Origin of the sequence: Streptomyces sp. NPDC086554 (assembly GCF_040686095.1) — a bacterium.
In the GTDB taxonomy this organism is placed as follows: domain Bacteria; phylum Actinomycetota; class Actinomycetes; order Streptomycetales; family Streptomycetaceae; genus Streptomyces.
Map to the genome: position 1 here is coordinate 57,672 of NZ_JBFBJK010000011.1, position 113,076 is coordinate 170,747.

General features: G+C 70.4%; 102 protein-coding genes, 3 pseudogenes and 1 riboswitch (1 of these 106 cut by a window edge). Of the genes and pseudogenes, 34 read left to right on the forward strand and 71 right to left on the reverse strand.

The window, feature by feature from the left end; all coding sequences use genetic code 11:
• Window positions 1–474 precede the first annotated feature (474 nt).
• Both AB0O76_RS19560 and AB0O76_RS19565 read right to left on the reverse strand, forming a co-directional pair.
• Entirely contained in the window at window positions 475–2,118 is a 1,644-nt protein-coding gene (locus AB0O76_RS19560) for an amidohydrolase (protein WP_365492509.1), read from the reverse strand.
• 57 nt (window positions 2,119–2,175) lie between these two features.
• A complete protein-coding gene (locus AB0O76_RS19565) occupies window positions 2,176–2,616 on the reverse strand; it encodes an Lrp/AsnC family transcriptional regulator (protein ID WP_030789227.1) in 441 nt (146 codons plus the stop codon).
• A 199-nt stretch (window positions 2,617–2,815) separates the two neighbouring features.
• On the opposite strand from AB0O76_RS19565, the gene AB0O76_RS19570 reads away from it, so the two are divergent.
• A complete protein-coding gene (locus AB0O76_RS19570; RefSeq protein ID WP_365492512.1) occupies window positions 2,816–3,277 on the forward strand; it encodes a hypothetical protein in 462 nt (153 codons plus the stop codon).
• A 4-nt stretch (window positions 3,278–3,281) separates the two neighbouring features.
• Here AB0O76_RS19570 and AB0O76_RS19575 read toward each other — a convergent pair whose 3' ends face one another.
• Together AB0O76_RS19575 and AB0O76_RS19580 are read right to left on the reverse strand one after the other, a co-directional pair.
• Window positions 3,282–4,373 carry a phosphotransferase family protein gene (locus AB0O76_RS19575; RefSeq protein ID WP_365492515.1) on the reverse strand — a complete coding sequence of 364 codons (1,092 nt, stop codon included), beginning with the start codon at window positions 4,371–4,373 and terminating at the stop codon, window positions 3,282–3,284.
• A gap of 29 nt (window positions 4,374–4,402) precedes the next feature.
• Complete coding sequence (locus tag AB0O76_RS19580) at window positions 4,403–5,530, reverse strand: hypothetical protein (RefSeq protein ID WP_365492518.1); 1,128 nt, start codon at window positions 5,528–5,530, stop codon at window positions 4,403–4,405.
• Between the two features lie 360 nt (window positions 5,531–5,890).
• Between AB0O76_RS19580 and AB0O76_RS19585 the strand changes: the two genes are divergently transcribed.
• Complete coding sequence (locus AB0O76_RS19585; protein WP_365493097.1) at window positions 5,891–6,115, forward strand: hypothetical protein; 225 nt, start codon at window positions 5,891–5,893, stop codon at window positions 6,113–6,115.
• Here AB0O76_RS19585 and AB0O76_RS19590 read toward each other — a convergent pair.
• Window positions 6,078–7,250, reverse strand: a complete 1,173-nt coding sequence (locus tag AB0O76_RS19590; RefSeq protein WP_365492521.1) for an acyl-CoA dehydrogenase family protein — start codon at window positions 7,248–7,250, stop codon at window positions 6,078–6,080. The genes AB0O76_RS19585 and AB0O76_RS19590 overlap by 38 nt on opposite strands.
• 362 nt (window positions 7,251–7,612) lie before the next feature.
• On the opposite strand from AB0O76_RS19590, the gene AB0O76_RS19595 reads away from it, so the two are divergent.
• Window positions 7,613–8,866: a glycoside hydrolase family 18 protein gene (locus AB0O76_RS19595; RefSeq protein WP_365492524.1), complete on the forward strand. Its 1,254-nt coding sequence runs from the start codon at window positions 7,613–7,615 to the stop codon at window positions 8,864–8,866.
• Between the two features lie 54 nt (window positions 8,867–8,920).
• Here AB0O76_RS19595 and AB0O76_RS19600 read toward each other — a convergent pair whose 3' ends face one another.
• A complete protein-coding gene (locus AB0O76_RS19600) occupies window positions 8,921–9,508 on the reverse strand; it encodes a TetR/AcrR family transcriptional regulator (RefSeq protein WP_365492527.1) in 588 nt (195 codons plus the stop codon).
• Between the two features lie 237 nt (window positions 9,509–9,745).
• Between AB0O76_RS19600 and AB0O76_RS19605 the strand changes: the two genes are divergently transcribed.
• The 3 genes from AB0O76_RS19605 (at window position 9,746) to AB0O76_RS19615 (ending at window position 12,211) form a co-directional block, all read left to right on the forward strand.
• Window positions 9,746–10,300, forward strand: coding sequence for a DUF6230 family protein (locus tag AB0O76_RS19605; protein WP_365492530.1), 555 nt, complete (start codon window positions 9,746–9,748; stop codon window positions 10,298–10,300).
• 89 nt (window positions 10,301–10,389) lie between these two features.
• On the forward strand, window positions 10,390–11,280 hold the full coding sequence (locus tag AB0O76_RS19610) for a DUF6114 domain-containing protein (RefSeq protein WP_365493098.1): 891 nt from the start codon (window positions 10,390–10,392) through the stop codon (window positions 11,278–11,280).
• Between the two features lie 16 nt (window positions 11,281–11,296).
• Entirely contained in the window at window positions 11,297–12,211 is a 915-nt protein-coding gene (locus AB0O76_RS19615; RefSeq protein WP_365492533.1) for a hypothetical protein, read from the forward strand.
• Here the strand turns inward: AB0O76_RS19615 and AB0O76_RS19620 are convergent.
• Window positions 12,189–12,341, reverse strand: coding sequence for an SCO1431 family membrane protein (locus AB0O76_RS19620; protein WP_363275474.1), 153 nt, complete (start codon window positions 12,339–12,341; stop codon window positions 12,189–12,191). The genes AB0O76_RS19615 and AB0O76_RS19620 overlap by 23 nt on opposite strands.
• Window positions 12,342–12,669: 328 nt before the next feature.
• Here AB0O76_RS19620 and AB0O76_RS19625 point away from each other — a divergent pair, with 328 nt between their 5' ends.
• Both AB0O76_RS19625 and AB0O76_RS19630 read left to right on the forward strand, forming a co-directional pair.
• Entirely contained in the window at window positions 12,670–14,148 is a 1,479-nt protein-coding gene (locus tag AB0O76_RS19625) for a M1 family metallopeptidase (RefSeq protein ID WP_365492536.1), read from the forward strand.
• Between the two features lie 93 nt (window positions 14,149–14,241).
• Entirely contained in the window at window positions 14,242–14,601 is a 360-nt protein-coding gene (locus tag AB0O76_RS19630; RefSeq protein WP_365492539.1) for a hypothetical protein, read from the forward strand.
• A gap of 53 nt (window positions 14,602–14,654) precedes the next feature.
• Here the strand turns inward: AB0O76_RS19630 and AB0O76_RS19635 are convergent, their stop codons facing one another.
• Entirely contained in the window at window positions 14,655–16,019 is a 1,365-nt protein-coding gene (locus AB0O76_RS19635; RefSeq protein ID WP_365492542.1) for a peptidase C39 family protein, read from the reverse strand.
• Between the two features lie 227 nt (window positions 16,020–16,246).
• Here AB0O76_RS19635 and AB0O76_RS19640 point away from each other — a divergent pair, with 227 nt between their 5' ends.
• A complete protein-coding gene (locus AB0O76_RS19640) occupies window positions 16,247–16,891 on the forward strand; it encodes a hypothetical protein (RefSeq protein WP_365492545.1) in 645 nt (214 codons plus the stop codon).
• Window positions 16,892–17,329: 438 nt separating this feature from the next.
• Window positions 17,330–19,201: an AAA family ATPase gene (locus tag AB0O76_RS19645; protein ID WP_365492548.1), complete on the forward strand. Its 1,872-nt coding sequence runs from the start codon at window positions 17,330–17,332 to the stop codon at window positions 19,199–19,201.
• 26 nt (window positions 19,202–19,227) lie between these two features.
• On the opposite strand, the gene AB0O76_RS19650 is transcribed toward AB0O76_RS19645, so the two are convergent.
• From AB0O76_RS19650 to ribD, 10 genes are all read right to left on the reverse strand, one after another.
• Window positions 19,228–20,307, reverse strand: a complete 1,080-nt coding sequence (locus AB0O76_RS19650) for a hemolysin family protein (protein ID WP_365492550.1) — start codon at window positions 20,305–20,307, stop codon at window positions 19,228–19,230.
• Window positions 20,304–21,653: a hemolysin family protein gene (locus AB0O76_RS19655; protein WP_365492553.1), complete on the reverse strand. Its 1,350-nt coding sequence runs from the start codon at window positions 21,651–21,653 to the stop codon at window positions 20,304–20,306. The genes AB0O76_RS19650 and AB0O76_RS19655 overlap by 4 nt, the downstream gene beginning before the upstream one ends.
• Before the next feature lie 198 nt (window positions 21,654–21,851).
• Window positions 21,852–22,298, reverse strand: a complete 447-nt coding sequence (locus AB0O76_RS19660) for a PH domain-containing protein (RefSeq protein ID WP_365492556.1) — start codon at window positions 22,296–22,298, stop codon at window positions 21,852–21,854.
• A 23-nt stretch (window positions 22,299–22,321) separates the two neighbouring features.
• Entirely contained in the window at window positions 22,322–23,170 is an 849-nt protein-coding gene (gene hisG / locus AB0O76_RS19665; protein ID WP_365492559.1) for an ATP phosphoribosyltransferase, read from the reverse strand.
• 53 nt (window positions 23,171–23,223) lie between these two features.
• Window positions 23,224–23,496 carry a phosphoribosyl-ATP diphosphatase gene (locus AB0O76_RS19670; protein ID WP_135330016.1) on the reverse strand — a complete coding sequence of 91 codons (273 nt, stop codon included), beginning with the start codon at window positions 23,494–23,496 and terminating at the stop codon, window positions 23,224–23,226.
• Between the two features lie 34 nt (window positions 23,497–23,530).
• Window positions 23,531–24,016: a 6,7-dimethyl-8-ribityllumazine synthase gene (gene ribH / locus AB0O76_RS19675; RefSeq protein ID WP_266869063.1), complete on the reverse strand. Its 486-nt coding sequence runs from the start codon at window positions 24,014–24,016 to the stop codon at window positions 23,531–23,533.
• Window positions 24,017–24,058: 42 nt separating this feature from the next.
• Window positions 24,059–25,357, reverse strand: coding sequence for a bifunctional 3,4-dihydroxy-2-butanone-4-phosphate synthase/GTP cyclohydrolase II (locus AB0O76_RS19680; protein WP_365492563.1), 1,299 nt, complete (start codon window positions 25,355–25,357; stop codon window positions 24,059–24,061).
• Window positions 25,354–25,950 (reverse strand): nicotinamide mononucleotide transporter family protein, encoded by a 597-nt coding sequence (locus AB0O76_RS19685; protein WP_365493100.1) that lies wholly within the window; start codon window positions 25,948–25,950, stop codon window positions 25,354–25,356. Before AB0O76_RS19685 ends, AB0O76_RS19680 begins: the two co-directional genes overlap by 4 nt.
• A 56-nt stretch (window positions 25,951–26,006) precedes the next feature.
• Window positions 26,007–26,639, reverse strand: a complete 633-nt coding sequence (locus AB0O76_RS19690) for a riboflavin synthase (RefSeq protein WP_365492566.1) — start codon at window positions 26,637–26,639, stop codon at window positions 26,007–26,009.
• Window positions 26,640–27,764 (reverse strand): bifunctional diaminohydroxyphosphoribosylaminopyrimidine deaminase/5-amino-6-(5-phosphoribosylamino)uracil reductase RibD, encoded by a 1,125-nt coding sequence (ribD, locus tag AB0O76_RS19695; RefSeq protein ID WP_365492569.1) that lies wholly within the window; start codon window positions 27,762–27,764, stop codon window positions 26,640–26,642. It lies immediately after the preceding gene.
• A 152-nt stretch (window positions 27,765–27,916) separates the two neighbouring features.
• Window positions 27,917–28,047: riboswitch (FMN riboswitch) on the reverse strand.
• Between the two features lie 131 nt (window positions 28,048–28,178).
• Here ribD and AB0O76_RS19700 point away from each other — a divergent pair.
• Window positions 28,179–29,069, forward strand: a complete 891-nt coding sequence (locus AB0O76_RS19700) for an RNA polymerase sigma-70 factor (RefSeq protein ID WP_365492572.1) — start codon at window positions 28,179–28,181, stop codon at window positions 29,067–29,069.
• A gap of 67 nt (window positions 29,070–29,136) precedes the next feature.
• Window positions 29,137–29,892 (forward strand): NAD(P)H-binding protein, encoded by a 756-nt coding sequence (locus AB0O76_RS19705; protein WP_365492575.1) that lies wholly within the window; start codon window positions 29,137–29,139, stop codon window positions 29,890–29,892.
• A gap of 79 nt (window positions 29,893–29,971) precedes the next feature.
• On the opposite strand, the gene AB0O76_RS19710 is transcribed toward AB0O76_RS19705, so the two are convergent.
• Entirely contained in the window at window positions 29,972–31,132 is a 1,161-nt protein-coding gene (locus tag AB0O76_RS19710) for an ROK family transcriptional regulator (RefSeq protein ID WP_365492578.1), read from the reverse strand.
• Between the two features lie 98 nt (window positions 31,133–31,230).
• Here AB0O76_RS19710 and AB0O76_RS19715 point away from each other — a divergent pair, with 98 nt between their 5' ends.
• Window positions 31,231–32,442, forward strand: a complete 1,212-nt coding sequence (locus AB0O76_RS19715) for an MFS transporter (protein WP_365492581.1) — start codon at window positions 31,231–31,233, stop codon at window positions 32,440–32,442.
• A gap of 137 nt (window positions 32,443–32,579) precedes the next feature.
• Complete coding sequence (locus AB0O76_RS19720) at window positions 32,580–33,983, forward strand: solute carrier family 23 protein (protein WP_365492584.1); 1,404 nt, start codon at window positions 32,580–32,582, stop codon at window positions 33,981–33,983.
• On the opposite strand, the gene AB0O76_RS19725 is transcribed toward AB0O76_RS19720, so the two are convergent.
• Complete coding sequence (locus AB0O76_RS19725; RefSeq protein ID WP_365493102.1) at window positions 33,962–35,089, reverse strand: glycoside hydrolase family 6 protein; 1,128 nt, start codon at window positions 35,087–35,089, stop codon at window positions 33,962–33,964. The genes AB0O76_RS19720 and AB0O76_RS19725 overlap by 22 nt on opposite strands.
• A 220-nt stretch (window positions 35,090–35,309) precedes the next feature.
• Here AB0O76_RS19725 and AB0O76_RS19730 point away from each other — a divergent pair, with 220 nt between their 5' ends.
• Both AB0O76_RS19730 and AB0O76_RS19735 read left to right on the forward strand, forming a co-directional pair.
• The gene (locus tag AB0O76_RS19730; RefSeq protein WP_365492586.1) at window positions 35,310–36,014 is read left to right on the forward strand and encodes a DUF5995 family protein; all 705 of its coding nucleotides are present in this window, start codon (window positions 35,310–35,312) and stop codon (window positions 36,012–36,014) included.
• Window positions 36,015–36,102: 88 nt separating this feature from the next.
• Window positions 36,103–37,035 carry an LLM class F420-dependent oxidoreductase gene (locus AB0O76_RS19735; RefSeq protein WP_365492588.1) on the forward strand — a complete coding sequence of 311 codons (933 nt, stop codon included), beginning with the start codon at window positions 36,103–36,105 and terminating at the stop codon, window positions 37,033–37,035.
• 69 nt (window positions 37,036–37,104) lie between these two features.
• Here AB0O76_RS19735 and AB0O76_RS19740 read toward each other — a convergent pair whose 3' ends face one another.
• Window positions 37,105–38,814, reverse strand: a complete 1,710-nt coding sequence (locus tag AB0O76_RS19740; RefSeq protein ID WP_365492590.1) for an NAD(P)/FAD-dependent oxidoreductase — start codon at window positions 38,812–38,814, stop codon at window positions 37,105–37,107.
• Between the two features lie 58 nt (window positions 38,815–38,872).
• Window positions 38,873–39,670 (reverse strand): carbon-nitrogen hydrolase family protein, encoded by a 798-nt coding sequence (locus AB0O76_RS19745; RefSeq protein WP_365492592.1) that lies wholly within the window; start codon window positions 39,668–39,670, stop codon window positions 38,873–38,875.
• Window positions 39,671–39,994: 324 nt separating this feature from the next.
• Here AB0O76_RS19745 and AB0O76_RS19750 point away from each other — a divergent pair, with 324 nt between their 5' ends.
• Both AB0O76_RS19750 and AB0O76_RS19755 read left to right on the forward strand, forming a co-directional pair.
• A complete protein-coding gene (locus tag AB0O76_RS19750; protein WP_365492594.1) occupies window positions 39,995–40,630 on the forward strand; it encodes a Repetin in 636 nt (211 codons plus the stop codon).
• A 200-nt stretch (window positions 40,631–40,830) separates the two neighbouring features.
• Window positions 40,831–41,376: a Repetin gene (locus AB0O76_RS19755; RefSeq protein ID WP_365492597.1), complete on the forward strand. Its 546-nt coding sequence runs from the start codon at window positions 40,831–40,833 to the stop codon at window positions 41,374–41,376.
• Window positions 41,377–41,476: 100 nt separating this feature from the next.
• On the opposite strand, the gene AB0O76_RS19760 is transcribed toward AB0O76_RS19755, so the two are convergent.
• Together AB0O76_RS19760 and AB0O76_RS19765 are read right to left on the reverse strand one after the other, a co-directional pair.
• Window positions 41,477–41,932: an Lrp/AsnC family transcriptional regulator gene (locus tag AB0O76_RS19760; protein WP_223773496.1), complete on the reverse strand. Its 456-nt coding sequence runs from the start codon at window positions 41,930–41,932 to the stop codon at window positions 41,477–41,479.
• 10 nt (window positions 41,933–41,942) lie between these two features.
• Window positions 41,943–43,412 carry an amino acid permease gene (locus tag AB0O76_RS19765; RefSeq protein ID WP_365492600.1) on the reverse strand — a complete coding sequence of 490 codons (1,470 nt, stop codon included), beginning with the start codon at window positions 43,410–43,412 and terminating at the stop codon, window positions 41,943–41,945.
• Window positions 43,413–43,688: 276 nt separating this feature from the next.
• Here AB0O76_RS19765 and AB0O76_RS19770 point away from each other — a divergent pair.
• From AB0O76_RS19770 to AB0O76_RS19785, 4 genes and pseudogenes are all read left to right on the forward strand, one after another.
• A pseudogene (locus AB0O76_RS19770) lies at window positions 43,689–43,970 on the forward strand (LLM class flavin-dependent oxidoreductase); the annotation flags it as partial.
• A gap of 167 nt (window positions 43,971–44,137) precedes the next feature.
• Window positions 44,138–45,013, forward strand: a pseudogene (locus AB0O76_RS19775) (SDR family oxidoreductase).
• Between the two features lie 163 nt (window positions 45,014–45,176).
• Entirely contained in the window at window positions 45,177–45,323 is a 147-nt protein-coding gene (locus AB0O76_RS19780; protein WP_365492603.1) for a hypothetical protein, read from the forward strand.
• Entirely contained in the window at window positions 45,320–46,387 is a 1,068-nt protein-coding gene (locus AB0O76_RS19785) for a GDSL-type esterase/lipase family protein (RefSeq protein ID WP_365492605.1), read from the forward strand. The genes AB0O76_RS19780 and AB0O76_RS19785 overlap by 4 nt, the downstream gene beginning before the upstream one ends.
• Here the strand turns inward: AB0O76_RS19785 and AB0O76_RS19790 are convergent.
• Window positions 46,363–46,791 (reverse strand): helix-turn-helix domain-containing protein, encoded by a 429-nt coding sequence (locus AB0O76_RS19790; protein WP_365492608.1) that lies wholly within the window; start codon window positions 46,789–46,791, stop codon window positions 46,363–46,365. The two genes, AB0O76_RS19785 and AB0O76_RS19790, sit on opposite strands and share 25 nt — an antisense overlap.
• A gap of 111 nt (window positions 46,792–46,902) precedes the next feature.
• On the opposite strand from AB0O76_RS19790, the gene AB0O76_RS19795 reads away from it, so the two are divergent.
• On the forward strand, window positions 46,903–47,715 hold the full coding sequence (locus tag AB0O76_RS19795) for an NAD(P)H-binding protein (RefSeq protein WP_365492611.1): 813 nt from the start codon (window positions 46,903–46,905) through the stop codon (window positions 47,713–47,715).
• Window positions 47,716–47,818: 103 nt separating this feature from the next.
• Here AB0O76_RS19795 and AB0O76_RS19800 read toward each other — a convergent pair whose 3' ends face one another.
• From AB0O76_RS19800 to rpe, 4 genes are all read right to left on the reverse strand, one after another.
• Entirely contained in the window at window positions 47,819–49,261 is a 1,443-nt protein-coding gene (locus AB0O76_RS19800) for a GuaB1 family IMP dehydrogenase-related protein (protein WP_365492614.1), read from the reverse strand.
• A 173-nt stretch (window positions 49,262–49,434) separates the two neighbouring features.
• Complete coding sequence (locus AB0O76_RS19805; RefSeq protein ID WP_365492617.1) at window positions 49,435–49,818, reverse strand: barstar family protein; 384 nt, start codon at window positions 49,816–49,818, stop codon at window positions 49,435–49,437.
• Between the two features lie 97 nt (window positions 49,819–49,915).
• Complete coding sequence (locus AB0O76_RS19810; RefSeq protein ID WP_365492620.1) at window positions 49,916–50,962, reverse strand: sugar-binding domain-containing protein; 1,047 nt, start codon at window positions 50,960–50,962, stop codon at window positions 49,916–49,918.
• Window positions 50,963–51,120: 158 nt separating this feature from the next.
• On the reverse strand, window positions 51,121–51,807 hold the full coding sequence (rpe, locus tag AB0O76_RS19815) for a ribulose-phosphate 3-epimerase (protein WP_365492623.1): 687 nt from the start codon (window positions 51,805–51,807) through the stop codon (window positions 51,121–51,123).
• Between the two features lie 132 nt (window positions 51,808–51,939).
• On the opposite strand from rpe, the gene AB0O76_RS19820 reads away from it, so the two are divergent.
• Entirely contained in the window at window positions 51,940–54,165 is a 2,226-nt protein-coding gene (locus tag AB0O76_RS19820; RefSeq protein WP_365492626.1) for an MMPL family transporter, read from the forward strand.
• Here the strand turns inward: AB0O76_RS19820 and AB0O76_RS19825 are convergent.
• Both AB0O76_RS19825 and fmt read right to left on the reverse strand, forming a co-directional pair.
• On the reverse strand, window positions 54,139–55,587 hold the full coding sequence (locus AB0O76_RS19825; protein ID WP_365492629.1) for a transcription antitermination factor NusB: 1,449 nt from the start codon (window positions 55,585–55,587) through the stop codon (window positions 54,139–54,141). The genes AB0O76_RS19820 and AB0O76_RS19825 overlap by 27 nt on opposite strands.
• Window positions 55,588–55,621: 34 nt before the next feature.
• Window positions 55,622–56,566 (reverse strand): methionyl-tRNA formyltransferase, encoded by a 945-nt coding sequence (fmt, locus tag AB0O76_RS19830; protein ID WP_365492632.1) that lies wholly within the window; start codon window positions 56,564–56,566, stop codon window positions 55,622–55,624.
• A 257-nt stretch (window positions 56,567–56,823) separates the two neighbouring features.
• Between fmt and AB0O76_RS19835 the strand changes: the two genes are divergently transcribed.
• Window positions 56,824–57,390, forward strand: a complete 567-nt coding sequence (locus AB0O76_RS19835; protein ID WP_365492635.1) for a hypothetical protein — start codon at window positions 56,824–56,826, stop codon at window positions 57,388–57,390.
• Between the two features lie 520 nt (window positions 57,391–57,910).
• Here the strand turns inward: AB0O76_RS19835 and AB0O76_RS19840 are convergent.
• A complete protein-coding gene (locus tag AB0O76_RS19840) occupies window positions 57,911–60,070 on the reverse strand; it encodes a primosomal protein N' (protein ID WP_365492638.1) in 2,160 nt (719 codons plus the stop codon).
• Window positions 60,071–60,341: 271 nt separating this feature from the next.
• Between AB0O76_RS19840 and AB0O76_RS19845 the strand changes: the two genes are divergently transcribed.
• The 4 genes from AB0O76_RS19845 to AB0O76_RS19860 are packed head-to-tail and all read left to right on the forward strand — an operon-like array spanning window position 60,342 to window position 65,436.
• Window positions 60,342–61,595, forward strand: coding sequence for a helix-turn-helix transcriptional regulator (locus tag AB0O76_RS19845; protein ID WP_365492641.1), 1,254 nt, complete (start codon window positions 60,342–60,344; stop codon window positions 61,593–61,595).
• Window positions 61,596–61,643: 48 nt separating this feature from the next.
• The gene (locus AB0O76_RS19850; RefSeq protein ID WP_365492644.1) at window positions 61,644–62,366 is read left to right on the forward strand and encodes a TIR domain-containing protein; all 723 of its coding nucleotides are present in this window, start codon (window positions 61,644–61,646) and stop codon (window positions 62,364–62,366) included.
• Entirely contained in the window at window positions 62,363–64,321 is a 1,959-nt protein-coding gene (locus AB0O76_RS19855) for a hypothetical protein (protein WP_365492647.1), read from the forward strand. The genes AB0O76_RS19850 and AB0O76_RS19855 overlap by 4 nt, the downstream gene beginning before the upstream one ends.
• Window positions 64,318–65,436, forward strand: coding sequence for a hypothetical protein (locus tag AB0O76_RS19860; RefSeq protein ID WP_365492650.1), 1,119 nt, complete (start codon window positions 64,318–64,320; stop codon window positions 65,434–65,436). The genes AB0O76_RS19855 and AB0O76_RS19860 overlap by 4 nt, the downstream gene beginning before the upstream one ends.
• Window positions 65,437–65,498: 62 nt before the next feature.
• Here AB0O76_RS19860 and metK read toward each other — a convergent pair whose 3' ends face one another.
• The 13 genes from metK to pyrR all read right to left on the reverse strand — a co-directional run bounded on the left by metK (window position 65,499) and on the right by pyrR (window position 79,948).
• Window positions 65,499–66,707 (reverse strand): methionine adenosyltransferase, encoded by a 1,209-nt coding sequence (metK, locus tag AB0O76_RS19865; protein WP_365492652.1) that lies wholly within the window; start codon window positions 66,705–66,707, stop codon window positions 65,499–65,501.
• A 331-nt stretch (window positions 66,708–67,038) separates the two neighbouring features.
• A complete protein-coding gene (gene coaBC, locus AB0O76_RS19870; RefSeq protein ID WP_365492655.1) occupies window positions 67,039–68,247 on the reverse strand; it encodes a bifunctional phosphopantothenoylcysteine decarboxylase/phosphopantothenate--cysteine ligase CoaBC in 1,209 nt (402 codons plus the stop codon).
• Window positions 68,248–68,354: 107 nt separating this feature from the next.
• Window positions 68,355–68,627, reverse strand: a complete 273-nt coding sequence (gene rpoZ, locus AB0O76_RS19875) for a DNA-directed RNA polymerase subunit omega (RefSeq protein ID WP_005319902.1) — start codon at window positions 68,625–68,627, stop codon at window positions 68,355–68,357.
• 56 nt (window positions 68,628–68,683) lie between these two features.
• A complete protein-coding gene (gene gmk, locus AB0O76_RS19880; protein WP_365492660.1) occupies window positions 68,684–69,277 on the reverse strand; it encodes a guanylate kinase in 594 nt (197 codons plus the stop codon).
• Between the two features lie 38 nt (window positions 69,278–69,315).
• Complete coding sequence (locus AB0O76_RS19885; protein ID WP_055698939.1) at window positions 69,316–69,642, reverse strand: integration host factor; 327 nt, start codon at window positions 69,640–69,642, stop codon at window positions 69,316–69,318.
• Between the two features lie 332 nt (window positions 69,643–69,974).
• Entirely contained in the window at window positions 69,975–70,820 is an 846-nt protein-coding gene (gene pyrF, locus AB0O76_RS19890) for an orotidine-5'-phosphate decarboxylase (RefSeq protein WP_365493105.1), read from the reverse strand.
• A gap of 5 nt (window positions 70,821–70,825) precedes the next feature.
• Window positions 70,826–71,932, reverse strand: coding sequence for a quinone-dependent dihydroorotate dehydrogenase (locus tag AB0O76_RS19895; protein ID WP_365492664.1), 1,107 nt, complete (start codon window positions 71,930–71,932; stop codon window positions 70,826–70,828).
• A 54-nt stretch (window positions 71,933–71,986) separates the two neighbouring features.
• Window positions 71,987–75,295, reverse strand: coding sequence for a carbamoyl-phosphate synthase large subunit (carB, locus tag AB0O76_RS19900; protein WP_365492667.1), 3,309 nt, complete (start codon window positions 75,293–75,295; stop codon window positions 71,987–71,989).
• Entirely contained in the window at window positions 75,288–76,439 is a 1,152-nt protein-coding gene (gene carA, locus AB0O76_RS19905; RefSeq protein WP_365492669.1) for a glutamine-hydrolyzing carbamoyl-phosphate synthase small subunit, read from the reverse strand. The genes carB and carA overlap by 8 nt, the downstream gene beginning before the upstream one ends.
• On the reverse strand, window positions 76,436–77,017 hold the full coding sequence (locus tag AB0O76_RS19910) for a hypothetical protein (protein ID WP_365492672.1): 582 nt from the start codon (window positions 77,015–77,017) through the stop codon (window positions 76,436–76,438). The genes carA and AB0O76_RS19910 overlap by 4 nt, the downstream gene beginning before the upstream one ends.
• Window positions 77,014–78,303, reverse strand: coding sequence for a dihydroorotase (locus AB0O76_RS19915; protein WP_365492674.1), 1,290 nt, complete (start codon window positions 78,301–78,303; stop codon window positions 77,014–77,016). The genes AB0O76_RS19910 and AB0O76_RS19915 overlap by 4 nt, the downstream gene beginning before the upstream one ends.
• Window positions 78,304–78,307: 4 nt before the next feature.
• Entirely contained in the window at window positions 78,308–79,294 is a 987-nt protein-coding gene (locus AB0O76_RS19920) for an aspartate carbamoyltransferase catalytic subunit (protein ID WP_361817748.1), read from the reverse strand.
• An 81-nt stretch (window positions 79,295–79,375) separates the two neighbouring features.
• A complete protein-coding gene (gene pyrR, locus AB0O76_RS19925; protein ID WP_266869017.1) occupies window positions 79,376–79,948 on the reverse strand; it encodes a bifunctional pyr operon transcriptional regulator/uracil phosphoribosyltransferase PyrR in 573 nt (190 codons plus the stop codon).
• A 223-nt stretch (window positions 79,949–80,171) separates the two neighbouring features.
• Here pyrR and bldD point away from each other — a divergent pair, with 223 nt between their 5' ends.
• Window positions 80,172–80,672, forward strand: coding sequence for a transcriptional regulator BldD (gene bldD, locus AB0O76_RS19930; RefSeq protein WP_135330908.1), 501 nt, complete (start codon window positions 80,172–80,174; stop codon window positions 80,670–80,672).
• Window positions 80,673–80,862: 190 nt separating this feature from the next.
• Here bldD and nusB read toward each other — a convergent pair whose 3' ends face one another.
• From nusB to AB0O76_RS20000, 14 genes are all read right to left on the reverse strand, one after another.
• Window positions 80,863–81,297, reverse strand: coding sequence for a transcription antitermination factor NusB (gene nusB / locus AB0O76_RS19935; protein WP_365492679.1), 435 nt, complete (start codon window positions 81,295–81,297; stop codon window positions 80,863–80,865).
• A gap of 2 nt (window positions 81,298–81,299) precedes the next feature.
• The gene (gene efp, locus AB0O76_RS19940; protein ID WP_365492681.1) at window positions 81,300–81,866 is read right to left on the reverse strand and encodes an elongation factor P; all 567 of its coding nucleotides are present in this window, start codon (window positions 81,864–81,866) and stop codon (window positions 81,300–81,302) included.
• 59 nt (window positions 81,867–81,925) lie between these two features.
• Complete coding sequence (locus AB0O76_RS19945) at window positions 81,926–83,032, reverse strand: aminopeptidase P family protein (RefSeq protein ID WP_365492684.1); 1,107 nt, start codon at window positions 83,030–83,032, stop codon at window positions 81,926–81,928.
• A 95-nt stretch (window positions 83,033–83,127) separates the two neighbouring features.
• Window positions 83,128–84,054 (reverse strand): Pro-rich N-terminal domain-containing protein, encoded by a 927-nt coding sequence (locus AB0O76_RS19950; RefSeq protein ID WP_365492687.1) that lies wholly within the window; start codon window positions 84,052–84,054, stop codon window positions 83,128–83,130.
• A 373-nt stretch (window positions 84,055–84,427) separates the two neighbouring features.
• Window positions 84,428–85,546 carry a 3-dehydroquinate synthase gene (aroB, locus tag AB0O76_RS19955; RefSeq protein ID WP_365492690.1) on the reverse strand — a complete coding sequence of 373 codons (1,119 nt, stop codon included), beginning with the start codon at window positions 85,544–85,546 and terminating at the stop codon, window positions 84,428–84,430.
• Window positions 85,543–86,058, reverse strand: coding sequence for a shikimate kinase (locus AB0O76_RS19960; RefSeq protein WP_365492693.1), 516 nt, complete (start codon window positions 86,056–86,058; stop codon window positions 85,543–85,545). The genes aroB and AB0O76_RS19960 overlap by 4 nt, the downstream gene beginning before the upstream one ends.
• On the reverse strand, window positions 86,055–87,239 hold the full coding sequence (aroC, locus tag AB0O76_RS19965) for a chorismate synthase (RefSeq protein ID WP_365492696.1): 1,185 nt from the start codon (window positions 87,237–87,239) through the stop codon (window positions 86,055–86,057). The genes AB0O76_RS19960 and aroC overlap by 4 nt, the downstream gene beginning before the upstream one ends.
• A gap of 129 nt (window positions 87,240–87,368) precedes the next feature.
• Entirely contained in the window at window positions 87,369–87,596 is a 228-nt protein-coding gene (locus tag AB0O76_RS19970; protein ID WP_365492699.1) for a hypothetical protein, read from the reverse strand.
• A 45-nt stretch (window positions 87,597–87,641) separates the two neighbouring features.
• Entirely contained in the window at window positions 87,642–88,469 is an 828-nt protein-coding gene (locus AB0O76_RS19975) for a shikimate dehydrogenase (protein ID WP_365492702.1), read from the reverse strand.
• Window positions 88,469–90,157 carry an endolytic transglycosylase MltG gene (gene mltG, locus AB0O76_RS19980; RefSeq protein ID WP_365492705.1) on the reverse strand — a complete coding sequence of 563 codons (1,689 nt, stop codon included), beginning with the start codon at window positions 90,155–90,157 and terminating at the stop codon, window positions 88,469–88,471. Before mltG ends, AB0O76_RS19975 begins: the two co-directional genes overlap by 1 nt.
• Before the next feature lie 124 nt (window positions 90,158–90,281).
• Entirely contained in the window at window positions 90,282–90,746 is a 465-nt protein-coding gene (gene ruvX, locus AB0O76_RS19985; RefSeq protein WP_365493108.1) for a Holliday junction resolvase RuvX, read from the reverse strand.
• Window positions 90,747–90,766: 20 nt separating this feature from the next.
• Window positions 90,767–93,436 (reverse strand): alanine--tRNA ligase, encoded by a 2,670-nt coding sequence (gene alaS / locus AB0O76_RS19990; protein ID WP_365492707.1) that lies wholly within the window; start codon window positions 93,434–93,436, stop codon window positions 90,767–90,769.
• Entirely contained in the window at window positions 93,436–93,798 is a 363-nt protein-coding gene (locus AB0O76_RS19995; RefSeq protein WP_365492710.1) for a DUF6167 family protein, read from the reverse strand. Before AB0O76_RS19995 ends, alaS begins: the two co-directional genes overlap by 1 nt.
• Before the next feature lie 7 nt (window positions 93,799–93,805).
• The gene (locus AB0O76_RS20000; RefSeq protein ID WP_135330894.1) at window positions 93,806–94,255 is read right to left on the reverse strand and encodes a DUF948 domain-containing protein; all 450 of its coding nucleotides are present in this window, start codon (window positions 94,253–94,255) and stop codon (window positions 93,806–93,808) included.
• A gap of 160 nt (window positions 94,256–94,415) precedes the next feature.
• Here AB0O76_RS20000 and AB0O76_RS20005 point away from each other — a divergent pair, with 160 nt between their 5' ends.
• On the forward strand, window positions 94,416–96,590 hold the full coding sequence (locus AB0O76_RS20005; protein WP_365492713.1) for a tetratricopeptide repeat protein: 2,175 nt from the start codon (window positions 94,416–94,418) through the stop codon (window positions 96,588–96,590).
• On the opposite strand, the gene rpsD is transcribed toward AB0O76_RS20005, so the two are convergent.
• From rpsD to AB0O76_RS20020, 3 genes are all read right to left on the reverse strand, one after another.
• Entirely contained in the window at window positions 96,578–97,192 is a 615-nt protein-coding gene (rpsD, locus tag AB0O76_RS20010) for a 30S ribosomal protein S4 (protein WP_135330893.1), read from the reverse strand. The two genes, AB0O76_RS20005 and rpsD, sit on opposite strands and share 13 nt — an antisense overlap.
• A gap of 392 nt (window positions 97,193–97,584) precedes the next feature.
• Window positions 97,585–98,946 carry a replication-associated recombination protein A gene (locus AB0O76_RS20015; protein WP_365492717.1) on the reverse strand — a complete coding sequence of 454 codons (1,362 nt, stop codon included), beginning with the start codon at window positions 98,944–98,946 and terminating at the stop codon, window positions 97,585–97,587.
• Between the two features lie 46 nt (window positions 98,947–98,992).
• Window positions 98,993–99,622, reverse strand: a complete 630-nt coding sequence (locus tag AB0O76_RS20020) for a vitamin K epoxide reductase family protein (protein WP_365493111.1) — start codon at window positions 99,620–99,622, stop codon at window positions 98,993–98,995.
• Window positions 99,623–99,845: 223 nt separating this feature from the next.
• Here AB0O76_RS20020 and AB0O76_RS20025 point away from each other — a divergent pair.
• Window positions 99,846–99,932 (forward strand): annotated as a pseudogene (locus AB0O76_RS20025) (DNA-binding response regulator); the annotation flags it as partial.
• A 74-nt stretch (window positions 99,933–100,006) separates the two neighbouring features.
• Here the strand turns inward: AB0O76_RS20025 and hisS are convergent.
• The gene (gene hisS / locus AB0O76_RS20030; RefSeq protein WP_365492720.1) at window positions 100,007–101,269 is read right to left on the reverse strand and encodes a histidine--tRNA ligase; all 1,263 of its coding nucleotides are present in this window, start codon (window positions 101,267–101,269) and stop codon (window positions 100,007–100,009) included.
• 11 nt (window positions 101,270–101,280) lie between these two features.
• Window positions 101,281–101,988, reverse strand: a complete 708-nt coding sequence (locus AB0O76_RS20035; RefSeq protein ID WP_365492723.1) for an MBL fold metallo-hydrolase — start codon at window positions 101,986–101,988, stop codon at window positions 101,281–101,283.
• A gap of 153 nt (window positions 101,989–102,141) precedes the next feature.
• Here AB0O76_RS20035 and AB0O76_RS20040 point away from each other — a divergent pair, with 153 nt between their 5' ends.
• Window positions 102,142–102,963 (forward strand): peptidylprolyl isomerase, encoded by an 822-nt coding sequence (locus AB0O76_RS20040; RefSeq protein WP_365492726.1) that lies wholly within the window; start codon window positions 102,142–102,144, stop codon window positions 102,961–102,963.
• Between the two features lie 134 nt (window positions 102,964–103,097).
• The gene (locus AB0O76_RS20045) at window positions 103,098–104,330 is read left to right on the forward strand and encodes a DUF349 domain-containing protein (protein WP_365492729.1); all 1,233 of its coding nucleotides are present in this window, start codon (window positions 103,098–103,100) and stop codon (window positions 104,328–104,330) included.
• A gap of 69 nt (window positions 104,331–104,399) precedes the next feature.
• Here AB0O76_RS20045 and AB0O76_RS20050 read toward each other — a convergent pair whose 3' ends face one another.
• From AB0O76_RS20050 to ruvA, 7 genes are all read right to left on the reverse strand, one after another.
• On the reverse strand, window positions 104,400–106,994 hold the full coding sequence (locus tag AB0O76_RS20050) for a RelA/SpoT family protein (RefSeq protein ID WP_365492731.1): 2,595 nt from the start codon (window positions 106,992–106,994) through the stop codon (window positions 104,400–104,402).
• Window positions 106,995–107,212: 218 nt separating this feature from the next.
• A complete protein-coding gene (locus AB0O76_RS20055) occupies window positions 107,213–107,761 on the reverse strand; it encodes an adenine phosphoribosyltransferase (RefSeq protein ID WP_365492734.1) in 549 nt (182 codons plus the stop codon).
• On the reverse strand, window positions 107,758–108,882 hold the full coding sequence (gene secF, locus AB0O76_RS20060) for a protein translocase subunit SecF (RefSeq protein ID WP_365492737.1): 1,125 nt from the start codon (window positions 108,880–108,882) through the stop codon (window positions 107,758–107,760). Before secF ends, AB0O76_RS20055 begins: the two co-directional genes overlap by 4 nt.
• A 1-nt stretch (window position 108,883) precedes the next feature.
• Window positions 108,884–110,641: a protein translocase subunit SecD gene (gene secD / locus AB0O76_RS20065; protein ID WP_365492740.1), complete on the reverse strand. Its 1,758-nt coding sequence runs from the start codon at window positions 110,639–110,641 to the stop codon at window positions 108,884–108,886.
• A gap of 169 nt (window positions 110,642–110,810) precedes the next feature.
• Complete coding sequence (gene yajC, locus AB0O76_RS20070) at window positions 110,811–111,281, reverse strand: preprotein translocase subunit YajC (RefSeq protein ID WP_365492743.1); 471 nt, start codon at window positions 111,279–111,281, stop codon at window positions 110,811–110,813.
• Between the two features lie 165 nt (window positions 111,282–111,446).
• Window positions 111,447–112,529 (reverse strand): Holliday junction branch migration DNA helicase RuvB, encoded by a 1,083-nt coding sequence (ruvB, locus tag AB0O76_RS20075; protein WP_365492746.1) that lies wholly within the window; start codon window positions 112,527–112,529, stop codon window positions 111,447–111,449.
• Between the two features lie 37 nt (window positions 112,530–112,566).
• Window positions 112,567–113,076 carry the 3' portion of a Holliday junction branch migration protein RuvA gene (gene ruvA / locus AB0O76_RS20080; protein ID WP_365492749.1) on the reverse strand. It continues 102 nt past the right edge of the window, so only the last 510 of its 612 coding nucleotides appear in the window; the start codon falls outside the window, past its right edge; the stop codon is at window positions 112,567–112,569.

Genomic DNA, 113,076 nt, shown 5'->3' on the forward strand with positions numbered 1-113,076 from the left:
ACGCAGAGGACCACCATAGTGGCCGCGTCTCGCGAGGCCACGGCGGCACGGGCAGATGAACGGAGTACTGCGGATCGGGGCCCGGCACCCTTCGGGCCGACCTGGGGCCCGCTGGCTGCGGGTCGACCGAGAGCCGTTGTCTACTGAGCGTCCGGGCCCCACCCGGGTCACACCCCTGCCGACTCGGTGGAACGTTCCCTCGCGTCCGGCGACACGGGCGCTGGACCTGGCTCCCAGCGGTGGTGCGCCGGTGCGGCACACCACCCATGGCCCAGCGGCGTTCGACGGCTGCGTGGAGATTCCCCGGTCGGACGTCCTGTGGTGGACCCGGCCGAACCTACCGGCCGACGGCGGCGTTCTGTCAATAGCCGTTTGACCTGGGCCGTTTGGAGAGACAGCCAGGTCAGTGGCGCGGATACGCAGGTCGCGGGAGGCGGCGAAGGGCCGCGATCGGCCGTACACACCGCCGGGACATCACTCGTCCGGCCGCACGAAGACCGGCTGCCCGAACACGACCGTGCGCAGGCAGACGGGCAGCTCGGCCCCCGGCGTCAGGTCGGGCAGTCCTGGCGTTCCGGAGCGCGGGTCGGTGGACCAGCGGGCGACGCGGTCGTCCGGTGCCTGGACGACCAGGTCGTCGGTGCGCCACACGGCGTAGTCCGCGGGTGCGCCCGGGACCAGGACGCCCGCGTCGTCCCTGCCGATGGCCCGCCAGCCGCCCCGGGTGTGGGCGGTGAACGCGGCGCGCACCGAGACGCGGTGTCCGGGGGTCCGGTGGAAGGCGGCGGCGCGGACGGTGCCCCAGGGGTCGAGCGGGGTGACGGGGCTGTCGGAGCCGAAGGCGAGCGGCACGCCGGTGCGCAGCAGGGCTGCGTACGGGTTGAGGGTGCGGGCCCGCTCGGCGCCCAGGCGCTGGACGTACATGCCGTCGTCGCCGCCCCACAGGGCGTCGAAGGCGGGCTGCACGGAGGCGGTGAGGCCCAGTTCGGCGAAGGCGGCGATCGTCTCCGGGGTGAGCATCTCGGCGTGTTCGACGCGGTGCCTGGCGGCGCGGACGCGGGCCAGGCCGACCTTCTCGGATGCGGCGCGGATGCCCTCGACGACGGCGGTCACGGCGGCGTCGCCGATGGCGTGGAAGCCGGCCTGGACCCCGGCCTCGGTGCAGGCGATGACGTGCGCGGCGACGGCGGCGGCGTCCAGATAGGCGGTGCCGGTGTGACCGGCATCGGCGTACGGCGCGTGCAGGCAGGCGGTGTGCGAGCCGAGGGCGCCGTCGACGAAGAGGTCGCCCGCGGCGCCGACGGCACCCAGTTCCTTTGCACGGGCGATGCCTTCCTCGCCCTGCTCGGCCCAGTAGCCGACGACGCGCGGCCCGGCCTCGCCCGCGGCCAGGCGCAGCAGTCCGGTCAGGTCGTCCTCGCCGGAGATGTCGGGCCCCGCGCACTCGTGGACGGAGCCGATGCCGAGGGAGGCGGCGTGCCGCAGGGCCGCGCGCTGGGCGTCGGTGCGCTGTTGCGGGGTGAGGGCGCCGAGGGCGGCGGCGCGCACCGCGTGGTGGGCGTCGGCGGTCAGCGGGGCGTCGGCGTGGAAGCCGGTGCGCCCGCTGACTGCGGGGACGAGGTCGAGCAGCGCGGTGGTGACGACCGCCGAGTGGACGTCGATGCGGGAGAGGTAGAGGGGGCGGCCGCCGGTCGCCTCGTCGAGCTCCGCGCGGGTCGGCGGGCGGCCGCCGGGCCAGCGGGCGGCGTCCCAGCCGTGGCCGAGCAGGACGCGGTCGTGCGGCCGTGCGGCGGTGTGTTCGCGGACGAGGGCGAGCGCCTCGTCGAGGGAGCGCGCACCCGTCAGATCCAGTCCCGTCAGGGCGAGGCCGGTGGACGTGGTGTGCACATGCGCATCGGTGAACGCCGGGGTGACGAGGGCTCCCTCGAGGTCGACGACCTCGTCCACGCCGTCGGCGAACGCGTCGGCGGCCCCCTCGGATCCCACCCAGGCGACATGCCCGCGTTCGACGACCATCGCCGTGGCGAACGGGTCGGCGGGGCTGTGGACGTCTCCGCCGCGCAGCAGCACGGTGCGGTGACCCTGAGGGGGGTTCTGGGGGGCGGTGCTCTCAATCATGGGACCAGTCTGGCCCCTGCCGGTGCGCTCCCCGTGCAGGGGGCGCCCGCGGCCGTCTCAGACCTGCGGGGGCCGCGCCTCGTACGGGGTGGAGAGCACGACCGTCGTCCGCGTCGAGACGCCGGCCAGGGCGCGCAGCCGGCTCAGCAGGTGCTCCAGCTCAAGGGGCGTCGCCACGCGCACCTTGAGGATGTAGTTCTCGTCGCCCGCCACGCTGTGGCACGCCTCGATCTCCGGGACGCCCGCGAGGCGTTCGGCGATGTCGTCGGGTGCGCTGGGGTCGAAGGGTTTCACCGAGATGAAGGCCGTGAGCGGCAGCCCGACGGCTTCGGGGTCCACGACCGCGGCATAACCACGGATGACACCGCGCTGCTCCAGGCGGCGTACCCGCTGGTGCACGGCCGATGTGGACAGGCCCGTGGCCTTGCCCAGGTCGGTGTAGCTCATCCGCCCGTCCTTGACGAGCAGCTGCACGATCTGTCGGTCCAGCTCCTCCATGCGCCGAACCTACAGGGCTCTTGATCCCTCCGGATACCTGAGAGCCGACGTCGGGCACCTTCTTCCGGCATGTGACGAACGCCACATGTCTGTGACCGTGTCCAAAGGGATGCCACGATTACCTCTACGACGGGACGGGAAGTGCTTGCTGTGGTCGAGGCCGCAGCGCCTTCTCGGCCCACCCAAGGGGGAGATTCCCATGCAGAACTTGAAGCGCCCCGGTCGCTCTGCCCGCAGCAAGCAGCAGCGCTCCGATGAATCCGCGTCCGCCCTCGCATCGGAGGGTGTCGAACCGGGCTCCGAACCGGGCGAGCACAGCGCCGACTTCGACGCGTACGACACCTTCGAGATGTACCGCGTGACGTGCCCGGACTGCGCGCAGCCGATCGCGCTCCTGGCCGACGAGGACGTGCTGCCCGAGCACGCGCTGTGCCCCACTCCGTGGAACCCGTTCGGCCTGACGGTCTGCGCGGGCACGGGCCGCGCGGCGGCCGACGCGGCGCCCGCCGACGAGTCGATGGAGGCTCAGGAGCAGGACACCGCCCTGCTGTTGACGCTCCCTCAGGGACTCGACTGGCGGACCCAGCCCTTCTCGCACGTCGGCGGCCAGGGCTCGCGCCCGCTGCGCGTGCCCCAGCAGGTCCGGAGCTCGGCCGCCTGAGCGTTCACCAGTAGCTGCCCTGCACCATGGCCGCCAGGCTGGCGTGGTGCAGGATCAGCGTGTCCGGATCCTCGGGGACGGCGGCCTCGCCGAAGTGCACCTGGCGGTAGGCGACGCGGAGCATGACGATGGCGTGCCGCAGCGCCGCGTACAGCGTATGGAAATCCATGGACCGCGGTGTATGGCCCGTCAGTTGGGCGTAGCGCTCCTCGATGCGGTCCCGGCGCAGGAAGTCGGGCAGGCCGTCCTGCCCGAAGCTCACCGTCAGGTCCTGGAAGAAGCGGTGCAGATAGACCAGCCAGCCGAGATCGACCTCGCGGGGTGCGATCGCCGCCATCTCCCAGTCGAGGACGGCCGCGGGTTCGAAGCCGTCGTAGATGACGTTGCCGATGCGCGCGTCGCCCCAGTTGAGGACGGGGGCGCCCTCTTCGTCGGGCCACGTTGCCTCAAGCCGGTCGAAGGCGCTCTCGATGAGGGGTGAGCGCGGCAGGCCGTCGACCACCCATGCGTAGTAGGCGCGTTGGGCGGCGACGTGCCGGCGCAGCGGGCTGCCATCGCCCGGCAGTGCGAGGAACTGGGCATCGCCGACCGGCACTTGGTCGTGCAGGCGGGCGACCAGGCCGATCGACGCCTCCTCCAGGCGCGCGCGTTCGGCATCGCTCGCCTCGTGCAGCCAATTCCCCTCGTACGTATAGGGCATGACGTCCGGCGGAACGCGGCCCTCGACGCGCTCCATGACGAAGAAGGGGGCGCCCAGCGGCCCCGGGTCCTCTTCGAGCCACAGCACGCGCGGCACCGGCAGGTCGGTGTGTTCGGCGACCAGGCGCATCGTGCGGTGCTGGCGCGGCAGGTCGTAGACCGGGAAGATCGTGTACGCGGCCGGATCCGCCGCCACGCGCAACGCGCAGGCCCGCAACGGTGGTTCGGGGTGCTCGATGTCGAAGAGGAGGGTCTCGCTCGACATGCCGTTGGACTCGGGGACCCGCACGCCGGTGGCCTTGGCGCCGGGCAGCCGGGTGGCGAGCCAGGCGGTGAGGCGGCGGGTCAGCTCCTCGGGGTCGCGGGTGGTGGTGCGGGGTCGGGGTGCTGTGGCCATCGCGGAGCTCCTCTCCTTGGCTGCGGATCTCAGGAGGCGACCGAGTCGAAGCCGGTGAAGCCGCTCGGGTCGTGGCGGCCGAAGCTGCCGTGCTCGAAAATCCCGTACCCGATCTGCCCGTTCAGCGTGAAGCGGGCCGCGTGGTCGATGACTCCGTACGCGGCCATGGGGTGCGCCGCGGGGTCCGACAGGTCGTAGGTACGCCGGTCGCTCCAGCCGCGCCCCTGCCAGGTGCCGTGCTGCCAGTCGTCCGCGGGCGGGTAGCCTGCGCCCACGGCGAGCGGCAGGGAGGCGAGGACCTCGACGCCGAGTTCGAGGGGCTTACGGTCGTCGGGGTCGGCCAGGTGGATGACGGCGCGCTCGGGGTGGCGGGTGCCTGAGCGGTAGGTGATGTCGGCCTGGGGCCAGCCGAGTTGGCGGTCGCGGTGGCCTTCGCGGACGAGTGTCGCCTCGTTGAGGGTGCGGTGGCCGTCGGCGTCCTCCTGGGTGATGACCATGAGGAAGCGGTCGTCGAAGCGCACCGGGCTCCAGATCCAGTGGAAGCCCTCGGTACCGAACTCCTCCTCCAGGCGCCCGCGTTGCTCGCCGGGGATCGGCCGTACGCCCCAGCTGCGGTCGCGGGTCGCGGTCCACTCCCCCGCCGTCACCGCGATCTCCTCGCCCCCGATGCGGATCTGTCCGGAGCAGCCGCCCGCCTGCACGAAGCGGCGCCCTTCGAGGGAGAGCCGGTCGCCGCGCCGCTGGATGTGGTGGGGCTCCCACAGGGCGGGGAAGCTCGCGGACCAAGTGATGTCGTACGAGAGGGAGTCGGGGTCGCCGGGATCGGCGGCGCACCTCAGACGCAGGCGTCGCAGCGGCTCGTCGACGGTGATGCTCAGGGGCCCGACGGTGAGGTTCATCCGGTCGTCGCCGAGCGCGTCCGACGCGCGTACGGCGTGCAGCGTATCCCCGGTGCGCAAGGTGGCGTAGGCGTCGATCACCCCGACGTTCGGGTAGACGCCGAGCCCGAGGATCAGGAGCGCGCGGCCCTCGTGGTCGAAGAGGTGGAAGATGCAGCGGTCGTAGGCATTGCGGTCGCCGGTCGCGACGTGCTTCATCGAGAGCGGGACCTGGTGGATCGGATACTCGTCGAGCGGGACGGGACGGTCCTCTGCCACGGCAAACCTCCCTGGGCGCACGGCAGTTGCGAGTGCGCGGGGCAGGTCGACGGCCCCCGGCGCGGAGTTGACGGTACGTCAGACCGCGCGACGGAGCCAGACACGTGTCAGCCCGCGTTCCTACAGGGCGGCCCGCACACCGCTGCACGGGCATGTCGCGAACTGACGGTCGATTCCGACCGGCGGTGACCTGTCCGGCGCGATGCGCGTTGGCCCGGTATGACCACCCCTACGCCGATGCCCACCGTGCTCCCGCCGACCGGCCGCCGCAGGCGCACCCTGCTGACGGCACCCCCACCCGCACCCGCCGCAGAATCGGTTCCCCAGTACTCTCAGGCGCCCCAGTACCCCCAGCCGCCACTGCGGCCCCAATCGCCCCGACGCACCCAATCCCCCCAGCCGCCGCAGCCGCCCCAGCCGCAGCTGCAGGACCCGCCCATCTACCGCGCCCTGATCCGGAACTGGGCCGAGCGCGGCAAGACCCTGCCGGGGCGCCACGACCCGGAGTGGGTCCGGCTCGCGGCGCCGCCGGCCAGGTTGGGCCAGTTCAGCGCGAGTCGGGACCCGCGAGGTGACGGGCGATGACCATCCGCTGGATCTGATTGGTGCCCTCGACGATCTGCAGCACCTTGGCCTCGCGCATAAATCGCTCCACGGGGAAGTCCGCGGTGTAGCCATAGCCGCCGAGCACCTGCACGGCGTCCGTCGTGACCTTCATCGCGGCGTCCGTGCACAGCAGCTTGGCCATGGCCGCCTGCTTGGAGAACGGCCTGCCCGCGTCGCGCAGCCTGGCGGCGGCCAGATAGAGCGCCCGGCCCGCCTCGATCTGCGTCGCCATGTCCGCGAGCATGAACCGAAGGCCCTGGAAGTCCGCGATGGGCCGGCCGAACTGCCGCCGTTCGGTGGCGTACGACAGCGCCGCGTCCAGCGCCGCCTGGGCCACGCCGACGGCGCAGGCCGCGATGCCGAGCCGCCCCGAGTCGAGCGCGGAGAGCGCGATCGCGAAGCCCTGGCCCTCGTCGCCGATGCGGCGGGCGTCGGACACCCGTACCCCGTCGAAGTTGATCTGGGCGGTGGGCGAGCCCTTCATGCCCATCTTCTTCTCCGGCACCGCCGCGTTGAGGCCCTCGGCGTCGCCCGGCACCAGGAACGCGGAGATGCCGCGCGCTCCTTCGCCGCCGGTGCGGGCCAGGACGGTGTAGAAGTCGGCGACCCCGCCGTGCGTGATCCACGCCTTGGTGCCCGTGATCACCCAACCGTCGCCGTCCCGCACGGCCTTCGTACGCAGGGACGCCGCGTCGGATCCCGAGGCCGGCTCGGAGAGACAGTACGCCCCGAGCAGTCCGCCGCCGAGCATCGCGGGCAGGTGCTCGGTCTGCTGCTCCTTGGTGCCGTAGCCGGCGAGCGCGTGGCAGGACAGGGAGTGGACGCTGACGCCGAGGCCGACGGTGAGCCGGGCCGCGGCGAGCTCCTCGAGGACCTGGAGGTAGACCTCGTACGGCTGGTCGCCGCCGCCGAACTCCGAGTCGTACGGAAGTCCGAGCAGTCCGGACTCGGAAAGCAGGGTGAAGACCTCGCGCGGGAAGTGCCCGGCGTCCTCTTCATCGGCCGCGTTCGGTGCGATCTCGCGCTGGGCGATGTCCCGGACCAGTGAGAGCAGATCCCTGGCCTCATCCGTGGGCAGCTGACGGTCCACCGGCTGCGGGGCGTGGTCGGGCATGACGCTCTCCTCCCTGTCGGGCGCTGCGGCGGGCGCGACCTGGGTGAGGCGACGCCGCCGGGAAACGATGCCGTGCCGGGGTCTCCTTCCGGGTCACGGAAGCGGCTGACCAGCGGCTGTGGCGCGTTGAGTATGCCCGATCAGCGGCAGCCAGTCACTGGTTAACGACCGCTTACTCAAAAGATAGCCGAAGATCACAGACGATCACGGGATTGGTACGAACCATTGACCGCACTGGTCTAGTCCTCCTACTGTTCCCCCGAGCGTCTTAACGCGTTCATGTCAAGACGCGCACGCATGCACACGCAGGTCCACAGCACCACTTCCCCCCTCCCTGTTTCCCCCCCCCACGAGGAGACACGATGCTCAGACCGCACACCCCCCGCGCCCGGTTCAAGGCGCTCCTCGCCACCGCCTGTTGCGCCGCACTCGGCGCCGGTCTGCTGGCCGGCGCGGGCAGCGCCGCCGCCGGACAGGACAAGGACTCCACGACGAAGGCGACGAGGGCCGCCGCCGGTTCCAAGGTCGTCGGATACTTCACCGAATGGGGCGTCTACGACCGGAACTACCACGTCAAGAACATCAAGACGTCCGGCTCGGCCGCCAGGCTCACGCATATCAACTACGCGTTCGGCAATGTCCAGGGCGGCAAGTGCGCCATGGGCGACGCCTATGCGGCGACCGACAAGGCGTACACCGCCGACCAGTCGGTGGACGGCGTCGCCGACACCTGGGACCAGGAGCTGCGCGGCAACTTCAACCAGTTGCGCAAGCTGAAGAAGGAGAACCCGAACCTCAAGGTTCTCTGGTCCTTCGGCGGCTGGACCTGGTCGGGCGGCTTCACCGAGGCCGCGAAGAACCCCGAGGCCTTCGCCCAGTCCTGCTACGACCTGGTCGAGAACTCCAAGTGGTCCGATGTCTTCGACGGCATCGACATCGACTGGGAGTACCCCAACGCCTGCGGTCTGACCTGTGACACCAGCGGGCGCGAGGCGTACAAGAACCTGATGTCCGCGGTCCGTTCGAAGTTCGGCAGCGGCAATCTCGTGACCGCGGCGATCCCTGCGGACGCCTCGGACGGCGGCAAGATCGACGCCGCCGACTACGCGGGCGCGGCCCAGTACGTCGACTGGTACAACCCGATGACGTACGACTTCTTCGGCGCCTGGGACGCGCAGGGCCCGACCGCCCCGCACTCGCCGCTCACCTCGTACAGCGGCATTCCCAAGGAGTCCTGGAACTCCGACGCCACGATCAAGAAGCTGAAGGGGCTCGGCGTGCCGTCCGAGAAGCTCCTTCTCGGCATCGGCTTCTACGGCCGCGGCTGGACGGGCGTCACACAGAAGGAGCCCGGCGGCACCGCGACCGGACCGGCCGCTGGCAAGTACGAGCAGGGCATCGACGACTACAAGGAACTCAAAGCCAAGTGCCCGGCCAACGGCACGGTCGGCGGGACCGCGTACGCACACTGCGGCAACAACTGGTGGAGCTACGACACCCCGTCGACCATCGCGGGGAAGATGGACTACAAGAACCAGCAGGGCCTCGGCGGCACGTTCTTCTGGGAGCTCAGCGGAGACACGTCCGACGGTGAGTTGATCAAGTCCATCAACTGACCGTCGACACGGGGGATTCGGGGCGGGAGCCGGTCGGCGGCTCCCGCCCCGTCCTCATGGCCTGGCCGGCGCCGGGAACGAGGGCTCGAAGTCCTCGATGACGCGCAGCGTGTCCCCGAGGGTGCGCACGAGCAGGTCGCAGAGCGTCTCGCGCGCCGGCTCCCGGTGGCCGATCCAGTCGAGCGTGATGCCCTCGACGCTGCACAGCCAGCCGAGCAGCGCGGTGCGCGCGAGCCGCGGGATGTCCTTGCGGCCGTACGCCCCTTCGGCGATCGCGCCGATCAGGGCCTCGCGCACGCCGTCCCGTATGGCGTGCACCTCGGCGTCGAAGCCGACGCCGCCGCTGATGATGGTGCGGTAGGCGGCCTGGTGGTGCTCGGCGTAGCGCAGATAGCCGTCGACGGTGCGCTGCACCCGCTCGACGGGCGGCAGGTCGTCGTGGCGTCCGGCGCGCTCGACCAGGTCGGCGACGGAGTCCTCGATGATCGCGAGGTAGTACCCGCGCTTGGACTTGAAGTAGTAGTAGATCAGCCCTTTGGCGACGCCCGCCTGCTTCGCGATGTCGTCCATCGACAGGGCGTCGTAGGACGTGTCGGCGAACAACTTCCGGCCGATGGTGATGAGTTCGGCGCGGCGCGCCACGGAGCGGTCGGTGCCACGCTGTTGACTATTATTCAATTTCGGCCCTAGTCTCCAACTGCCTCGGGATGTCCGCAGTATGGCAGAACCGTGCCACCTGCCGGTTCGGCTCCCGACGGCGCTTCACGCACTCCCCTTACGCACGCCTGTGCACGCGGAACGACGTACGGGAGGAAGACAGTGGGCGCAGCACGCAGCGCGGTACGCGAAGGCAGAACTTCCTGGAAGAAGACGGCCGTTGTGGCCCTGCCGGCCGTCCTTGCCGTCGGCGCGATGGCCTCCGTCATGGCCGAGGGCGCGCTCGCCGCGTCCTTCGCCGTCTCGGGCACCAGCTTCCAGGTCTCGTCGGGGAAACTCACCAGCCAGGGCCTTTCCTCCTACGTACAGACCGACCGGGACATCGACGGCAAGGGGCACCCGGTGGCGCTCCTCGGGATCGGTGACGCGACGCTGTCCGACATCTGCCAGGCCGCCGAGGTCAAGACCCCGGTGGGCACGGTGGTGTTCAAGCTGACCGCGGGCGGCGAGGCGGGCCCGGTCACGGCGAGCAATCTGGTGATCGACGGCGAGGACCTGGAGGGCGACGCCCGCTTCGGCACGGCCCAGATCGGCCGGGACGCCTCCACGCTCGACGAGGTGCCCGGGGTCAAGGGCGAGAAGGGGAAGTTCGGCCTGCAGGCGGGCGACATCACCGTGTCCGGTGTGAAGTCGCACGCCTGGTCGGCGACCGGCGGGAACTTCCGGCTCAAGGGCATGAAGCTCGACGTCAGCGTCGGCGGCAAGAAGTGCTTCTGACCGGCGGCCGAAGAGCCGGGGTCAAGGCGTTCGCGCGGGACGGCGGCGGCTGGCTCGACCAGCGGCTTCCGCTGCGGGAGCCGCGCCGGATGCTGCGCCGATGGCGGCGGACCCGCCCCTTCTGGGGCGGTCTGCTGCTGATCCTGGGCGGCGCCGAACTGCTGCTCGTGCCGCTTTCGCCGCTGACCGTCCTGGTCAGCCTGGGGCTCGGCGGGCTCGCCGCGATCGGCATCGGGCTCGCGCTGATCACCGCGGGGATCTTCCTGTGGCTCCTTCCGCACGCCCACCACTATGTGAGTGTCAACGCCCTGATCCTGTCGGTGCTTTCGTTCGCGGCCACCAATCTCGGCGGGTTCCTGGTGGGCATGGTGCTCGGCATCCTGGGCAGCGCCATGGGGTTCGGCTGGACGCCGGTCCCGGACGGGGACGAGGAGTCGCCCGAGGTGCCGAAGGTGCGGGACGGGCAGGGCACGCGGACGCTCGCCGTGCTGCTTCCCGTGCTGATCCTCGCCGGGATCATGAACGGGAGCCCGGCCAAGGCGGCTCCCGGGGACGGCGCGGGCGACGCGATCGTGGCACCGAGCACCCCGCCGACCGTCACCACCACCCTCTTCGCACCACAGGGCTTCACCCTGGCCGGCGTACGCGAGATCCCCACGGCCGAGGGCCCGTTGAAGGTCATGGTGCTGCGGATGAAGGCCGCGTCGCTCACCGACTACCGGCTGAAGACCCGCGACGGGAGTCGTGAACTCGCCCTGGGCGCCGACACCTTGGACCTCAGCGGCTCGGTCACGCTCTATCTGACCAAGTTCAAGGGCTGCCTGGAGGGGCTGCTCTGCCTGACCTTCACGCCCGACAAACTGCCGGTGCCGCCCGTCGTGCCGCCGTTCGTCTTCATGACGGACGTGAGCGCCGAACAGGCCCTGGTCACATCGGACTTGATCGTCACGGACGGGCTCACCCTGAGGGCGAGCCCATGACGGCGGGGGCCCGCGCATGATCCAGATCCAGGCCGCCCTCTTCTGGGCGTACGCGATCGGCGCGACGTTCGCGATGTCCGCGGGGCGGCAGTTGCAGGTGTGGGAGCGGATCAACGCGGGTGAGGGCCCGCGGACGCGCAGCCGCGCCGCCAATCCGTATCTGGCCCTCACGGTGCTCTTCGCGGCGGTGCTGCTTGTCCCGACGGGGCTCTTCCTGCTGTGGCAGAACCCGGCGTGGGCGACCATGCATGTCGCGGACGGGCACAAGGGGGTGTGGGCCGGGTTCGTGCTCTTCTACGCGGGCGGGATCCCGGTGGCCGCCGTCATCGGATTCCTGGTGGCGCAAGCGCTCGTCCTTGTGGGGGCCGGCTACTGGGCGTATCTCCAGTGCGTCGGCGGCTATTTCCTGCTCTTCGGGACGCTGGTGCACGGCTGGGACGGCCGGGGGTACGAGCGGTTCCTCGCGCCCGGCGCGCGCGACTTCGCGCGGTGGCGGCAGGACAGTGTGGTCAACCACGTACTGGATTTCCTGACGTCCGGCACCTTCCTCGCGCTGCTGATCTTCGGCGCGGCGGTGATCGGCACCATGCTGCTCACCGAGATCGGCTGGCTGATGGAGGGCTGGTCGCTGCCGGGCGCGGACGAGGACCGCAAGGTGCACAGGGTTCTGGCGATCGCCATCGCGGCGGCCGGGGTCTACGGCCTGCCCTTCGTGGGCGCGCTGATCGCGAGTGTCCTGGTGCGCCTCGTCGGCGGGTGGATCGGCCTTCCGCTCTTCGCGGTGCTCGCCGGCGTCACCCTGCTGTCGCGGCGCTCGCCCGTGCGGTGGCTGTACGGCCTGGTGGGCGTTCCGCACCGGCACTGGCGGGCGGATCTGGACCGCACAGCGGAGAGCTACGAGACCGAGGTCACATCAGCCCGGTCTGCGTGACCAGCATCGCGAGGACGACGACGAGGGTCCAGCCGAGCACGTGCTCGAGGATCTTCGGGCCGTCTTCCTTGGGGCCGCCGGTCCGGGTGACGGCGCGGGTCGCGGTGGCGGTGGCGGTGCTCGCAGTCATGGCAGCTCTCGATACGTTCGGTCGGCAGTGACATCCCCCCACTGACCCGTCCACCATGCCACCGGATTCGGGCAATACGGGCGAGACCTTGGTCACTAGGCGCCGGGCGGGAGGCGCGCCCAGAAGGGGCGCGGGGCTGTGACATATGCGGCTCCGCCGCGTGGGTGCGAGCAACCACAACGAAGCCGCAGATGATCGACGCCACCCCACGCCACTCCCAGCGGAGCGCCCCCGCACAACTACGGCCGTCGCCTGTGCGTCTCACTACGAACGGCGGGGCATCTTCCCGCCGACTCGTCCGCGCAACCATCCGACCGAAAGGTTTCCGATGAGCACGAACCGGACGCCCCGCCGCAGAGCACGGCTCGCCCTCGCGGCGGCCGTCACCGTGACGGCAGCCCTCACAGGAACGGTCTCGCAGGCCGCGCCGTCCGTTCCGGACACGCCGCATCCCGGCGCGCCCGGCCTCGGCGACCCGATGTTCCCGCTGGACGGCAACGGCGGATACCGGGTCGACCGCTACACCCTCGACTTCGACTGGCAGGCCCCGAAGACGCCGTTCGAGGCGACGGCGACGATCAAGGCCACCGCCACGCAGTCACTGTCCCGCTTCAACCTCGACTTCGGCGGCAACACCCTGCACGGCGTGAAGGTCAACGGCTCGGCGGCGGGCACATCCCGCGACGGCGACGAGCTGACCGTCACGCCCAAGTCCCCGTTAGCCAAGGGGAGTTCGTTCACCGCGAAGGTGACGTACACCGCCGACCCGACCCAGACGCGGCACCGCGACGATGCCATCGAGGACTACGGCTGGATACCCACGGCCGACGGCACGGTGGTCTATCCGCAGCCGAACGGGGCCCGGCTGATCTTCCCGGCGAACGACCACCCCAGCCAGCGGGCGCCGATCACCTTCCGCATCACCACGCCGAAGGACCTGACGGCGGTCGCCAACGGCAGGCTGGTCGACAAGGCCGAGCGCCCCGGTGACCGGGTGCGCTGGACGTACGACTCCGAACAGCCGCTGTCCACGCAGCTCGTCCAGATGGCGGTCGGCAAGTTCAAGCTGATCGACTCCAAGGGTCCTGGCGGCGTTCCGCTGCGGGACGTCGTCCCCGACGCCCTGGTCGAGCCGACGGCGGAGTACCGCAAGCTCACCCCGGAGCATCTGACATGGCTTCAGAAAAGGCTGGGCCCCTACCCGTTCAACCGGTACGGCCTTTTGGTCGGCGACACCGACCTGGCCGTCGCCCTGGAGACCCAGACGCTCTCCCTCATCCCGAAGGCCGACCTGCTCGGCACGAAGGTGGACGCCGAGCGGAACATGGTGCACGAGCTGACCCACCAGTGGTTCGGCGACAGTGTCGCCCTGAAGAGCTGGTCCGACCTGTGGGTGAGCGAGGGCCACGCCCGCTTCTACGAGCGGATGTACTCCGAGGAGCACGGCGGCGACAGCTTCGAGGCCGCGATGAAGACCGCGTACCAAGCCCATGACCAGTGGCGACGCGACTTCGGTGCCCCCGCCGAGCCGACCGAGCCCAACCTCTTCAAGCGCATGCGGTACGACGGCTCGGCCCTGGTCCTGTACGCCCTGCGCGAGCAGGTCGGCGACGCGACGTTCCAGAAGATCGAACGGGCGTGGGTGAGTGACTTCCGCGGGAGGACGGCGAGCACCCAGCAGTACATCGACTTGGCGTCGAAGGTGGCGGGCGAGGACCTCGAAGGGTTCCTGCGGCCCTGGCTGTACGGCTCGAAGACACCGCCGATGCCGGGACATCCGGACTGGGTGGTGGATCCGGCCAAGTAAGCGGATGATCTCGTTCGCCTCCGCGGGGCCATGTCCGTCCATATGCTCACAGTTGATCTCCAGGGGGGAGATCTTGTGAATGAGGAGGGGACCATGACCGGAGTATCCAGACGTGCCCTACTGGGCTATTCGGGCAGCGCGGCGGCGGGTGCCGCCCTGGCGGGTGCCGGGTCGGCGCGCGCCGCCGAGGGCGAACCGGCCGCGGCGGCCCAGGCGGACGCGGCCCAGTCGTCGGACGCCAACATCGCGAACGGAACCGAGTTCGCGGGCGACGTCAGCATCGGTGACATCGACGCGATGATGCAGTTCTCGTTCAAGCTCAACGTCGAGAGCGCGCCCGCCGCGAAGCAGATCACCCCGATGGAGATCGTGGACGCGTTCAACGAGATCGCCATGTCCCGCGGCTGGCCCAAGATGACGTTCTACTACGCCACTTCGGCGGCTCTGAACTGATTCCGCGCACGAGGGGCCCCACCCGGCTTCGGGTGGGGCCCCTCGTCACGCCGTCAGCGGATGCCCACAGCCGCAAGCGCGGACTTCTGAGCGGCGGAGAGCTTCGTCGGGAAGTACAGGTAGCAGACGCCGCCCGTTCCGGAGACGACCTTGCCGGTCGCGTTGTAGCGCTTGGTCCTGAGCCAGATGTTCTCCCACTCGCGCCTCTTGTAGACGCGCCGCACCGCCGGATTCGTCGGCGACGCCGGGTCGTTGGCGATCACGTCGCCGTCCGCCGTGAAGCCGATCACCGTCATGAGGTGGCCCGCCGTGCCGTAACCGGCGCCCGTCAGCTCCTCCTTGAGGAACGACTGGGACGTTATGGCCGGGATGCCCGCGGCGATCAGCGACTCCAGTTCGGTGAGCGAGTCGAGGCGGGTGACGACGCCCTGGAGGTCCTTGTACGTCGACGCGTAGGCCGCGTTGAAGGGCCAGTTGCCGCAGCCCGCGTACTGGTAGTCGAACGTGTAGCGGGCCGCGTGGCACACCTGCGGGTCCGCGAAGGAAGGGTCGACCCAGGCGAGGTCGTCCGCGGTCGGCTTGCGGCCCCAGTACTCGATGATCATCTGCGAGGAGGTGGGGCTGCACCAGGCCTCGCCGCCGTTGTCGTACTCCGGATACTGCCCGACGTGGATCTCCTGCGAGTAGCGCGGGACCGTCAGCTCCTTGGTCAGGCCCGGCTCGGACGCGGGCACCGTGAAGCGGTCGGGGACGGCGGACGCCATCGCGCCGAGCCGCCACACGGTGGGCGTCACCGTGGCGCCCGGCTTGCGGTACAGCGTCAGCCGCAGCCGGTAGGAGGCAAGACGCAGGCCCGTCGTCGTGTCGTCGATGGAGAAGGTGTCCGTCCAGATGCTCGACTTGCCGTCGCTCTGGTCGTCGACCGAGGTGCGGCGGATGTCCTTCTTGTCGTCGTCGCCCGATGTCCAGCGCCCCAGGACGTACCAGGGGGTCTTCTTCCCGTCCGAGTACGTTCCCTGCAGCTCGACCTGGAGCCAGGTGCCGGTGGGGGTGCGGGCGTTCCAGGAGGCGACGACCTCCGTGGCGGGGACGGTGGGGCGGTGCACCGGCGAGGTCCACTGGGCGTACTCCCAGGTGGCGGTCGTGCCGGTGTGCGGATCGGCGTAGTCGGTGCGGCCCGCGGCCTTGGCGATCTCCACGGCGGGGCGGGACCCGGCGACGGCACGGGTGCCCTTCGCGGTGCCGGCGCTCCAGTCCGCGTACGACGTCCAGAAGCGGTTGCTCACCGGCCGCTGCGCCCGCGGAGCCGCGGCCTGGCCGCCCGCGGCCAGCGCGGTTCCGGTACCGGCGGCGACGGCGGCCAGCGCGGCGGCCGCGGTGAGGACGGTTCTGCGGGACATGTCATCAGCTCGGTCCATGGCGGGACCCCCAGTCGACGTGGGTTCCGGACGGATCCGGAAGGGGCAGGTCAGGTACACGCGGTAGGCCAACTATGGCTGCTGCACGCCGACTTCTGCCAGCGCTTCGGGGACCACCGCCGCCACCAATATTGGCCTCGACCACTGGCGTGAGCAGGCACGGCGCGCGGAGCGGAACATTCCGCGCCCGCCGATCAGCGAGCTCCGCCCCCGTACGCTGGTGAGCGATGACCGCACACGCCACACCCCTGTCCCAGGTCGCCGACGCCCTGCGGCGCCTGCCGCCCTCCTGCGGCCCCGTCCGCCTCGTCGGCGTCGACGGACACGCGGGCTCCGGCAAGTCGACCTTCGCCCTGCGCCTGGCCGATGCCCTTGACGGCGCCCCCGTGGTGCGCCTGGACGACATAGCGAGCCACGACGAGCTCTTCGGCTGGACGGAGCGCCTGCGGCGGCAGGTGATCGTGCCGCTCTCGCGCGGCGAGAGCGCGCGCTACGAGACGTACGACTGGCACGCGCGCCGCTTCGGCCCCGAGGTCCGCACCCTGCCGCCCGCGCCCGTGGTCATCCTCGAAGGCGTCGGCGCGGGCCGCCGCGCGCTGCGCCCGTTCCTCGCGCGGCTTCTGTGGATGGAGCTGCCCCGGGACGAGGCATGGGAGCGGGGGCGCCATCGTGACGGGGCGGAGCAGAGTGACTTCTGGGACGGGTGGGAGCCCGCCGAGCGCCGGCACTTCGCCGAAGACCCCTCAAGGCCCTTCGCACACTCTTTGGTACGACAGTGTCGCAAGGGATATGAGGTGCTCGCGGGGCCGGGTGAGACCGCAGTGCAGAGCCAAATCGTCACACACGGTGAAGGGCCCTCCGCGGTGCGCTGAACCTCCGGAAAGTCACTTCCGGAAGTTCAGCCGAGTTTCCATGAGTGCCTCAACTCCGCTTGACCGAGGGCCCTTACAGGACTTACGTTCTGAATGTGCGGCCTTTCGGGGCCGCCAGCAGACGCGAAGCCCCCGGTTGTTCCCCCGTGATCGGGGGCTTCGTTCTGCCTACTCGCCCGTATTCCGGGCGCTCCGAGCCGCCGTTCGTTCACACTCGGTGACGACTGCGTGCCCCCTCACCCGGCCCGACCTGGCCGATCCCGCGCTGCGGCACCCTACGGCCGAGCACTCCCCCGCAGGTACGATGCCTTTCGGTGCGACCTACGGACGGCTGCTCTGCGCACCGAGACAACTCCCGTCCGCAGCACGGCGGTTCAGCGAAGTTGCCGACGGGCACCGGCCTGGCGGTAAACGGGGGCACGGTTTGTGGGGGACGTGATGGACTTCGGCACGCAGGGCTCACCCGCCCCGGCCGACCTCGCCTGGATCAGGGGCGTCGACGCCTACACGATGGGCGCCTACCCACAGGCGGAGGAGGAGTTCCGGGCAGCGGTGCGGATGGATCCGGGGATGGCCGACGGCTGGCTCGGACTGCACGCACTGCGCATCGACACGACGACGGCATTACTACGGATGTTCCAGCACCGGGACCGGTTCGGGGAGCAGCGCGCCCGGCACGGGCGCACACTCAACTCCTGGTACTGGCTTGGCTGGTGGGTCCAGCCCGTCCTGGAGAGCACACGCGATCTACTGCTCGCACACGCGTCGCACTGGCTGGACGGGCGCCATGTCCCGGAGCTGGACCGGGCGTTGGCGGGCCTGCCGCCGGTCGACGCCGATCCGCAGGTGCGCTTCCTGCACGCCTGCCGGTCCTATCTGGTCAAGGACTGGGAGCAGTTGGTCCGGCACACCGACTCGCTCATCGACGACGCGATGCTGGGCATCGAGGCCGGTCTCTTCGGCGGGATGGCCCGCGTACGCCTGGAGATGTACGGGCAGGCCGAGCCGCTCCTGTCCGCCGCCCTGATGCGCTGCCGCAGCGAGCAGCCGCAGCGCAAGGAGCTGCGCTACTGGCTGGCCCGCGCCCACGAGGGCACGGGCCGCTCGGCGGCGGCGCTGCCGCTGTACCGGGCGGTGCACCGGGTGGACCCGGCGTTCATGGACACCTCGGCGCGGCTCGCGGCAATCGCCGAGGGCGACGGGTACGACGAGGTCACCGACCTGGCGTCGATCGCCCTGTCCGGCTTCGGACAGGACGTGATGGACGCTCCTGACGGGATCGATCCGCTCTTCGGCACGGAGGGCCGCGACCTGAAGGTCACCGAGCCCGAACTGCCGCCCGGCGGCGGCCCCTCCGAGACCGACGCGGTGCGCGAGAAGGCCGTGATCCCGATCCAGCCGGGGCTGCCACAGCTGCCGCCGGGCCCCACGGACCCCGCGCTCCTGGAGGCGGCCCTCGCCGAGCTGGAGCGGATGGTCGGCCTGGAGCCGGTGAAGCGCCAGGTCAAGGCGCTCTCGGCGCAGCTGAACATGGCGCGCCTGCGGGCCGCGCAGGGCCTGCCCGTGCAGCCGCCGAAACGACACTTCGTCTTCTCGGGCCCCTCGGGCACCGGCAAGACCACGGTGGCCCGCATTCTGGGGAGGGCGTTCTACGCGCTCGGGCTGCTCGGCGGCGACCACCTGGTGGAGGCGCAGCGCGCCGACTTGGTCGGCGAGTATCTGGGCCAGACCGCCGTGAAGGCCAACGAACTGATCGACTCGGCGATCGGCGGCGTCCTCTTCGTCGACGAGGCGTACTCGCTCTCCAACTCGGGCTACGGCAAGGGCGACGCATACGGCGACGAGGCCCTGCAGGTCCTCCTCAAGCGCGCCGAGGACAACCGCGACCACCTGGTCGTGATCCTCGCCGGCTACCCGGAGGGCATGGACCGGCTGCTCGCCGCCAACCCCGGCCTGTCGTCGCGCTTCACGACACGGGTCGACTTCCCCTCGTACCGCCCTCTGGAGCTCACCGCCATCGGCGAGGTCCTCGCCGCCGACAACGGCGACGTCTGGGACGAGGAGGCCCTCGACGAGCTGCGCTCCATCAGCGGCCATGTCGTCGACCAGTCCTGGATCGACGAGCTGGGCAACGGCCGCTTCCTGCGCACGCTCTACGAGAAGAGCTGCGCCTACCGCGACCTGCGCCTGTCCGGCTATCCCGGAGAACCGGGCCGTGACGACTTGTCGACACTGCGCCTTCCGGACCTCATGCAGGCGTACGGAGAGGTCCTTTCGGGGCGGGGGCCGCAGGATCCGCCCCGAATGTGACAGCCCTGCGGCCCACCGGCCGCTGCTCAGCCGACCAGGGCGCTGTCCCGCACCTCCTGGGGTCTGCGGGGCACCGACACCCGGTGCGCAGGGTCGCGGACCTCGCCGACCAGGAGCTCCAGTACGTCCTCCAGGGCGACCAGGCCGAGCACCTTGCCCGACGCGTCGGCCACCTGTGCCAGATGCGTGGCGGCGCGGCGCATCACCGTCAAGGCGTCGTCCAGCGGGAGTTCGGCACGCAGGGTCGTCATGGGGCGCCAGACCTGCTGCGGCACCGCCCGGTCCGTCTCCGCGCCGTCCGTCAGATCCAGTACGTCCTTCACGTGCAGGTAACCCATGAAGGCGCCGTTCTCCGCGCAGACCGGGAAGCGGGAGTAGCCGGTGCGCCCGGTGAGCTCGATGACCTGGCTCGGGGTGACCGACGCGCCCACGGTCACCAGGGACGCCCGGTCGAGCAGGACGTCCGTCACCGGGCGCGAGCCCAGCTCCAGGGCGTCCTCCAGGCGCTCCTGCTCCTCGGGGTCGAGCAGTCCCGCCTGGCCGGAGTCGCCGACGAGCCGGTTGAGCTGCTCGCTGGTGAAGACCGCCTCGACCTCGTCCTTGGGCTCGACACGGAAGAGCTTCAGGACGAGCCTGGCGCACGCCCCGAGCGCCACCGTGACCGGCCGGCACAGCCGGGCGAAGGCGACAAGGCCGGGGCTGAACCACAGCGCGGTCTTCTCCGGGGCCGCCATCGCGAGGTTCTTCGGGACCATCTCGCCGATGACGAGGTGGAGGAAGACGACGAGGGCGAGCGCGATGGCGTACCCGAGCGGATGGATCATCCCTTCGGGGATGTGCGCCGCCTCGAAGACGGGCTCCAGGAGATGCGCGACGGTCGGCTCGGCGACCGCGCCGAGCGTCAGCGAGCAGATGGTGATGCCGAACTGGGCGGCCGCCATCATCTGCGGCAGATGCTCCAGGCCGTAGAGGACCTGGCGGGCCCGCTTGGTGTTCAGCGGCTCGATCTGGCTGCGGCGTACGGAGACGAGCGCGAACTCGGCCCCCACGAAGAAGCCGTTCGCGAGCACCAGGAGCAGGGCGAACAGGAGTTGGAGCACGCTCATCGGACGGCCTCCGCGACCTGTGCCTGTGGGGTGGCGCCGATGTCCGCGGTCCGTACGAGGCGTACCCGCTCCGCGCGGTAGTGATCGACCTGGCGCACCGCGAGCCGCCAGCCGGGAAGTTCCGCCCGGTCGCCGGGGGCAGGGATGCGGCCGAGCAGATCGGCGACGAGGCCTGCCACGGTCTCGTACGGTCCCTCGGGGACGTCGAGCCCTATCCGCCGGAGCGTGTCGACCCGGCAGCTGCCGTCGGCGTCCCAGGCGGGACGGCCGTCCTCCGCCGGTGCCGCCGCGAGTTCGGGCAGATCGTGCAGGTCGTGCTCGTCGCGGACCTCGCCGACGAGCTCCTCGACGATGTCCTCCAGGGTGACCACACCGGCCGTGCCGCCGTACTCGTCGACGACTACGGCTATCGGCTGCTCACTGCGCAGCTGCTCAAGAAGCTGCTGCACGGGCAGCGTCTCCGGGACCTGGAGCGGTGCCTGCGCGATACGGCCCGCGGGCGTCCGCAGCCGCTCGTGCGCCGGGACCGCGAGGGCGTCCTTGAGGTGCACCATGCCGACGATCTCGTCGATCCGCTCGCGGTAGACGGGAAAGCGTGAGAGTCCCGTGGCACGGGTCAGGTTCACCACGTCCTGGGCGGTCGCCGACGTCTGCAGCGCGCTGACCTTCACGCGCGGCGTCATCACGTGCTGCGCGGTCAGCTCGCCGAGGGAGAGGGTCCGTACGAACAGGTCCGCGGTGTCCTGTTCGAGGGTGCCCGCCTGCGCCGAGTGCCGGGCCAGGGAGACCAGTTCGCCGGGGGTGCGGGCCGAGGCCAGCTCATCGGCTGGCTCGACGCCGAGCACCCGCACGATCCGGTTGGCGACGGCGTTCAGGAGCGAGATCACGGGCCGGAAGAGCCGCGCGAAGACATGCTGCGGGCCCGCGACGAAGCGCGCGACCTGCAGCGGCCTCGACACCGCCCAGTTCTTCGGCACGAGCTCGCCGATCACCATCTGCACGGCGGACGCCAGCAGCATGCCGACCACTACGGAGACGCCCGGTACGGCGCCTTCCGGAAGGCCGGTCGCCGTGAACGGGCCCGCGAACAGATGCGCGAGCGCCGGTTCGGCGAGCATGCCGACCACGAGCGAGGTGATGGTGATGCCGAGCTGGGTGCCGGAGAGCTGGAAGGACAGCTCCTTGAGGGCGGCGACGACCGTACGGGCCCGTCGGTCGCCTTCGGCGGCGGCCTTCTCCGCGTCCGGGCGCTCGACGGTGACGAGCCCGAACTCGGCGGCCACGAAGAAGCCGTTGGCGAGAATCAGCAGAAATGCCGCCCCGAGAAGCAGCAGGGAAGTCGTCATGCCGCCGCCTCCCTGGTCAGTCCGGTCCCGGTATGTCGGGAGGGGGCGGCGCATGTACTACAGGACGAACCGTCCATCGCCGGAGGGAGTCACTCCTCGGGTAGCAGGAGCCCCTGGGGGCCGGGCGGGCCCGTCAGGGGCGGGGCGGCACACCGGGCGTGCCCCGCCACCAGATTAATCAAGACCCGGCCCGAAGCGTCAGCCCTGCGGGGCGCGGGTGTCGGCGAGGGCGCGCAGGGCGCGGGCGTCGGCGATGGCCTGTGCCTTGGCGATGCCGGGCTGGATGCCCATCGCGGGCAGGCTCGTGCCGTCGCTGAGGTTGAGGAACACCCATGGGTCGCCGGGCCGCAGGTTGACCTGGACGATCTCGGCCCAGGCGAGGCGCCTGCTGGTGGCGATGTTGACGACGGTCACGCCCGACTCGTCGGCGACGACCTTCGGCCTGCTCAGGAGCGCGAGCACGCCGAAGAGCAGGGCGCCGGTGAAGATGAAGCTGGTCCGCTCCCCCGGGCCGAGGCCCGGGATGAGCAGGGCGATCACCGTGAGGACCACGAGGATCGCGACTCCCGCGCCGAGCAGGACGGCCCGTGTCCGGCCGGGCCGGAAGGTGACGGGAAGGGCGGGAAGGTCGGTCTGGTCGGTCATGGCCGGGGTCTCCTGCCGGGTCATCAGAGGCGGCAGGCGTGGATGGCGGTGGTCAGGATCGCGCGCGCCCCGAGGGCGTACAGGTCGTCCATGACCCGCTGCGCCTCCTTGGCCGGGACCATGGAGCGCACGGCCACCCAGCCCTCGTTGTGCAGCGGCGAGATCGTCGGCGACTCGAGGCCCGGGGTGAGGGCGACGGCCCGCTCCAGGTGCTCGGCGCGGCAGTCGTAGTCCATCATCACGTACGACCTGGCGACCAGGACGCCCTGCAGGCGGCGCAGGAACTGCTGCACCTTCGGGTCGTCGCCGTCCGCGCCGGTGCGCCGGATGACGACCGCCTCGGACTTCATGATCGGCTCGCCGAAGACCTCGAGGCCCGCGTTCCGCAGCGAGGTGCCGGTCTCCACGACGTCCGCGATGACCTGGGCGACGCCCAGCTCGATCGCGGTCTCGACGGCGCCGTCCAGGTGCACGACGGAGGCGGCCACGCCGCAGTCCGCGAGGTGCTTGGCGACGATTCCCTCGTACGAGGTCGCGACGGTCTTGCCCGCGAGGTCCTCGATGACGGTCGCCGTGCCCGGCTTCGCGGCGAACCGGAAGGTGGATCGGGCGAAGCCGAGCGGCAGGATCGGCTCGGCGTCGGCACCGGAGTCGACCAGGAGGTCCTGGCCGGTGATGCCGATGTCGAGCCTGCCGGTCGCGACGTAGATCGCGATGTCCTTGGGCCGCAGGTAGAAGAACTCGACCTCGTTCTCGGGGTCGACGAGGACGAGCTCCTTGGACTCCTTGCGCTGCTGGTAGCCGGCCTCATGGAGCATCGCCGACGCAGGTCCGGACAGTGAACCCTTGTTGGGGACGGCGATGCGCAGCATGAGGCGGGATTCCTTTGCGTTAAGGGGAGTCGGGTCGGGCTTGGGCGTACGGCTCAGAGATGGGCGTACACGTCGTCGAGCGAGATGCCACGGGCGACCATCATCACCTGTACGTGGTACAGGAGCTGCGAGATCTCCTCGGCGGCGGCTTCCTTGCCCTCGTGCTCGGCGGCCATCCAGACTTCGGCGGCCTCCTCGACGACCTTCTTGCCGATGGCATGGACGCCCTTGTCGACCAGCTCGGCGGTGCGGGAGGTTGCGGGGTCGCCGTTGGCGGCCTTGTGCTGGAGCTCGGCGAAGAGCTCCTCGAAAGTCTTCTTGGACATGATGTCGCTTACTTTACGCGGCTCCTCGTCCCGCTCACCGCCAGGGCTCGGAGACGGAACGCAGCGTGGTCGCCGTGGCAACGGCCGCGGTGACCGCTTCGTGCCCCTTGTCCTCGCGGGAGCCCTCGATGCCCGCGCGGTCCAGGGCCTGCTCCTCGGTGTCACAGGTCAGCACCCCGAAGCCGACGGGCACCCCGGTGTCGATGCTGACCTGGGTCAGCCCCTGGGTGACGCCCTGGCACACGTACTCGAAGTGCGGGGTGCCGCCGCGGATGACGACGCCGAGCGCCACGATCGCGTCGTAGCCGCGGCCCGCGAGGACCTTGGCGACGACCGGCAGCTCGAAGCTGCCGGGCACGCGCAGGACGGTCGGCTCGTCGATGCCGAGCTCGTGCAGGGCGCGCAGCGCGCCGTCGACGAGGCCGTCCATGACCTTCTCGTGCCACTGCGCGGCGATCACCGCGACCCGGAGGTCGCCGCAGTTCTTCACGCTCAGTTCGGGTGCACCCTTGCCGCTCACGCGCTTCTCCTGGTTCTTGTGCTGGTTCTCGTACGCCGGTACTTACTGGTTGCCGCAGGCCGACACCTCGGGCGTGTCGAGCCCGGGCAGGTCGTGCCCCATCCGGTCCCGCTTGGTGCGCAGGTAGCGGAGGTTGTGCTCGCCCGCGTGGACCGCCATGGGCTCGCGTCCTGTGACCTTCAGGCCGTGCCGGACGACCGCGTCGGTCTTGTCGGGGTTGTTGGTCATCAGGCGCAGGCTGCGGACGCCGAGGTCGTCGAGGATCCGGGCGCCCGCGCCGTAGTCCCTGGCGTCGGCGGGCAGGCCGAGCTCCAGGTTGGCGTCCAGGGTGTCGCTGCCGCGCTCCTGGAGCTCGTAGGCGCGCAGCTTGGAAAGGAGACCGATGCCGCGCCCCTCGTGGCCGCGGAGGTAGACCACGACGCCGCGTCCCTCGTCCGTGATGCGCCGCATGGACGCCTCCAGCTGGGGGCCGCAGTCGCAGCGCAGCGAGTGGAAGACGTCGCCGGTCAGGCACTCGGAGTGGATGCGGACCAGGACGTCGTCGCCCTCGCCGATCTCGCCGTGGACCAGGGCGACGTGCTCCACGCCGTCGACGGTGGAGCGGTAGCCGTACGCCGTGAACTCGCCGAACGCGGTGGGCAGACGGACCTCGGCCTCGCGGCGGACCGTCGGTTCGGAGGAGCGGCGGTAGGCGATCAGGTCCTCGATGGAGATGATCGTCAGGCCGTGCTTGCGGGCGAACGGGATCAGCTCCGGCAGGCGGAGCATCGTGCCGTCCTCGCCCGCGATCTCGACGATGGCCCCCGCGGGGCGCAGGCCCGCGAGCCGGGCCAGGTCGACCGCGGCCTCGGTGTGGCCGTTGCGCGCCAGGACGCCGCCGGACTTGGCGCGCAGCGGGAAGATGTGGCCCGGCCGCACGAAGTCGGTCGGCTCGAAGGCGCCCGCCGCGAGCATCTGGAGCGTGGTGGCGCGGTCGGCGGCCGAGATGCCGGTGGTGACGCCGTGCGCGGCGCTCGCGTCGACGGAGACGGTGAAGGCCGTCCGCATCGACTCGGTGTTGTTCTCGACCATCTGCGGGAGTTCGAGGCGGTCAAGCTCCTCACCCTCCATGGGCGCGCAGATCAGGCCGCGGCACTCGCTCATCATGAAGGCGATGATCTCGGGGGTCGCCTTCTCGGCGGCGATGACGAGGTCGCCCTCGTTCTCCCGGTCCTCGTCGTCGACGACCACGACGGGCCGCCCGGCGGCGATGTCGCGGATGGCCGCCTCTACGGGGTCGAGGGCGAGGTCCGAGGCGTCTTCCTCATGACCCGTGCTGTACCAAACAGGTGCCGCAGTCATGCCGGGGCTCCTTCCATGTCGGGCTGCGAGGCCTGCGAGAACACAGTGCGCGACCGCAGCCACCAGTCGCGCAGGCCCCACAGGACGAGGGCGAGGTAGATGACGTACACGAGGCCCGAGAAGGCGAGGCCGCTGCTGAACGCGAGCGGCACGCCGACCACGTCGACCAGCAGCCAGGCGAACCAGAACTCGACGAGGCCGCGCGCCTGGGCGACCATCGCGGCGAGTGTGCCGACGAAGATGTAGGCGTCCGGCCAGGGGTTCCAGGACAGGTCGGGTACGGCGGAGAACAGGGCGCCGACCGCGAGGGTGCCGACGGCGGTGCCGCCGAGCAGCACCCCGCGCTCCTTCCAGGTCGCGAACCGGACGGCGATGGAGCCGTCCTGCGCCTGCTGCTTGCCGTTGGTCCACAGCCGCCAGCCCCACAGGGCCACGCCGATGACGAGCAGCTGCTTGCCGACGCCGCCGGAGAGCTGTGCGGACGCGTACGCGGCGACGAGGATGACGCCGGAAAGGAACTGGGCGGGCCAGGTCCATATGGAGCGCCGCCAGCCGAGGGCGAGGGCGATCAGGCCGACGGTGTTGCCCACCATGTCGGACCAGATCACGTGCTGCCCGAAGGCCGTGAAGGCTTCGGAGTTGAGCCAGTTCACTGCGTGGCCTCCTGAGCGGGAGCGGGAGCCGGAGCGGCGGCGCGGTCGCCGAGCATCCGCTCGACGTACTTCGCGATGACGTCGACCTCGAGGTTGACCGGGTCGCCGGGCTGCTTGATGCCGAGCGTGGTCAGCGCGAGGGTGGTGGGGATGAGGCTGATGGTGAAGTAGTCGGGCCCGGCGTCGACGACGGTCAGACTCACGCCGTCCACCGTGATGGAGCCCTTCTCCACCACGTAGCGGGCGAGGCCTGCCGGGAGCGAGACCTTGACGATCTCCCAGTTCTCGGACGGCTTGCGCTCGACGATCTCGCCGGTGCCGTCGACGTGACCCTGCACGATGTGTCCGCCGAGGCGGTCGCCGACGGCCGTGGGCCGCTCCAGGTTGACCCGTGAACCGACCGCGAGCGCGCCGAGGCTGGAGCGGTCGAGCGTCTCGGCCATCACATCGGCGGTGAACTCGTCGCCCTCGTGCTCCACGACCGTCAGACAGACGCCGTTGACCGCGATGGAGTCGCCGTGCTTCGCGCCTTCGGTGACGACGGGGCCACGGAGGCGGAAGCGCGAGGCATCGGCCAGCTTCTCGACGGCGGTGATCTCGCCCAGCTCTTCGACGATTCCGGTGAACACTCAGTGCTCCTTCGCTGCAAGGGTTGCGGTGATGCGCAGATCGGGGCCGATACGGACGCTCTCGCTCACGTCGAGGCGCAACGCATCGGTGATGGTCGTGATTCCGCCGCCGGCCAGGACGGCGGGGCCCGCGCCGAGCAGCACGGGGGCGAGATAGCCGACGACGCGGTCGACGGCGCCCGCGGCGACGAACGCTCCGGCGAGCGTCGGCCCGCCTTCGAGGAGGACGGAACGCACCCCGCGCGCGTGGAGCTCGGCGAGGAGGGTCCGGATGTCCAACCCACCCTCCGCGCGCGGGAGTCGCACCGTTTCGGCCTCAAGTGCTTCCAGTTCGGTGCTCGCGTCCTCGGCGACCGCGACGAGCGTGGGCGCGGCGTCGTCCAGGACGCGGGCCCCGGGCGTGACGGCGGTCGCGTTGGTGTCCACGACGACGCGCAGCGGCTGCACGGCGCCTTCGACGCCCCGTACGGCGAGGTGCGGGTCGTCGGCGCGCTGGGTGCCTGCGCCGACCACGACGGCGTCGCACTCGGCGCGCAGCCGGTGCACGTCGGCGCGGGCCTCGGCGGAGGTGATCCAGCGGCTCGTGCCGTCGGCGGCGGCGATGCGGCCGTCGAGTGTCGCGGCGTACTTCCAGGTGACATGCGGGCGGCCGAGCCGCACGGAGGTCAGCCAGGCGGCGTTCCCCGCGGCGGCCTCGTCCTCCAACAGGCCCGATTCCACGTCGATTCCGGCGGTACGCAGTCGCTGCGCGCCCCCGGTCGCGGTGGGGTTCGGGTCGCTGACCGCGTAGACGACGCGGGCGATCCCGGCGTCGATGAGCGCCTGCGCGCAGGGTCCTGTGCGTCCGGTGTGGTTGCAGGGTTCGAGGGTGACCAGGGCGGTGGCGCCGCGGGCTTTCTCGCCGGCCGCGCGCAGGGCGTGGACCTCGGCGTGCGGTCCGCCCGCGCGCTGGTGGTGTCCCTCGCCGACGGTCTGGCCGGAGGCGTCGATGATGACGCAGCCGACGACCGGATTAGGGCTTGTAGCGCCGAGACCGAGCGCTGCAAGCGCGAGCGCGCGACGCATGGCGGTGCGCTCATGGTCGTTCGCTGCGGCTGCGGTGGCCACCGGGTCCTCCTGCCTCATGGGGCACGGACTCCGGGGCCTGTCGATGACGACAGAATGTACGGACTGCGGCACCGGGAGCGACGCCGGAAACGAGACTTCTCCCTGGGGAACCCGAAAAGTCGGGTATCCCAAAAACAAGCCACTCGGCGACGTGCACGAATGCCCGCCCGCCGCGCACTGCCTCCCATCCGGACTTTCACCGTCGGTCCAGGAATTTCACCTGGTCAACCGGTCGCTGGAGGCGACCGGGTCGCGGACTGTAACCGCCGGTTCGGAATTACACCGACCCCGGAGTGCGCTGCTTTTGGTACGAGGCCAGTCTGCCACGCCTGATCGACGCCCATACGGGCGAACCCCTGTGGCCTGGCTCACAGGATCCGGTCGCACCGCTTTGACCGGCGGTGATGCGCCGCTCTCTGGCACGCTGAGCGCGTGACGACAGCAGCACTTGCCGATGAGTTCGAGTCCCACCGCCCCCGGATGTTCTCCCTCGCCTACCGCATGCTCGGCTCCGCGCAGGAGGCCGAGGACACCGTCCAGGACGCGTATCTGCGGTGGAGCGGCGCCCGGCGCGAGGACATCGGCCGGCCCGCCGCCTGGCTGGCCAAGGTCGTCACCAACCTCTGTCTGAACAGGCTGACATCGGCGCGCGCCCGGCGCGAGCAGTACGTGGGGCCCTGGCTGCCGGAGCCGGTGATCACGTCCGGCGGCGCGCTCGGCCCCCTGGAGTCGGCGGAGCAGCGGGACGCGGTGTCGATGGCGCTGCTGATCCTCCTTGAGCGACTCACGCCGGTGGAGCGCGCGGTGTTCGTGCTGCGGGAGGCGTTCGCGTACAGCCACCGGGAGATCGCGGGCGTCCTCGACATCGGCGAGGCCAACTGCCGCCAGCTGTACCGCAGGGCGACGCGGGCGGTGGCGGGGGAGCAGACGCGGTTCGAGGCCGCGGCCGAGCGGCGCCAGGAGTTCGTGGAGTCGTTCATCGCGGCGGCCCGGGACGGCGATCTGGCGGGCCTGGAGAAGGTCCTCGCGGCGGACGTGACGTGGTGGGGCGACGGCGGCGGCAAGGTCACCGCCGCGCGCAGGCCGATCGTCGGGCGCGAGAAGGTGCTGCGCTTCCTGGTGGGCGGCATGGAGAACTTCGCCCAAGCCATGGATCTCGCGTACGCCGAGGTCAACGGCGCGCCCGCGATCGTGGCGACGCTGGAGGGCACGGTGGTGGGCATCGCGACGTTCGAGTTCCGGGACGGTCTCGTCAGCACCCTGCGGGCGGTGGTCAATCCGGACAAGCTCGGTTTCGTGGCCGGGCAGCTGTCACATTCCTGACCGCCGCCCGGTTCTGAGCTGGTGACGGACGCCGGTACGGCGTCCCGGACAGCGAAGGAGCCTTGCGATGACCACGATCCTGGTGACCGGCGGCACGGGAACCCTCGGCCGCCCGGTGGTCGAGCGGCTGCGCGCGGAGAGCCACGACGTACGCGTCCTGAGCCGCCGTTCCCAGCCGTACGCCGTCGATCTGCGCGAGGGCACGGGGCTCGACGCGGCCATGGCGGGCGTGGACGTGATCGTGCACTGCGCGAGCAGCCCGCGCGGGGGCGACGAACGGGCCGCACGCCATCTGATCGAGGCCGCGCGGCGGGCCGGAGTGGGGCATCTGGTCTATATCTCGATCGTCGGTGTCGACCGGGTGCCGCTCGGCTACTACAGGACGAAGCTCGCCGTGGAGCGGCTGATCGAGGAGTCGGGGCTCGGCTGGACGGTGCTGCGGACCACGCAGTTCCACGATCTCGTCCTGCAGGTCTTGGAAAGTTCGGCGAAGCTGCCGGTGATGCTGCTGCCGTCGGGGGTCAGCGACCAACCGGTCGAGGTCGGCGAAGTGGCGGACCGGCTCGCCCAGTTGGCGGCGGCGCCGCCTGCCGGGCGGGTCGAGGACATGGGCGGGCCCGAGGTGCGTACGTTCCCGGACCTTGCCCGCGCCTATCTGCGGGCGAGCGGCAAGCGGCGCCCGCTGGTCCCGGTGCGGCTCGCGGGCAAGACGTACCGAGCGTTCCGCGCGGGCGGGCATCTGGCGCCCGAACGGGCTGTGGGGAAGGGGACGTTCGAGGAGTTCTTGGCCGCGCGGGCGAGCGGCGGGGCAAGCCACAAATAGCCCGTCCGGCGCTTGAGGACGAACTCGGCGAAGCCGGTGACAGACGGTGCGTCCAACGCCGCCTGCCGCCCCGGAGGGCTCAGCGTCCAGGTCCGAACAGCTCCTCCTGCGCCGCCTCCCTGGCGGCAAGCAGCGCCCCCCGCAGCACGGCGGAGCCGCCCAGCGTGCTCGCCCTGACCTCGGTACGCAGCGGGGACATGGCGGTGACGCGGTCCCCGACGCGGGCGGCGAGCGCGTCGCCGCCCGCGCGGCCCAGCTCGCCGCCGAGGACGACGCATCCGGGGTCGAGGATGGCGGCCATCGCGGCGGCGCCGACGGCGATCCGGTCGGCGGCCGCGTCGAGATAGCCGCCGTGGCCGGTCGCGACTGCGCGGCTCAGCACGTCGGCGGCGCTCTCCCCCGGCTCCAGGAGCCCGTGCTCGGCGCCGAGTTCGCGGAGCGCGGCCGCGCAGGCCAGCGAGTGGAAGCCGCCGTCGCAGCCGGTGGCGGACGGCAGCGACGCGGTGCCGGGCACGGGCAGGAAGCCGATCTCCCCGGTGCCGCCGGATGCGCCGCGCCGCAGCGCCCCGTCGAGGACGACGGCGGCACCGATGCCCTCGCCGAGCCAGAGAAGGACGAAGGTGTCGCGGTCCCGGGCGGCGCCTTCGCGCTGTTCGGCGCGGGCGGCGAGATTGGTCTCGTTCTCGACGAGGACGCGGGCCGGCAGCCGCTCCTGGAGCGCGCCCGCGAGCCTGCGGTGCCAGGCGGGCAGCGAAGTGGTGTCGCGCAGTTCGCCCGATGCGGGGTCGATGAGGCCGGGCGCGCCGATGCCCACGGTGTGCAGCCGCTGGGCGCCGCCATCGCGGGCGGTGCGCTCGACGAGGGCGACGGCACGCTCCACGGCGGGCTCGGTTCCGGTGTCGCCGCCGATGGGCAGCGACGCCTCGGCGAGCACCGCGCCGAGCAGATCGGTGACCACCACGGAGAGGCCTCCGGTGCGTACGTCGAGGGCCGCGAGGTGGGCCCGGTCGGCGACGATCCCGTAAAGGCGGGCGTTGGGGCCCCGCCGCTGGGCGCCCGCCTCCCCCACGACCGTGATCAGTCCCGAGCCCTGCAGACGCTCGACGAGATCGGCGACCGACGGCCGGGACAGGCCGGTCAGCTGCTTCAACTGGTTGGCCGTCAGCGGCCCTTCGCGCTGCAGGAGCCCCAGGGCGAGCCGGTCGTTGATGGCCCGGGCAGTGCTCGGTGATGCGGGCATGCCGGGGATCCTTCCATAAAGCTGCTATTTATCAGGCAGGGTTCCTGATAGTTTACGTCGCCGTAGCGGGGCGGCACGCTGGGAGGGGCGGAGCATCCATGAGTGAAGTGGTCTACGACGCACGGCAGTTGAAGCGGGCGCGGTACGCCGTGGCCGCCGTCTTCTGTGTGCACGGCGCCGTCACGGGCTCCTTCGCCACCCGCGTCCCCTGGATCCAGGAGCACGCCGACCTCAGCGCGGGCCTCCTCGGCCTTGCCCTTGCCTTCCCCGCGATCGGCGCCTCGGTGGCGATGCCGCTTGCCGGTTGGGTCAGTCACCGCTTCGGCGCCCGCACGGCGCTGCGCGGCCTGCTCGCCCTGTGGACGATGGCGCTGATCCTGCCCTCGCTCGCGCCGAACCTGCTGACGCTCTGCCTGGCCCTGTTCGTGTACGGCGCCACGGCGGGGATGTCGGACGTGGCGATGAACGCCCTGGGCGTCGAGGTCGAGACCCGCATGAAGAAGTCGATCATGTCGGGCCTGCACGGCATGTGGAGCGTCGGCGCCCTGATCGGATCCGCGGCCGGCACGGTCGCCGCCCACCTCGGCTCGGACGCCCGCCTTCACCACGCGCTCGCCGCCGTGGCGCTCACCGCGATCGGCCTCATCGCCTGCCAGGGCGTGCTCGACCTGCAGGCGGCCCCCGAGGAGGAGGCGCCGCCACGCTTCTCGCTGCCGCCCAAGTCGGCCCTGCTCATCGGCGCGGTCGGGTTCTGCGCCGTCTTCGCGGAGGGCGCGAGCCTGGACTGGTCGGCGGTCTATCTGCGGGACGTCCTGGGCAGCGCGGCCGGGCTCGCCGCGGCCTGCACCACCGGGTTCACGCTCACCATGGCCATCGCGCGGCTCGCGGGCGACGCGGTGGTGGACCGGTTCGGGGCGGTGCGCACGGTGCGCGTCGGCGGCGTGGTCGCGGCGCTCGGCGGGGTGCTCGTGGTGGCTGCGCCCCATCCGGCCATGGCCATGGGCGGGTTCGCCCTGATGGGGCTCGGCATCGCGGTCGTGGTGCCGCTGGCCTTCGCCGCGGCCGGGCGCAGTGGCCCGAACCCCAGCCAGGCCATCGCGGGCGTCGCGACCATCACGTACACATCGGGTCTGATCGCCCCGTCGGCGATCGGCACGCTCGCCGACGCGACGAGCCTGGTGGTCTCCTTCGGCCTGGTGACGGTGCTCGCCTGCGGGCTCGCGGTGTTCGCGGGCGTCCTGCGCACGGACGGCCGCGACGCCACACCGGTCGCCCCGGCGGACGCGACGACACCGGGCCCCAAGGCCTGAACCCGCCCTCGCCTGCCTGAGCCATCCGCCGTCTGAAACACCTGCCGAGCATCCGCGGGCCTTACGCCCGTTTAACATTGCGCTGACTCATTCAGGTCTTGACAACAGGTCGGGCGCACAGAAGGCGGAACAGAACCATGGATCTCGGCGTGCGCTGGAGACTGCACGGCGACGGGCGCATCCCCGCGCCCGGAGCCGTCGTCCGACCTGACGAGCGGCTCTCCTGGCCGCGGACCTTCGGGCTCGGCGCCCAGCACGTCGTCGCCATGTTCGGTGCGTCGTTCGTGGCGCCCGTCCTGATGGGCCTCGACCCGAACCTGGCGATCATGATGTCGGGCGTCGCGACCGCCATCTTCCTGCTCGCCACGCGCGGCCGGGTGCCCAGCTACCTGGGCTGTTCCCTCTCCTTCGTGGGTGTCGCCGCGGTGATCAGGGCGCAGGGCGGCTCGTCGGCGACCGTGACCGGCGCGGTCTTCGTCGTCGGTGCGGCGCTGTTCCTCGTCGGGCTCGCGGTGCAGCGGTTCGGTGCGCGGATCATCCATGCCGCGATGCCCCCGATCGTCACCGGCGCCGTCGTCATGCTCATCGGCTTCAACCTGGCCCCGGTCACCGCCTCCACGTACTGGCCACAGGACCAGTGGACGGCCCTCTTGGTGATGCTGTTCACCGGTCTGGCCGTGGTGTGCCTGCGCGGATTCTGGTCACGCATCGCGATCTTCCTGGGTCTGCTCTTCGGGTACGCCCTCTCCTGGGCCCTCGACCTGGTCTTCGGCAAGATCCACTCGGCGGACGGCTCCGGCAAGGTCGTCGACCACTGGCGCCTTGACCTCTCCGCCGTCGGCAACGCCGACTGGATCGGCCTGCCGTCCTTCCACGCCCCGAGCTTCGAGTGGTCGGCGATCCTCGTCGCGCTGCCCGTCGTGATCGCGCTCGTCGCCGAGAACGCCGGCCACGTCAAGGCCGTCGGCGAGATGACCGGCGACGACCTGGACGACAAGCTCGGCACCGCGATCTCCGCCGACGGCGCCGCGTCCATGCTCTCCACCGCCGTCGGCGGCCCGCCCAACACGACGTACTCCGAGAACATCGGCGTGATGGCCGCGACCCGCGTCTACTCCACCGCCGCGTACTGGGCGGCCGCGTGCTTCGCCCTGCTCTTCGGCCTCTGCCCCAAGTTCGGCGCGGTCGTTGCGGCCATCCCGGGCGGCGTGCTCGGCGGCATCACCGTCATCCTGTACGGCATGATCGGCCTGCTCGGCGCCCAGATCTGGATCAACGCCAAGGTGGATCTGCGCAATCCGCTGAACCTGGTCCCGGCCGCGGCGGGCATCATCATCGGCGTCGGCGGCGTCTCCCTGAAGATCACCGACAACTTCGAGCTGAGCGGCATCGCGCTCGGCACGATCGTCGTGATCACGGGCTATCACGTCCTGCGGGCCTTCGCGCCCCCGCACCTCAAGACGCAGGAGCCGTTGCTCGACGAGGGCACTTCGACGTACGACACCGAGGCCGACGACGCTCAGCCGCGCGCCAAGTCGTAGGCGTACCCGGGCGTGAACGTCCCCGGCGTGCCCTTGCAGCCGTCGGACTCGCCCGGCAGCTTGATCCACAGATAGGCGTCGATACGGGCCTCGCCGGTGCGCAGCGTCGGGCTCTGCCCGAGCTTGCGTCCCGCCGGGTCGCACCATTCGCCGTCGGCCGGGGCGCCGTTGCCGTTGCGGCTGGTGTCGATGACGGCGCCAAGGTCCGGAGGGCCGCCCAGCGCGGAGAGGACCTTGCGGGCGTAGGCGGCCTCGTCGGCGGTGCGGTGGAAGTTCGAGACGTTGGTGAAGACGCCGTCGGACGACGCCGCCGACGCGGCGCCCGCCGCGCGCAACCGTCCGGCCTGCCGGGTGGCGGCGTTCCAGCCCGAGTGCCCGGCGTCGTAGTAGACCCGGGCCTTGGGGTTGGCGGCCTTGAGGGTGCGGCCCGCGCGGGCCAGCGAGGCGTACCGGTCGGCCCGTTCGCCCGCCGACAGGCACTCGGAGAGCGCGATCGCGTCCGGTTCGAGGATGACGACGACCTCGCCGGAGCCGAGCCCCGCGGCGAACTTCTCGATCCACGCGTCGTACGCCGCGAGATCCGGCGCCCCGCCCTGCGACGCGCCCCCGCAGTCCCGGTCCGGTATCGCGTACGGAACGACGACGGGCACCCGGCCCCCGGCGCCCGACGTCACGGCCCGCACGCGGGACGTGATGGTCCCCGGCGAGTAGTCGGCGAACCACACGGCAGCCGGCTCATCGGCGATCTTCGACTCTATGAGCGGCCGCCGCGGGTCGCCGCGGTTGGCCCTGACCCAGTCGAGCACCTGTGAATCGCCGTACCGGTAGAGGGAATTGGCGGACGGGGCAGTGTTGTCCGGCTTCTTCGGACGCTGCGTCGACGGCTTCGGTTCCGGTTTCGGCTTCGGCTTCGCGGAGGACTTGGCGGGGGACGGCTTCGCCGAGGAATCGGAGGCGGACGGCGTCGGCACCGCGGGCAGCGGTTCGAGCGTCGGCGACTCCGTCACCTTCGGGCGCGCCTGGTCCTTGCCGCCGCCCTCGTCGAGCGCGGACACCATGCCCGTGACGGTGCCGACGGCGGCCACCACCGAGGCCGCCGCCACCATGACTCCATGGCGGGCGGCGCTCCTGCGCCCGTCCCGTCGTGCGGCGCGATGTCGTGCGCGATTGCCTGACACGGTGCTGCTCCTCCCCCTCCTCCGCGTCCCCCCGGACACGGTGTACAGCTCCCCTCCCCAGGGGCACACACGGACGCCGTTCCCCCGTTCTGGGGAAGCGCCCGGTGCGGTGACACTCGGGCCAGCCTATGACTGGGACCCTGCCACCATGGCGCAGTTGGAGCGGTTTGCGGAGTTCACAGGCCCGGCACAGGGGGTTGACGCGGTGGTGACGCGGATGCGCGTGCTCGGTGCGGACCTCCCGTCCGGCGACGGGGTCGGCGTCTTCAACGGGGTCTATCTGTCGGTCACCGAAGAGGTCGACCGGCACCTGGACAGCGGCCGGTTCGCCGACTCCGGGGCCGCGATCACGCTGGACGTCCTGTTCGCCGAGCGCTATCTGCGGGCCGTCGACGCGGCGGCCGACCAGCACAGGGCACCGGCGTGCTGGCGGCCCCTGCTGCAGTTCCGCCGCCATCCGGGCGTACGTCCGCTGCAGTTCGCGCTCGCGGGCATCAATGCGCACATCGGGCACGATCTGCCGCTGGCCGTCGTGGACACCTGTCGTACGCTCGGCTGCGAACCGGCGGACGTCGAGGACGAGTTCGATCGCGTGGGCGACATCCTCGTCTCGCTGGAGGAGCGCATCCGCGAAGATCTGATGCCGGGCCCCGATCTCTTCCAGATCGCCGATCCGCTGACGCATCTGGTGGGTTCCTGGAGCCTGGAACGGGCCCGTGACGGAGCGTGGGCGGCGGCGCGGGCGCTGTGGGCGCTGCGTGGACTCCCTGCCGTGGCCGAGGAGTTGCGCACCCGCCTGGACGGCGCGGCGGGCCTGGTGGGCCGCATGCTGCTCACCCCGCTGCCGGACTGATCCGGCCAGTCATCGCGCTCCTCTGCGGAACTCCCCGTTGATCGCTGTACGTTGACGCGTGGGACCCCGGATGCGAAGGAGCACCACCATGGCCACTCGACTCGGACTGAGCCTCCCGCAGGGCCGGCAGTACGACATGGGACGAGACGTCCCCGCTGTCGCCCGAGCCGCCGAGGAGATCGGGTACGAGAGTCTGTGGGTCTACGAACGCATCCTGTTCCCCGAGCCCGCCACGCAGGGGCTCTACGGCATCGAGGGCCTGCCCTGGCCCGACACCTACCGCTCGGTGCCCGACCCGCTGATCACCCTGACGCTGGCCGCGGCCGCCACGGAGCGGGCCCGCCTCGGCACCAGCGTCCTGGTCGCCCCGCTGCACGTGCCGTTCCAGCTGGCGCGCTCCCTGGCCAGCCTGGACGCGGCGAGCGGCGGCCGGGTCGTCGCGGGCCTGGGCACGGGCTGGTCGCTCGACGAGTACGCGGCGGCGAGCATGGCCCCCTTCAAGAAGCGCGGCAAGGTCCTCGACGAACTGATCGACGTCTGCCACGCGGTCTGGGGCCCGGACCCGGTGTCGTACGAAGGCGAGCTGACGACCATCGCGTCGTCCGTGGTCGGCCCCAAGCCCGCCAGGCCCATCCCGATCCTGCTGCCCGCCAACAGCCCGCGCGCACTGCGCAGGCTCATCGAACGGGCGGACGGCTGGATGCCGATCGGCATGGGCGCCGACGCGCTCGCCACCCAGTGGCAGCAGGTCAAGGAAGCCGCCGCCGAGCGGGGCCGAAAGGACCCGATCCAGAGCGTCCTTCGGGTCAACACCCGGTGCACGGCCAAGGCGTACGAGGGCGAGGGCCGCGCCCCCTTCCAGGGGAACGTCGCCCAGATCGTCGAGGACCTGGCGGCGCACGCGGCGGTGGGCGCGGTGGAGGAGATCCTCATCGAACTGCAGGGCAGCGCACGGGACGGCGAGGAGCTGAAGGACTTGGCGGCGGAGGTGTACGAGGCGGCGCGAGCGGCCGGGGTGTAAGAGGGGCCGCCCCGAGGGCGCGCCGCCGGTAACCCGAGGGCGCGCCGCCGGTAAAACGGCGCTCCTGAATCAGTCCTCAGGCAACTCGACGGGCGCGATCGAGTCGTACACATCCCCCGGCCCGGGGTTGGTCGCGTCCGTCCCCCCGCCGAAGTGGTTCATAACGCCCCACACCGCGTTCAGCGCAGTCGTCACGGCACCCTCGGCCCACCCAGCCGTCCAGGAAATGTCATCCCCGGCAAGGAAGATCCCCCGCTTGTCCTCCGGCAGGGACTCCTGCATGAAGTGCGTGAACAGCCGCCGCTGATAGCGGTAGTGCCCCGGCAGGTTCGCCTTGAACGCGCCCATGAAGTACGGCTCGTTCTCCCACGACACCGTCACCGGGTTACCGATGATGTGCTTCCTGATGTCGACCTTCGGGTAGATCTCGCCGAGCGACTTCAGCATGACCTCCATGCGCTCGTTCGCCGACAGCGGCAGCCACTTCAGGCTGTCGTCGCACCAGGTGTAGGAGAGGCAGATGACGGCGGGCTTGTCCGGCCCGTCGTCGAGCAGGTAGGTCCCGCGCGTCATCCGGTCGGTGAGCGTCATCGACATGACGTCACGCCCGGTCGGATTTCCCCTGTCGTCGACGGCCTTGTCCAGCCAGAAGGGCCGGTCGACCGGTACGAAGAGCTTGGAGGACTCCATGTAGTGGGTCCGCTCCATCGCCGTCCAGTGGTCGATGGGGAAGAGCGTGTCGTCGCACGCGATCTTGGAGAGCAGCATCCAGGACTGCGCGGTGAAGATCGCCGCAGGGTACGTGCGGATGTCGCCGGAGGCGTCCGTCACGGTGACCCGGTTGCCCGCGGTGCGGTCGAGCCGCGTCACGGCGGGCTTGGGCTCGCCGCTCTCGTGCAGCGACTTCAGGGACGTACCGAGATCCCAGTGCACGATCTTCTGCGGCTCGCGCTCCCACAGGCGGAGGGGCAGCTGCTGGCTGCCGCCGACGATGCCGCGGTGGTGGTCGTCGGCCTCGGTGTAGACGACGCGCAGGATTTCGAGGATCGAGTTCGGGAAGTCGGTGTCCCAGCCGCCCGTGCCGAAGCCGACCTGGCCGAAGATCTCGCGGTGCCGGAAGGACTTGAAGGCCTCGGACTCGCAGAGGAAGCCGTAGAAGGTCTGGTTGTCGAGCTTCTCGACGAGCTTCGACCAGATCTCGCGGATCTTGGGTACGTCGCGCTCGCGCAGGGCGCGGTTCATGTCGGAGAAGTCCGCGCCCTCCTCCAGACAGGCGTTCCAGGCGTTCATCACGTCGCGGTAGACCTGCGGGAGGTCGTCGACGGACGTCGCGTAGTGGGACTCGCCCTTGAGGTCGACGACCGTCGAAGGGGTCGACTCCGCGAGGGGGTTCGGGAACGCCTTGGTCTTCAGGCCGACCAGGTCGATGTAGTGCTGCAGCGCCGTCGAGGACGGCGGGAAGCGCATCGCGCCCATCTCGGCGGTGAGCGAGTCGTCGCAGCCGTCGAAGCCGACGGTGCGAAGGCGGCCGCCGATCTGATCGGCCTCGTAGACGACGGGCTTGAGGCCCATCTTCATCAGCTCGTACGCGGCGATGATGCCGGAAAGGCCGCCGCCGATGACGGCGACCTCGGTGCCGTGCTCGGTCGCCGGTATCTGGCCCAGGCCCGCCGGGTGCGCGAGGAAGTCGTCGTACGCGTAGGGGAAGTCGGGACCGAACATGGTGATCGGCGGCTGCGCGTCGGTGTGCTGGACGGCATTGGGCACCGTGGACGTCATGGGGTACGGACTCCTTGCGGGAACGGCAGAACAGAAGAAGGGGAAGCTCGGCAGGTGGTCAGATCAGCGACGCGTACAGACCCGGGCGGCGGTCGCGCAGATAGGGGTTGTTCTCGCGCGACGCGGCCAGGAACTCCGGGTCGGCGTCGCCGAACACCAGTTGCTCGTCCCGTCCGGCGCGGGCGCGTGCGACGCCGTCGGGACCGGCGAGCGTGGAGAGGCCGACGAACTCGAACTCCCCTTCCTTGCCGACCCGGTTGACGTACGCCACGTACATCTGGTTCTCGAAGGCCCGCACCGGCACGACGGAGTCGGCGACGAACTGGAAGGGGTGCATCTGGGCCGTGGGCACCAGCAGCAGGTCGGTGCCGGCCAGCGCGTGCGCGCGGACGTTCTCCGGGAACTCCACGTCGTAGCAGATCATCAGGCCGATCCGCAGACCGCCGAGCTCGGCCTGGACGACGGCCTGTTCACCGGGGGTGAAGTGGTCGCGCTCGAAGCAGCCGAAGAGGTGGGTCTTGCGGTAGTTCGCCAGGCGCGCGCCGTCGGGGCCGATCAGCTGGACGGAGTTGAAGACCTGCTCGCCGTCACGCTCGGGGTAGCCGTAGGCGACGGCGACACCGTGGCGTACGGCGGTCTCGGCGATCGCGGCGGCCGAAGGACCGTCGGCGGGCTCGGCGAGGCGCGGGATGTCGTCGCCGATTGCGTAGCCGGTCAGGAAGAGCTCGGGGGCCACGAGCAGCCCCGCCCCCGCGGCGGCGGCGCGGCCCGCCGCGTCGTCGAGCTCCTTCAGGTTCTCGGCGACGGATCCGAGCTGCCCTGAGCTCTGGAGCAGGGCGGTGCGCAGCGCAGGCATGGCGGATCCTCAGGGCGTGCGAAGGGGCTTGTGGGGTCCGTTAGACGGTACGGTCGGCGGCCTTGCCCGGACAAGGCGCGAGCGTTGCGGGCTACCGCGCGATCTGTTGCGCATGGCGGGCCCGGAGCGGCGATTCGTTGCGCGGCGCCGTGCGCCTCGGGTATCGGGGGTGTCCTCCTCCGGGTGCAGGGGTCCGCCACGGGTCCCCGCCGCGCGGCGGAAGCGGGGTCCCACCCCTGGCCGGACGTGCCGGACCCCCGTTCCGCGAGAGCGTGATCTCACCCGGAAACGCCGGGTGAACGGCCCCGAAGACGGAGGACTTCCATGAGCCGCACGACCACGCCGAACACCCGCAACTACCCCCGCGTCATCGCCGTGGGCGCCGCGCTCCTGATGACGGCGGGCGCGGCGGGCGTGGCCGTCGCGTCCGGCGACGACACGGCGCGCTCGGCGTCACATGCCGAGGCGCGGGCCGAGGCGCGGGCCGAGCCGCAGGCCAAGTCCCGCGAGGCCGCCGCGCTCACCGGCTCGGCGAAGATGTTCCGCAAGACCACCGAGGACGTGACGTTCACCTTCGACGCGCATCTGACGGCGAAGAACAACGGCGACCCGTCGAAGGCCACCGGCACCTTCCGCTTCGTCCACCTGGACAAGCCGGGCGGCGATGGCGGCTGGGCGAAGGGCCGTATCGACTGCCTGATGACGGGCGGCAAGGTGGCCACCGCGACCGGCATCATCACCGACTCCAACCTCAAGGACATCAAGGGCGGCCGCGTCGGCTTCACCGTCCACGACCAGGGCAAGAAGGACCGCGTCGGCTACAGCTGGGCGGCCGTGGGCCGTCCCGACGGCACCAAGAAGCTGCCCAAGTGCACCAGCTCGGCGCCGCACGAGAAGGTCAGGCAGGGCACCGGCGACTTCCAGGTCGTGCCGTGGAAGGTGCCGTACCCGACGAACTGACCGGCGGGATCACGGACGAGGAGCCGCCCGGACGGGGGTCTGGCGGCTCCTCTCCGGGGAGGGCCCGCGAGCCGGCGCCTCCGCCGCGCGGCGGAGGCGGTCACCACCTCACGTGCGATGTGCGGGGCGCCGGCGCACGGGAGTGTTGATCTCGCCCGGAAGAACCGGGCGCAGCCACCGCAGACGGAGGACGACCCCTCATGACCTTGCCCCGTACCCGTGTCGCCGCAGCCTTGGGAGTCCTGGTCGTGCTCGCCACCGGCGTTGCGGTACCGGCCGTCGCGTCGGACGCGCAGCACCGGGAGGCGGCCGCACTGACCGGCACCGCGATGATCGACCGCCCCAAGGGCGACGAGATCACCTTCACCTTCGACGCCCACCTGGACGCGAAGGACAAGAACGATCCGGGCAAGGCCCACGGCACCATCAAGTTCAGCCACTACATGGAGAACCCCAAGTGGGGCGGCTCGGCCGAGGCACGGGTGGACTGCCTGCTGACCGGCGGAAAGGTCGCCACGGTCTCGGCGGTCGTCACCAAGGCGGACGGCGGCATCAAGGAGTCGGTCGGCAAGCGCGTCGGTCTGACGGTCCACGACCAGGGAAAGCAGGACCGCTTCGGCTACAGCTGGGCGATGGTCGGCACCCCGAACAGACTGCCGGACGACATGCCCAAGTGCGTGAGCGCGGCCCCGAACGAGAAGACGAGGCCGGGGAGCGGCGACTTCCACGTACGCCCGATGAATTAAGAAGCTGCCGCAGGGGCGCCCCGTCAGGGGCGCGGGGCTGTGACATTTGCGGCTCCGCCGCGTGGGCGCGACAAGCCACGACGGGCCCACAGTGGAAGAACTAAGCGGGCGACCCCGAGGAGAACCGCCGCATCAGCGGCGACAGGACAAGAACGGACCGAGTCCGCTCCACAAACGGCTCTCCCGCAATGCGTTCAAGCACCCGCTCAAAATGCCGCATATCAGCAGCAAAAACCTGAACGATCGCGTCCGCGTCCCCGGTAACGGTGGACGCGGACGCGATCTCCGGATACCGCTCAAGCCCCCGCTTGATCGCCTCCGGCGAGGTGTTGCGGCGACAGTAGATCTCGATGAACCCCTCGGTCTCCCACCCCAGGGCCGCGGGGTCCACCCGCACCGTGAATCCCGTGATGGCCCCGGTCGCCCGCAACCGGTCCACACGCCGCTTCACGGCAGGCGCGGAGAGTCCGACCAGCTGGCCGATGTCGGCGTAGGAACGTCGGGCGTCCTCGGCGAGGGCGTGCACAATGCGTTCGTCGAGATCGTTCAGTCGCACTGGGGGTGGATCACTTCTCTGCTGTGGCCAATCGGGAGCGGCTCATGCCGTACAGGAAGTAGAACACGAGGCCGACGGCCATCCAGACACCGAAGACCGTCCAGGTGGTGGAGTCGAGGCTGAACATGTTGTACGCGCAGAAGCCGAAGCCGAGCACGGGGAAGAGCCAGCCGAGCGGCACCCGGAACGTACGGGGCATGTCGGGACGGGTCCTCCGCAGCACGATCACGGCGACGTTGACCAGGCCGAAGGCGAAGAGCGTACCGATGCTGGTGGCGTCGACGAGCTTGCCGAGCGGGATGACCGAGGCGAGCGCGCCGCAGAAGAGCGACACGATGACGGTGTTCACGCGGGGCGTGCCCGTCTTCTTGCTGACCTTGCCGAAGGCCTTGGGGACCAGGCCGTCGCGGGACATGGCGAAGAGCACACGGGTCTGGCCGTACAGCACGGTCAGAACGACGGACGCGATGGAGATGACGGCGCCGGCGGCGAGGATCGTGCCCCACATGCTCTGCCCGGTGACGTCGTTCATGATCGCGGCGAGCGTGGCCTCGGAGCCCTCGAAGTCCTTCCAGTTCCAGGCGCCGACGGCGACGGCGGCGACCAGGACGTAGAGGGCCGTGACGATGATCAGCGAGAGCATGATCGCGCGGGGCAGGTCACGCTGCGGGTTCTTCGCTTCCTCACCGGCGGTGGATGCGGCGTCGAAGCCGATGTACGAGAAGAAGAGGCTCGCGGCGGCGGCACTGACGCCGGCCGTGCCGAGCGGCATGAAGTCCGAGTAGTTGCCGGACTTGAAGCCCATGAAGCCGATGGTGCAGAAGAGGATCAGCGCGGCGATCTTCACGATGACCATGATCGTGTTGGCGAGCGCCGACTCCTTGGCGCCGCCGAGCAGGAAGACCATGGCGAGGAGCACGACGATCAGGCCGGGCAGGTTGATGATCGCGCCGTCGACCTCGCCGGGCGCCGCGGAGAGCGCGTCCGGGATGGTGACGCCGATGGTGCCGTCGAGCAGTTCGTTGAGGTATTCGCCCCAGCCGACGGCCACGGCCGCCACGGACACGCCGTACTCCAGGACCAGGCACCAGCCGCAGACCCAGGCGATGAGTTCGCCCATCGTTGCGTACGCGTACGAGTACGAGGAGCCGGCGACCGGTATGGAGCCCGCGAGCTCGGCGTACGAGAGGGCCGAGAAGAGGGCGGTGAGACCGGCGATCACGAAGGAGATGGTGACGGCGGGCCCCGCCTTGGGGACGCTCTCGCCGAGGACGACGAAGATGCCGGTGCCGAGCGTGGCGCCGATGCTGATCATGGTCAGCTGCCACATGCCGAGCGAGCGGCGGAGCGAGCCACCCTCACCCTGGCCACCCTCGGCGACCAGGGCTTCCACCGGCTTGCGCCGCATGAGACGGCTGCCGAGTCCGGTGCCTCCCGGGGGGCTTGGGCGGTTCTGCGGGGGTGCGCCTTGGTCGAGCACGCGCTGGCTCCTTCATCGCTGCCGGTCAGGGCGGCGGGACCGGCGGCAGCACCCATGCATGGATGGGGACCGCCGAGCAGGCGGTCCCCGCCACACCACGTTCAGCGGATGACTCTATGAGGCAGGCTTCACTGGCGTAATGCAGCAACCTTGCGCAGCGTCGAATGATCGTTGCGTACTTCCGTTTCCTGCGGGTCTTCGTTGCGCGGTCCGTTTCGTCCGTTGCGTGCAGGAGCCTCGGGCAAGTGGCTGACACTTCGTCAGATCTGCCCCATCGTGCACCCCGGTCGAGAGGGAGGCAGCAGGCTCGGCCACCTCGCGGCGCTGACCGAACGCATCCGCCTCGGTTTCGGCGTCACGCTCACCCCCTTCGGCTTCACCCCGCCGCAGCGGATCGCGGAGAAGGTCGCGGCGGTGGACGTCCTCTCGGAAGGCCGCGTCGAGTGGGGCACCGGACGCTCAACTCCCATGGAGCAGACGGCATTCGGGGTCGACAGGGAGCAGTCGCGCGCCGACTGGCGCGAGGCGATCGGGATCGTGACGGGCATGTGGCGCGAGGAGTACTTCACATACGAGTCGGAGCGCTTCACCCTCCCCCGCCGGATGGTCACCCCGAAGCCGGTCCAGGACCCTTCCCCAAGCTCTCGGCTTCGCTCGAGCAGGGGAGACCCCACTCCAAGCTCTCGGCTTCGCTCGAGCAGGGGAGACCCCACTCACCGTGCTGGATGGCAGCCACATCCCCCGGCTCGGCGGAGGTCGCGGGCGCCGCAGGCCTCGGCCTACTCTCCTTCTCGATCATGCAGCCGCTCGAGTCGATGGCCCGGCAGGTGGCGGCCTACCGCGAGGCGGCGCGCGCACCGGCACCGATCACGGACGTCACGACGAACCGCGGCCGCCAGACCGCGCACGCCCTCACGGCGGCGGGGGCACGGGTGCTCTGCGTGGACGTCGACAACGACCGCGCGGAGGCGGTCGCCGCCGAGACGGACTCCGTCGCGTACGTCGCGGACGTGACGCGCCGCGAGGAGGTGCGGGGGCTTTTCACTTACACCCAAAGGGAGTTGGGCGCGGTCGGCGGCGTCGTCGACATCGTCGGCATGGCCCGCTACACACCCCTGGCCGACCTGGACGACGAGTCCTGGGACTGGCACTTCTCGATGGTCCTTCGGCACGCCTGGCTTGCCGTCCAGTACGGCGGTGCGGCGCTCTCCGAATCGGGCGGCGGCCCGCTGGTCTTCGTGGCGTCGGTGTCGGGCCTCACGGCGGCGCCCCTGCACGCGGCGTACGGCGCGGCCAAGGCGGGCCTGGTCTCGCTGGTCCGCTCGGCGGCGGTGGAGTAGGGCCCGCGCGGGGTACGGGTCAACGCGGTGGCACCCGGCGTCGTATGGACCCCGCGGGTGGCGTCCCTGATCGGCGAAGAGGGCCGCGAGCGCAACGCCCGCAACGCCCCGCTGAACCGCGTCGCGGAAACCTCCGACATCGCATCCGCCCTGCTCTTCTTCGCCTCGCCGCTCTCCTCGTACGTCACCGGACAGACGCTCGTCGTGGACGGCGGGGTCGGCGTGAAGTTCCCCTACCCGACGATCGGGGGCGCCCGGTGAGGGAGTTCGTGCGGGGCGCGGCATGGTGGGCACGTGACGGCCGCCCGGCGCACGCCGATCCCGCCGCCCGGGACCGACTGCCCGGCGACACTTGGCAGCGGGCGAGCCTCCCGGCCGGGGTACGCCCCGAGTTCACCACGCGCGGCACACGGTGAGGCAATTCGTGCGGGGCGCGGCATGGTGGTCACCGGACGGCCGTGCGCTGCGCGCCGACCCGGCGGACCGGGACCGGCTGCCCGGCGACACCTGGGAGCGGGCGAGCCTCCCGGCCGGGGTACGCCCCGAGTTCACCACGCGCGGCACACGGTGAAGGAATTCACGCGAGGCGCGGCATGGTCCTCGCCGGACGGCCGCATGCTGCGCGCCGACCCCGCCGACCAGGACCGACTGCCCGGCGACACCTGGGAGCGGGCGAGCCTGCCGGCCGGGGTGCGGCTTGAGTTCACCGCGTGCGGGGTGCGGGCGGTGGAGGTGACGTACGCCGCCTCGCCTCCCTCGGGCACGGACTCGTACTGCCACGCGCCGCCCGTCTTCACGCTGCTCGCGGACTCCGTCGAGGGCGGCGACGCTCGCGCGCGAGGGGGCAGCGGCACGGTAGCCGTCGGCACGTCCTCACCGCAGGACGCGCCCGCGCGAGCCGTAGGCACACCCACGCCGCCGGGCGCACGAACACAGGCCGCCTTCGACGTCCCCGCGGCGCCGGGCTCGCACGTGGCGCGGATCGAACTCCCCTACCCCGACGGGGACTTCACCCTCCACCTGCCCGAGACCCTGCGCCCCGTCGGCGGCGGCACGCTCACGCCGCCGACGATTCGGCCGCGCTGGCTGGTGTACGGCGACTCGATCGCCGAGGGATGGGGTGCGAGCCGCCCCCATCTGGCATGGCCCGCGCTCGCCGGACGGGCACTCGGCGTGGACACGGTGAACCTCGGGTACGCGCGAGCGGCCCGCGGCGAACTCGCGTCGGCGCAGCAACTCGCTTCTCTGGAGGCCGACTTGATCACCGTCGCGTTCGGCACGAACTGCTGGTCGCGTACGCCGCATTCGGCGGGGCTGCTCCACGAGACGACGCGGGCCTTCCTGACCCTGGTGCGCCGGCGGCACCCGGAGGTCCCCCTCCTGGTCCTCTCCCCCGCGCTGCGCCCGGACGCCGAGTCGACGCCGAACGCCCTGGGCGCCACGCTCTCCGAGCTGCGCACGGCGTTGGAGCGGGCGGCCGGGGACGCGGGGGTCGCGCTGCTCCCCTGCGGCGGCCTCCTCGAACCCCGGCACCTGGTGGACGGCGTACATCCGGGGGACGCGGGCCACCGAGTGCTCGCGGACGCGGTGGTCTCGGCACTGCTGAAAGGTCAGTCCTGGGCCGCTTCGTCGTAGGCCTCGCGGGCGGCCGCGATGGCCGGGCGGTGGTCGATGGACCAGTCGGCGAGTGCCTTGACGAGGTGGGTGAGGCTGTGGCCCATCTCGGTCAGCTCGTACTCGACCTGCGGCGGAATCGTCGGGTACACCGTCCGCTTGACCAGGCCGTCACGCTCCAAGCGGCGCACAGTGAGGGTGAGCATCCGCTGCGAGATGCCGCCGTGGATCCGGCGCTGCAGCTCCTTGAACCGCAGGACGCCCGAGGCGAGTTCGACCACCACGTACACGGACCACTTGTCGCCGAGCCGGTCCAGGACGTCCCGCACCCCGCACTCGTCCTGCGGTGTCTCACAGCTGATCACCGGCTCGACGGCCGCCGAGGGAGCCGACGGGGTGGTTACCGCCGTGTGCCCTGCTGACATGAAAGTGCCTCCTTACGCGGCAGCGCGCCGCCGATCACCATGGTCACAGGCCCGGTCACCGGGCCGGGCCCGGACAGCGGGCACAACCACTCACCACGGGGGAACCTTCCCATGCTCATGATCACCGGTGCCACGGGCGCCCTCGGCAAGCTCGTCACCGCCCGCCTCGCGGGCCGCGCCGACGTCGTCATCGGCAGCCGCAACCCCGCTCCCGGCGGTCGCCGCGTCGACTTCGACGATCCGGCGTCCCTGGACTTCGGCGGCGTGGACACGCTCCTGGTCATCTCCGCGGGGGCGGCCGAGGACGACGTGGTCACGGCCCGCCACGAGGCCGCGATATCCGCCGCGGAGAAGGCAGGCGTGCGGCACCTCGTCTACACCAGCCTCAGCGGCGACGGCGACCATCTGACGTACGCGCTCGCGCACCGCTGGACCGAACGCAGACTGCGCCGATCGACCCTGAACTGGACGGTCCTGCGCAACGGCCTGTACGCGGAGTTCCTCGCCGCCATCGCGGCGCCGGGCCCCGACGGCACCATCGCCGCACCCCTGGGCGATGGCCGACTCGCCGCCGTGGCGCGCGATGACCTGGCCGAGGCCGCGGTACGGGTGGCGACGGATCCGGCCGCGCACGCGGGCCGCACCTACGAACTCGTCGGCGAACAGCCCCTGGGCGGCGCGGACTTGGCCGCGGCGATTCAAGGCTCGTACGAACCCGGCACACTCGCCGCGACCCGCGAGGCGATCACCGCGGCAACTCAGGCACTGCCCTTCCAGGTACCGATGCTCCTGAGCACGTACTCGGCGATAGCCGGGGGTTTCCTGGACGGCACGGCCATCGAGGAACGCGGGGAACTGCGATCCCTGCTGGGCAGGGATCCGCGCCTGGCGACAGAGGCGTACAGGGCCGCGCTACAGGGCTAGCGCCCCGAAGGGGCGCGGGGCTCTGACATGTGCGGCTCCGCCGCGTGGGCGCGACCAGCCACGGCCGACCCGCAGTCGAACAAGCGCAGTTCCCCCGGAGTACCTAACTCCAGCTGGCATGCAGAGGCTTACCCTCCGCGTAACCCGCAGCACTCTGCACACCCACGGTCGCCCGCTCGGCAAACTCCTCGAGCGAGCCCGCACCGGCGTACGTGCAGGAGGAACGAACCCCCGCGATGATCGAGTCGATCAGATCCTCGACACCGGGCCGCTCCGGGTCCAGGAACATCCGCGAAGTCGAGATGCCCTCCTCGAACAGCGCCTTGCGGGCACGGTCGTAAGCCGACTCCTCGCTGGTGCGGTTCTTGACCGCACGGGCCGATGCCATGCCGAACGACTCCTTGTAGAGGCGCCCGTTGGCGTCCTGCTGCAGGTCGCCCGGGGACTCGTACGTACCCGCGAACCAGGAGCCGATCATGACGTTCGACGCACCGGCGGCAAGCGCCATCGCGACGTCACGCGGGTGACGGACACCGCCGTCGGCCCACACGTGCTTGCCGAACTTCTTGGCCTCGGCGGCGCATTCGAGCACCGCGGAGAACTGCGGCCGGCCGACGCCGGTCATCATGCGCGTGGTGCACATGGCGCCGGGACCCACACCCACCTTGATGATGTCGGCACCGGCCTCGATCAGGTCACGGACGCCCTCGGCGGCGACGATGTTGCCCGCGACGATCGGCACCTGCGGGTCGAGTCCACGCACGGCCTTGACCGCGGCGATCATCGACTCCTGGTGGCCGTGCGCGGTGTCGACGACGATCGTGTCGGCGCCCGCGTCGAGCAGCTGCTTGGCCTTGGCCGCGACGTCGCCGTTGATGCCGACGGCCGCGGCGATGCGCAGCTTGCCGTTGGCGTCGAGGGCGGGCGAGTAGAGGGTCGCGCGCAGGGCGCCGGTGCGGGTCAGGATGCCGGCCAGGCGGCCGTCCTTGTCCACGGCGGGCGCGTAGCGGCGGTTCGCGTGGTCCAGCTTGTTGAAGGCGTCGCGCGGGTCGATGTCCGCGTCGAGCAGCACGAGGTCCCTGGACATGACCTCGGAGAGCTGGGTGAAGCGGTCCACGCCGTTCAGGTCCGTGTCGGTGACGACGCCGACCGGCTTCTGGTCCTCGTCCACGACGACACCGGCGTTGTGGGCGCGCTTGGGCAGCAGGGCGAGCGCGTCCGCGACGGTCTGGTGGGGGGCCAGCACGATCGGGGTGTCCAGGACGTGGTGGCGCGTCTTGACCCAGGAGATGACCTCGGTGACGACGTCGATCGGGATGTCCTGGGGGATCACCACGAGGCCACCGCGGCGGGCGACGGTCTCGGCCATGCGGCGGCCGGCGATCGCGGTCATGTTGGCGACGACCAGCGGGATGGTGGTGCCGGTGCCGTCCGGCGACGAAAGGTCTACGCCCTGACGCGAGCCGACGGCGGAGCGCCTCGGCACCATGAAGACGTCGTCGTACGTCAGGTCGTACGCAGGCTGGATGTCATTGAGGAAGCGCACGTGCTGCTCATCCCAGTCGATCAGAGGTGGCCCCCGGACAGTTAGCCGAGGGAAAAGCACGTACTTCAGTGTCCCATGCCGCAGGGGTTGAACCGCCTGGGATGATCACCCAGGCAGGTCACGGGGCCGCTGGTCGGATCATCCAAGCGACCCCCGCAAGCGGAACACTCGGTTCACCCTCCGCCACGCTCCGTGGCGACCGCGGGCCCGAACGCGAGAACGATCTCCAGGCCGGTGCTCCGCTCACGCGCGTACGTCACCGCGTCGGTGAAGACCTCCTGGGCGACGATCCACTCCTGGGGCGCCGCCTCCGCGTACGCCTGCCAGCCGGAGACGACCATCAGGAGGCCGGGCGTGGACGGCACCCGGGGCAGGTCGGTGAGGCAGTCGGCGAGCGCGTCCCAGTTGTGCCCGAACCAGTCGGGCAGATCGAGCGCGCGGGCACAGCGGTCCATGAAGCCGCGCTTGTCGCTCACGCCGCTCAGATCGAGCGAGACGGTGCTCAGTCCGGCGCCGCGCGCGGCGTCGAGCAGGGGCACGAGGGGTTCGGACGTCATCTCAGTACCGCCTTGAAGGACGCGTAGTGGTCGTCGGTGCAGCGCCCCGAAGGGGCGCGGGGAACTGCGCGACAAGCCCCCACAACCCGCAGCTAAATCAACTACCGTCCGGATCCGCCCGATCCAACGCAGGATGCGGCGTCGCCCCCATGACCAACAACTGATCGGCGGCCGCAGTATCCGTAACGAGGCTGGTAACGAGCCCGGACCGCAGCACAGCGTCAATCGCAGCAGCCTTCCGCTGCCCACCCGCAATGGCGACGACCTCGGGAATCCGTCGAAGCCGATCAGCTTCGACAGTGATGCACCGCTCCCCCAGGTCCCGCCCGACCCGACGCCCCTCGGCGTCGAAAAGGTGCGCGGACATCTCCGCGGCCACTCCAAGCGAGGCGTAATGCGCGCGCTCCTCGTCGGAGAGCATGTCGTGCACCGTGGAGATGCCCGGCTCCCAGGAGCCGATGGAGACGGCAGCAACGGTGACCTTGTCGAAGTACTCAAACGCCCGCGCGATCCCGGTCTGGTTCCGCAGCGCGGCGGCCGTGGCCGGGTCCGGAAGGAGCATCGGCGCGTAGATCGGGTGGGCCTCGCCGCCGGAGACCTGCGCGGCCCGCCGCACGGCCTCGACCGAACCGCGCTCGGCGGTCCCGGCGTCGTACACACCCGTCAACTGCACGACCGTGCACGGCGGCAGCTGATCGAGCGCGGCCGCCATGTGGATGGTCGAGCGGCCCCACGCGAGGCCGAGCACATCGCCCTCGGTGACCAGCTCGCCGAGCAGATCGGCCGCGACCTCGCCGAGGTTCTCGGGGTCGGGGGAATCGTCGATCTCCTCGGTGGGAGCCGGCGACTCCACGACGACCGCGTGCCGCAGGCCGTAGCGGGCGCGCAGCGCGTCCGAGCGCTCGGCGTCCAGCTCCGCGGGCACACGGATCTCGATCCGTACGAGATCACGCTCGAGCGCGGTCTCCAGGACCCGGGCCACCTTGAAGCGGCTTACGCCGAACTCCTCCGCGATCTGGATCTTGGACTTGCCCTCGAGATAGAAGCGGCGGGCCATGGCCGCCGCCTGCACCAGCTCCGCGGGTCCCATCCGCATGGCTGACCGGCCGCCCGTCGACACGACGATCTCCTCACTGTCATTCACTCAATTGTCGTTCACACATTCACACGCATTTCTGCGGCTTCACGCGCGTTGCTGCGGTTTCGAGCGCGTTGCCCCAGCGCAACCTGGGTTCGCCGTTCATCCTTGCAGATCCGGCGTGCTTGATCAGCCCTGAAGGACTGCGTTCACGTTCCCGTGGCTCAGTGGCCGCATGCCCATGCGGCCGCCGCGGACGCGTCCGCCGCTTGGCTGCGCAATGCACGTACCGCCGCTGCCGGGTCCTTCGCCCCGTAGACGGCGGAACCGGCGACGAAGACGTCGGCTCCCGCGTCGGCGCAGCGCTCGATCGTCGCGGCCGAGACGCCGCCGTCGACCTGGAGCCAGAGTTCGAGACCGTGCTTGCTGATCAACTCGCGGGTCCGGCGAATCTTCGGCAGCATGATGTCGAGGAAGGCCTGACCACCGAAACCCGGCTCGACCGTCATGATCAGCAACATGTCGAGTTCGGGGAGCAGATCCTCGTACGGCTCGACGGGCGTCGCGGGCTTCAGCGCCATGGAGGCACGGGCGCCCTTGGCGCGGATCTCACGGGCCAGGCGGACGGGCGCGGCAGCCGCCTCCGCGTGAAAAGTGACGGATCCGGCGCCCGCTTCGACGTACTGGGGAGCCCAGCGATCGGGGTCCTCGATCATCAGATGGCAGTCCAGCGGCGTGTCCGTCGCACGGGCCAGGGACTCTACGACCGGCACCCCGAGGGTGAGGTTAGGGACGAAGTGGTTGTCCATGACGTCGACATGGAGCCAGTCGGCACCTTCGACCGCCTTTGCCTCCTCGGCAAGACGGGCGAAATCCGCGGACAGGATGCTGGGGTTGATCTGCACGGCCATGCCCCAAGCCTGCCATGCCCGGCGCCCGTTGCTCACCGCCGTCCGTAGCGTGAGCCGAGAGGCCCTCTTGACCATGGACCGCGTGCCATGCTGGGCGGTCCACCGGCACGACGTGGGGCAGCGGGGGTAGCCATGCCGGACGAGCGGTCGGACGAGCAGCCGGGAGTACAGCCGGAAGTACAGCGCCAGACGGGCCGCGGCGTGGCCTGGCTGGTGTGCGGTAGGCGCACGAAGTGGCTTGTGGTGCTGTTCTGGCTGGTGGTGATCGTCGTCGCGGCACCCCTCGCCCAGAAGCTCACGGACGCCCAGGACAACCAGGCCTCGTCCTGGCTGCCCGGCTCCGCCGAGTCCACCCAAGTCCTGGAAATCTCCGAGGACTTCAGGCCCGAGCAGATTCCCGCGGTCGTCGTGTACGCCCGCGACGGCGGCCTGACCGCGCAGGACCGCGCGCAGATCGCCAAGGACGTCACCGAGCTCAAGGAGCTGAGCGCGCACGGCATCCGCGGTGCGGAGACCCGTGGCCCCGTCTTCGACACGAAGGACCCGGGCAGCGCCGAGGCGGCCCAGGTCTTCGTACCCATCACGATGGACGAGAAGGGCTGGGAGCGGATCGCGCCCGCCGTCGACTCCATCCGCGAGCGGGTGGGCGAGAGTTCGGGCGGGCTCGCGGTGCACATCACCGGGCCCGGCGGCACGTCGGCGGACTTCTCCGAGGCGTTCGAGGGCATCGACTCCACACTGCTGCTCTCGGCGGGCGCCGTCGTCATCGTCATCCTGCTGATCACGTACCGCAGCCCGATCCTGCTCCTCGTGCCACTGATCTCAGCGATCGTCTCGCTGTTCGCCGCGCAGGCGCTGATCTATCTCCTTGCGGAGCACGCGGGCCTGACGGTCAACGGCCAGAGCGCCGGCATCCTCACGGTCCTCGTCTTCGGCGCGGGGACGGACTATGCCCTGCTCCTGGTCGCCCGGTACCGCGAGGAGCTGCGCCGCCACGAGGACCGGCACGAGGCGATGCAGCTCGCCCTGCACCGAGCGGGGCCCGCGGTCATCGCGTCGGGCGCCACGGTCGTCCTGAGCATGCTGGTCCTGCTGACCGCCGACATGAACTCGACGCGGGGCCTCGGCCCCGTCGCGGCCATCGGCGTCGCGGTCGCCCTGCTCGCGATGCTGTCGCTCTTCCCCGCCCTCCTGGTGGTCTGCGGCCGGTGGCTGTTCTGGCCGCTGATCCCGCACAGCGGTTCCGACGAGCCCACCGAGCACGGCATCTGGGCCCGCACGGGCCGCCGTATCGCCCACCGGCCCCGGCTGACCTGGAGCGTCACGGCGGTGGCCCTGGCGGCGATGGCGTTCGGTCTGACACAGCTGCGGGCCGAGGGGCTCAGCAACGCGGACTCGTTCACGGAGAAGCCCGACTCGATCGTGGGCCAGGAGGTGCAGGCCGAGTACTTCCCCGCGGGCAGCGGCGACCCGCTGGTGATCGTGGCGAACACAGAACAGGGCGAGGCGGTGGGCCGCGCCGTCGCAGCGACGCGCGGTATCGACCCGGCGAGCATCGGCGTGCCACAGGGGTCGAAGGCGGAGGCCGACGGGCGCGTCCTGTTCGAGGCGACCGCGACCTACCCGGCCGACAGCGAGGCCGCCAAGCAGACCGTGGAGCGGGTCCGCGACGCGGTGCACGCCGTGCCCGACGCGGACGCGAAGGTGGGCGGAGGAACGGCCGCCCTGCTCGACATGGACACCGCGACCACCCACGACAACAAGCTGGTCATCCCGCTCGTCCTGGTGGTCGTCCTGCTGATCCTCTGTGTGCTGCTTCGGGCCCTTGTCGCGCCGCTGCTGCTGATCGCGACGGTCGTGCTGTCCTTCTCCGCCGCACTGGGCCTCAGCGCGCTCGCCTTCCGGTACCTCTTCGACTACGCGGGCGAGTCGACGGACTTCCCGCTCTTCGTCTTCGTGTTCCTGGTGGCGCTCGGCATCGACTACAACATCTTCCTTTCGACCCGTATCCGTGAGGAAGCGGGGCGACAGGGCACCCGTGCGGGCGCGGTGACGGGCCTCGCCGCGACCGGGGCGGTGATCACATCGGCGGGCCTTGTCCTGGCGGGCACCTTCGCCGCGCTCGGCACGCTCCCGATGGTGGCTTTCGCCGAGATCGGCTTCGCGGTCGCGCTCGGCGTCCTGCTCGACACCTTCATCGTGCGGTCCGTCCTGGTCACCGCTCTGTTCCTGGACGTGGGGCCGAAGGTGTGGTGGCCGCACGCCCTGAGCAAGGACCCGGCGGTCCCTGCTCAGGCGGCTCGGGCCGCGGACACAGGCTCTGGCTCTGGCTCAGGCGGTACGCCGGATCAGCGCTAGGTACATCGCGTCCGTGCCGTGCAGATGCGGCCACAGCTGGATGTCGGGTCCGTCGCCGAGCGCCGGGACGCCGGGCAACAGCGGGCGCGCGTCGATGAGTTCGGCACCCGCGGCCCCCTCAAGGTGCTTCAGCACGTCGTCCACGACGGCACGCGTCTCCGCGAGATGCGGTGAACAGGTCGCGTAGCCGACGACGCCGCCGACGCGCACGGACTCCAACGCCGTGCGCAGCAGCCCGCGTTGCAGCGGCGCAAAGCCGTCGAGGTCCTCCGGGCGGCGGCGCCAGCGGGCCTCGGGGCGGCGGCGCAGGGCGCCGAGTCCCGTGCAGGGCACGTCCATCAGGACCCGGTCGAAGGTGCCGGGCTGCCACGGCGGCCGGGTGCCGTCGGCGGCGATGACCTGATACGGGCCGGGGTTGCCGCGCAGCGCCTGCGCGACGAGGCGGGCCCGGTGCGGCTGCTTCTCGGCGGCGAGCAGGGCCGCGCCGCGCCGGCTTGCGAGACCGGCGAGCATGGCGGCCTTGCCGCCGGGCCCGGCACAGCCGTCGAGCCACTTCTCGTCACGCCCTTCCAGCGGGGCGTTCGCGAGTGCGATGGCGACGAGCTGGCTGCCCTCGTCCTGGACGCCCGCGTTCCCCTCGCGCACGGCCTCGATCGCGCCGGGCTCGCCGCCCTCGCTGAGCCGCACGGCGTACGGCGACCAGCGGCCCGGCAGCGCGGACTCCTCGCCGACGGCGTCGAGCAGTTCGTCGGCGGTGGAGCGGCCGGGGCGGGCCACGAGCGTCACCTCGGGCCGTTCGTTGTCGGCCTCGAGCAGGTCCTCGATCCCGGCCCGTCCGCCGCCCAGCGAGTCCCAGAGCGCCGAGACGACCCAGCGGGGGTGCGAGTGGACGACGGCGAGATGGTCCTCGGCGTCCTCGTCGTAGGGCGGCGCGACCTTCTCCAGCCACCCGTCGAGATCGTCGGCGGCGACCTTGCGAAGGACCGCGTTGACGAACTTGGCCCGCCCGTCACCGAGGACGACGCGCGCGAGCTCGACGGAGGCGGAGACGGCGGCGTGCGTCGGGATACGCGTCCCGAGCAGCTGATGCACCCCCATGTTCAGCACATCCAGGACCGGCGGGTCGACCTCCCGCAGCGGCCGGTCGATACAGGCCGCCACGATCGCGTCGTACGTTCCCTGCCTGCGCAGCGTCCCGTAGACCAACTCGGTGGCGAGCGCCGCGTCACGCGCGTCGAAATCGCCCTTGTCCCGGGCCTTGCGCAGGAGCGGCGGCAGCACGAGGTTCGCGTACGCGTCGCGCTCGTCGACGGCCCGCAGCGCCTCGAAGGCGAGGAAGCGGACGGGGTCCTTCTTGGGGCGACGGTGGGGCTTGCCGGGCTTCCCCTGCTTACGGGGAGGCCGGCCTGGCTGGTCGTTCAAAGGTGCTCCGCTGATGGTGAAGAGGCGTATCGGTTCAGCGTACGTCGGTGGCGCCGACCCGCTCGCCCGGGGCGATCCGCACGCCGCGCGCCCAGTCGGCGCCGCGCATCGGCTTCTTGCCCTGCGGCTGGACCCAGAGCAACTCCACGGCGTGCGAGCCGGAGCCGACGTACACATTGTTCTTGGCGGCAGACAGCTCACCGGGCGCCAGGTCGGTGCGGTCCGGGACGAGCGCGGCCTGGATGATCTTCAGCCGCTCCCCGCGGAAGACGGTCCAGGCGCCGGGCGCGGGCGTGCAGCCGCGCACCACGCGGTCGACGCGCAGGGCCGGTGCCGCCCAGTCCACCTGGGCGTCCTCGACGGTGATCTTCGGCGCGAGGGTGATGCCGTCGGCGGGCTGCGGCACGGCCTTCAGGGAGCCGTCCTCGATGCCGTCCATGGTGGCGGCGAGCAGCCCTGCTCCCGCGAAGGCGAGGCGGGTGAGCAGGTCACCGCTGGTGTCGGTGGGCCGGACGACCTCGGTGACGGTCCCGTACACCGGCCCGGAGTCGAGCCCCCGCTCGATCAGGAAGGTGGAGGCGCCCGTGATTTCGTCCCCCGCCATCAGCGCCTGCTGCACGGGGGCGGCGCCGCGCCATGCGGGCAGCAGCGAGAAGTGCAGATTGACCCAGCCGTGGGCCGGCACGTCCAGGGCGACCTGGGGCAGCAGCGCGCCGTACGCCACGACCGGGCAGCAGTCGGGCGCGATCTCCCGCAGCCGCGCGAGGAACTCCTCGTCGCGCGGCTTCGCGGGCTTCAGGACCTCGATGCCTGCCTCCTCCGCACGCTGCGCGACCGGGCTCGCCACGAGCCTGCGGCCGCGGCCCGCGGGGGCGTCGGGGCGCGTGACGACGGCGGCCACCTCGTGCCGGTCGGAGGCGATCAGGGCGTCCAGGGCGGGGACGGCGACTTCGGGGGTGCCTGCGAAGACGAGCTTCATCGGTGGCTGTCGGCCTCTCGGGCGGGAACGTGACGGGAGCGCACCAGTCTATGAGCCACGTTCCCCGGCCGCTCTCCTCGGGGCGCCGCCCCGTGCTCCTCGGGGGCGTACGCGTGGACGCGCGCCCTGTGCATATGCGCATACGCCCCTGCACCGTGACCCCACACGAACTAGCGCGTTGGTCAAGAAAGAGTTGACCACTATGGGCCGCGGACAGCGGCCCGATCCTTTTCAACGCCGGTTCGAGAGGCTTGTTCATGGCCGACCACGCAACCCACGACGCCCAGGCACGGGCCAGCCTGCACCTCCTGGTGCGGGACATCGAGCGGGTCCGCCGGCAGGTGGACGCACTGCGCACCCTCACCGCCCAGCTCGGCAACGTCTACCGCCCGCGCCGCTCCAGCCCGTCCGCGGGCTTCGTCGTGTACGGGCGGGCCCCCGCCCCGACCGTCCGCCTCGCGCAGGAACTGCGGGACAGCGTCGAGACGCTGGTCACCGCGGCAGTGGACTTCGACCGCTCGCTGGGCTTCTCGTGGGACGCGGTGGGCTCGGCCCTCGGGGTCACCAAGCAGGCGGTGCACCGCCGTTACGGAGCTCGCAGGGCGACGACGCAGGCTGCCGCCGAGGCGGAGCGCGCCACTGAGGCGGCGCCGTCAACCGCGGCCGCCGCGACCGCCCGGCCACCGGTGCCGGTCGGCGCGCCGCTTCCCTCGGTGCCTTCGGTCCCCGCGGCCCGCGTGATGCCGACCCAGCCGACGGCAGGCAGCCCCGCCCTCCGAGAAGACCCCCGCCCCCCAGCCTTCCCCAGCCCCCGCAACGGCTAGCCCTTACCTACTTACCCGCTGCCTCCCCCTCCCCAGGGCGGGAGGCAGCCGTACGTTCCCCTGTTGCTGCGGGCAGGCGCCCCGCCTCAGTTGCGGGCAACTTTCCGCACGCCACCCCCACCCGCCGACCGCCCGCGTTGCGGGCAGGCGCTCCGCACGCCACACCCCCACCGGTCGCCCCGTTGCGGTGAGGCGCTCCGCACAGCACCCCCACCCAACAACCGCCCCCCGTTACGGGCGGGCGCTCCGCACGTCACCCCACCCATCGGCCGCCCCGTTACGGGCAGGCGCTCCGCACAGCATCCACCCATCGGCCGTCCCCGTTGTGGGCAGGCGTTCCGCACGGCGAGTGCGGTCTCCCCTGCTCGAGCGAAGCCGAGAGCTTGGAGTGGGGTGGGCACAACGCACCGCTGCCGGGCACCCATACAGAGAGGCCGCAAGCGCAGAACCCCGCGTCACCCCGCCGGAGGCGCAGGCGCAGGCGCAGTCAGGCGAGACGCCCCCGGCGAGGACCACGCGCCTAGCCGATATCCAACGGGTCCACCCGAATCCGCACAGGCTCCGCCGCCCCGCGGGCCATCCGCCCCGCCTGCGCCACCTTCAGCGAAGCGGCAAGCGCGGCCCCGCTCCCCGGCGGCACCCGAATCAGCACCCGCTCCCAGGACTCCCCGGCAGGCGCACCCCCGGCACGACGCCCACCCCCGGGCACTGTCTCCCGTACCGGAACAGGCCCCAACACCACCGCGTCCGGCGGAAGTTCAACCCCCGCGAGAAAGGCAGAAAGCACCTCCGGAGCCCCGGACACCGCAGCCATCCGCGACACCGGCGGAAACCCCAGCTCCGCCCGCTCCGCGAGCTCCCGCACCGCATGCCCCACGGGATCCCACCGCACCAGAGCCTGCACAGGCCGCAGCGTCGGCTCGGCGACGACCACCACCGTGCCGCCCGCGCCCTGCGGACGCACGAGGGCCGATGCCCCGATCCACCGGCGCAGCGCTTCCTCCCCCGCCCGGAGATCGGGCCGCCCGAGCATGGCCCACCCGTCGAGCAGCAGAGCGGCGGCGTAACCGCCCTCGGCAACGGGCTCGGCTCCCGGAGTGCTCACCACGAGCGCCGGCGCCCCCGGCACCGTATCGAGCACCTGCTCACGCCCCGACGTCCGCACCGGCACGGCCGGGAACGCCCGGCCCAACTCCTCGGCGGTCCGCCGCGCCCCCACGACCTGCGCCCGCAGCCGGAACCCGCCGCACGAGGAACAGTGCCACTGCCCCTCCTCACGCCCGCACCACCCGCACGCGAGGACTCCGGTCGCCTCCCGCGCCTCCAACGGCCCGGCACACTGCCGGCAGCGGGCGGGCTCCCGACACCGCTGGCAGGCGAGGCGCGGGACATAACCACGCCGCGGCACCTGCACGAGCACGGGGCCGTCGCGCAGCGCGGTGCGTGCGATCTCCCAGGCGAGACTGGGCAGCCGAGCGGCCCTCGCCGCCTCGTCCCAGGCCAGGTCATGATCACCGACGGTCCGTACGAGCGGAGCGACCCGCCGCACTTCCTCCCTTGGCGCGGCCAGGGCAGCGGCCCACCCGCTGCGTACCAGCTGCGCGGCTTCGACGGTGCACGTCCAATTCCCTGACAGGAAGGCGCACTTGTCCCGGGAGGTCCGCAACTCGAGCACCTCCCTGACATGCGGGAAAGGAGCGTTGTCGTCACTATGATGGGCGTCCCCGTCGTCCCAGATGACGACAAGACCAAGATTCCGTACGGGAGCGAACATCGCGGCCCGCGTCCCCACCACCGCTCGCACGGCACCGCGCCGCACCGCGAGCCACTCCTGGTAGCGGCTCTGCTGGCCCGCGTCGGCGGTCAGCAGCGCGTGCTGCCCCGGGCCCAACAGGTCCCGCAGCGCCTGATCGACTCTCGCCGCCAGCCGCACCGTCGGCACCACGACCAGGGCTCCCCGCCCCGACGCCAGCGTCGCCTGCACGGCCCGCCCGATCTCCGCGGCCCACTCGGGTCCCGGCAACGCCGTCCACACGGCACGTGGCGCACCGCCCGAAGCCAACGCGGCGAGGAAGTCAGGACCCCGCTCGTACCGCCTCCACGAACCGGGATCGAGGGCCGCGGGCGGCGCCGGTGGCTCCGGAAACTCCCGCGCCTCGGCCTTCGCGTGCCGCGGCGGTATCGCCAGCTGCAGCACGTCCGCAAGGCTCCCCGCGTACCGATCGGCAACAGCCCGGGCAAGCCCCAGCAACTCCGCGTCAAGCACGGGCTCCGGCGAAACGACCTGCGCCAGAGCGGCCAAAGGCCCGGAGTAGTCGGACTCGGCAACCCGCTCCACGAGAAACCCGTCGATCAGCCCCCCGCCCTCACGCCGCCCGCCCCGCACATTCCGCGCCCCGGCCCCGAACCGCACCCGAACCCGCACCCCGGGCTGCGCCTGCTCGTCCAATTCCTCGGGCACCGCATAGTCGAAGTACCGGTCGAGATGCAGCACCCCTTTGTCGACCAGAACCCGCGCCACGGGCAACTCCTTGGCCACCGCGGCCCCCCGCCACGTACGCGGCTTGGCCCGCGGCACCTTGGCCTTGCGCACGCTGTCCCGAATCAACGCAAGCTGCTCCGGCTCAGGCACCCCACCTTCGGCACCCTCACCCACACCCGACCCGTTCTCCCTGCTCACAGCTGCATTCCTACCAGACCGCACTGACACCGGACGGGTCGCGAGCAGCGAGACGAACAGCGCGGACCAGCCATCGCAGTGGCCGATTCAGCCCTCTCGACAGAGATCCACTCCGTCGGGTTGCCTTCCGTCTCGGAAAGGGAAGCGCAGGTCAAAGAGGAAACGGGAAACACCGCCCGCGGCCTTGCCCGGTCGCCGTACCGGCACGACGCTGGCATCCGCCGACGCGTGCCCGCGGCACCGCGAAGGCACGGGGCAGAAGGGGGTTCATGTGCAGGAACAGTCAGCGGGGTTCGGATCCGAGCTGCGCCGCGCCCGCATCGCGGCCGGTCTCACACTCACGGAGCTCGCTGCGGCGGTTCATTACAGCAAGGGCCACATCAGCAAGGTCGAAACCGGCGGCAAGCGGCCCACCTCGGAGCTGGCCAGGCTCTGCGACGCGACGCTGAACGCCCATGGCGCCCTGGCCTCGCTCGCCCCGGCCCACCCGTCGGCGCCGCGCAATCCACCGGACGACGAGAGCGAGGACGGCACCATGCCGCCGAGCAGACGACGCGTGATGACCGCCGGTGCGGCATCCCTGCTGGGCCTGCCCCAAGCCACGGGTCCCTCCGACCCGTCCGAAGCGCTCGGCTCGAACCTCCTGGAGATCTCCCACGCCCTGTTCGACCAGTACCGTCGCCTGGGCCAGATGTCCCCGGCGGACACCGTCCTGCCCGTCCTCGCCGAGCAGACGCAGTCACTGTGCTCACTCGCCACCCGTACCGGCCCGCGCACGGCTCGAAAGCTGCGGGGCCTCGCCGCCCGGTACGCGGAGTACGCCGGATGGATGGCGGAGGAGGCCGGTGACGACGGGGCGGCCCTGCGCTGGACAGACCGCGCCGTCGATCTGGCGGAGGCCACCGGGGAACACGACCTCGCTTCCTACGCACTCGTTCGCCGCGCCTTGATCACGTACTACCAAGGGAGCGCGACCGACACGATCGCCCTGGCCGCTCGCGCGCGCTCGTCACGCCTCCCTGCCCGGATCCGCGGGTTGGCCGCCCAGCGCGAAGCACAGGGCCACGCCCTCGCGGGTGACTACGACGCCTGCATGCGCGGCCTGGACACGGCCCGCGAGCTCCTGGCCGCCGGCAAGCGCGACACCGACGCCCCGGTCCTGGGAACCACACATCTCGGGGACCCCGCCGCCATGATCACTGGCTGGTGCCTCGTGGACCTCGGCAGACCCCGGGAGGCGGCCGAGCACCTGGACCGTGAATGCGCCCGCATTCCCGGGCACGCCCTGCGCACCCAGGCGAGGTACGGCGTACGGCGCGCCCTCGCGCACGCACTCGCCGGAGAGATCGACCACGCCTGCGAGTTGACCGGCCGCCTGCTGCGGACGACGGACTGCGTGGGCTCGGCAACCATCGCCACCGATCTGCGCCGCCTTGCACGCACCCTGGCCCGCCATCCACGCCGCCCCGCCTACCTGGCCATCTCCCCGCACCTCACCGCCTCGCTCACACCGCTCGCCCGCTGAGCGCCCGACACCACGCCTCACCCACCAGGACGGAAAGGTCGTTCCGCCATGCCCGATGTCTTCGTCAACTACCGCACAGGGGACACCGAACACGCCGCGGCCACCATCGCGGGAGCCCTCTCCACCCGATTCGGCAAGGATCGGATCTTCCGCGCGAGCAGTTCGATTCCGCCGGGCGCGGCCTTCGACGCAGAGCTCATCCACGGCGTGCGCCGCAGCGGCGTACTCCTCGCACTCATCGGTCCCCGGTGGGCCGGCCATCCCGCTCTACAGCGTGCGGAGGACTGGGTACGCCTGGAGATCCAGGAGGCCTTCCTGTGCGACATCCGCGTCGTGCCGGTGCTGATAGGCCGAAAGACCGAGCGCCCCGCCAAGACCGATCTCCCTCCGTCACTGGCCCGCCTCGCCGACTGCCAGACGCTGAGGTACGACACCCAGAACAACGAGAACGACCTCAAGCACATCGGTGACGCTCTCACCACACTCGTGCCCGAACTCGCCAAGGCCGACAGGGAGGCGAAGGCTGAGCCGAGGCCGAGCACAGCGCAGAACACTATGGGCGGTGTGGAGAGCGGGACAGCCGTCCAAACAGGGACAGTGGGCGGCAACGTCACCAGCGTCAACGGCCCGACACACGGCCCTGTCCACATCGGCCCCAGCAACCGCTCCGTGCATCAGTCCGGCGACGGCGCCAACTACAGCGAGGGGAGCATCGAGAACATCCGCCAGAGCTTCGGGCGTTCGTCCAAGGACAAGGACGACGACCAATGAGCGATGCCCTCGACATGCCCCATGGATTCCCGGCCGGGCCACTCAGTGCGGCCGGTGACATGTATCTGAACTTCTTCGCGACGCCACAGCTCCCGGGCCGACCGGCCCTCCTGAAGACCACCGCCACCACTCCCCGGCGCGTCGCGCACGACCAACTGGAGCGCCTCCAACGTCAGTTCGCACGCCCCGAGGGCATGAACGCCGCCTACGACGCCTTGGAATCGCACCGGACACTCTTCCTGCACGGCGAGGCGGGGAGCGGCCGGTGCTCCACGGCGAAGGTGCTGCTCTGTGAACTTCCGCACGGCAAGGGGACGTACCACGAGCTCGTTCCGGAGATCGGCCAGGGAGAACCGACATGCCTTCCCCCCGAACTCATCGGCGAAGAAGACCGGATGTTGCTCGACCTGTCAGCCGTGGACGAGACCGTGTGGAACACAGTGCACAGGGATCTCTCCGACTTCCGTCACGAGCTCCTGCGCAAGCGTGCCTTTCTCGCCGTAGTGCTCCCGTACGGCTTCGAGGCCCGTCTGTCGACGGAGTTCGTGCGTACGTCGATAGGCCGTCCCAACGGGGTGGAAGCCGTGGCCCGCCACTTGCGGAGCCACCTCATGAACGATTCCGTCTGGCGGCCCCTTCCCGACGTACTGCACTCCTTTCTCGACACGCGCCCACCGATGCGAGACGTGGCACGGCTCGCCGAACGCATCGTCGAGGCGCGGGCGTCCGCCGACGGACAAGGCAGTTTCACTTCGTGGTGGGGCGCCGCCATCGAGGCCCAGACAGATCGCAGCCACGAAGTGGCGCTCCTCGTACCGGAGTTGAGTGAGGGCAGGCAGCGAGCCCTCCTCCTCGCCACGGCCATGCTGCACGGCGCACGGGCCGAGGCCATCCACCGAGGGACGACCTCGCTCCTGGCCGAAGTGGGCTCCGCCGGGGACGACCGACCGGTCCTGGAGCGCATGGGACTCTCGCAGAACCTGGAGACCATTGCCGCACGCCTGGACGCCGATGGCTGTGTTCGCTTCAAGCAGGAGAAGTTCGCGTCCGCCGCCCGTCGTCATTTCTGGACCAACATGCCCGACGTCCGGGAGCCCCTGAAGACTTGGGTGAGCGAGGCACTGAAGCTGCACGAACTCACCGACGCCGATCGCGAAGAACTCGTACGCAGGTTCACCGGCCTCTGCATGTCCACGGGCGACACCGAGGCCCTGGCCAAGCTCGTCGTCCAATGGACTCGGCCCGGTGCCCCCCGGGCCACGGAGGTGAAGGCGGCCGCGTACCTCCTCAAACAGGCCATCGACAGCGAGGAGTTCGGCGGCAAGTTCAGGGCGGCGATCTACGGCTGGAGCACTACCCGCCCGACGGACCACCTGCGCGAGGTCCTCGTCGAGGTCTGCGAGAAGGTGATGTCATCGCGCCACCCCGAGGCGGCGCTTGTGCGGCTCCACCATCTCGCGCGCCGCGAAACACACACCGCCATCGCCCGCGAGGGCCTCCTGCGCCATGTGCACCAGGACGCCAGCCTCCAGCGCCTGCTCCTCGCACGGTTCGCCACCGCCCAGTCGTCGCAGTATCACCGACCGGACGCCGATCTGTTCCTCGACTTCGAGGAACTCCCGGACAGGTTCCTGTTGTCGAGGTCGACCCGGGAGTGGCTCACCACCTGCTGGCGCATGGTGTTCGACCTGATCAGCCCGCAGCGCTGGGCACCATGCGCCCAGAACTGGCTGGTCACGGCCGACAGGGTGGCCGACCGGTCGCTCGCCGACTCGGCGCTGGACATCCTGGTAGAAGCCACCGGGGCCCGCTACCCGGTCCTCAGTCGCATCTACGCCGACGGTCGGCGGGCGATATCTCCCGCACTGGCCTCCCGCCTACTGCGCACGATCAACACGGCGCAGCGCACACACTTCGCTCAGCGGCCCCACCAGCTGGAGGTACCACCGTCATGAGTTCCGGCCAGAAGACCGTATCGGTCTTCCTCAGCCTGATCAGCGCCCTACTCGTGCTCATCCTCGGTCTCACTCTGGACTGGCCCGTGTGGATGTGGTCCGGGGCCATCAGTCTGCTGCTCGTCGCGGGGACCGTCGGAGCGGTCACCGCGACCCGCGTGCAGCAGCGGGCTCCCTTCCCACCCGGGACGCTCCCCGAACAACCCTCCCCACCCGTCGAGCGGCGTGAACTGCAGGTCACCCGAGTCCCCATCCCCAGCCAACTCGCCGACTACGACTTCCTCTTCTCCGCACGCGTGCGTTGGTGTCCGGTGGACCCCACGTCGAGCGATCAGTTGATCAATCCGGGCGCACTTGCGGTGGAGGCGGTACTGGCCCGGGCCCGTCAGGTGACGTCCGGTCTGAAGCCGTTCAGAAGCGCCCTCGTCCAGCACGAACTGAACGGCGCGCTCGGGGTGATGGAGCGGGACCGCGAAGGTCATGTGCAAGCCATGGCTCTCGACGTGCATCTCACGCTCGCGGACGAGGACCAGGAGCGCCTCGACCGGCTCGCAGCCATCCGGAAGGACGAGGCGGTGTGGGAACACCAGCGCAAGTACGAGCAGAACAAACGGGAGTATCTCGGCGACGACGTCCTGCAGAGCACGGGCAGCGCGGTCGTGTGGTGGCTGGCCAAGAACGACGACCATGTGGAGAAGACCGTCAAGGACATCGGCCTGCTGGCACGGCTCTCATCGGCCGCGAACAACGCCGAGGTCGACGAACCCTTCCGGCACCTGGTCCCGGACAGCGCCCACTCCCCTGGTATGCCTGGGCCGGCGTTCCCCGGAGCGGAGCAGGCCGATCCGCTGCCTGATCGGGCCCCGCTCCGTTCCGGACCCGACGCCCCTGAGGCAGCGGATCTGTTTACTGATGCGTTCCGTCTTGTGGGGTTCCGGCCGGGAGACGATGAGAGTGCTCTGATCGCCGATCAGCTCGCCCTGGCCATCTCCGCCAGGGATTCGGCAACCGCTGAGGAATTGCGCCGCCGTTTCGGTGGACAGCCCACGGCGCCGCATGCGGACGGCACGGATCCATCCGCACAGGACGACGGCCCGGCCGACCAGGACACCTGACGTGCTGAGGCCCGACTCTCCCTTGAGGAAAGCCGGGCCTCAATAAGCCAGGAACGCCAGGACTACAGCCCCGCAGCCTTCCGCAACGCCTCCACCCGGTCCGTCCGCTCCCACGTGAAGTCGGGAATCGCGCGGCCGAAGTGGCCGTACGCCGCGGTCTGGGAGTAGATCGGGCGGAGCAGGTCCAGGTCGCGGATGATCGCGGCCGGACGGAGGTCGAAGACCTCGGAGATGGCGGCCTCGATCTTGTCGGTGTCGACCGTGGCCGTGCCGAAGGTCTCCACGAACAGGCCCACCGGCTCGGCCTTGCCGATCGCGTACGCGACCTGGACCTCGCAGCGGGCCGCGAGGCCGGCCGCGACGACGTTCTTGGCGACCCAGCGCATCGCGTACGCCGCCGAACGGTCGACCTTCGACGGGTCCTTGCCCGAGAAGGCGCCGCCGCCGTGGCGGGCCATGCCGCCATACGTGTCGATGATGATCTTGCGGCCGGTCAGGCCGGCGTCGCCCATCGGGCCGCCGATCTCGAAGCGGCCGGTGGGGTTGACCAGGAGGCGGTAGCCCTCGGTCTCCAGCTTGATGCCGTCCTCGAGGAGGGCCTTCAGCTCCGGCTCGACCACGAACTCCCGGATGTCGGGCGCCAGGAGCGAGTCCAGGTCGATGTCCGACGCGTGCTGGGACGAGACGACGACCGTGTCGAGGCGGACGGCCTTGTCGCCGTCGTACTCGATGGTGACCTGGGTCTTGCCGTCGGGACGCAGGTACGGGATGGTCCCGTTCTTGCGGACCTCGGACAGGCGGCGCGACAGACGGTGCGCGAGGTGGATCGGGAGCGGCATCAGCTCCGGCGTCTCGTCGCACGCGTAGCCGAACATCAGGCCCTGGTCGCCCGCGCCCTGCTTGTCGAGCTCGTCCTCATCGCCCTCCACGCGCTTCTCGTACGCCGTGTCGACGCCCTGAGCGATGTCGGGGGACTGCGAACCGATGGACACCGAGACGCCACAGGAGGCGCCGTCGAAGCCCTTCTTCGAGGAGTCGTAACCGATCTCGAGGATCTTCTCGCGCACGAGCTGCGCGATCGGCGCGTACGCCTTCGTCGTGACCTCGCCGGCGACGTGGACGAGGCCGGTGGTGATCAGCGTCTCCACGGCGACCCGGGACTTCGGGTCCTCCCGCAGAAGCGCGTCGAGAATGGTGTCGCTGATCTGGTCAGCGATCTTGTCGGGGTGACCCTCGGTCACAGACTCCGAGGTGAAGAGACGGCGGGACACATCGCTCCCTGTGGTTGCAGCGGCTGCTGGCTGATCATTGGTGGACGGGCCGAGAGCTGCGCTCGACATCGTCCGAGACCAGTTTATCGGTCGTACTGAACCGCCGGACCACGTGTCTCGCCACTTGGGAGCGCTGTGACCTGCGGCACTGCATTGTGCGATACGACGATCGGTCTCCACCAGAGGGCCTCGCGCCCGAATTTCCCGGGTTTGGGGCGTCCAGTGGGGCGAATGTGACATTCGACCTCGGGGTTTGCGCCCCTTACGTCGTGAGGACGATCCTCTACTGCTTTCTCGAGGTTACGCCCCGACTTCACCAGACGTTCAGCGACTACTTCTTCGCCAGACGTTCCGCCACCAGATCCCAGACGGTGTCCGCCAGCGCTTCCTTCGGTCCGTACGGCACCGGCGTCTCGCTGCCGTCCGCGCCGAGCACGACCGCCTCGTTCTCCTCGGAGCCGAACGTCTTGCGTTCGCCGACCTCGTTGACGACCAGCAGATCGCAGCCCTTGCGTGCCAGCTTGGCGCGGCCGTTGGCGAGGACGTCGTCGGTCTCGGCGGCGAAGCCGACGACCACCTGGCCGGGGCGCGGCCGGTCGCCCGCGATCTCGGCGAGGATGTCGGGATTGCGGACCAGGGCGACCGGGGCCGGCTCCTGGCCGTCCCTCTTCTTGATCTTCCCGGTCGCATACGTCTCGGGCCGGAAGTCCGCCACGGCGGCGGCCATCACCACGGCGTCAGCGTCCGCCGCGGCCTTGAGGACCGCCTCGCGGAGCTGGACGGCCGTGCCGACGGGTACGACGTCCACGCCCGCCGGGTCCGGCAGCGCGGCGTTCGCCGAGAGCAGCGTGACCCTGGCCCCGCGCGCGGCCGCGCTGCGGGCGAGTGCGTAGCCCTGCTTGCCGGAGGAGCGGTTGCCGAGGAAGCGGACCGGGTCGAGCGGCTCGCGCGTCCCGCCCGCGCTGACCACCACGTGCCGGCCCGTGAGGTCGCGGGCCAGGTCGCCGCGGGCGAGGACACGGCGTACGACCTCGAAGAGCTCGGCGGGCTCGGGGAAGCGGCCCTTGCCCGTGTCCACGCCGGTGAGGCGGCCGACGGCGGGCTCGATGACCAGGGCACCGCGGCGGCGGAGCGTGGCGACGTTCTCCTGCGTGGCGGGGTGCTCCCACATCTCCGTGTGCATCGCGGGTGCGAAGATCACCGGACAGCGGGCGGTGAGGAGTGTGTTCGTCAGGAGGTCGTCGGCGAGGCCGTGGGCCGCCTTCGCCATCATGTCGGCGGTCGCCGGGGCGACGATCACGACGTCGGCGGACTGACCGATCCGTACGTGCGGCACCTCGTCGACGGAGTCCCACACCTCGGTCGAGACCGGGTTGCCGGACAGCGCCGACCAGGTCGCGGCCCCCACGAAGTGCAGCGCCGCTTCGGTCGGCACGACGCGTACGTCGTGGCCCGACTCGGTCAGCCGCCGCAGCAGCTCACAGGCCTTGTACGCGGCGATCCCGCCACTGACCCCCAGAACGACCTTGGGCTTGCCCACGGTGCCTCCCCGCACTCGGATCCCCGCACTCGGGAACGTACGACTCCATGACACACCACAGGCCCGACAGCCGCGCTGCCGGGCCTGTGGCCGAAGAAAACTGATGCTTACTGAGCCGGGCCCTCGATGGCCTCGGACGTCAGCAGACCCGCGTTGATCTCGCGGAGCGCGATCGAGAGCGGCTTCTCGTGGACGTGGGTGTCCACCAGGGGGCCGACGTACTCCAGCAGGCCCTCACCGAGCTGCGAGTAGTACGCGTTGATCTGGCGCGCGCGCTTGGCGGCGTAGATCACGAGGCTGTACTTCGAGTCGGTAGCTTCGAGCAGCTCATCAATCGGCGGGTTGATGATGCCCTCGGGCGCGGTGATGGAAGAGGACACGCTCTGCCTTCCGATGGGGAAATGAAGATCAAACTGTGGTCGAACTGTGGTGAAGATCAAACAACTTTCATCAAGGCTAGCAGCTCACGGGCCACGTCCTCGACGGAGGTATTGACCAGGGTCGTATCGAACTCTTCCTCGGCGGCGAGTTCGGTCTTCGCGGCCTCGAGCCTGCGCTCGATGACCTCGGGCGCCTCGGTCCCCCGGCCGGTGAGCCGGCGGACCAGCTCGTCCCAGCTCGGCGGGGCGAGGAAGACAAGCTGCGCCTCGGGCATCGACTCGCGCACCAGGCGCGCGCCCTGCAGATCGATTTCCAGGAGAACGGGCTCGCCCGCCTCCAGACGCTCGATCACCGCGGCCCGCGGTGTGCCATAGCGGTTTCCCGCGAACTCGGCCCATTCGAGCAGCTCGCCATTGGCGATCAGCTTGTCCATTTCCTCGTCGGAGACAAAGAAATACTGGACACCGTGCTTCTCGCCGGGGCGCGGCTTGCGGGTCGTGGCCGAGACCGAGAGCCAGACCTCGGGGTGTTCCTTGCGCAGATGAGCGACGACCGTGCTCTTGCCGACCCCGGAGGGGCCGGAGAGCACGGTCAGCCGCGGACGTACGTCCGGGGGCACGGGGGTCGTCCCCCGGGATGTTGCAGCCATGCAGCGATTATCCAGGTTCTCAGGGGTGCCTGAGAACATCAGCCAGCGGCACTGCCGCCGAACTCACGCTCCAGTGATGCGATCTGATTCGAGCCGAGACCTCGCACGCGGCGACTCTCGGAGATGCCAAGTCGCTCCATGATCTGCTTGGCGCGGACCTTGCCCACGCCCGGCAGGGACTCCAGGAGGGCGGAGACCTTCATCTTTCCGATGACGTCGTTCTCCTGACCCTGCTTGATGACCTCGTGAAGAGAGGCGCCGGAGTGCTTGAGTCGATTCTTGACCTCGGCCCGCTCCCGGCGAGCCGCGGCGGCCTTTTCGAGCGCGGCTGCGCGCTGTTCAGGGGTAAGGGGCGGAAGAGCCACGCCTACGTCACCTCGGATGTCGAACTGTCGGATACGGACCGGTGAGGAACCTAGTCGCCCCACACCTGGTGAGCAACGTGCAACGCGCCTGCTCGACGCTTGCCCGTTCGCTCTCGTCGGAGACTAGCGGCCATGGCCGCCAGAGTCAGCGAGAACAGACGAAAAGTCCTGGTCAGCCTCTGTCGAGCCGTACATATCGGGCATTTCACCCCGGATTTGGCCTGGTGAGCCATCAACGAAACGTATACGCCCGTCCCGAGGCGTCCTCCCAGGGCGTAAAAACACCTCCGCCCCGGCTCCAGAAGGCCGGAACCGGGGCGGAGAGAGCGCGATCAGGCAGCGGCGACGGCCGCCCGGATCTCGTCCGCGAACCGGGCCGCCGCGTCACGCAGCCCCGCCACGTCGGGACCGTGCCGCAGGACGCCGCGGCTGACGCTCGGCACGACATTGCGTACGGACGCCCCGAAGACACCCGGCAGATCCGCTGGCGTGGCCCCCTGAGCCCCGATCCCGGGGGCGAGCAGCGGGCCGTTGATCGCGAGGTCGTAGGAGGACAGGTCCCCCAGGGTCGCCCCGACGACGGCGCCGAAGGATCCCAGGGGCTGCGCACCGGCGTTGTCGGCGGCCAGGTGCCCCAGCATCGTCGCGCCGACCGTGCGGCCGTCCTCGCGCACCGCGTGCTGCACCTCGGCGCCCTCGGGGTTCGAGGTCAGGGCGAGCACGAAGAGGCCCGTGCCGTTCTCACGTGCGAGGTCGACGGCCGGCTTCAGCGAGCCGTAGCCCAAGTAGGGCGAGACCGTGAGCGCGTCGCTGAACAGCGGCGAGTCCTTGTGCAGGAAGGTCTCGGCGTACGCGGCCATGGTCGAGCCGATGTCGCCGCGCTTGGCGTCCATGACCACCAGGGCACCGGCCGCGCGCAGCTCCTGGACCGCCTTCTCCAGTACGGCGATACCGCGCGACCCGAAGCGCTCGAAGAACGCGCTCTGCGGCTTGAAGACGGCGACGGTCCCGGCGAGCGCCTCGACGACCGTCCCCGTGAACCGCTCCAGGCCCGCGATGTCGTCGTTCAGACCCCAGGCGGACAGCAGGGACGCGTGCGGGTCGATGCCGACGCAGAGGGGCCCGCGCTCGTCCATGGCGTGACGAAGGCGTGTACCGAAGGGTTCAAGGACGCTCATGCCGGTCATTCGGGCTTCCTCACGTCGGCGCCGACGGCGTCGGCCAGGGTGGCGTACGGGCTCGTCCGAAGGCGCGCGGCGAGCCCCTTGTGGATCGCGCGTCCCCAGAAGGGCCCTTCGTAGATGAAGGCGCTGTAGCCCTGGACCAGGGTGGCGCCGGCGAGGATCCGCTGCCAGGCGTCCTCGGCGTTCTCGATGCCGCCGACGCCCACGAGCGTGATGCGGTCGCCCACGCGCGCGTAGAGGCGGCGCAGGACTTCGAGGGAGCGCTCCTTGAGCGGAGCCCCCGAGAGCCCGCCGGTCTCTCCGTAGAGCGAAGGTTCGGATTGCAAACCGAGTCCTTCGCGGGCGATGGTCGTGTTCGTGGCAATGATGCCGTCCAGGCCGAGCTCGACGGCCAGGTCCGCCACCGCGTCGATGTCCTCGTCCGCCAGGTCGGGGGCGATCTTCACCAGGAGCGGCACGCGCCGCCCGGTGACGCTCCGGTCGGCCGCCTCGCGTACGGCGGTCAGGAGCGGGCGCAGCGACTCCGTGGCCTGGAGGTTGCGCAGGCCGGGAGTGTTCGGGGACGACACGTTGACCACGAGGTAGTCGGCGTGGGTGGCGAGCCGCTCGGTCGACTTCACGTAGTCGCCGGCCGCCTCCTCCTCGGGCACGACCTTGGTCTTGCCGATGTTCACGCCCACGACCGTCCTGAAGACGGCCTTGCGGGCGCCCAGACGCTCGGCCACGGCCGCCGAGCCTTCGTTGTTGAAGCCCATGCGGTTGATCAGCGCCCGGTCCTGGACGAGGCGGAAGAGCCGCTTCTTGGGGTTGCCGGGCTGCGGCTCGCCCGTGACCGTGCCGATCTCGATGTGGTCGAAGCCGAGCATCGACATGCCGTCGATCGCGACGGCGTTCTTGTCGAAGCCCGCCGCGAGCCCGAAGGGACCGTGCATCCGCAGCCCGAAGGCCTCGGTGCGCAGCTCCTTGTGGCGCGGCGCGAGGACGGCCGCGACGAAGGTGCGCAGCACGGGGATGCGGGCCGCGAGCCGGATCCAGCGGAAGGCCATGTAGTGGGCCTGCTCCGGGTCCATGCGCTTGAAGACGAGGTTGAAGAAAAGCTTGTACATGTACGTGTCCTCACCAGAAGGGGGACACCGGATCGGTGTCCCCCTAGTGGGCTGCTAGTCGCGGGCCGCGGTCAGATGCTCCGCGTGTTCCTGGAGTGAACGGACGCCCACGTCCCCGTGGTTGAGCGCGTCGATGCCCTGGACGGCGGCGGCGAGCGCCTGGACCGTCGTGAGGCACGGCACGGAGCGGGACACGGCCGCCGTACGGATGTCGTAGCCGTCGAGACGGCCGCCGGTGCCGTACGGGGTGTTGACGATGAGGTCGACCGCGCCGTCGTGGATCAGCTGGACGATCGTCTTCTCGCCGTTCGGGCCCTCGCCCTCCGACTGCTTGCGCACGACGGTGGCGTTGATGCCGTTGCGCTTGAGCACCTCGGCCGTGCCGGACGTGGCCATCAACTCGAAGCCGTGCGCGACCAGTTCACGCGCGGGGAAGATCATCGAGCGCTTGTCGCGGTTGGCGACGGAGATGAACGCGCGGCCCTTGGTCGGCAGCGGACCGTAGGCGCCCGCCTGCGACTTGGCGTACGCGGTGCCGAACACCGAGTCGATGCCCATGACTTCACCGGTGGAGCGCATCTCCGGGCCGAGGACGGTGTCGACGCCGCGCCCGTGGATGTCGCGGAAGCGCGACCACGGCATGACGGCTTCCTTCACCGAGATCGGCGCGTCCATCGGCAGCGTGCCGCCGTCACCGGTCGCGGGCAGCATGCCCTCCGCGCGCAGCTCGGCGATGGTGGTGCCGAGCGAGATGCGCGCGGCGGCCTTGGCCAGCGGCACCGCGGTCGCCTTCGAGGTGAAGGGGACGGTGCGCGAGGCACGCGGATTGGCCTCGAGGACGTACAGAATGTCGCCCGCCATCGCGAACTGGATGTTGATAAGACCGCGGACGCCGACGCCCTTGGCGATGCCCTCCGTGGAGGCGCGAAGCCGCTTGATGTCGAAGCCGCCGAGCGTGATCGGGGGCAGCGCGCACGCCGAGTCGCCGGAGTGGATGCCGGCCTCCTCGATGTGCTCCATGACGCCGCCGAGGTAGAGCTCGGTGCCGTCGTAGAGCGCGTCCACGTCGATCTCGATCGCGTCGTCCAGGAAGCGGTCGACGAGGACAGGACGCGAGGGGCTGATCTCGGTCGACTCCTCGATGTACGCGGAGAGGCGGGTCTCGTCGTACACGATCTCCATGCCGCGGCCGCCGAGCACGTACGACGGCCGGACGAGGACGGGGTAGCCGATCTCGTCGGCGATGGCCTTGGCCTCGGCGAAGGTCGTGGCGGTGCCGTGCTTCGGCGCCGGGAGACCGGCCTCCGCGAGCACACGGCCGAAGGCGCCGCGGTCCTCGGCGGCATGGATGGCCTCGGGCGAAGTGCCCACGACCGGTACGCCGTTGTCCTTCAGGGCCTGCGAGAGACCCAGCGGGGTCTGGCCGCCGAGCTGGACGATGACGCCCGCGATCGGCCCGGCCTGCGCCTCGGCGTTGACGATCTCCAGGACGTCTTCGAGCGTCAGCGGCTCGAAGTACAGACGGTCGGAGGTGTCGTAGTCCGTGGAGACGGTCTCGGGGTTGCAGTTGACCATCACGGTCTCGTAGCCCGCGTCGCTGAGCGCGAAGGAGGCGTGGACGCAGGAGTAGTCGAACTCGATGCCCTGGCCGATGCGGTTCGGACCCGAGCCCAGGATGATGACCGCGGGCTTGTCGCGCTTGGCGACCTCGTTCTCCTCGTCGTACGAGGAGTAGAAGTACGGCGTCTTCGCTGCGAACTCGGCGGCGCAGGTGTCGACCGTCTTGTAGACCGGGCGGACACCGAGGGCGTGCCGCACCTCGCGGACGACGTCCTCGCGCAGGCCGCGGATCTCGGCGATCTGGGCGTCGGAGAAGCCGTGCCGCTTGGCCTCGGCCAAGAGGTCGGCGTCCAGGCGCTCGGCGGCGGTCAGCTCGTCCGCGATCTCCTTGATCAGGAAGAGCTGGTCGACGAACCACGGGTCGATCTTCGTGGCGTCGAAGACCTCTTCCGGGGTGGCGCCGGCGCGGATGGCCTGCATGACGGAGTTGATGCGTCCGTCGGTGGGACGCACCGCTTCTTCAAGAAGAAGCGCCTTGTCGCCCGGCTCGCCCACGAAAGTGAACTGCGAGCCCTTCTTCTCCAGGGACCGCAGCGCCTTCTGCAGCGCCTCGGTGAAGTTGCGGCCGATGGCCATGGCCTCGCCGACCGACTTCATGGTGGTCGTCAGGGTCGAGTCCGCCGAGGGGAACTTCTCGAAGGCGAAACGCGGGGCCTTCACGACTACGTAGTCGAGGGTCGGCTCGAAGGAGGCCGGGGTCTTCTCGGTGATGTCGTTCGGGATCTCGTCCAGCGTGTAGCCGACGGCCAGCTTCGCGGCGATCTTCGCGATCGGGAAGCCGGTGGCCTTCGACGCGAGCGCGGAGGACCGCGAGACACGCGGGTTCATCTCGATGACGATGACCCGGCCGTCCTTCGGGTCGATGGCGAACTGGATGTTGCAGCCGCCGGTGTCGACGCCGACCTCGCGGATGATCGCGATGCCGACGTCCCGCAGGGTCTGGTACTCGCGGTCGGTCAGCGTCATCGCGGGCGCGACGGTGATCGAGTCGCCGGTGTGCACGCCCATCGGGTCGAAGTTCTCGATGGAGCAGACGACCACCACGTTGTCGTGCTTGTCGCGCATCAGCTCCAGCTCGTACTCCTTCCAGCCGAGGATGGACTCCTCGAGGAGCACCTCGGTGGTCGGCGAGAGCGTGAGGCCCTGCCCGGCGATGCGGCGCAGCTCCTCCTCGTCGTGCGCGAAGCCGGAACCGGCGCCGCCCATGGTGAAGGACGGGCGGACGACCACGGGGTAGCCGCCCAGCTCCTCGACACCCTTGAGGACGTCGTCCATGGAGTGGCAGATGTACGAGCGGGCGGACTCGCCGTGCCCGATCTTCTTGTTGACCTCTTCGACGACGCCCTTGAAGAGGTCGCGGTCCTCGCCCTTGTTGATCGCCTCGACATTGGCGCCGATGAGCTCGACGCCGTACTTCTCGAGGACACCCTGCTCGTGCATCGAGATCGCCGTGTTGAGCGCCGTCTGGCCGCCCAGCGTCGGAAGCAGCGCGTCGGGGCGCTCCTTGGCGATGATCTTCTCGACGAACTCCGGGGTGATCGGCTCGACGTACGTCGCGTCGGCGATCTCCGGGTCGGTCATGATCGTCGCCGGGTTCGAGTTGACCAGGATGACGCGCAGGCCCTCGGCCTTGAGGACGCGGCAGGCCTGGGTGCCGGAGTAGTCGAACTCCGCTGCCTGGCCGATGACGATCGGGCCGGAGCCGATGACCAGGACGGACTGGATATCGGTGCGCTTAGGCACGCTGGGCTCCTTCTGCGGTCATCAGGGATACGAAGCGGTCGAAGAGGTACGCGGCGTCGTGCGGTCCTGCAGCCGCTTCGGGGTGGTACTGGACGCTGAACGCGGGCTGGTCGAGGAGCTGGAGCCCCTCCACCACCTGGTCGTTGAGGCACACGTGGGAGACCTCGGCGCGTCCGTAAGGGGTGTCGGAGGCCTTGTCGAGCGGCGCGTCCACGGCGAATCCGTGGTTGTGCGCGGTGACCTCGACCTTGCCGGTGGTGCGGTCCTGCACGGGCTGGTTGATGCCGCGGTGGCCGTACTTCAGCTTGTACGTGCCGAACCCGAGGGCACGGCCGAGGATCTGGTTGCCGAAGCAGATGCCGAACAGCGGCGTCTTGCGCTCCAGGACGGCTCGCATGACGGCAACGGGGCCGTCCGCGGTCGCCGGGTCGCCGGGACCGTTGGAGAAGAACACGCCGTCGGGCTCGACCGCGTAGATGTCATCGGCGGTCGCGGTCGCGGGCAGGACGTGCACCTCGATCCCGCGCTCGGCCATGCGGTGCGGGGTCATGCCCTTGATGCCGAGGTCGACGGCGGCGACCGTGAAGCGCTTCTCGCCGATCGCGGGGACGATGTACGTCTCCTTGGTGGCGACCTCCGCGGCGAGGTTCGAGCCCTTCATCTCGGGCTGCTGGCGGACCTCGGCGAGCATCACGCCCGCGTCCGGGAGCGCGTTGCCGGAGAAGATGCCGACGCGCATCGCGCCGCGCTCGCGCAGGTGGCGGGTGAGCGCACGCGTGTCGATGCCGCTGATGCCCACGACGCCCTGGTTGACGAGTTCCTCGTCGAGGGTGCGCTGGGAGCGCCAGTTGGAGGACACGCGTGCGGGGTCACGCACGACGTATCCGGCGACCCAGATCCGCTTCGACTCGGGGTCCTCGTCGTTGACGCCGGTGTTGCCGACGTGCGGGGCCGTCATGACGACGACCTGGCGGTGGTACGAGGGGTCGGTCAGCGTCTCCTGGTAGCCGGTCATGCCGGTGGAGAACACCGCTTCGCCGAAGGTCTCCCCCACGGCCCCGTAGGCGCGGCCGCGGAAGATGCGGCCGTCCTCCAGGACGAGTACGGCGGGAACCTTGCTGGCTCCCCTGGTGGAGGTCGTCATCGTGCGGTGCCTTCCGTAGTGCTGTTCGTGCTCTTGGTGTTGATCATGTTGTTGATGGCCTCGACCCACTCGGCCTGCTCGGCCGCGTGGTCCGAGCGGAAGCCGGAGTCGAGTCGCTTCCCGCCGTGCTCCCACGTGACGATCAGCAGTCCGCCCTCGGCCAGGACCTTGCCTGCGATGCCCTTGTCGAGGCGGGCCTCGCGCAGCTGGGCCACCGGGACGAAGAAGTCGGCGGCCCCGGGGCGTACGACATCGAGGCCCGCGTCCGTGAGCGTCAGCTCCACGCGGCTGCGGGTGCCGAGACCGTGCGCCACGATGCGGTCGAGCCACTGCCCTGCCGAGGTCGAGCCGTGGTAGCGGCCGCTGAGCTCAAGTTTCGCCGGGCCCGCGTCATCCGGCACCACGGGAAGCGACGGCAGGTCGCTCTGGAGCGTGCCGCGCCACTTCCAGCCCTCGCGCATCAGCCAGTAGACGAGCGCGATGAAGAGAAGAAGTCCGACGACCCAGCCCGCGCGGGCGGCCCAGTCGGTCACGTCCGCCGATTCCTTCTCGGCAGCAAGTTCCAGAAGAGATGTCACGCGAGCTTCCCGTCGACGAGCGTGGCGCGGCCCCGCAGCCACGTGTGCGTCACGCGGCCCGGCAGCTCACGGCCCTCGTAGGGGGTGTTGCCGCTGCGCGAGGCGAAGCCCGCAGGGTCCACGACACCACGGTATGCCGGATCGACGAGTGTGAGGTTGGCGGGCTCACCCTCCGAGACGGGACGGCCGTGGCCCTTCGCGCCGCCGATCTCGGCGGGCTTGACGGACATCCGGTCGGCGACCGCGGCCCAGGTCAGCAGGCCCGTCTCGACCATCGTCTGCTGGACGACGGAGAGCGCGGTCTCCAGGCCGACCATGCCCATGGCGGCCGCGGCCCACTCGCAGTCCTTGTCCTCGTGCGGGTGCGGGGCGTGGTCGGTGGCGACGATGTCGATCGTGCCGTCGGCGAGCGCCTCGCGCAGCGCCATCACGTCGCGCTCGGTGCGCAGCGGCGGGTTGACCTTGTAGACGGGGTTGTACGAGCGGACCATCTCGTCGGTGAGGAGGAGGTGGTGCGGCGTGACCTCCGCCGTCACGTCGATGCCGCGCGACTTCGCCCAGCGGACGATCTCGACGGAACCGGCGGTCGACAGGTGGCAGATGTGCACCCGCGAGCCCACGTGCTCGGCGAGCAGCACGTCACGCGCGATGATCGACTCCTCGGCGACGGCGGGCCAGCCGCCGAGGCCCAGCTCCGCGGAGACGACGCCCTCGTTCATCTGGGCGCCCTCGGTGAGGCGCGGCTCCTGCGCGTGCTGGGCGACGACGCCGCCGAAGGCCTTCACGTACTCCAGGGCGCGGCGCATGATCACGGCGTCGTGGACGCACTTGCCGTCGTCGGAGAAGACGGTGACGCCGGCGGCGGACTCGTGCATGGCACCGAGCTCGGCGAGCTTCTTGCCCTCGAGGCCGACGGTGACGGCGCCGATCGGCTGCACGTCCGCGTAGCCGGACTCCTTGCCGAGGCGGTAGACCTGCTCGACGACGCCGGCGGTGTCGGCGACCGGGAAGGTGTTGGCCATGGCGAACACGGCGGTGTAGCCACCGGAGGCGGCGGCGCGGGTGCCGGTCAGGACGGTCTCGGAGTCCTCGCGGCCGGGCTCGCGCAGGTGGGTGTGGAGGTCGACGAGGCCGGGCAGCAGGATCTGGCCTTCGGCCTCGACGACGGTCACGTCGTCGCCCGCCTCGATGCCGGTGCCGACTTCGAGGATGGTCTCGCCGTCGATGAGAACGTCCTGGGGCTCGCCGCCGAGCACCTGCGCACCACGGATCAGGGTCTTGCTCATGGGTCTACTTCTCCTCGGAACCGGTGGGGCGGGTGTGGGTGACGGCGGGTTCATTCCCGCCCAGGAGCAGATACAGGACGGCCATCCGGGTGTGGACGCCGTTGGCGACCTGCTCGATGACCGTGCAGCGGTCGGAGTCGGCGACCTCGGCGGTGATCTCCATGCCGCGGACCATCGGGCCGGGGTGCATCACGATGGCGTGCTCGGGCATCTTCGCCATGCGCTCGCCGTCCAGGCCGTAGCGGCGCGAGTACTCGCGCTCGGTCGGGAAGAACGCGGCGTTCATGCGCTCGCGCTGCACCCGCAGCATCATCACGGCGTCGGACTTCGGGAGCACCCGGTCCAGGTCGTACGACACGTCGCAGGGCCAGCTGTCGACGCCGACCGGTACGAGGGTGGGCGGGGCGACCAGGGTGACCTCGGCGCCGAGGGTGTGCAGCAGGTCGACGTTGGAACGCGCGACGCGGCTGTGCAGGACGTCGCCGACGAGGGTGACGCGCTTGCCGCTGAGGTCCTGGCCGAGGCCCTCGTCCTTGCCGACGAGGCGGCGCCGCATGGTGAAGGCGTCGAGCAGCGCCTGCGTGGGGTGCTGGTGGGTGCCGTCGCCCGCGTTGATCACGGGGGCGTCGATCCAGCCGGAGGTGGCGAGCCGGTAGGGGGCGCCGGACGCGCCGTGCCGGATGACGACGGCGTCGACGCCCATCGCCTCCAGTGTCTGGGCGGTGTCCTTCAGGGACTCGCCCTTGGAGACGCTCGATCCCTTGGCGGCGAAGTTGATGACGTCCGCGGAGAGGCGCTTCTCGGCGGCTTCGAAGGAGATCCGGGTCCGGGTCGAGTCCTCGAAGAAGAGGTTGCAGATCGTACGGCCGCGCAGCGCGGGCAGCTTCTTGATCGGCCGGTCGGCGACCCGGGCCATCTCCTCGGCGGTGTCGAGGATGAGAACGGCGTCGTCGCGGGTGAGGTCGGCGGCCGAGATGAGGTGTCGCATCATCTGGGTGTACTCCGTGATGGGGAGGTGTGCGGGCACGCGGGCGCGCAGGGGTGTGCCCCGGGGCCCGTGGGGAAGCCGGTCTTACGCGGAGGCGGGCTTGGCACCGAGCAGTACGGCGTCCCGGCCGTCCTCCTCGGCGAGCTGCACCTTGACCGTCTCCCGCAGCGACGTGGGGAGGTTCTTGCCGACGTAGTCGGCGCGGATCGGGAGTTCGCGGTGGCCGCGGTCGACGAGGACGGCGAGCTGCACCGCGCGCGGGCGCCCGATGTCGTTCAGACCGTCGAGGGCGGCGCGGATGGTGCGACCGGAGAAGAGCACGTCGTCGACGAGGACGACGAGGCGGCCGTCGATGCCGTCACCGGGGATCTCGGTGCGGGCGAGTGCGCGCGGCGGGTGCATGCGCAGATCGTCGCGGTACATGGTGATGTCGAGTGAGCCAACCGGGATCTTCCGTCCGGTGATCTCTTCGAGCTTCTCGGCGAGGCGCCGGGCGAGGAAGACGCCGCGGGTGGGAATGCCGAGCAGCACCACGTCGTCCGCGCCCTTGGCGCGCTCGACGATCTCGTGGGCGATACGGGTCAACACCCGTGCGATGTCCGGGCCTTCGAGCACGGGCCGGGCGACATCGGGTTCATTCGTGTCGTGCGTGTCCATATGAAACGGACCTCCTTCTCCGCCTCACGGGACGGACCTTAAAGGACGTCGGATTTGCGCCATCCACGGTACCAGCAGTGGCAACACCGCCGGTCACGACCCCCCTCGGAAGGGGCGGTACGGACCATTCGGCTTGACGCAGCCAAGTAACGCTGCGTAACCTCACAGTGAGTTACCAGCAGCGCGGCGGAGCCGCACGTTGTCCCAGCGTCCGGGGAGCTTTATGTCCAGCGAATACGCCAAACAGCTCGGGGCCAAGCTCCGCGCCATCCGCACCCAGCAGGGCCTTTCCCTCCACGGCGTCGAGGAAAAGTCCCAGGGTCGCTGGAAGGCGGTAGTGGTCGGCTCGTACGAGCGCGGCGACCGCGCCGTGACCGTACAGCGCCTCGCCGAGCTGGCGGACTTCTACGGAGTCCCGGTCCAGGAGCTGCTGCCCGGCACCGCTCCGGGCGGTGCCGCCGAGCCGCCGCCGAAGCTCGTGCTCGACCTGGAGCGCCTCGCGCACGTGCCGGCCGAGAAGGCGGGCCCGCTCCAGCGGTACGCGGCCACGATCCAGTCGCAGCGCGGTGACTACAACGGCAAGGTGCTCTCGATCCGCCAGGACGACCTGCGCACCCTCGCCGTCATCTACGACCAGTCGCCCTCGGTCCTCACCGAGCAGCTGATCAGCTGGGGCGTCCTGGACGCCGACGCGCGCCGCGCCGTCGCCCACGACGACGTCTGACTCCCGCAAGGGAGAGCTCAGCAGAAACGTGCCGCCGGGGTGGCCGGAACCAATGGGTTCCGGCCACCCCGGCGGCCTTGTGCGTCCCGTGGAGCGCCCGGGAGCCCCTGGGGCGCCCGTGGGCACCCACGTACGCCAGAGGGCCCGCAGCACGTGGCTGCGGGCCCTCTGTACGGCCTGTGAGCTCAGGTCACGACTCGTCGCGTCGCAGCCCCGGCTTGAGGTCCTTGAAACGGCCGAGAAGGCCGTTGACGAAGGACGGCGAATCGTCCGTCGAGAACTCCTTGGCGAGCTGGACGGCCTCGTCCAGGACCACCGCGTCGGGCGTCCCGTCCATCCAGATCAGCTCGTACGCGCCGAGCCGCAGGATGTTGCGGTCCACGACCGGCATCCGGTCGAGGGTCCACCCGACGGCGTACTGGGAGATCAGCTCGTCGATGTGGCGCGCGTGCTGCGCGTACCCCTCGACCAGCTCCATGGTGAACTCGCTGACCGGCGGCTGCCGGGTGTCGGACCGCGAGTGGCGCACCCAGTCCGCGAGGACCGTCACGACGTCGGCCCCCCGCTGGTCGGCCTCGAAGAGGATCTGGAAGGCGCGCTTGCGGGCCGTATTACGAGCAGCCACGGTTAGCTGTTCACCCGGCCGAGGTAGCTGCTGTCGCGGGTGTCGACCTTGATCTTCTCGCCGGTGGTGATGAAGAGCGGCACCTGGATCTGGTGGTCGGTCTCCAGCGTGGCGGGCTTGGTGCCGCCGGTGGAGCGGTCGCCCTGGACGCCGGGCTCGGTCTCCTTCACGACGAGCTCGACGGCGGCCGGCAGCTCGACGAAGAGCACCGAGCCCTCGTGCTGCGCGACGGTGGCGGTGAAGCCCTCGATCAGGAAGTTGGCGGCGTCGCCGACGGCCTTCTTGTCGACATGCAGCTGGTCGTAGGTCTCCATGTCCATGAAGACGAAGTAGTCGCCGTCCATGTACGAGAACTGCATGTCGCGCTTGTCGATCGTGGCCGTCTCGACCTTGACGCCGGCGTTGAAGGTCTTGTCGACGACCTTGCCGGACAGCACGTTCTTGAGCTTGGTGCGCACAAAGGCGGGGCCCTTGCCGGGCTTGACGTGCTGGAACTCGACGACGGACCAGAGCTGGCCCCCGTCGAGCTTGAGCACCAGGCCGTTCTTGAGGTCGTTCGTGGAAGCCACGGTTGCGGAATCTCCTGGACTGACGTGGACGACCCCGGCGCACGCGCAACAGCTGAAAGCTAGAGCGCGAGCAGCTCCTTGGTCGTAATGGTGAGTAGCTCGGGTCCGCCGTCCGCCTCGGGGCGCACGACGAGCGTGTCATCGATCCGGACACCACCCCGTCCCGGGAGGTGAACCCCCGGTTCGACGGTGACCGGCACGCAGACGTCCAGTTTACCCATGGCCGCGGGCGCCAACTGCGGGTCCTCGTCGATTTCGAGCCCCACCCCGTGTCCCATCAGTGGAGCAAGGCCGTCCGCATACCCCGCGGAGTCCAGTACATGACGTGCCGCGCGGTCGATGTCACGGTAGGCGGCACCCGGCCCGAGCGCCTCTCTGCCCGCCCGCTGAGCGGCGAAGACGAGGTCGTACAACTCGATCTGCCAGTCCGCGGGCGACGTACCGATGACGAACGTACGCCCGATCTCAGAGCAGTAGCCGCGGTAGATCGCGCCCAGGCAGACGGAGAGGAAGTCGCCCTCCTCGACGCGCCGGTCGGAGGGGCGGTGCCCGCCGCGCCCCGAATTGGGTCCGGTGCCGACGGACGTCGGAAAGGCGGCCCCGTCCGCACCGTGGTCGACAAGTCGACGTTCCAGTTCCAGCGCGAGGTGACGTTCGGTCCGCCCCACGAGAATCGACTCCAGGAGCTCGCTCAGCGCCTGGTCCGCGATCTCGGAGGCGATCCGCAGGCAGGAGATCTCCTCCTCGTCCTTGATCAGCCGCAGCTGTTCGACCGCTCCCCCGAGGTCCGCGAGCCGCAGCCGGGGCGCGACCGATCCAAGGGCGCGATGCCGGGCGACGGTCAGGTGGTGCTCCTCGACGGCGAGCGTCTCGACGCCCTGCGCGGCCGCGAGATCGGCCCCCGCCACGGCGGGATCCCCACCGGGCCCGTCGAGCACCTGCACCCGCAACGCCTCGTCGGGGCGCCCCTCACCCTGCTCGTCGCCGGGCGGCGCCCCGCAGACCAGCAGATCCTCACCCTTGCCCAGCAGAAGCACCGCCCCATGAGGCGCCGCCCCCGCGAGATACCGCACGTTGGCGGGGCGGGACACCAACGCCGACGCGCTGCCACCCGCGGCACAACGCTCCCTCAGCCGCTCGCGGCGGGCCGCGTACACCTCTGACATGGAACGAGCCTATGAGCGGCGGCGAGGGACGGCCCGTTCAGCGCACCCGACCGAGCGGCCAGGGACGTCCCCGGAGCTTCAGGCGGCGGCCGGGACTACCACTTGGGCGGGCTCGCGATCGAGCGGGCCAGGACGTCGTCCAGGACTCGGGCCGTTGCGGGGACGTCCAGTTGGGAGTTGTCGATGATCGGGAGGCCCGAGCCGTACCAGCCGGCCATGCGGCCGTGGATGCGGGCCACTTCCTCGTCCGTGAGGCGGCGGTTGCCGCTGCGCTCCGCGTTGCGCTCCAGGACGATCTCCAGGCCCGGGAGGAGGACGACGGGCAGCAGGCCGGGGCCCACATGGCGCTTCCAGCCGCCGAGGCCGACGACCGGGCGGTCGGGAAAGACCGCGTCGTCGAGGATGCAGGAGATGCCGTTGGCCAGGAAGTTGCGCGCGGCGAAGCCGCAGGTGCGGCGGGCCAGGCGGTACTGGGCCTCCGAGTGGTCGTTCCAGCCCGACTGGGGGTCGGCGAAGCCCGAGCGCACCCATTCGCGTACGTCGTCGAGGCTGATGTGGGCCGTCGGTACGCGGCGGTGCTCGGCCCAGAACTTGGCGACGCTCGTCTTGCCCGCGCCCGCGGGGCCGATGAGGAGGACGGCGAGCGTGGTGGCGCCGGTGTCCGCCTGGGCCGTGCCGGGAGGCGGGCTCGGCATGGCGACGGGGCCGCCGGGCGGGAGCTGGATGTGTCCCGTCGTGTCCGGGGTCGGCGGCACGGGGGCGCCGGGGACGTGGTTGTGCTGGGGCTGGGGGGCGGCACCGTGCTGCGGGACGCCCGGTCCCGCGTGCTGCGGTGCCGGGGCGTGCGGGTGCTGGGCCGTGCCCGGTGCGCCCGCGAAGCCCGGTGCGGGAGGCGGGGGGCCGCCCGGCGCGGCACCCGGCGGCGGACCGCTCGGGTGGTGTGCGGCCGGGGACCAGCCGGTGGCCGGTCCGTGCCCCGGCTGATGGGGCGGCGGCAGCGGAGATCCCACTGCGTGCTGCATCCGGTGCCACTCCGTCTCGTGCGACTGACGCTGGTCGGGCGGCGGCCGGGGCCACCCGTTACCGAACGGTACCTTCCCCGGCCGACGTTGTGTGAACGGCCGGGGAAGCCGCAGCGTGCCCGTGGCTTGTTCTGATGCGCCACGTTGCTGATCCAGTGCGCCGCTGAGGCGCTCTAGGGCCTGTCCGATGGGTCGGGCCGGTCTTCGCGCCGGGTGCTGATTCAGCAGGGCCGAGCGGGCCCTGGTGCGTGCAGCTGCAAGGCGGAGGAGGGCGACAACGCGGGAGGGGGCACCTCCCTGCTCGAGCGAAGCCGAGAGCTTGGGGGAGTGCGTGCCAGGGGTCGCGACCCCGGCAGGACCCATCGGACAGGCCCTAGTTCGCCACTTCGCCGTACGCGGCGAGCAGGACCGCCGGATCGGGGCCCTCCAGGACGGTCGGCTTGCCGAGGCCGTCCAGGACGATGAACCGCAGCAGGTCACCGCGGGACTTCTTGTCGACCTTCATGGTCTCCAGGAGCTTGGGCCACTGGTCGTAGCGGTAGCTCAGGGGCAGCCCGACCGACTCCAGGACGGTGCGGTGCCGGTCGGCGGTCGCGTCGTCCAGGCGCCCGGCCAGACGGCCGAGTTCGGCCGCGAAGGCCATGCCCACGGAGACGGCGGCGCCGTGCCGCCACTTGTAGCGCTCGTTCTTCTCGATGGCGTGGGCGAGGGTGTGCCCGTAGTTGAGGATCTCGCGCAGGCCCGACTCCTTGAGGTCGCCGGAGACGACCTCGGCCTTGACCTTGATGGAGCGCTCGATCAGCTCGGCGGTGTGCGGGCCCTTGGGGCTGCGCGCCGCCTCCGGGTCCTCCTCGATCAGCTCGAGGATCGTCGGGTCGGCGATGAATCCGGCCTTGATGATCTCCGCGAGCCCGGACACGAAGTCGTTGACCGGAAGCGAGTCGAGGGCGGCCAGGTCGCAGAGCACACCGGCCGGCGGGTGGAACGACCCGACCAGGTTCTTGCCCTCGGCCGTGTTGATGCCGGTCTTGCCGCCGACCGCCGCGTCCACCATGCCGAGCACGGTCGTCGGTACGGCGATCCAGCGCACCCCGCGCAGCCAGGTCGCGGCCACGAACCCGGCGAGGTCGGTGGTGGCGCCGCCGCCGACACCGATGACGATGTCGCTGCGCGTGAAGCCGGACTGGCCGAGGGCCTTCCAGCAGTACGCGGCGACCTCGGCGGTCTTGGCCTCCTCGGCGTTCGGCACCTGGATCGCGACGACCTCGTACCCCTGGTCCGCCAGGTCCTGGCGGAGCGCGTCACCGGTCTCGGCGAGCGCCTCGGGGTGGATGATCGCGACGCGCTTGGTCTGCTCGCCGATCAGGCCGGGCAGTTCACCGAGGAGCTGCCGCCCGACGAGCACCTCGTACGGCTCGGTGCCCGCGGTACCGCCGACCTGGATACGGGTGGGCGCCTGGGCGGTGGGTGCCTGCCCCGAAATCTCCGTCATGCTTCCTTCAACTCCAGTGCGTCGAGGACCGCTTGGGCGACCTCTTCGGGGGTGCGGTCGTCGGTGGCCACGACGGCGCGGGCCACTTCGGCGTACAAGTGGCGGCGGGCGTCCATGAGTTCGCGCCACTGCTTGCGCGGGTTGACCGCGAGCAGCGGCCGCGCGACATTCAGGCCGGTGCGCTTGACCGCCTCCTCGACGTCCATCGAGAGATAGACGACGGGCTGCGATGCGAGCAGCGCCCGGGTCGACTCGTCGAGGATCGCGCCGCCGCCGAGGGCGAGGATCCCGTCGTGCTCGGCGAGCGCCGTGCGCACGGCCTCCCGCTCGAGCTCACGGAAGTACGGCTCACCCTCGTCCACGAAGATGTCCGCGATCTCCCGGCCCTGGGCGGCCACGATGTCGGCGTCGGTGTCCCGGTAGGCGCTGCCAAGGCGTTCGGCGAGCAGCGCGCCCACCGTCGACTTGCCCACGCCCATGGGGCCGACCAGAACGATCTGCGGGCCGGTCACCGGATCTGGAGGTTGTCGAGGTACGACGTCACGTTCCGCCGGGTCTCGGGCACGCTGTCGCCGCCGAACTTCTCGGCGACGGCGTCGGCCAGGACGAGGGCGACCATCGCCTCGGCGACGATGCCGGCCGCGGGCACGGCACACACGTCGGAGCGCTGGTGGTGCGCCTTGGTGGCCTCGCCGGTGGCGACGTCGACGGTGGCGAGCGCGCGCGGCACGGTCGCGATGGGCTTCATCGCGGCGCGTACGCGCAGCAGTTCACCGGTGGTCAGGCCGCCCTCGGTGCCGCCGGAGCGGCCGGAGGTGCGCTTGATGCCCTCGTCGGTGGAGACGATCTCGTCGTGCGCCTTGGAGCCCGGCACCCGCGCGAGCTCGAAGCCGTCGCCGACCTCGACGCCCTTGATGGCCTGGATGCCCATGAGCGCGGCGGCCAGGCGTGCGTCCAGGCGCCGGTCCCAGTGCACGTGCGAGCCGAGCCCGACCGGCACGCCGTACGCGAGCACCTCGACGACGCCGCCCAGGGTGTCGCCGTCCTTGTGGGCCTGGTCGATCTCGGCGACCATCGCCTTCGACGCGTCGGCGTCGAGGCAGCGCACCGGGTCGGCGTCGAGCTTCTCGACATCGGCGGGGGTCGGGTAGACGCCGTAAGGGGCCTTGGCGCTCGCCAGTTCCGTCACATGGCTGACGATCTCGATCCCGGCCGTCTCCTTCAGGTACGAGCGGGCCACCGCGCCGAGCGCGACGCGGGCCGCGGTCTCGCGGGCGGAGGCGCGCTCCAGGATCGGCCTGGCCTCGTCGAAGCCGTACTTCTGCATGCCCGCCAGGTCGGCGTGGCCGGGCCGCGGCCGGGTCAGCGGGGCGTTGCGGGCCAGGTCGGCGAGGATCTCCGGGTCGACCGGGTCGGCCGCCATGACCTGTTCCCACTTGGGCCACTCGGTGTTGCCCACCATGATCGCGATCGGCGAGCCCATGGTCAGGCCGTGCCGGACGCCGCCCAGGAAGGTGACCTCGTCGCGCTCGAACTTCATGCGCGCACCACGCCCATAGCCGAGGCGCCGCCGGGCCAGGTGGTCAGCCACCATCTCCGTAGTGATCGGCACGCCGGCGGGAAGACCCTCCAGCGTCGCCACAAGTGCGGGTCCGTGGGACTCGCCCGCGGTCAGCCAACGCAACCTGCTCAACGGTGCTCCTCATGCTCGCGCCTGGAACTGCGTGGCGCGGCCGGGTGCGCGGCCCTGGCCCGCCATCCCTGATCCTCCCACGCCGGGGCGACGGACCCGGCCCCCGGTCCACAAGGCGGACGCCCTATGTCAGGTCTCGGGCTCCGCGACGCGCTCCCCGGGCGCCGCACCAGCCCTCGATCGCTTGACGATCCACGTGACGACAACGGCAGCCAGGACGAGACCGTAGATCGTCAACTGCTGCCAGAACGGCAGGAACCGGAGCAGCACCAGCCGGACCACCAGCTCGAGCAGGAACTCCCCCCGGCCCGAAGCCAGCGTCACCCCACTCGCGGCCGCGGACACCACGCTTTCCATGGACGACACACTCCCCCCCCCGATCAGTCCGGAACGGAGTGGATCTTAGCGCCCGTCGAGCGCGTGTTCCCCTGCCTTCCGCATCACGTCGAGCGGCGCCGGAGACCGCCCCGTCATCTGCTCGACCTGCAGCACCGCCTGGTGCACCAGGAGGTCGAGCCCGCTGACGACCGCCCCGCCGTACCCCGACCAGCGGGCCGCGAGCGCGGTGGGCCACGGGTCGTACAGCACGTCGAAGAGGGTGGCGGGCCGCTCGGGCACGGCCTTCGAGAGCGCGTCGGTCGTGCCCGCCGGAGTCGTGGCGATCACCAGGGGCGCGCTCAGCGCGCGCTCGGCGTCCGCCCAGTCCGCCGTCCGCACCTCCACGTCGAGCCGCTCGCCCCACTGCCGCATCTCGGCGGCGCGCGCCTCACTGCGTACGTACGCGACGACCTCGCCCGTACAGATCCTCGCGAGCGCTGCCAGTGCGGACGACGCGGTGGCGCCCGCGCCGAGGATCGCGGCGGACTCGACCTGCTCGATGCCGCGTTCGCGCAGGGCGGCGACCATGCCGGGGATGTCGGTGTTGTCCCCGACGCGTCGGCCGTCGTCCGTGCAGATGACCGTGTTCACCGCCTCGACGGAGGCCGCGGTCTCGCTGATCTCGTCGAGCAGCGGGATCACCGCGCGCTTGAGCGGCATCGTCAGGGACAGACCGGCCCACTCGGGGCCGAGCCCGGCGATGAAGCCGGGCAGCGCCGCCTCGTCGACGTCGAACAGGTCATACGTCCAGTCGACCAGACCCAGCTCCCCGTATGCGGCGCGGTGCAGCACCGGGGAGAGGGAATGGGCGATGGGGGAGCCGAGGACGGCGGCTCGGCGCTGAGTACTCATCACCCGGAATTCTTCTTCTGTTCCTCGAGGTACTTCTGACGGTTGACTTCGTGCTGCTCATTCGTCTCGGCGAACAGCGTTCTATCCGCGTTGATCGAGACGAAGTAGTACCAATTCCCCTGGGCCGGGTTGAGCGCGGACTTGAGCGCCACATCGCCGGGGTTCCCGATCGGCCCGGGGGGCAGGCCCTTGATCTTGTAGGTGTTGTACGGGTCGTTGAACTTGCGCAGATCGTCGACCGTGCCGGTGTCCAGCGTGCTCTCGGCCTTTGCGTAGTTCACCGTCGAGTCGAAGTCGAGGAGCCCGTACGTCTCGGTGTTGTCCGGCTTGAGGCGGTTGTAGACGACCGTCGCGACCTTCTCGAAGTCGTGCTTGTACTTGCCTTCGGCCTGGACGAGACTCGCCACCGTGAGGACCTGGAGCGGGTCCTTCAGGTTGAGCTCGTCGGCCTTCGACTTGAGACCCAACTCGTCGTACTTCACGCTGGCTTGGGCCACCATCTTCTTGAGGACGGCCTCCGGCTTCTGACCCTTGGCGACCGGATAGCTGGACGGGTACAGGAAGCCTTCGAGCGGGTCCTTGATGTCCTTGTTCGTGTTCGCCCAGTCCGGGAGCCCGAGGCTCTTCCATTCCTTCTTGGCGACCTTCTCGGTGGTGCCCTTGTCGATATCGAGACGGTCGTCGATCTGCTTGTAGACCCAGGAATTCCGCCTACCCTCAGGAATGATGAGGTTATTCCTGCTCGTCGGGCTCAGCATCAATTCGACGGCGCTCTTCGCCGACATTTCCTTCTTCAGGACATAGACGCCCTCCTGAATCGACTCGCCCTTGGGGTTCTGCGCCTGCGCAGACACAAAGGCGTCCACGCTCTTGACGACCCCGGCGTCCTTCAGTTTCTGGCCGATCACATAGCCGCCGGAACCCTTGGGGATTTCCACAGTGGCGGTTCCGGTTCCCTCGCCCGAGTAATCGGGCGACGTACCGAATCGGTCCTGATAGAACTGATAGCCGAAATAGCCGACTCCGCCGAGACCGCCGGCGAAGACCAGCGTCACGACCAGGCAGGCGCAGCCGCTGCGGCGCTTCTTCGGCTTCTTGCCGCCCCGGCCGCCCCGACGGTCCCCGCGGCCGCCCTTGCGACCCGGCTCATCGTCGTACTCGTCGTCATCGTCGTCGGCGCCCGAGAAGAAGGCGTGCTCGCCCTGATCGGGGCCCGGATCCCAGTCCGGCTCCGGCTCGGGGGCCGGGCGGCGGCGGTGCGGCGGCTCCGGCGGCGGGTACGCGTCGGGGGTGCCGTAGTAGTCGGCGCTCTCCCCGGCGTAGCCACCCGGCTGACCGCCGTAGGGGTCCACCGGATCGCCGCCGTACGGGACCTGACCCTGCCGGCCGGTGTCCCAGCCGCCGTTGTACTGCTGCTGCCCGCCGGTGCTGTCGTATTGCTGGTGTGCACCGGTGCCGTTGTACTGCTGCTGACCGTAGGCCTGCTGCTGGCCCGTGCTCCAGTCGTCGTACTGGGCCTGCTGGGGGTGCTGCTGAGGCTGATGCGGCTGCTGCGGGTGGTACTGCCCCTGGCCGCCGTAGGTGGACGGGCCGCCCGCGGGCGCCTGTCCTCCCCATCCGCCGTCCCCGTACAACGGGTCCTCCGGATGCCACGGTTCGGAGCCTGGGCCCCGGCCATACTCAGTCATCGATCCCCTACAAGCCGCGAGGCGGGGCCGCCGACTGGATAGGAGGGCAACCGTTCCGCCTCTTGATGCTGTGCGGCAGCTGTTCGAACGCCGCCGCATCGCGCGGAACGTTACCGTATCGCGATCAGATGACCACTTCGACGCCCTCGCCCGGAGCTTTACCTGACGCCCGTTCGGACTCCAGGGCCTGCTGAAGGATGATGACGGCGGCCGCCTGATCGATGACAGACCTGCCCTTTTTGGACTTCACGCCCGAGGCGCGCAGGCCCTGACTCGCCGTCACTGTGGTCATCCTCTCGTCCAGGAGGCGCACCGGTACGGGTGCCACCAGGCGGGCGAGGTCCTGGGTGAAGGCGCGGACCTTGACGGCCGCCGGGCCCTCGCCCCCCTTGAGGGAGCGAGGGAGGCCGACGACGATCTCGATCGGCTCGTACTCGTCGACGAGCTGCTTCAACCGGCGCTGGGCGGCCGGGACATCGCGCCCCGGCACGGTCTCCACCGGAGTGGCGAGGATCCCGTCGGGGTCGCACGATGCGACCCCGATGCGAGCGTCACCGACGTCGATCGCGAGGCGTCGGCCCCGGCGCATGCCGCCCGTCGATTCGGACATCAGGCCGTCTCGGTGACGAGGCGCTCGACGGAGGCCATGGCGTCGCCGATGGCGGCCGGGTTCTGGCCGCCGCCCTGGGCGACGTCCGGCTTGCCGCCGCCACCGCCGCCGAGGGTCTTGGCGGCCGTACGGACCAGGTCGCCGGCCTTGAGACCGCGCTCGCGGGCGGCCTCGTTGGTGGCGATGACCGTCAGCGGGCGGCCGTTGGCCGTGGTGAACAGGGCGACGACGGCCGGGCGGTCGCCCGGGATGCGGCCGCGCACGTCGAGGACCAGCTTGCGCAGGTCGTCGGCGCCCGTGCCGTCCGGCACCTGGCCGGTGACCAGGGCGACGCCGCGTACGTCCTTGGCGGAGTCGACGAGACCGGCGGCGGCCGCGAGGACCTTCTCCGCGCGGAACTTCTCGATCTCCTTCTCGGCGTCCTTGAGCTTGCCGAGCATGGCGGAGACCTTCTCGGGCAGCTCCTCGGGACGGCCCTTGATCAGCTCCTGGAGCTGGGCGACGACCGTGTGCTCCTTGGCGAGGAAGTTGTACGCGTCGACACCGACCAGGGCCTCGATGCGGCGCACGCCGGAGCCGATGGAGGACTCGCCGAGCAGCTTCACCAGGCCGAGCTGGGCGGTGTTGTGGACGTGCGTGCCGCCGCACAGCTCCTTGGAGAAGTCGCCGATGGTGACGACGCGCACGCGCTCGCCGTACTTCTCGCCGAACTCGGCGATGGCGCCCTGCTTCTTGGCGTCGTCGATCGACATGACCTCGGCCTGCACGTCGAGTTCACGCGAAAGCACTTCGTTGATCTTCTGCTCGACGTCCGTCATGACCACCGTGGGCACGGCGGACGGGGAGCCGAAGTCGAAGCGGAAACGGCCGGGCTGGTTCTCCGAACCGGCCTGGGCGGCCGTGGGGCCGAGCGCGTCGCGCAGCGCCTGGTGCGTGAGGTGCGTGGCGGAGTGGGCGCGGGCGATGGCATTGCGGCGGTGCCTGTCGATCGAGGCCCAGACCTGGTCGCCGACGGTGATCTCGCCGACCTGGACGACACCCTTGTGGACGTGCACGCCGGGGACCGGCTTCTGTACGTCGCGGATCTCGACGACGGCGCCGTTGTCGAGCCGGATGCGGCCGGAGTCGGCGATCTGGCCGCCGCCCTCGGCGTAGAAGGGGGTGCGGTCGAGGACGACCTCGACCTCGTCGCCCTCGCGGGCGGCCGGGGACGAGACGCCGTCGACCAGGAGGCCCACGATCACGGCCTCGTTCTCCGTGAGGGTGTAGCCGGTGAAGTCGGTGGCGCCGGAGGCGTCGGCGATCTCGCGGTAGGCGCCGAGGTCGGCGTGACCGGTCTTCTTGGCCTGGGCGTCGGCCTTGGCGCGCTCCCGCTGCTCCTTCATCAGGCGCCGGAAGCCGTCCTCGTCCACGGAGAGGCCCTGTTCGGCGGCCATCTCCAGGGTGAGGTCGATCGGGAAGCCCCACGTGTCGTGCAGCAGGAAGGCCTTGTCGCCGGCGAGGACCTTGCCGCCGGCGGCCTTGGTCTCGGTGACGGCGGTGTCGAGGATGTTCGTGCCGCCCTTGAGGGCCTTGAGGAAGGCGGCCTCTTCGGCGAGGGCGACGGTCTCGATGCGCTTGCGGTCGGTCTCCAGCTCGGGGTACTGGGGCGACATGGTCTTGATGACCGTGTCGACGAGCTCGGAGGCGACCGGGCCCGTGGCGCCGAGCAGGCGCATGTTGCGGATGGCGCGGCGCATGATGCGGCGCAGGACGTACCCGCGGCCCTCGTTGCCGGGCGTCACGCCGTCGCCGATGAGCATGACCGACGTACGCATGTGGTCCGAGACCACGCGGAGCGAGACGTCGCTGGTGTGGGCGGCGCCGTAGCGGACGCCGGTCAGCTCGGTGGCCTTGTCGATCACGACACGGGAGGTGTCGATCTCGTACATGTTCTGCACGCCCTGCAGGATCATGGCGAGACGCTCGAGGCCGAGGCCGGTGTCGATGTTCTTGCTGGGCAGCTCGCCGAGGATCTCGAAGTCCTCCTTCGAGGTGCCCTCGCCGCGCTCGTACTGCATGAAGACCAGGTTCCAGATCTCCACGTAGCGCTCGTCGTTGACGGCCGGGCCGCCCTCGACGCCGAACTCGGGGCCGCGGTCGTAGTTGATCTCGGAGCAGGGGCCACAGGGTCCGGGGACGCCCATGGACCAGTAGTTGTCCTTCTTGCCCAGGCGCTGGATGCGCTCGGCGGGGACGCCGACCTTCTCGCGCCAGATCGTCTCGGCCTCGTCGTCGTCGAGGTAGACCGTCACCCAGAGGCGCTCGGGGTCCAGGCCGTAGCCACCGTCCGCCACGGAGCTGGTGAGCAGCTCCCAGGCGTACTTGATGGCGCCTTCCTTGAAGTAGTCGCCGAAGGAGAAGTTGCCGCACATCTGGAAGAACGTGCCGTGCCGGGTGGTCTTGCCGACCTCTTCGATGTCCGGCGTACGCACGCACTTCTGCACGCTCGTGGCGCGCGAGAACTGCGGCTTGACCTCACCCAGGAAGTAGGGCTTGAAGGGCACCATGCCGGCCGGGACGAGGAGCAGAGTCGGGTCGTCCGCGATGAGCGACGCCGAAGGGACGACGGTGTGCCCGCGCTCCTCGAAGAAGCTCAGCCAGCGGCGACGAATTTCAGCCGACTCCATCAGTGGTCCTCATTCCGGTTGTACGAGAACTTCGTGTTCTCGGTGTTCTCGATGCCCTTGACGGACTTCGTGTTCTTGTCGCTGTGGTTCTCGATGACCGCGAAGCGGCGCTGCGCGGGGAGTTCGGCGTCGGGGTGGTGGTTCAGGCCCAGCGCCTCGCCGAGTTCGGACTCGCGCTCGACCATGCCGTCCCGGACGTCGAGTGCGAAGTCCTTCAAGCGGTGGCCGGTCTCGATCGCCTTGTTCGCGGCCTGCGCGGCGAGGCTCTCGGGGGTCAGCTTCTTGAGCTTGCGGTTGACCTTGGTGGTGGCCCACACACCGGCAGCGGCGCCCGCGGTGAACCAGAACGTACGGCGGAACATCGCTGCGTCAGTCCTTCTTCCGCTTGCCCCGTCGCCGCGCGGAGGGCACCGTGCGGCCCACGATCACGGTACGTCGGGCGGGCGCCGGGGGCACATTGTTTGATTCGGGTCCTGCCTTGCGGCCCAGGGCCCTGCGCACCCCGTAGCCGAACGCCGCGACCTTGACGAGGGGCCCGCCGAAGGTGGAGGCCACCGTCGTGGAGAGCGCGGACGCGTTCGACGTCACTTCCTGGACGTCGGACGCGATGGCGTCGACCCGGTCGATCTGGGTCTGCGCGGAGCGCACGGCGGTGGAGGCGTCCGCGAGGAGCGGGACGGCCTGCTCGGTCACTTCCGCGACGAGCTTGGTGGTCGCCCTGAGCGTCTGGGCCAGCCTCACCAGCACCACCGCCAGGAAGGAGACCAGGATCGCCCAGAAGACGGCCACGAGGATCCCGGCCACCTCTCCACCGGACACTGTGCACCGCTCCCTGAACATCGGCCCTGAACATCGAAAAGTCGTCCCCCGACCCTATCGCGCCGGGGCGACGGCTCCGCACCGCATTACCGCGTACGGTCAAGGGAGTTGCGCGAACCGATTGTACTGACTGCTTACGGATGAGTACGCTCCGTATCTCATGCGACGTGATCAGCGCCCAGTCGACCGCCGGCACGTTTCTCCTGCCGCCGCGGCGCGAACCGGCAACCTCCCCCTGGAGCTCAACGCCTTCATCGGCAGGTCGGCCGAACTCACGGATCTCGCCTCCGCGTTGGCGGCCGGACGCCTGGTCACGGTGACCGGTGTCGGCGGGGTCGGCAAGTCGCGGCTCGCCGCCAGGGCAGCCGCGGACGCCGGGCCGCGCGACGGTGCCTGGCTGGTGGAGCTCGCCGCCGTACGCGACCCGGATCTGGTGGAGCACGCGGTCGCCGACGCGCTGCGCCTCACCGACCACACGCATCGGCCGCCGCGCCAGGTGCTGCTCGACCATCTCGCGGAGCGGGACGTCCTGCTCGTCATCGACGGGTTCGAGCACCTGGTGGACGCCTGCGCCTCGCTGGTGCGGGATCTGCTGGTGCGCTCCCCCGGCCTGCGGGTCCTCGCGGTGGGGCGCCGGCCGCTGGACACCGGCGGCGAGCGAATCTTCCCGCTGGCGCCGCTGCCCACCGCGGACGCGGCCGCGCTCTTCGCCGACCGGGCGGCGGGCCTCGCCGGCTTCACGCTGAACGAGGAGAACGGCGCCGACGTGGCGGAGCTGTGCCGCCGCCTCGACGGGATCCCGCTGGCCGTCGAGCTGGCGGCCGGGCGGCTGCGGTCACTGGCGCCCGCGCAACTGCTCGATCGGCTCGACGACCGGTTCGGGCTGCTCACGGGGACCCGGCGGGACGCACCGCCCCGGCACCAGACGCTGCGTACGGCCATCGGCTGGAGCCATGAGCTCTGCACGGCCGACGAGCGGCTGCTGTGGTCGCGGCTCTCGGTGTTCTGCGGCCCCTTCGACCTGGAGGCGGCCGAGTACATCTGCAGCGGCGACGGGCTGCGCTCCGACGACGTCCTCGACGTGCTCGGCGAGCTGCTCGCGCAGTCCGTGGTGACCCGCGAGGAAGGACCGGCGGGTGTGCGCTACCGCATGCTCGACACGGTCCGGGCGTACGGCGCCGAGTGGCTGGCGGCGACGGGCGACGACGCCCGGATGCGGCGCCGCCACCGCGACTGGTACATGGGGCTCGCCACCTGGTGCGAGCTGGACTGGTTCTCCCCCAGGCAGGCGCGGGTCGCCGCCCTCGTCGACTGCGAACTGCCCAATCTGCGGGGCGCGTTGGAGTACTGCCTGACCGAGCCGGACGAGACGCATCTGGGCCAGTACCTGGCGGGCAGCCTGTGGTTCTACTGGGTCGGCTGCGGACGCCTCGCGGAGGGCAGGCACTGGCTGGACCGCGCCCTCGAGCTGGACGGCGGCCATGACGACTCGCGGCTGAAGGCGCTGTGGGTCCTCGGCTATGTGGCGGTCCTGCAGGGCGACACGGTCGCCGCGCTCGCCGCGCTGCAGGAGTGCAGGGACGAGGCGGAACGTACCGGCAGCGCCGTCGCCGCCGCGTACGCCGTGCACCGCATCGGGTGCCTCGCGCTCCTCGGCGACGATATGCCGCGCGCGGAAACCTTGCTGCGCTCGGCTCTCGACCAGTACCGCGAGATCGGCGAGCTGAACAGCAATGTCCTGATGGGCCAGGTCGAGCTGGCGATGGCGCTGGCCTTCCGGGGCGATCTCGCCGACGCGGTCGAGCTGTGCGAGGACGTGCGTCGGGTCTGCGAGGACCACGGCGAGCGCTGGACTCTCGCGTACGCCCTGTATGTACTCGGCTTCGCGGCCTGGACGCGCGGCGACGCGGACACCGCCCGTGACCTGGTGAAGCGGTGCCTGGCCCTGGACCATGCCTTCCACGATCTGCTGGGCTCGGTGCTCGCGATCGAGCTGCTCGCCCTGTTCACCGTGGCGGACGGCGATCCCGCCGAGGCGGCGCTGCTGCAGGGCGCCGCGTCCCGCATCTGGCCTTCGGTGGGCCAGCCGCTGTTCGGCTCCGAGTACTTCGGCGGACCGCATGTGCTGTGCGAGTCGCAGGCCAGGGAGCAGCTGGGCGACGCACGCTACGAGGAGTGCCGGGACGCAGGGTCGCGGCTCACGCCCGACGCGGCGGTGGCGCGGGCCCTCGGCAGCGGCACCGAGCACGCAAAAACCCGCCGCCTGCCCGCCCACGAGGGGCGGACGGGCGACGGGTTGAAGCAGGGAGAGCTACGTCCGGGTCAGCGGGCGTAGTACTCGACGACGAGCTGCTCGTCGCAGATCACGGGGATCTCCTTGCGGTTCGGGTCACGGTCCAGACGGAAGGCCAGGGCCTTCAGGTTGACCTGGAGGTAACGCGGGGTCTCGCCGTCGGGGGCGAAGCCACCCTCACGCGCGACCTGGAACAGCGGCTTCTCGCGGCTGCGCTCGCGGATCATCACGACGTCGTCGGGACGGACGCGGAACGACGGCTTGTCGACCTTGCCGCCGTTGACCTCGACGTGGCCGTGGCTGACCATCTGACGGGCCTGGTAGATCGTGCGGGCGATGCCCGAACGCAGAACCAGGGCGTCGAGACGACGCTCCAGCTCGATGACCAGGGCCTCACCGGTCTTGCCTTCGGCCTTCTTGGCGCGGTCGTAGGCACGGGCCATCTGCTTCTCGCTGATGTCGTACTGCGCGCGCAGACGCTGCTTCTCGAGCAGACGGACCTTGTAGTCCGAGTTCTGCTTGCGCCCACGGCCGTGCTCGCCCGGCGGGTAGGGACGGGCCTCGAAGTACTTGACGGCCTTCGGGGTCAGCGCGATGCCGAGGGCACGCGACTTCTTGACCTTGGGGCGGGACTGGTTCGGCATGAACCAACCTCTCTGTTCTCTGTGAATACGGCTTCACCAGGGTTAAGGGAGGTCGCAATCCGCAGCCTGGGAAACCCATCGGATCCGGTGGATCTGGATCCGGCGGGCAGCCGCTCCCTGGTCTGGGCACATACGTGCAGCACGCGAGTGGCCCACCGACCGTTTCCCGGAGTACGGGATGGTGGTGGGCTGCCCGCGACACCTTCGACGGTGCGCGACGCTCCTGGAGATTCCTGGACCGTGAGGTCCGGGGCTCCGGCTGGATGTCCCGTTCTGGTGGTGCCGGCAGAAGACCGGACACGGGACGCAGCACTGCGGGCAAGTGTACCGGGTGGGCGCGGGTGCCTCAGCCGCAGGGCACGGGACCTGGCCAGGCCTCGGGCTGCACCTGGCTAAGCCTCGGGCTGCTCGCCCTTGAGGCGGGCGCGGACCCGGTCGACCACGTCGGCGTACCGCGCCTCTCCGCCGTACCTCGTGGGCTGGTAGTAGCGCTTGCCCTCGATGGCGTCCGGCGCGTACTGCTGGGCCGCGATGCCGCCCGGTACGTCGTGCGGATACACATAGCCCTGGGCGTGGCCGAGCTTGGCCGCGCCCTTGTAGTGGCCGTCGCGCAGATGGGGCGGGACGGGTCCGGCGAGGCCCGCGCGGACGTCCGCCTGGGCCTGCTGTATCGCGATCGTCGCGGCGTTCGACTTCGGGGCGAGGGCGAGGGCGATCGTCGCGTGGCTGAGGGTGAGCGCGGCTTCCGGGAAGCCGATCATGGCCACGGCCTGGGCGGCGGCAACCGCCGTGGGCAGGGCCGTGGGGTCGGCGAGGCCGATGTCCTCGCTTGCGGAGATCATCAGGCGCCGTGCGATGAAGCGGGGGTCCTCGCCCGCCTCGATCATGCGGGCCAGATAGTGCAGCGCCGCGTCCACGTCCGAGCCGCGGATGGACTTGATCAGGGCGCTCGCGACGTCGTAGTGCTGGTCGCCGTCGCGGTCGTACTTCACTGCGGCCCGGTCGACCGACTCCTCCAGGGTCTGAAGGGTGATCTCCTTCTCGCCCTTGGCGAGGGCCGATCCGGCGCCCGCCTCCAGCGCGGTGAGCGCGCGCCGGGCGTCGCCGCCGGCGATGCGCAGCAGATGCGCCTCGGCCTCGTCGGGCAGCGTGACGGCGTCGCCGAGGCCCCGCTCGGCGCTGAGCGCCCGGCGCAGCAGGCCGCGCAGGTCGTCGTCGGTGAGCGGTTCGAGGGTGAGGAGCAGGGAGCGCGAGAGCAGCGGGGAGATGATCGAGAAGTACGGGTTCTCGGTGGTCGCCGCGATCAGCGTGACCCAGCGGTTCTCGACCGCCGGGAGCAGGGAGTCCTGCTGGGCCTTGCTGAAGCGGTGGATCTCGTCGAGGAAGAGGACGGTCTCCTTGCCGTGGCCGCCCATCGCCCTGCGGGCGCCGTCGATGACGGCGCGCACTTCCTTGACGCCCGCGGTGATCGCGGAGAGCTCGACGAAGCGCTTGTTCGTGGCCTTCGATACGACGTACGCAAGGGTCGTCTTGCCGATGCCGGGCGGGCCCCACAGGAACACCGATGAGGGTCCTGCCGGGCCTCCCCCGCCCTCGCCGACCAGGCGGCGCAGAGGGGAGCCCGGCTTCAGCAGGTGCTGCTGGCCGACGACTTCGTCGAGGGTGCGCGGGCGCATCCGGACGGCCAGGGGACTGCTGGACGGGTCCTTCTCCTGGCGGTCTTCGGCTGCGGCGGTGAACAGGTCGGGCTCCACGTCCAGAACCCTATGTCACCCCACTGACAATCCCTCCGGGCGCCGGTCAGGCCCAGAGGTCGGCGCCCCAGCGCGTGAGGATCAGCATCGCGATGACGCCGGTGTGCATCACCGGCAGGGCCCAGCTGAAGTCCTCGAAGAAGCTCTTGACCCAGCCCGGTGCGGGCAGGAAGCCATTGCGGACATTGAAGGACGTGACGTACCAGAACATCAGCAGCGTGGCGACCCAGGCCAGGCAGCACCACAGGCAGAGCGCGTTGATCTCGTACAGCGACTGGATCATCAGCCAGGTGCAGAATCCGACGCCGAAGAGCATGCCGGCGTTCATGGTCAGCCAGTACCAGCGCGGGAAGCGGGCCCCGGCGAGCAGGCTCATGCCGACGCCGATGACGATGGCGTAGGTGACAAGGCCCAGCATCGGGTTGGGGAACCCGAAGGCCTCGGCCTGCTCGCTCTTCATGATGCTGCCGCAGGCGACGATGGGGTTGATGCTGCAGCCCGGCGTGAAGTTCGGGTCCTTCAGGAGCTCGAACTTGTCGATGGTGATCACCCAGGAGGCGAGCAGACCGGCCGCGCCCGTGATCACCAGGAGCAGGGCGAGCGCACGGCTCCCGCCGGCGGCACCCGGAACGTCCGTCCGCTCCCCGCCGTCCAGGGCATCGTCCTTCGCTGACATCGTTTCGCTCATCACGCCGTTCCGTCGCTTGTGGGTGGCCTGCGGGCACGCACATTGTGCCGCACTCGACCGGGTGTCCACCGTTCGATGGACATAAGGAGGTACGCACGGAGGTCCCTGAGCGTTCGGTCGGCCGGGACGCTCGACCCGGGCGTGGAGGTGGTCGCCCTGCGCTCCTGCCAGGAAGCCGTCGCCAACGTACGCAAGCACGCGGGGCCCGGCGCATCTGCTGCGGGTCTTCGGGAAGTTGGGGGTTGATGACCGGACGGCGGCGGTGACGCATGCGCTGCGGCAGGGGTTGCTGGAGTGAGGTGCTCGAACGCCGGACGGGCTGAATTTTCAGCCCGTCCGGCGTTTGAGGAGCGGGGTCTTGCGACCCCGCGTTCAGCTCAGCCTGGACTTCAGCTCCGCCACGATCTCGTCCACCGCGACAGCACTCTGCTCCCCGGACTCCATGTCCTTGAGCTGCACCACGCCCTCGGCGAGATCCCGCTCACCGGCGACGACCGTGAAGCGCGCGCCCGAGCGGTTGGCGTTCTTCATCGCGCCCTTGAGCCCCTTCCCGCCGTACGAGAAGTCCGCCGCGACGCCCGCCCTGCGCAGCTCCGTCACCTTGGAGAACAGGACCCGACGCGCTTCCTCGCCCAGCGGCACCGCGAACACACTGGTCGCCGATGGCAGTTCGAGCTCCACACCCTCCGCCTCCAGGGCGAGAACCGTGCGGTCCACGCCGAGCGCCCAGCCGACGGACGGCAGCGAGGGGCCGCCGATCATCTCGGACAGTCCGTCGTAGCGGCCGCCGCCGCCCACCGCGGACTGCGAGCCCAGGCCGTCGTGGACGAACTCGAAGGTCGTGCGCGTGTAGTAGTCCAGGCCGCGGACCAGCTTCGGGTCGTCCTCGTACGCGACGCCCTCCGCCGCCAGGAGCTCGCGCACCTGCTCGTGGTACGCCTTGCACCCGTCGCACAGGTAGTCGCGCAGCATCGGGGCGCCGACCAGCTGCTTCTGGACGTCGTCACGCTTGTCGTCCAGGACGCGCAGCGGGTTGATGTCGATACGTCGACGTGTCTCCTCGTCCAGGTCGAGCGCGCGCAGGAAGTCCTGCAGCGCGGCGCGGTAGACGGGGCGGCACTCCTTGTCGCCGAGCGAGTTGAGGAGAATGCGGAACTGGCGCAGGCCGAGCGCGCGGTACGCCTGGTCGGCGAGGATGATCAACTCGGCGTCCAGGGCCGGGTCCTCGGCGCCGATCGCCTCGGCGCCGACCTGCGAGAAGTGCCTGTAGCGGCCCTTCTGCGGGCGCTCGTAGCGGTAGTACGAGCCGGAGTACCAGAGCTTGACGGGGAGGTTGCCCGCCTTGTGCAGGTTGGCCTCCAGGGCCGCGCGCAGCACGGACGCGGTGCCCTCGGGGCGCAGCGCGAGCTGGTCGCCGCCCTTGGTCTCGAAGGCGTACATCTCCTTGGAGACGATGTCGGTGGACTCGCCGACGCCCCGCGAGAACAGCTCTACGTTCTCGAAACCGGGCGTCTCCACATAGCCGTACCCGGAGTTCCGCAGCGGCGCGGCGATCGCCTCGCGGACCGCGAGGTACTTCGCGGAGTCCGGCGGAAGCAGGTCGTAGGTGCCCTTGGGGGCCTTGAAGGTGCTCACGGGAGTTCTCGTCACATTCCTCGTCGGGGAGCCGCGTCGGCTCCCAGGCCGGCGGCCACCTGGCGCAGATACGGGTTGGTGGCGCGCTCACGGCCAATGGTCGTGTGCTCGTTGTGACCGGGCAGGACCACGGTCGAGTCGTCGAGCGGCAGGCACACACGCGCCAGCGACTCGAGGATCTCGGTGTGCGATCCGCCGGGCAGGTCGGTGCGTCCGATGGAGCCGGCGAAGAGCAGGTCGCCCGAGAAGAACACCGAGGGGCCCTCGGCGGACTCGGGGAGCTGGAAGGTCACCGACCCCTTCGTATGGCCCGGCGCGTGCGCGACGGAGAAGTCGAGTCCTGCCAGCTTCAGCTGCGCGCCGTCGCTCAGCTCCCTGAGGTCGGCGGGCTCCCCCACGGTCAGCTCGCCCATCAGCTGCGCCCCGAAGGCACGGCCTATGGCCTTCTCCGGGTCGCTGAGCATGTACCGGTCGTCCGGGTGGATCCACGCGGGTACGTCATTGGCTCCGCAGACCGGGACGACCGAGGCGACATGGTCGATGTGGCCATGGGTGAGGATGACCGCGACGGGCTTGAGCCGATGCTTCTTGAGTGCGTCCTCGACTCCCTGGGCGGCCTGGTGGCCCGGGTCGATGATCACGCACTCCTCGCCTGCGGCGGGGGCGACCAAGTAGCAGTTGGTCCCCCAGGCCCCGGCGGGAAACCCGGCAATGAGCACGATCGTCCTTCGTTCGTCGTCCGGCGGAGGTGACCGCGCGGATCGCGGCAGATCAGAGCCTACCGGCGCTGCCGATTCCACAGGTAACCCATATACGGTACGGGGCACACAGAGCGGTCCCCACACAGGTCCACGCAGAGGAGAGAGAACCCGGTGGTCAGCAACGATCAGCGGCGGCGTCAGCTCGCCCGGGAGAAGTTCTTGCGGCAGCAGCAGCGCCGGGAGGCCGCGCGGCGCAGGGCGCGGATGCGCAACGCGGTGATCGCATCGGCGCTCGCGGTGGTCGTGGCCGGCGGCGCGGTGTCGTACGCGGCGGGAGCCTTCGACGACGACGGCAAGCCGAAGGACGAGGCGAGCGCGAGCCCCACCAAGCAGCCGGACCCCTGCGAGAAGCCCGCGGGCGGCAAGGTGAAGCCGCTGAGCTTCGAGAAGGAGCCGAAGCTCACGATCGACAAGTCGGCCGAGTACACGATGAAGCTGGACACCACCTGCGGCGCCATCGACCTGAACCTGTCGGCGGCGAAGGCCCCGCACACGGTCAACTCCTTCAACTTCCTGGTGAACAAGGGCTACCTGGACCACACCAAGTGCCACCGGCTCACCGCGGGCGGCATCTTCGTCCTGCAGTGCGGCGACCCGAAGGGCACCGGCGAGGGCGGCCCCGGCTACTCGATCCCCGACGAGAACCTCAAGGACAAGAGCCTGAAGGGGAACGTGTATCCGGCGGGCACGGTCGCGATGGCGAACCAGTACAACGCCCAGGAGAAGAAGGGCCGGGACACCGGAGGCAGCCAGTTCTTCCTGGTCTACCAGGACAGTCAGCTGCCGCCCGACTACACACCGTTCGGGACCATTTCCGATTCCGGGATGAAGGTGCTCAAGAAGATCGCCGACGCCGGGGAGAGCACCGGGCAGGGTGACGGCGCACCGAACGCAACGGTCGTCATCGATAAGGCGACCGTGTCGAAATCCTGACCGCCTGCGGGCAAACTTCGGACGCGCGGGATGCGGACAGCCGCCCCGCCGGTCGCCTATGTTGGCGGTGACGAAACTGTGGACGATGCCGGGGGCCCCGAGGCCCTGCGCAGGCATCATGTGGAGGAGGCGCTGTGAGCAGCGACCCGTGGGGCCGCGTCGACGAGACGGGGACCGTGTATGTGCGCAAGGCCGACGGCAGCGAGCGCGAGGTCGGTTCGTGGAAAGCGGGGTCGCCTGACGAGGCGCTCGCCTACTTCGAGCGCAAGTACGACGGTCTGGTCGTCGAGATCGGACTTCTCGAGCGCCGGGTGAAGACGACCGACCTGTCGGCCAAGGACGCCATGACCGCCATCGACCATCTGCGCCAGCAGGTGGACGAGGCGCACGCGGTCGGCGATCTGGACGCCTTGAGCACGCGCCTGGACAAGCTCGTCGAGACCGTCGAGGCGCGCCGCGAGGAGCGCAAGGTCCAGAAGGCCAAGCAGTCGGACGAGGCGCGGCACGCCAAGGAAGCACTGGTCGTCGAGGCCGAGGAGCTCGCGCAGAGCGAGCAGTGGCGGGCGGCGGGCGAACGCCTGCGCGCCCTGGTGGACACCTGGAAGGGTCTGCCGCGCCTCGACCGCAAGTCGGACGACGAGCTGTGGCACCGCTTCTCGCACGCCCGCTCGGCGTTCTCCAAGCGCCGCAAGGCCCACTTCGCCTCGCTGGACGCCCAGCGCGAGGAGGCCCGCAAGACCAAGGAGCGTCTGGTCGGCGAGGCCGAGGCGCTCTCCGGGTCGACCGACTGGGGTCCGACGGCCGCGCGGTACCGCGATCTGATGACCGAGTGGAAGGCCGCGGGCCGCGCCCAGCGCGAGCACGAGGACGATCTGTGGAACCGCTTCCGCGGCGCCCAGGACGTGTTCTTCGCGGCGCGCAGCGCGGTCTTCGCCGAGCGGGACGCCGAGCAGACGGAGAACCTGAAGCTGAAGGAGGAGCTGGCCGAGGAGGCCGAGAAGCTCGTCCCGGTGACGGACCTCAAGTCGGCGCGTGCGGCCTTCCGTTCGATCAACGAGCGGTGGGAGGCCATCGGCCACGTCCCGCGCGACGCGCGGCCGAAGGTCGAGGGCCGGATGCACGCGGTGGAGCGGGCCCTGCAGGACTCCGAGGAGGCCGAGTGGCGCCGTACGAACCCTGAGGCACGCGCGCGTGCCGAGGGTCTCACCGGCCAGCTGCAGGCGGCAGTCGACAAGCTGACCGACCAGATCGAGAAGGCTCGCGCCGCGGGCAACAACGCCAAGGCCGACAAGCTCCAGCGGGAGCTCGACGGCCGCCAGGCGCTGCTCGACCAGGCGCTGAAGGGCCTGCACGAGTTCGGCGGCTGAGTTTTTCACTGTCTACGTAGAGGGGCTCCCGTACGCGATGTACGGGAGCCCCTCTACGTAGTGGACCGTTTATGGTCTGCGCGCCGAGGTCACGCGGTAGACGTCGTAGACACCCTCGACTCCCCTGACCGCCTTGAGCACATGGCCCAGGTGCTTGGGGTCGCCCATCTCGAAGGTGAAGCGGGACGTGGCGACGCGGTCGCGGGAGGTCTGGACGGCCGCGGACAGGATGTTCACGTGCTGGTCCGAGAGGATGCGCGTGACGTCCGAGAGCAGCCGCGAGCGGTCGAGGGCCTCCACCTGGATGGCGACCAGGAAGACCGACGACTGGGTGGGCGCCCACTCGACCTCGAGGATCCGCTCGGGCTCGCGCGAGAGCGAATCGACGTTGACGCAGTCGCTGCGGTGAACCGATACGCCGCTGCCGCGCGTGACGAAGCCGATGATGGGGTCGCCAGGGACGGGCGTACAGCAGCGGGCCAGCTTGACCCAGACGTCCTCGACGCCCTTGACCACCACACCCGGGTCGGCGTTGGCCCGGCGCTTGCTGCGGCCGCGGGCGGGCGGCGCGCTCTCGGCGATGTCCTCGTTGGCGGCCTCCTCGCCGCCGAGCGCCTGGACGAGTTTCTGCACGACGGACTGCGCGGTGACATGGCCCTCGCCGATCGCCGCGTACAGCGAGGAGATGTCGGGGTAGCGCATCTCGTGGGCGAGGGTGACCAGTGAGTCCCCGGTGAGGATCCGCTGGATCGGCAGGTTCTGCTTGCGCATGGCCCGCGCGATGGCGTCCTTGCCCTGCTCGATGGCCTCCTCGCGGCGCTCCTTGGAGAACCACGCACGGATCTTGTTGCGCGCCCGCGGCGACTTGACGAAGCCGAGCCAGTCGCGGGACGGGCCCGCGCCGGCCGCCTTGGAGGTGAAGACCTCCACCAAGTCGCCGTTGTCCAGGGTCGATTCGAGCGGCACGAGCCGTCCGTTGACCCGCGCTCCTATGGTGCGGTGGCCGACCTCGGTGTGGACCGCGTACGAGAAGTCGACGGGGGTCGCGCCCGCCGGGAGCGCTATGACGTCGCCCTTCGGCGTGAACACGAAGACCTCGTTGCGCGACAGGTCGAAGCGCAGCGACTCAAGGAACTCGCTGGGGTCCTCGGTCTCCTTCTGCCAGTCGAGGAGCTGGCGCAGCCACGCCATGTCGTTGAGGTGGTCGTCCTTGCCACCGGCCTTCTTCGGTACGTCGGTACGCACCTTGGAGGCGCCGGCGACGGCCTCCTGCTTGTACTTCCAGTGCGCGGCGATGCCGTACTCGGCGCGGCGGTGCATGTCGAACGTACGGATCTGGAGCTCGACGGGCTTGCCGTTCGGGCCGATCACCGTCGTGTGCAGCGACTGGTACATGTTGAACTTGGGCATCGCGATGTAGTCCTTGAACCGGCCGGGGACCGGATTCCATCGCGCGTGCACGGTGCCGAGGGCGGCGTAGCAGTCCCTGACCGTGTCGACCAGGACACGGATGCCCACCAGGTCATAGATCTCGGCGAAGTCGCGGCCTCGCACAATCATCTTCTGGTAGACGCTGTAGTAGTGCTTCGGCCGACCGGTGACCGTGGCTTTGATGCGGGCGGCGCGCAGGTCGGCCTGGACCTCGTCGGTCACTATGGCCAGGTACTCGTCACGCTTCGGGGCGCGCTCGGCCACCAGGCGCACGATCTCGTCGTACATCTTGGGGTAGAGGATCGCGAAGGCGAGGTCCTCCAGCTCCCACTTGATGGTGTTCATGCCCAGGCGGTGCGCCAGCGGAGCGTAGATCTCCAGCGTCTCGCGGGCCTTCTTCTCCTGCTTCTCGCGCTTCAGATACCGCATCGTGCGCATGTTGTGCAGGCGGTCGGCGAGCTTGATGACCAGGACGCGGGGGTCCTTGGCCATGGCGACGACCATCTTGCGCACGGTCTCGGCCTGCGCGGCCTCGCCGAACTTGACCTTGTCGAGCTTGGTGACGCCGTCGACGAGCAGCGCGACCTGGTCGCCGAAGTCCCGCTTGAGGGTGTCGAGGCCGTACTCGGTGTCCTCGACGGTGTCGTGCAGCAGACCCGCCATGAGCGTGGCCGGGTCCATGCCGAGCTCGGCGAGGATGGTCGTCACGGCGAGCGGGTGCGTGATGTACGGGTCGCCGCTCTTGCGCTTCTGGCCGCGGTGCCAGCGCTCGGCGACCTGGTAGGCCTTCTCGATCTGGCGCAGCGTGGCCGTCTCGATCTTGGGGTCGTTGCTGCGCACTATCCGCAGCAGTGGCTCCAGGACCGGGTTGTACGGGTTCGAGCGCTGGACGCCGAGGCGGGCCAGGCGGGCGCGGACGCGGTTGGAGGAGCCGGAGCGCTCGTTCTTGGCCGCCGTGGGGCGGATCGCCGGGGGCGTGCTGCCGGGGCGGACCTCGGTGGGGGGCTTGGGGCGCGGCTGGTCGGCGGGCCTGTCGCCCTTGGCGCTGCCGCCGGGCGTGCTCGGTGCGGGCTTGGTGCTGGGGGCCGCGCTCTCCGACTGCTTCGCGGGCGTCGCGCTCTGCGCGGTCTTCGCGGGCGTCGCGTTCTGCGCGGGCGCGGCAGAGCTCGCCGCCGCGCGCTCGGCCTGCTCTGCGGCCTTCGCGGCGGTGAGTGCCTTGGACTCGTCTGGCAAGAGCGCTCCCTGTGCGCGATCCGGGTCCCCCGGTCAGGCCCCGAAGAGCCCATGGTATCGATCCTGGACCTTCGGCTCGCCCTCAGCCCGTGAGACAGGTCTCAACGGGAGAAACACCTGAGGTTCTCCACACGGCGAACCCGAGGCCTCTACGGGGGAAACACCCGAGGCGGGCACCGGATTCCTCCGGGCCCGCCTCGGGGTGTGCGTGGTGCGGCTCAGACCGTGATCAGGGCCTCCAGCGGGGCGCCCTCCAGGGCCGTCTCCAGCTTGGCGCGGCCGCCGAGGAAGCCGAGCTCCATCAGCACCGCCACACCGGCGACCTGCGCACCGGCCCGGCGGATCAGCCGCAGCGACGCCTCGGCGGTGCCGCCGGTCGCCAGGACGTCGTCGATGACCATGACGCGGTCGTCGGCGGCGAGGTCCTCGGCGTGCACCTCGATCTCGGCGCTACCGTACTCCAGGTCGTAGGCCTGGCTGAGCGTCGCTCCGGGGAGCTTGCCCGCCTTGCGTACGGGGATGAAGCCGAGCCCGGCGCTGAGCGCGACGGGGGCGCCGAGGATGAAGCCGCGGGCCTCCAGGCCGACGACCTTGGTGGCGCCGTACCGCACGGCGAGGCCGGCGAAGGCCTCGGTGAGCGCCGTGAACGCCGCCGGGTCCGCCAGGAGCGGGGTGATGTCCTTGAACATCACGCCCGGCTCCGGGTAGTCCGCGACGTCCCGGATGCGGCTGAGCAGCAGCTCCGTGGTTGCGGTGGTCTCGGTCATCGGCGCTTCCCCGAGGGACGGCCGCGGCCCCGGCCCCGCGATGCGGGCTGAGTGCGCGGGCCGACGACGCCCGCGGGAGCGGCGTCCTCAGGCAGTTCGTCCTGCGGTCCGGAGTCGTCCTGGTCCGGGCTCTCCACCGACTCGCCCTTGGCCGACGCGGCGGCACGCTTGGCGAGGACGCGCTTCTTGAGCGCCTTCATCTGCGGCTCGGTCTCCTTGAGATCGGCGACGAGCGGCGTAGCGATGAAGATCGAGGAGTACGCACCGGCCGCGAGGCCGACGAACAGCGACAGCGAGATGTCGTTGAGCATGCCCGCGCCGAGGAAACCGCCGCCGATGAAGAGCAGTCCTGCGACCGGCAGGAGCGCGACGACCGTGGTGTTGATCGAGCGGACCAGGGTGCCGTTGATGCTGCGGTTGGCGATCTCGCTGTACGTCCAGCGGGTCTGCTTGGTGATGTCCTTCGACTGCTCCTTCAAGCTGTCGAAGACCACGACCGTGTCGTAGAGCGAGTAACCGAGGATGGTCAGCAGACCGATGATCGTGCCCTGGGTGACCTCGAAGCCGACCAGGGCGTACACACCGACGGTGATCGTGATGTCGTGCACCAGGGCGATCAGCGCGGCCAGCGCCATCCGCCACTCGAAGGCGATCGCCAGATAGATCACCACGAGGACCATGAAGATGATCAGGCCCGTCCAGGCCTTCTGGCTGATCTGCTCACCCCAACTGGGGCCCACGAGGTCGGCGTTGATGGTGTCGGACTCGAGGTCCATGTCCTTCGCCAGGTCGGCCTTGATCTGGTCGGACTTGGCGGTGTCCACACCGGCGACCTGGATGCGCAGACCGCCCGAGCCGAGCTCCTGCACGACCGCGTCGTGGCCGGAGGCCTCTTCCGCGTACTTCTCCGCCTGAGCGACCGAGGCGCTGGTCTTCGGGGTGCTGAAGACCGCGCCGCCCTCGAACTCGATGCCCATGTTCAGGCCGCGCACCGCGAGGCCGACGATCGCCGTGATGGTGATCAGTATCGAGATGCCGTACCAGATCTTGCGCTTGCCGACGAAGTCATAGCCGACCTCGCCGCGGTAGAGCCTGGCGCCGAGATTGCCGAGCTTCGACATCTCACGCCTCCTTCGGGTCGACGGGGGCGGTGGTACGGCGCGTGCGGCGCAGCGGGGGCTTGGCACCGAGCCGCTTCGGGTCGAGGCCGGACCACTTGTGGCCGTTCGCGAAGAACGGCTTGCGTGCCATGAGCGTCATCAGCGGCTTGGTGAAGAAGAAGACCACGACGACGTCGAGCAGGGTGGTCAGGCCGAGCGTGAACGCGAAGCCCTGGACCTTGCCGACCGTGACCACGAACAGCACCGCGGCCGCGAGGAACGACACGAAGTCGGAGACCAGGATGGTGCGCCGGGCACGCGGCCAGGCACGCTCGACGGCGGGCCGCAGCGTGCGTCCCTCTCGGACCTCGTCCCTGACGCGTTCGAAGAACACGATGAACGAGTCCGCCGTGATGCCGATCGCAACGATCGCACCACACACCGCGGGCAGGTTCAGCGTGAACTGGATGGCCGGGCCGAGCAGCGTCATCAGGGCGTACGTCAGAGCCGCCGAGACCAGGAGGCTCGCGATGGCGATCAGCGAGAGGCCCCGGTAGTAGACCACCAGGTAGATGATGACCAGCGCGAGGCCGATGGCGCCGGCGATCAGACCGGCGTGCAGCTGCTCGCCACCGAGGGCCGGGCTGACCGTGGTGACGCTCTGCTCGTGGAAGGTGAGCGGCAGCGCGCCGTACGACAGGATGTTGGCGAGGTCCTGGGCCGACTCCTGGGTGAAGCTGCCGGAGATCTCGGCGTTGGCGCTCAGGGTGGTGCCGACGCTGGGCGCGGAGGCCACCTCGCCGTCCAGGACGATAGCGAACTGGTTCATTGGCGACTGCTGCTGCGAGAGCTTGCTAGTGGTCTTCGCAAACTTCTTCGAGCCGCCGCCCGTGAAGTCCATGTTGACGACCCAGGCGCCGCTCTGCTGGTTGATGGTGGCCTTGGCGTCGTCGACGTCCTTGCCGTTCAGCTCGGCCGGGCCGAGCACGTACTTCTCCCACTGCCCGGCGTTGTTCTTGCCGCAGGCGATGGTCTGCTCGGACGGCTTGATGCCGTCACCGACCTTGCCGCGCTGCGCCTTGTCGGTGCAGTCGAGCGCGGTGAACTTCTTCTGCAGGGCCGCGGTGGCCGGGTCGGTCGACGGGGTGGGGGTCGGCGCCGCCTTGTCCTTGTCGCCGCCCTTGTCCGAGGACTTGGGGGACGGGGTGGCGTCGGCCTTCAGGCCGTCGGTGACGGCACGGCCCTGGGAAGTGGGCGTCGCCGTGGGAGTCGAGGAGGACGTCGCCTTGTCCTCGCCCTTCTCGGTCGCCTTGTCCTTGTCCTTGTCCGTGCCCTTGCCGGACGAGGAGGCGGACGGCTCGGGGGTGGGCTCGCCGGGGGCCACCGCCAGGACCGGACGGAAGTAGAGCTGAGCGGTCGTGCCGACCTGCTCGCGCGCCTGCTTCTCGTTCGTGCCCTTGGGGATGTTGACGATGATGTTGTCTGCGCCCTGGGTCTGCACCTCGGCCTCGGACACACCCAGACCATTGACGCGGTTGTTGATGATGCTGACCGCGGTGTTCATGTTGGTCGGGTTGATCGCGTTCTTCTGGCCGGGCTCGTTCTTCGCCTGGAGCGTGATGCTCGTACCGCCGGCGAGGTCGATGCCAAGGCGGGGCGTGGTGTTCCCGGAGAGGAACATCCCCCCGGTGAGCGCCACGAGGGCGATCAGGATGAAGACCAAAGAGCGGCCCGGCTTGCCCGGGGCGCTCTGCCTTCGGCCCTTCTTAGGTGCTGCCACCTTCTCGTTCTCCCTGTCCAACCGCCCGGCGTCCGGTGCCCTGCCCCGTCACTGAGCGGGGAGTTCCCAGGTGGGCGGCCATGAAATGGTGTCGAGACCCGTCACGAAACCTACGCACTGCGGGGACCGTGGCAGCGCGAGCGGCGCGCCCCACGGACCCCGGTGGTGGCTACTTCGCGTCGGACTCGCCGTCGGTCTTCTTCGGCTCGGCGTCGTCGCCCTCGGGAGCGGTCTCCGCGTCCTTCTTGCCGAGGTCGATGGGCGAGTCGTCGGAAGCGTCGGCGGCGGGCTCGTCGGTCTCGGTCAGGGAGGAGGCGTCGTCCGGGACGATGGGGGTGTTCGACTTCAGGTCGGCACCCACGCCGTGGACGATGCGGTTGTACTCGTCGTCCTCGAGGACGGCGCCGACGGCGTTCTTCGCGTAAAACGCGTGCACGCCCGGAGCCACCTCAAGGAGGACCGCGTCGTCGTGAACCTCCTTGACGGTGGCGTACATGCCCCCGATCGTGCGGATGCCGGTGCCGGGCTGCATCTCATTGCGCATCGCCGCGGCCGCCTGCTGCTTCTTCTTGGCGGAGCGGGTCATCAGGAACATGGCCCCGATGAGCACGATGAAGGGGAGGAGGGTCACGATATTCACGGGACGGAGTTTCCTTCGCATGACCGCGCAGGTAAGCGGCCTGATGGACGGGGGTGGGCACGCCGCCCGCAAGGGACGGCATCGGCGGAGTCTAAGCGAGTCCGCACCTAACGAACAACGCTCAGCATGGCACCGCAGTTCCTGACCGTGCGAGTACGCGCGCCGTCACGCCCCGAACAGGTCCCCTTGTCCGATTCCGCCCGCCTGGCGGGGGGGAACAAGGCCGAGATGCGCCCATGCCGCGGGCGTCGCGACGCGGCCGCGGGGCGTGCGGGCGAGGAGTCCCTCCCGTACCAGGAAGGGCTCGGCCACCTCTTCGACCGTCTCGCGCTCCTCCCCCACGGCGACGGCGAGCGTCGACAGACCCACGGGTCCGCCGCCGAACAGTTTGAGCAGGGCTTCAAGGACGGCCCGGTCGAGCCGGTCGAGGCCGCGGTCGTCGACCTCGTACACCTTCAGGGCCGCGCCCGCGATGTCCTTGTTGATCTCGCCGTCGGCCTTGACCTGCGCATAGTCGCGTACGCGGCGCAGCAGACGGTTGGCGATACGGGGCGTGCCACGGGAGCGGCCCGCGATCTCGGCGGCGCCGGCCGGGTCGATGGCCACGTCGAGCAGCTGTGCGGAGCGGTGGACTACCCGCTCCAGCTCGGCCGGCTCGTAGAACTCCATGTGGGCGGTGAAGCCGAAGCGGTCGCGCAGCGGCGGGGGAAGCAGTCCCGCGCGGGTGGTGGCGCCGACCAGGGTGAAGGGGGGCAGTTCCAGCGGGATGGCGGTGGCGCCGGGGCCCTTGCCGACGATGACGTCGACGCGGAAGTCCTCCATCGCCATGTAGAGCATCTCCTCGGCGGGCCGCGACATCCGGTGGATCTCGTCGAGGAAGAGGACCTCGCCCTCCTGGAGGGAGGAGAGGATCGCCGCGAGGTCGCCCGCGTGCTGGATGGCCGGGCCGCTGGTGATGCGGATCGGGGCGCCCATCTCGGCCGCGATGATCATCGAGAGGGTGGTCTTGCCGAGGCCCGGGGCGCCGGAGAGCAGCACGTGGTCGGCGGTGGCGCCCCGCGCGCGTGCCGCCCGCAGGACGAGGTCGAGCTGCTCGCGGACCTTCTCCTGGCCGATGAACTCGCCCAGGCCCTTGGGGCGCAGGGCCGCCTCGACCGCCTGGTCCTCGCCGTCGGCGGACGCACCGACAAGACGGTCGGCCGCACTCGCCGGTGCGGTCGTGTCGTCGGTGGTCTCGTCCCAGTTCATGAGGTCGCCTCGCGGTGTGGTTCTGGTGGTCGGTGGGCTAGCGGGTGCGGTTCAGCGTCTGCAGGGCGGCCTTCAGGAGCTGGCCCACCTGCGGCGCCGTCCCGGACGCCTCGGCCTGCGGGGTGACGGCGGCGACCGCCTCGTCGGCCTCGCGGGTCGCGTACCCGAGGCCGATCAGCGCGGCGTGCAGCTGGTCGCGCCAGCCTGCGGTGACGGCCTTGCCGATCGCGGGGCCGCCCGTGCCGAGGGGCTCGCCGAGCCGGTCCTTGTACTCAAGGAGCAGCTTCTGGGCGCCCTTCTTGCCGATGCCGGGGACGGCGGTGAGCGCCTTCTCGTCACCGGTGGCGACCGCGCGGCGCAGGGCGTCCGGGCTGTGTACGGCGAGCATCGCCTGGGCGAGGCGCGGTCCGACACCGCTCGCGGTCTGAAGGAGCTCGAAGGTCTGCCGCTCGTCGTCGTCCGCGAAGCCGTACAGGGTGAGCGAGTCCTCCCGTACGACCAGGGACGTGGCGAGCTTGGCCTGCTGGCCGACGCGGAGTGTGGAGAG

What these genes read in the sequence shown, in the direction of transcription:
- AB0O76_RS19560 (WP_365492509.1), bottom strand. Translation starts at nt 2,118, where the DNA reads ATGATTGAGAGCACCGCCCCCCAGAACCCCCCTCAGGGTCACCGCACC.
- AB0O76_RS19565 (WP_030789227.1), bottom strand. Translation starts at nt 2,616, where the DNA reads ATGGAGGAGCTGGACCGACAGATCGTGCAGCTGCTCGTCAAGGACGGG.
- AB0O76_RS19570 (WP_365492512.1), top strand. Translation starts at nt 2,816, where the DNA reads ATGCAGAACTTGAAGCGCCCCGGTCGCTCTGCCCGCAGCAAGCAGCAG.
- AB0O76_RS19575 (WP_365492515.1), bottom strand. Translation starts at nt 4,373, where the DNA reads ATGGCCACAGCACCCCGACCCCGCACCACCACCCGCGACCCCGAGGAG.
- AB0O76_RS19590 (WP_365492521.1), bottom strand. Translation starts at nt 7,250, where the DNA reads ATGCCCGACCACGCCCCGCAGCCGGTGGACCGTCAGCTGCCCACGGAT.
- AB0O76_RS19595 (WP_365492524.1), top strand. Translation starts at nt 7,613, where the DNA reads ATGCTCAGACCGCACACCCCCCGCGCCCGGTTCAAGGCGCTCCTCGCC.
- AB0O76_RS19610 (WP_365493098.1), top strand. Translation starts at nt 10,390, where the DNA reads ATGCTGCGCCGATGGCGGCGGACCCGCCCCTTCTGGGGCGGTCTGCTG.
- AB0O76_RS19615 (WP_365492533.1), top strand. Translation starts at nt 11,297, where the DNA reads ATGATCCAGATCCAGGCCGCCCTCTTCTGGGCGTACGCGATCGGCGCG.
- AB0O76_RS19620 (WP_363275474.1), bottom strand. Translation starts at nt 12,341, where the DNA reads ATGACTGCGAGCACCGCCACCGCCACCGCGACCCGCGCCGTCACCCGG.
- AB0O76_RS19625 (WP_365492536.1), top strand. Translation starts at nt 12,670, where the DNA reads ATGAGCACGAACCGGACGCCCCGCCGCAGAGCACGGCTCGCCCTCGCG.
- AB0O76_RS19630 (WP_365492539.1), top strand. Translation starts at nt 14,242, where the DNA reads ATGACCGGAGTATCCAGACGTGCCCTACTGGGCTATTCGGGCAGCGCG.
- AB0O76_RS19635 (WP_365492542.1), bottom strand. Translation starts at nt 16,019, where the DNA reads ATGGACCGAGCTGATGACATGTCCCGCAGAACCGTCCTCACCGCGGCC.
- AB0O76_RS19640 (WP_365492545.1), top strand. Translation starts at nt 16,247, where the DNA reads ATGACCGCACACGCCACACCCCTGTCCCAGGTCGCCGACGCCCTGCGG.
- AB0O76_RS19645 (WP_365492548.1), top strand. Translation starts at nt 17,330, where the DNA reads ATGGACTTCGGCACGCAGGGCTCACCCGCCCCGGCCGACCTCGCCTGG.
- AB0O76_RS19650 (WP_365492550.1), bottom strand. Translation starts at nt 20,307, where the DNA reads ATGAGCGTGCTCCAACTCCTGTTCGCCCTGCTCCTGGTGCTCGCGAAC.
- AB0O76_RS19655 (WP_365492553.1), bottom strand. Translation starts at nt 21,653, where the DNA reads ATGACGACTTCCCTGCTGCTTCTCGGGGCGGCATTTCTGCTGATTCTC.
- AB0O76_RS19660 (WP_365492556.1), bottom strand. Translation starts at nt 22,298, where the DNA reads ATGACCGACCAGACCGACCTTCCCGCCCTTCCCGTCACCTTCCGGCCC.
- hisG (WP_365492559.1), bottom strand. Translation starts at nt 23,170, where the DNA reads ATGCTGCGCATCGCCGTCCCCAACAAGGGTTCACTGTCCGGACCTGCG.
- AB0O76_RS19670 (WP_135330016.1), bottom strand. Translation starts at nt 23,496, where the DNA reads ATGTCCAAGAAGACTTTCGAGGAGCTCTTCGCCGAGCTCCAGCACAAG.
- AB0O76_RS19680 (WP_365492563.1), bottom strand. Translation starts at nt 25,357, where the DNA reads ATGACTGCGGCACCTGTTTGGTACAGCACGGGTCATGAGGAAGACGCC.
- AB0O76_RS19685 (WP_365493100.1), bottom strand. Translation starts at nt 25,950, where the DNA reads ATGGTGGGCAACACCGTCGGCCTGATCGCCCTCGCCCTCGGCTGGCGG.
- ribD (WP_365492569.1), bottom strand. Translation starts at nt 27,764, where the DNA reads ATGAGGCAGGAGGACCCGGTGGCCACCGCAGCCGCAGCGAACGACCAT.
- AB0O76_RS19705 (WP_365492575.1), top strand. Translation starts at nt 29,137, where the DNA reads ATGACCACGATCCTGGTGACCGGCGGCACGGGAACCCTCGGCCGCCCG.
- AB0O76_RS19710 (WP_365492578.1), bottom strand. Translation starts at nt 31,132, where the DNA reads ATGCCCGCATCACCGAGCACTGCCCGGGCCATCAACGACCGGCTCGCC.
- AB0O76_RS19715 (WP_365492581.1), top strand. Translation starts at nt 31,231, where the DNA reads ATGAGTGAAGTGGTCTACGACGCACGGCAGTTGAAGCGGGCGCGGTAC.
- AB0O76_RS19720 (WP_365492584.1), top strand. Translation starts at nt 32,580, where the DNA reads ATGGATCTCGGCGTGCGCTGGAGACTGCACGGCGACGGGCGCATCCCC.
- AB0O76_RS19725 (WP_365493102.1), bottom strand. Translation starts at nt 35,089, where the DNA reads ATGGTGGCGGCGGCCTCGGTGGTGGCCGCCGTCGGCACCGTCACGGGC.
- AB0O76_RS19730 (WP_365492586.1), top strand. Translation starts at nt 35,310, where the DNA reads ATGGCGCAGTTGGAGCGGTTTGCGGAGTTCACAGGCCCGGCACAGGGG.
- AB0O76_RS19735 (WP_365492588.1), top strand. Translation starts at nt 36,103, where the DNA reads ATGGCCACTCGACTCGGACTGAGCCTCCCGCAGGGCCGGCAGTACGAC.
- AB0O76_RS19740 (WP_365492590.1), bottom strand. Translation starts at nt 38,814, where the DNA reads ATGACGTCCACGGTGCCCAATGCCGTCCAGCACACCGACGCGCAGCCG.
- AB0O76_RS19745 (WP_365492592.1), bottom strand. Translation starts at nt 39,670, where the DNA reads ATGCCTGCGCTGCGCACCGCCCTGCTCCAGAGCTCAGGGCAGCTCGGA.
- AB0O76_RS19750 (WP_365492594.1), top strand. Translation starts at nt 39,995, where the DNA reads ATGAGCCGCACGACCACGCCGAACACCCGCAACTACCCCCGCGTCATC.
- AB0O76_RS19755 (WP_365492597.1), top strand. Translation starts at nt 40,831, where the DNA reads ATGACCTTGCCCCGTACCCGTGTCGCCGCAGCCTTGGGAGTCCTGGTC.
- AB0O76_RS19790 (WP_365492608.1), bottom strand. Translation starts at nt 46,791, where the DNA reads ATGTCAGCAGGGCACACGGCGGTAACCACCCCGTCGGCTCCCTCGGCG.
- AB0O76_RS19795 (WP_365492611.1), top strand. Translation starts at nt 46,903, where the DNA reads ATGCTCATGATCACCGGTGCCACGGGCGCCCTCGGCAAGCTCGTCACC.
- AB0O76_RS19805 (WP_365492617.1), bottom strand. Translation starts at nt 49,818, where the DNA reads ATGACGTCCGAACCCCTCGTGCCCCTGCTCGACGCCGCGCGCGGCGCC.
- rpe (WP_365492623.1), bottom strand. Translation starts at nt 51,807, where the DNA reads ATGGCCGTGCAGATCAACCCCAGCATCCTGTCCGCGGATTTCGCCCGT.
- AB0O76_RS19820 (WP_365492626.1), top strand. Translation starts at nt 51,940, where the DNA reads ATGCCGGACGAGCGGTCGGACGAGCAGCCGGGAGTACAGCCGGAAGTA.
- fmt (WP_365492632.1), bottom strand. Translation starts at nt 56,566, where the DNA reads ATGAAGCTCGTCTTCGCAGGCACCCCCGAAGTCGCCGTCCCCGCCCTG.
- AB0O76_RS19835 (WP_365492635.1), top strand. Translation starts at nt 56,824, where the DNA reads ATGGCCGACCACGCAACCCACGACGCCCAGGCACGGGCCAGCCTGCAC.
- AB0O76_RS19850 (WP_365492644.1), top strand. Translation starts at nt 61,644, where the DNA reads ATGCCCGATGTCTTCGTCAACTACCGCACAGGGGACACCGAACACGCC.
- AB0O76_RS19855 (WP_365492647.1), top strand. Translation starts at nt 62,363, where the DNA reads ATGAGCGATGCCCTCGACATGCCCCATGGATTCCCGGCCGGGCCACTC.
- AB0O76_RS19860 (WP_365492650.1), top strand. Translation starts at nt 64,318, where the DNA reads ATGAGTTCCGGCCAGAAGACCGTATCGGTCTTCCTCAGCCTGATCAGC.
- gmk (WP_365492660.1), bottom strand. Translation starts at nt 69,277, where the DNA reads ATGGCTGCAACATCCCGGGGGACGACCCCCGTGCCCCCGGACGTACGT.
- pyrF (WP_365493105.1), bottom strand. Translation starts at nt 70,820, where the DNA reads ATGAGCGTCCTTGAACCCTTCGGTACACGCCTTCGTCACGCCATGGAC.
- AB0O76_RS19895 (WP_365492664.1), bottom strand. Translation starts at nt 71,932, where the DNA reads ATGTACAAGCTTTTCTTCAACCTCGTCTTCAAGCGCATGGACCCGGAG.
- carA (WP_365492669.1), bottom strand. Translation starts at nt 76,439, where the DNA reads ATGACGACCTCCACCAGGGGAGCCAGCAAGGTTCCCGCCGTACTCGTC.
- AB0O76_RS19915 (WP_365492674.1), bottom strand. Translation starts at nt 78,303, where the DNA reads ATGAGCAAGACCCTGATCCGTGGTGCGCAGGTGCTCGGCGGCGAGCCC.
- AB0O76_RS19920 (WP_361817748.1), bottom strand. Translation starts at nt 79,294, where the DNA reads ATGATGCGACACCTCATCTCGGCCGCCGACCTCACCCGCGACGACGCC.
- pyrR (WP_266869017.1), bottom strand. Translation starts at nt 79,948, where the DNA reads ATGGACACGCACGACACGAATGAACCCGATGTCGCCCGGCCCGTGCTC.
- bldD (WP_135330908.1), top strand. Translation starts at nt 80,172, where the DNA reads ATGTCCAGCGAATACGCCAAACAGCTCGGGGCCAAGCTCCGCGCCATC.
- AB0O76_RS19945 (WP_365492684.1), bottom strand. Translation starts at nt 83,032, where the DNA reads ATGTCAGAGGTGTACGCGGCCCGCCGCGAGCGGCTGAGGGAGCGTTGT.
- AB0O76_RS19950 (WP_365492687.1), bottom strand. Translation starts at nt 84,054, where the DNA reads ATGCAGCACGCAGTGGGATCTCCGCTGCCGCCGCCCCATCAGCCGGGG.
- aroB (WP_365492690.1), bottom strand. Translation starts at nt 85,546, where the DNA reads ATGACGGAGATTTCGGGGCAGGCACCCACCGCCCAGGCGCCCACCCGT.
- AB0O76_RS19970 (WP_365492699.1), bottom strand. Translation starts at nt 87,596, where the DNA reads ATGGAAAGCGTGGTGTCCGCGGCCGCGAGTGGGGTGACGCTGGCTTCG.
- AB0O76_RS19975 (WP_365492702.1), bottom strand. Translation starts at nt 88,469, where the DNA reads ATGAGTACTCAGCGCCGAGCCGCCGTCCTCGGCTCCCCCATCGCCCAT.
- mltG (WP_365492705.1), bottom strand. Translation starts at nt 90,157, where the DNA reads ATGACTGAGTATGGCCGGGGCCCAGGCTCCGAACCGTGGCATCCGGAG.
- ruvX (WP_365493108.1), bottom strand. Translation starts at nt 90,746, where the DNA reads ATGCGCCGGGGCCGACGCCTCGCGATCGACGTCGGTGACGCTCGCATC.
- alaS (WP_365492707.1), bottom strand. Translation starts at nt 93,436, where the DNA reads ATGGAGTCGGCTGAAATTCGTCGCCGCTGGCTGAGCTTCTTCGAGGAG.
- AB0O76_RS19995 (WP_365492710.1), bottom strand. Translation starts at nt 93,798, where the DNA reads ATGTTCCGCCGTACGTTCTGGTTCACCGCGGGCGCCGCTGCCGGTGTG.
- AB0O76_RS20005 (WP_365492713.1), top strand. Translation starts at nt 94,416, where the DNA reads ATGCGACGTGATCAGCGCCCAGTCGACCGCCGGCACGTTTCTCCTGCC.
- rpsD (WP_135330893.1), bottom strand. Translation starts at nt 97,192, where the DNA reads ATGCCGAACCAGTCCCGCCCCAAGGTCAAGAAGTCGCGTGCCCTCGGC.
- AB0O76_RS20020 (WP_365493111.1), bottom strand. Translation starts at nt 99,622, where the DNA reads ATGTCAGCGAAGGACGATGCCCTGGACGGCGGGGAGCGGACGGACGTT.
- AB0O76_RS20055 (WP_365492734.1), bottom strand. Translation starts at nt 107,761, where the DNA reads ATGACCGAGACCACCGCAACCACGGAGCTGCTGCTCAGCCGCATCCGG.
- secF (WP_365492737.1), bottom strand. Translation starts at nt 108,882, where the DNA reads ATGTCGAAGCTCGGCAATCTCGGCGCCAGGCTCTACCGCGGCGAGGTC.
- ruvB (WP_365492746.1), bottom strand. Translation starts at nt 112,529, where the DNA reads ATGAACTGGGACGAGACCACCGACGACACGACCGCACCGGCGAGTGCG.